Below are 115,343 nucleotides of genomic sequence, written 5' to 3'. Positions count from 1 at the left end.
TCGCCACTCGAGGCGCGCTGCGGTTGGGCGATCGGGTGGAAGAAGGATGCGTTCTGGGGCAAGGAAGCCCTGTCCGCCGAGAAGGCGAGCGGACCGGCGCGAGTGCTGCGCGGACTGAAGGCCCTCGATCGCGGTGTCCTGCGCCCGGGCCTGGCCGTCAGGGCGTCGGGACAGCAGATCGGAACGACGACGTCCGGAACGTTCTCGCCGTCGCTCAAGATCGGAATCGCCCTGGCGCTGCTCGACGCGGAAGCCGCTCCTGAGGTGGGCACGGAGGTCGAGGTCGACGTTCGTGGGCGAGCGTTGCGCTGCGAAGTGGTCGCGCCGCCGTTCGTCGCAGCGAAGACCAGGTGACCGCGCGAGAGCGCAGCGGTCTTGACGATAGGATCTCCGGCATGACAGGTGTTTCCGAGTTCGCGTACGTGCAGCATCCCTCTCCCGCCACTCCCGTGGAGCGCGACGCGGTGCTCGCTGCACCCGGTTTCGGAAAGCACTTCACCGATCACATGGTGTACGTCGACTACACCCGTGACGGCGGATGGCACGATGCGACGATCGCGCCCTACGGGCCGATCGAGCTCGACCCCGCCGCGATGGTGCTGCACTACGGCCAGGCCATCTTCGAGGGACTCAAGATCTACCGTCAGCCGAACGGCGACCTCTCGACCTTCCGGGTGCACTCCAATGCCGAGCGCTTCCGCTCCTCGGCCCGCCGTCTGGCAATGCCGGAGTTGCCGGACGAGCTGTTCATCGGATCGATCGAGAAACTTCTCGAATTCGACCACGAGTGGGTCCCCGCAGCAGGCGGCGAAGACGCGCTGTACGTGCGGCCGTACATGTTCTCCACCGAGGCCGGGCTGGGCGTGCGCCCCGCCGACTCCTACCGCTACATGTTGATCGCCTCGCCCGCGGGCGCGTACTTCCCCCGAGGGGTCAAGCCGGTGAGCGTCTGGCTGTCCACAGAATACGTCCGGGCGGCACCGGGCGGCACCGGTGCGGCGAAGTTCGCCGGCAATTACGCTGCATCGCTCCTCGCGCAGGCGCAGGCCAGCGACGAGGGATGCGATCAGGTGGTGTGGCTCGACGCCGCCGAGCGCCGCTACGTCGAGGAAATGGGCGGCATGAACCTGTTCTTCGTCTTCGGCTCGGGCTCCGACGCCCGCCTGGTGACGCCGTCACTGTCCGGATCACTTCTCCCCGGTATCACCCGCGACTCGCTGCTGGCCCTGGCGACCGACGCAGGCATCCCTGTCGAAGAACGGCGGATCTCCACGGAGGAGTGGCGCAAGGGTGCCGACTCCGGTGAGATCACCGAGGTGTTCGCCTGCGGCACAGCAGCAGTCATCACACCGGTGGGCAGCGTCAAGTCCACCGAGGGAACGTTCGAGATCGCAGGCGGCGAGCCCGGCGAGATCACGCTCGCACTGCGCGACACGCTCACCGGCATTCAGCGCGGAACATTCGCCGATACGCACGGCTGGATGACCACGCTCCGCTAGCTCCCCAGCAGCAGGCCGACCGCGGCGAGCGCGGTGGTGGTCTCGATTCCGGCTCCGAGCACGTCGCCGGAGAGCCCGCCGAAGCGTCGGATGCAGTGGCGAGTGAGGATTACCGCGACGGCGAGTACGAAAACGACCACCAGCGCTCCCTGCCACGGTCGGTCGGGACGAATGTACGTGGACATGGCCGTTGCCACGCCTGTCCACAACGCCACGGCTGCGATCGACTGAGTGCCTGCCACCAGCGCGCCGAAGCCGCTCGGTGCCGCCGCCTCGATCCCTCGGCGACACGCGACGACCACCGACACCCGTCCGATCACCGAGACACACACGATGGCCCACCACATGTGCAACTGCGCGAGCTGACCCAGGCTTGCGGCCTGTATCCCCAGCACCAGAGCAAGTGATGCCACGCCGAACGGGCCTGCACTGCCGGACTTCATGACTTCTCGCGCGCGCTCGGGAGGTCCGTAGCAGCCCAGTCCGTCCGCGGTGTCGGCCAAGCCGTCCAGATGCATACCCCGAGTGAGCAATGCCGAGGCCGCGACGGCGAGCAGTCCGCCGAGGAGAGGCGTCAGGCCCGCCGTGATCGACACCCACAGAACGATCGCGCTGATGCTGCCGAGGGCGATGCCGACGAGCGGAGCGAGCGCTATCGCGCGCCCGGCGGAGTCCCTGTCGACCTCCTCGGGGCCGCGCACGGGAAGCACCGTCAGCCAGGAGAACGCGAGCACCAGTGCATCGGCTGGGCTGCGCACAGTCAGTGGTCTTCGGCGGTGCTGCGGTCTTCGGCGGTACTGCGGGCTTCGCTGTCGCCGGTACTGACACCGGAGTCGGCGAAGGTTGCCATCGAATTCAGGGTGCCGACACCCGCACGAACCAGAGGCAACGCCGCCAGCGCTCCCGAGCCTTCGCCCAGTCGCATCCCGAGTTCCACGATCGGTTCGAGACGCAAGTGCCGCAACGCAAGTGAATGGGCAGGCTCGGCCGAGCGATGCCCGGCAACCCACCAGTTGCGTGCCCCGGCTGCCGCGTCCTCGGCCACCAGAGCGGCCGCGGTCACCACCAGGCCGTCCAGAATCACCGGGGTTCGCCGATGCGCTGCCTGTGCCAGAAAGCCGGCGAGGGCCGCGATGTCGGCACCGCCCGCGACTCGCAGCAGATCGGTGGGGTTCTTCGCGACCGGCCGGGCTCGACGCATCGCGTCCCGGATCGCTGCGGTCTTCCTGATCCACCCCGCGTCGTCGATTCCGGTGCCGCGACCGACGGCGGCAACCGGCTCGGCATCGGTGAGGGTGGCGATCAATACCGTTGCAGGAGTGGTGTTTCCGATACCCATGTCACCTGCGATGAGAAGATCTGCGCCGCCGTCGACCTCTTCGTCGGCGATGGCGGCTCCGGCAGCGATCGCGGCCTCGACCTCGTCCTCGGTGAGTGCATCCTCGCGGTCGATCGATCCACTGGACCGTCGAATCTTGAACGCGGACACCGAAGAATCCGTATCGGCGTCGACCGCGATGTCGACAACCCGAACCGCGGCACCGGCGATGGCCGCCAGCACGTTGACCGCTGCGCCGCCGGCGCGGATGTTCGCGACCATCTGAGCCGTCACCTCGGGAGGGTAGGCAGAGACTCCGTGTGCGGCCACGCCGTGATCGCCGGCGAAGACGACGACACGCACTCGTTCGAGAGACCGCGGCGGGCAGGCGTCCTGGCAGGCGGCGATCCACTCACCGAGCGCCTCGAGGCGACCGAGGCTTCCGGCAGGCTTGGTCAATTCCCGTTGCCGGACCGCGGCGGCCGATCGAGCCGAGTCCGACGGAGCAGTCACCGGACGAAACGGCGACGACGCCGAATCCTCTTCCGAAAGAATTGTCACACTGTGCCTTTCGCGGTGATGAAGTCCGCCGGAGGGTCCTTGAGGGTCAGCGCGAGTCCTGCGACGACCAGCAGAACCCTGTCACATACTGCCGCGAGCCGAGAATTGAGCAATCCCAGCTCGTCTCGGAAGAGGCGACCGGAACGGGATTCGGGCACCACGGACAAGCCGACTTCGGGGCTGACGAGCAGAAGGTGGGACGGGCAGTCCGCGACTGCCCGAACCAGATCGTCGACAGCCGGTGCGATCGTGCCGCGGGGGAGCTCCCAGGCCTGTGCATCGTCGAGCATTCCCGTCAGCCACGTTCCCAGATCGTCGACGACGGTGGTGCCGTCCCAGGGCTGCGAGACGACACCGGACAGTGACGTGACGGTTTCGACGGTGGACCAGTGTCTCGGTCTCGACGCACGGTGACGCTCGATACGAAGCTGCCAGTCCTCGTCGGTGGCGTCCCGCCGACCGGTCGCGAGATAGCGAACCGGCTCGAGAACGGCAAGCGATTCCGCGTGCCCGGACTTGCCGGATCTGGCTCCACCGAGCACGAGGGTTCGTCTCGGTTCGCCCACCGACGTCAGACGGCCTCGCCGGCGCTGACTCGCGGCTTGGGTGCGCGCATCTTGCGGATCTGGGACGCACGGACGAAGGCGTACCACCCGATCCTGAAACCGCCGTCGGTGGTCTCGGGGAACCGCACCCGGATCTTGTTGTTGATCATCTTGCCGAGGTAGATGCCCTCGCCGACCATGAAGAGCATCATCACGAACATGCCGAGGGTGACGTACTGCTGCACCTGCGGCTGCAGGAACAACGCGAAGATCAGGATCAACGCCAGCGGCATGAACAGGCCGACGAGGTTGCGTCGTGCATCGACGATGTCGCGTACGTATGCACGCACCGGACCCTTGTCGCGGGGGAGCAGATACTTGTCTTCGCCCGCCAGCATCCGTGCGCGTCGTTCGGCTGCGGCGGCGCGTCGCTCGTTGGAGGCGGCCTTGCGGTCTTCCTTGCTGCCCTTGTTCGCCTTGCGGCGCTCGCGTGCCTCTTTGCTCGTCAGGGGAGCAGGAGCAACCGGTCCGCGACGCCGAGCTTCGGCATCGCGGCGCTTGGGGGTCGGCCGGCCCTTGCCGAGAGACACCGAAGGGGTCGCGTCGCTCCCGGCCGTCGTCGACTCGGATTCGTTCGAGTCGTTTCCGTCCGAATTGTCAGAGTTTCCACGGCGTAGCAGCTTCACGCACTCAGAGTATGGGATGGCCCGTTGCCGACGAACACCGGCCAGGTCAGCGGCGAAACAGCGGATGCCGTTCCGGTGCGGCAGCCCTAGACTTCCGACGATGCGAGTGATGATTGCGCCGGATTCGTTCGGAGACACCTTGACTGCCGCGGCCGCGGCCGACGCCATCGCCAGGGGATGGGCCTCGGTTCGTGAGACCGACGAACTCGAACTCGCGCCCCAATCCGACGGCGGCCCCGGGTTCGTCGAGGTCCTGGCCTCGCGCATCGGCACCGTGCAGACCGCAGACGTGGACGGGCCCCTCGGCAACCCGGTCCGAGCCCACTGGCTGCTCGACGATACGGCGGCGTACATCGAATCGGCTCAGGCCTGCGGACTGCATCTTCTCGACGGCCCGCCCACTCCACTGTCAGCACTGAAGGCGAGCAGCTACGGCGTCGGTCAGCTGCTCGACGCCGCTCTCGACGCCGGTGCGCGAACGGTGTTCGTCGGGCTCGGGGGAAGCAGCTGCAGCGACGGCGGGCGCGCGATGATTCGTGCGCTGGGCGGACTCGGATCGGCGGTCGCGCGATTGTCGGGCATCGACCTCGTCGCCGCGTCGGACGTGGAGAACCCGCTGCTGGGCGACGCCGGTGCGGCCCGAGTGTTCGGTCCACAGAAAGGTGCCGACGCAGACACCGTCGCTCGGCTGGAGGAGTCGAACACCGATTGGGCTGCAGTGCTCTCTGCCGCCGGCTACGACGTGGCAGACCGACCGGGAGCCGGAGCCGCAGGAGGTCTGGGGGCGGCACTGTTCGCACTCGGCGGCAGGCAGCTACCCGGTGCCGTCGTGGTGGCCGAACGAACCGGGCAGCAGGAACTGCTCGACTCCGTCGACCTGGTGCTGACCGGTGAGGGCAAATTCGACTCGCAATCGCTGCGCGGCAAGCTGGTGACCAGAATTGCTGCCGCGGGCGGCGCGACGGGCATCGACACGATCGTGCTCGCTGGGCAGGTCACGTTGTCGAAGGACGAACTGGAGTCGGCGGGCATCTCGGCTGCGCACTCGATCAGTGAGTTCGCGGGTTCGGTCGAGCTGGCGATGTCGGATGCGGCCAATCAGCTCGAACAGTTGGCCGCGCGCGTCGCGGCCGACGTGGTCGACACCGGTGTGCGAGCGAGGCGGCGAGCGTGAGGAATAGAGCTACCGGGAGTACGGTTGAGTCATTCACGGGTTGTACGACTGATAGGGAGAACCCATGACCGTTTCGAATGAGACCGCAACGACCGAAACCACGGCACACAAGGTCACCATGACGGAGACCGCGTCGACCAAGGCCAAGGCGCTGCTGGATCAAGAAGGCCGTGACGACCTCGCGCTGCGCATCGCCGTGCAGCCGGGAGGTTGCGCAGGACTGCGCTACCAGCTCTTCTTCGACGACCGAAGCCTCGACGGCGACCTCGCGGTCGACTTCAACGGCGTCACCCTCGCAGTGGACCGGATGAGCGCTCCCTACGTGGAGGGTGCATCCATCGACTTCGTGGACACGATCGAGAAGCAGGGCTTCACGATCGACAACCCGAACGCCACGGGATCGTGCGCGTGCGGCGACTCGTTCAACTGAGCTGACTCGTACTCGACTGTGACCGGTACACGCATGCGTGTACCGGTCACAGTTGTGTCTGCCCGTCGACTCCACAGCATCTACGAACCGAAAGGCCTTCCTTCGTGACACTCGCGGTATCCGGCTCGATAGCGACCGACCATCTGATGCGATTCTCCGGACGGTTCGCCGAGCAGATCGTCGCCGATCAGCTCTCGAACATCTCGTTGAGCTTCCTGGTGGACGATCTGGTCATTCGCAAGGGAGGTGTCGGCGGAAACATCGCGTACGCACTCGGAGTTCTCGGCGGCGCGCCTCTGCTCGTCGGGGCCGTGGGACCGGACTTCGCCGAGTACCGGACCTGGCTCGAAGAGCACGGCGTCGACTGCAGTGGTGTGAGCGTGTCCGCTACCGCACACACTGCCCGCTTCGTCTGCACCACGGACGAGGACATGGCGCAGATCGCGTCGTTCTACCCCGGAGCGATGAGCGAGGCCCGGGACATCTCCATCGAGGCACTCGCAGCGCAGCACGCGATGGACCTGGTTCTGATCGGTGCCAACGACCCCGACGCGATGACGGCGCACACGGCGCAGTGCCGCGCTGCAGGCATCCCGTTCGCGGCAGACCCGTCGCAGCAGCTCGCTCGGCTCGACGCCGCGCAGGCAACCGACTTGATCGACGGTGCCGCGTACCTGTTCACCAACGAGTACGAATGGGCGCTCCTCAAGCAGAAGACCGGCATGTCCGACGCTGACATCGCCGACAAGGTGGATCTGCGCGTCACCACCCTGGGCAAGCGGGGCGTGGACATTGTCGAAAAGGGTGGTGTGCACACCCATATCGGTGTCGTACCAGAGACGAGCAAGGTCGATCCGACCGGTGTCGGCGACGGCTTCCGAGCAGGTTTCCTCACCGCCCACATGGCCGGAGCCAGCATCGAACGTGCAGCGCAACTCGGTTCGCTCGTGGCCGTGCTGGTGCTCGAGACCACCGGCACTCAGGAGTGGGAACTCAACCGCGACGACGCGATCAAGCGTCTGACCTCTGCCTACGGTGCCGAAGCGGGCGAGGAGATCGGGGCATTGCTCCCCGCCTGATCGAGGTTGTTCGTTTGCCCACCGGATCAATGTGGCTTTGTTGCACTCCGAGCGACCGAAAGTCGCATTGATCCGGCGGGGACGGTCGGCCAGGTCAGATGTTGACCGGATACTCCGGTTCGGCGATCTGCGGCACGATGCGCTTCTCGACGAAGATGCCGTGCCACACCATGAAGATCAGCAGCGTCCACAGTCGACGGCTGTGATCGGACTTGCCGGCGCGGTGATCGTTCAGCATCGCGACGACGGCGGCCTTGTTCAGCAGGTGATCGGTCTGCGAGTCGGCGATCTGCTGGTGCGCCCAATCGAAGAGTTCCGGTCCGCGCAGCCAATGGCGCAGTGGCACAGGGAATCCCAGTTTGGCGCGATGGAGTACGTGACCGGGAACGATTCCCTCGAGCGCCTGACGCAGAGCGTACTTGGTGGTGCTCTTGGTGATCTTCTGGTCGAGCGGGAGCTTCTCGGCGACCTTGTAGACCTCGGAGTCGAGGAACGGAACGCGCAACTCGAGTGAATTGGCCATGGTGATCTTGTCGGCCTTGACCAGAATGTCGCCGCGCAACCAGGTGAACAGATCCAGATGCTGCATCCGAGCCACCGGATCCCATCCCTGCGACTGCGCGTAGATCGGCGCGGTGACGTCCTGATGGGTCCACTCGGATCGGAACTCGCGCAACACCGATCGCAACTGCGCGTCGTTGAAACTGCGTGCGTTGCCGTAGTACCGCTCTTCGAGAGTCATGGATCCACGGTTGAGCAGGCTCTTGCCGCGAGTGCCCTCGGGGATTCGCTCGCTCAACGAGCCGGCCGCACGTCGAAGGAAGGCGGGAAGCGACTCGAACGGCTTCAACGACAGCGGTTCGCGGTAGATGGTGTAGCCGCCGAACAACTCGTCTGCGCCTTCGCCGGAGAGCACGACCTTGACGTGCTTGCGGGCTTCCTTGGCGACGAAGTACAGCGGCACCAACGCGGGGTCGGCCACTGGATCGTCCAGATACCAGACGATCTCGGGGATGGACGCCGCGAACTCCTCGGGTCCGACGACCTTCACGATGTGCCGAGCACCGATTGCCGCGGCCGACTCCGCTGCCACGTCCACCTCGGAGTAGCCCTCGCGCTCGAATCCGGTGGTGAACGTGATCAGGTCGGGGTTGTGACGGATCGCCAGAGCTGCGATGGCCGTCGAATCGATTCCGCCCGAGAGGAAGGAGCCGACCGTGACGTCGGCGCGCATGTGTTTGGCAACCGAGTCTTCGAGTGCCTCGGCGATTTCCTGGTACCGCGCCTTCTCGCTGCCGGGTGCGAAGGGCTGAACCGGGAACTTCGGGGTGAAGTAGCGAGTGACCTTCGGCGGCGTGCCCGGTGACAGCGTGGCGTAGCAACCGGATTCGAGCCGCCGAACGCCTGCGTGCAGGGTTTCGGGCTCGGGGACGTACTGCAGCACCGTGTAGTGCTCGATGGCACGCGGATCGAGATCGGTGTCGACGCCGAGCAGATCCATCAGCTCGAGCACGCTCTTCTTCTCGCTACCGAACGCGGTGCCTCCGGGACCGGTGGCCAGGAACAGCGGCTTGATGCCGAAGGGATCGCGTGCAACGAACATCTCGCGCGTCTCGGTGTCCCAGATGGCGAAGGCGAACATGCCTCGCAGACGCTGCACGGCGGCAGCGCCCCAGTAGTGGAATGCCGCAACGATCGACTCGCTGTCACCTTCGGTGGCGAATTCTGCCCCGTGGTCGCGCGCGAGTTCCGCACGCAACTCGAGGTAGTTGTAGATCTCGCCGTTGAACACCAGTGCGTACCGGTTCGGCGACTCGGGCGGACCCCACCGCATCGGCTGGTGCGAGTGTTCGATGTCGATGAACGAGAGTCGATTGAAGCCGTAGACGACGTCGTCGTCGTGCCAGGTGCCACCGGGCTCGTCCGGGCCACGATGGCGCATGCAATGAGTCGCCGAGCTCACCAGCTCGACGCCGGCGGCGGTCGTTCCGTGAGATGTCAGTACTCCGAGCAGTCCACACACAGCGTCTGCTACCTCTTCTCGCAGTTGGGGACAATGCCGGGGGCCGGATCTCCGCGTGTCGTCAGCGGGACGGTCGATCAGCAACCGAGTATGCCGCAGACACGCTCGAACCTAGGTAACGACCCAAGGGTGGCTCCGCGTCAGCTTTGGTCTACGCTGCGTAGTACTCGGGCATCTCCATGTGGAAGCCCTTATTCTTCAGTGGTGGGCAATCAGGAAGGCGTGAACGTGGCGCATAGTCGGATCCTTCGGCGAGCGGGGCTGACAGCATTTCTCGGTGTAGCCGCGTTGATGCTGTCGGGCTGTTCCATCAGCAGCGACAACGTACTCAATTTCGGTTTCGCCTCGGGCGTCACCCCGCAGGGGCGACGCATCGGCGACCTGTGGACGTGGTCGGTCATTGCCGCCCTGGTCATGGGCATCATCGTGTGGGTTCTGATCTTCTGGGTGGTGCTGTTCCACCGTAAGAAGAAGAGCTCACCGGAGTTCCCTCGCCAGACGGCCTACAACGTTCCGCTCGAGTTGTTCTACACGGCGGTTCCGTTCGTGATCATCGCCGTCCTGTTCTACTTCACCGTCGTGGTGCAGAACTACGTCGACGAGAAGCAGGCCGATCCCGATGTCCAGGTGGATGTCACGGCTTACCAGTGGAACTGGAAGTTCGGCTACCGCACCATCGACCTCAAGGACGGTGCCGCCAAGTACGAGGGCACCGACGAAGAGGAGCAGGCTGCAGCCGAGGCCGCTGCCACCCCGGGCGAAGGTGCCGAGGGCAGCGAGGACGGCGAGTTCGTTCCGGGACCGATCAACGGAGCATCCACGCAGGATCTGTCGTACCTGCACTACAACAAGATCGAAACGGTCGGCTCGAGCGAAGAGATCCCGGTCCTGGTTCTGCCGACCGGTAAGCGCATAGAATTCGTGCTCGCGTCCTCGGACGTCATCCACGGATTCTGGGTTCCGGAATTCCTGTTCAAGCGTGACGTTCTCCCGAACCCCGAGGAGAACCACTCCGACAACGTCTTCCAGATCAGCGAAATCGAACGCGAAGGCTCGTTCGTCGGACGGTGCACCGAAATGTGCGGCACCTTCCACTCGATGATGAACTTCGAGGTTCGTGCCGTGTCTCCCGAGCGGTTCGAGCAGTACATCGAGCTGCGCAAGCCTCTGTCCGAAGGCGGAGACGCGCTGACCAACGCGCAGGCACTCGAAGCCATCGGCGAAAGCCCCCTCGCAACGAGCACCGCTCCGTTCTCGACCGACCGCACCCTCCGCACAGCCGCTGTCGCTGAAGGCAACTGACCAAGGAAGCATGCTGATATGAAAATCGAAGCCAAGATCTTCGAAATCCTCACTGTCTTCTTTCTCCTGGTCGGCATCGTGTACGCGTTGTTCACGGGCCTGAGCCGCACAGGAGTCGAGTGGGCCGGAGTCACCGCGATCTTCTTGTCGGTCGGTCTGACGTTGATCGTCGGAACCTACTTCCGATTCGTCGCACGACGCCTCGACACCCGACCCGAGGACTTCGACGACGCCGAAGTCAGCGACGGCGCAGGAGACCTGGGCTTCTTCAGCCCCGGTAGCTTCTGGCCGATCGTGCTCGCAGGAGCCGCGTCCATCACCGCCATCGGATTCGCCTTCTTCCAGCCGTGGCTCATCGCCCTCGGCGTGGTGAGCGTCATCGCTGCGGCCGCAGGTTTGGTGTTCGAGTACCACGTCGGTGCCGAGCGCCACTGACTCCATCTGCTTCACCCGAAAAGGGCCCCGGTTGTTCTCACGAGCGACCGGGGCCCTTTTCAGCTGTCCGAGTAGAGGCCGAACAGGATAGTCCGCTCATGGCGCTGTGAGGTGACACTGAGAGCGAGCGTGCGGAGGTCGAGCGCGCAGCGGTGAACGAGGTGGCACCCTCAGGAAACGTCGGCCTCCGAGTGGGACCGAACGGCACGGGGCACCTGATCGGCAAGCGAATCGAGGGAGATGTTCAGCGCGCCGCACAACGCGGCGACGGTGAAGAACGCCGGCGTCGGAATTCGGCCGGTCTCGATCTTGCGCAGAGTTTCGACCGAGATGCCTGCTGTATTGGCGACGTCGGTCATGGTTCGGCCACCGCGGGCATGACGGAGAGCAGAGCCGAGCCTGGCACCGCGGGCGAGTTCGCCGGGGGTGAGGGGAACACGGACCATGACACCGATAGTAATACCGGTCGTCGCGAACCCCGGAGCTGAGAACGGGCGACGTATCTGGGATATGGATGGGTCATCCGACGGTGGGGGAGGGGAGGGCCATCGGATCCTCCTCCGCTGAGGAGCCGGCCGTGCTGCTCGGAGGGTGATGCGAAGTGTTCCAGCCCGGATCGGTGTTCGGGGACAACAAAAAGGGCGACACCGTTGCCGGTGTCGCCCTTTTCGAGACTCTGTCAGATGTCAGCGTTCTCTGTCGTTGTCGCTTCGACCCGAAGCGATGGCAGTGTCCTCATCCGAATGGAGTCCATGGCCGTTGCCGTTCGAGTGGCCGTTGCCATTGGAGTGGCCGTTGCCGTTCGAGTGCCCGTTGCCATTGGCATGGCCGTTGCCGTTCGAGTGGCCGTTGCCGTGGATGCCCGCCTGGTAGTTGCGGAGCATCGTCAGCTGCTCGTGTTCACCCTTGTGAAGGGCATCTTCGAGAGCCTTGCTCTGTGCCACCGGATCCGGACTGAACAGCGATCCCGAGCCGGGCTTTCCGGCCGAGCCGAGCTTGTTCATCTTCTTCGGAACGGCTGCGCCCTGGTAATCGAGGGGAATCGGGTGTCCGTGATCGTCGACCGGTCCGAGCGGCTGGTGGATTTCCACGTACTGGCCGTGCGGGAGTCGCTTGATGATTCCGGTTTCGATGCCGTGCTCGAGAACTGCCCGATCGCTGCGCTGCAGTCCGATGCAGAATCGGTATGCGATGAAGTAGGCGAGCGGAGGCATGGTGAGAATTCCGATACGACCGATCCACGTCATCGCGTTGAGCGAGATGTCGAACTTGTAGGCGATGAGGTCGTTGATGCACGAGAGCGTGAGGATCACGTAGAACGTGAGAGCCATCGCGCCGATCGCAGTACGCACCGGAACGTCACGGGGACGCTGGAGCAGGTTGTGATGCGCAGTGTCTCCGGTCAGACGCTTCTCGATCCACGGGTACGCGATCATCACGGTGAAGACGAGACCCATGATCACTGCCACCCAGAACACTGCCGGGATGGTGTAGCGCCCGGCGATGTATATCTCCCAGGCAGGCCACAGTCGTGCCATGCCGTCGGTCCACATCAGGTAGAAGTCGGGCTGCACGCCTGCCGACACTTGCGACGGGTTGTACGGTCCGAGATTCCAGATCGGGTTGATCTGGATGAGTCCGCCCATTGCTGCCAGCACACCGAAAGTGACGGCGAAGAAAGCACCGGACTTGACCGCGAAGACCGGAAGAATACGAACGCCGACGACGTTCTGCTCCGTGCGGCCGGGTCCGGGGAACTGCGTGTGCTTCTGGTACCAGACCAGAGCCAGGTGGGCTGCGATCAGCGCCAGGATGATGGCCGGTAGAAGAAGAACGTGCGCGACGTACAGGCGCGGAATGATGATCGTGCCGGGGAAGTCACCGTCGAAGATGAGCCAGTGCATCCACGTACCGATGATCGGGATGCTCATCGTGATGCCACCGAGAGCGGCGCGGAGGCCGGTGCCGGAGAGCAGATCGTCGGGGAGCGAGTAGCCGAAGAAACCCTCGAACATTGCGAGGATGAGCAGCAGGCAGCCGATGACCCAGTTGGCCTCACGCGGGCGACGGAATGCACCGGTGAAGAAGATGCGCATCATGTGCACGATGATCGACGCGGCGAACATCAGGGCCGCCCAGTGGTGAATCTGCCGCATGAACAGACCGCCACGAACCTCGAACGTGATGTCGAGAGCGGTTGCGTATGCCCTGGACATCGTCACACCGTTGAGGGGGGTGTACGCACCTTCGTACACGACCTCGCTGAGCGACGGATCGAAGAACAGGGTGAGGAACACACCCGAGATCAGCAGGATGACGAAGCTGTACAGCGCGATCTCACCGAGCAGGAACGACCAGTGCGTGGGGAAGACCTTGTTGATCTGGCGACGCAATCCCGGTGCCAGGTGGTAACGACTGTCTACGCCGTCGGCCTGCTTGGCGGCGAGGGTTTGCAATGTACTCATGAGTCACGCTCCGGACGACGTTCCCAGAAGGCGGGCCCCAGCGCTTCGGTGAAATCTCCCGAAGCGACGAGGAATCCCTCTTCGTTGACAGTGATGGGAAGTTGGGGCAGCGCACGCGCAGCCGGTCCGAAGATCGGCTTGCCGTACTCGAGCGCGTTGAACTGCGACTGGTGGCAAGGGCACAGAATTCGGTTGGTCTGCTGCTCGTACAACGATGTCGGGCAACCCAGGTGCGTACAGATCTTCGAGTAGGCGAAGTAATCGCCGTAGTTGAAGCTTTCCTGACCCTTGCGCTTGACGACCGTGCTGGCGTCGTCAGAGCGAAGGCGGATGAGCATGACCGAGTTACGAACTCCACGCAGCGAGACGAGCAGATCGTGCTCGCTTTCGCGGTCCGCTTCACGGAACGGGAATACGGTCTCCATGGCACCAGCGTCCAAGTCCTCGGGCCGAACGAGAACGACATCTTCCGGTCGCCCGGTGTCTCGTCGGAGGTAGATGGTCTCTCCATCGTAGCGAGGAGTCCACCCGGATACCCACAACGGCGAATCTTCGCCCTTGGCCCAGGGATTCTTGATCAATCCACCGAGGGGGAGCAGTGCCATGACGCCGAGCGCGCCACCACCGAAGACGAGCGATCGCTTGATCACCTTGCGACGCCCGATGGTCGACGTGTCGAGCGAATCGCCCAGCTCAGCCACGAGAGTCTTGCGGTCGATCTCGGACGAGCCGCCGTCGTGACGGTCCTGGATGGAGACCTCTTCGGGGATGAACTTCTTGGTGAACTGCACCGCGCCGATACCCACCGCGAGAATCGCCAGGCCCATCGTGCCGCCGATGAGCGGGGTGTACAGCGAGTAGGCCAGGTAGTTCTCTTCGCCGATACCGGAGTACTGCCACGGCCAGAACAGGTAGATGCCGATGAATGCGACAGCGGCGAGGCCGGCGATCGCGAACCAGATCGCGACGCTGCGCTCGGCACGCTTCTCGGCGCGGGTACCTTCCACAGCCCAACGGTTGCGGCGGAAAGCGACATCGACACCGTCGAGGTTGGTGCCGAGCTCGACCAGTTCGTCGCGGCTCATCGCGGCGAGTTCCTCGTCGGTGTACTTCTTGTCCGCGTTCACGCCGTCGGCACCGGGCGCATCCTTGCGTCCGGATTCGTCGTCGTTGCCCGCGTCCTTACGGCCGGAATCGCCGTCGGTCATGATCTAGCTCCGATCCACAAAGTTGCTCCGACGACGGCGATGATGCCGACCGTCCAGATAGCGATCATCTCGGTACCGGGACCGAAACTTCCGATGCTCCAACCGCCTGCGGGAAGCGTTTCCTGGGCCGACTTGACGTACGCGATGATGTCGGACTTCTCCTCGATCGTCAGCTGACGATCGGAGAACTTCGGCATGTTCTGCGGGCCGGTGACCATCGCGGTGTAGATCTCCTGCTCGTTGGCAGGGCCGAGGGACGGTGCGAACTTGCCCGAGGACAGAGCGCCACCTTCACCGGTGAAGTTGTGGCAGGAAGCGCAGTTGAGTCGGAACAGTTCACTGCCGCGTCCGATGTCGCCACCGCGCAGAGACTCCTGAGCGATCTCACCGTTCTCGTCGCGGATGACCGTCGGTCCGCCGCCGTTGGCGTTGATGAAGGCACCGAGGGCGTCGATCTGCTTGTCGTTGAACTTCGGCGGCTTGCGCATCGCCTGTGCCTCGTTGCGAACAGCGGGCATACGACCGCTCGACACCTGGAAGTACACGGCTGCTTCGCCGACGCCGATGAGGCTCGGTCCGCGATCCTGAACACCCTGCAGGTTGGCACCGTGGCACGTGACGCAGGACGTGTCGTAGAGCTGCTTGCCCTCGCGGATCAGCGCTGCCGAATCGGTATCGGCAGTCGCGACCTGAGGAGCCGGCGTCAGAGCCGAGGCGAGGAAGCCTGCGCTCAGGAGGCCCATCATCAGAACGAGAGCACCGGTGATGCGTCGGCGCGTCCTACGCTGCCGTCTCGTCTTGGAGGCGGCGTTGTCGTCGGATGCTGCTGGGGGAGATGTACTCATCTTCTATCCCTTGTCGTGTCGGGACGGACCGAACGTCGGGGGCTGATTCCGTTCGCTCGTTATCTTTGGTGTGCTGACTGTCACTAGCGGATGAAGTAGATCGTTGCGAAGAGGGCAATCCAGACGATGTCGACGAAGTGCCAGTAGTACGAAACGACGATGGCCGCGGTGGCCTGCGCGGGCGTGAACTTACTGACCAGCGTTCTGGTGATCAGGAAGACGAAGGCGATGAGTCCGCCGATGACGTGCAATCCGTGGAAACCGGTCGTGATGTAGAAAACCGAGCCGTACACGCTGCTCGAGAGCGTCGTGCCCTCGTGCACCATGTGGTAGTACTCGTACGCCTGGCCGGCCACGAAGAACGCGCCCATCACCAGAGTGATGATGTACCAGCGGCGCAGTCCGAAGACGTCACCTCGCTCGGCGGCGAACACACCCAGCTGGCAGGTGAACGACGATGCGATCAGCACCGCGGTCACCGGCACAGCGAGAGCGAGGTTCAGCTCCGTCGGCTCCGGCGGCCAGATTCCATTCGCCTGGGCGCGTGCGACGAAGTACATCGCAAACAGCCCGGCGAAGAACATGAGTTCACTAGACAGCCACACGATCGTGCCGACGCTGACCATATTGGGACGGTTCAGCGAGTGCACGCGTTGGGTGATTGCCGATCCTTGAGTCCCTACAGCGCTCGTCACAAAGAGAAGTATGACCCGTCGTAGTACGGAAGGCATATCCGGGTCCGCTCTTGGCGCGTCGTGTTGGAACGAATCCGCGTACGTCCTTGTTCCCGTGCTGGTCAGAGCCTCTGTACGGGCCGGTAGGGTCCAGTCGTGCAAGGCTGGCCTCATGGCAAAGCGCACCGAAGGTGGATGGTTTCGGAGACTGTTCTCGCGATCGACGGCCGAACGTCTGGACCCCACTCGCGAGGACCTCGTGACAGTGGCGAGTTGCTTCGACGATGCACAGGCATGCTCGGCCGTGCTCGACGAAGCAGCGAGGACCCGACCGCTGTGGACGGAATCGGCGGAGGTGGTGCTACGGCATCATCTCGTGTTGCCCTCCGACCAAGTCGAGGACGCAGCAGCGGTTGCGGCTCAGGACGACTACGAAGTGGGGCCGGCCGCCGAACTACCGGAGAGCACCGGCTACCGCCCTCGGGTGGAAGACGGCGTGCCGCTGGTTCTGCAACGTGTTCAGGTACTCGACGCTCTGCACTGCTCGCAGGAACGTTCTCGCATGGCCGGCCTCGCTCAGCGTCGAGGGGGAGCAGTACTGGGGTGGGACGCACTGCAGCCCGCGCAGCCCGACGCAGCGTCTGGCTAAGCTTCCACCGCACCGAGTGCATCGACGGCAGAAGGGCACGGCAGAACCACCATGACCGCAGCGATCAGCGACGAACAGCCGCGAACCTGGCGTCGAATCCTCGGCGCGTTGACGAACCACACCGACCTGTCCAGCGCCGACACCGGCTGGGTCATGGACGAGATCATGGCCGACAACGCGACAGCCGCGCAGATCGCAGCCTTCGGCGTAGCGCTGAAGATGAAAGGTCCGACGCCGGCGGAGGTCAACGGACTCGCCGAATCGATGCTGGCGCACGCAGTGCTGGTGCACACCGACACCGACGCCGTCGACGTCGTGGGGACCGGAGGAGACGGAGCGGACACCGTCAACATCTCCACCATGGCAGCCGTCGTCGTCGCTGCCAGCGGGATCCGAGTCGTCAAGCACGGCAACCGCGCGGCGTCGTCGAAGAGCGGCACGACCGACGTGCTCGAGGCATTGGGGGTCCGAGTGACCCTCGGGGCCGACGCAGTCGCGTCGAGCGTCGAGCAGGTCGGCATCGGCTTCTGCTTCGCACCGATCCACCACCCCGCACTGCGCTTCGCTGCCGCACCGCGCAAGGAAATCGGAATCCCCACGGTCTTCAACGTGCTGGGGCCCCTGACGAACCCCGGGCGCCCGCGCGCAGGCCTGATCGGCTGTGCGTTCGAGAACCTGGTCCCCGTCGTCGCCGACGTGTTCGCCGCCCGGGGCAGCTCGGTGCTCGTGGTCCGCGGTGACGACGGACTGGACGAGATCACCCTGTCCACCACCACGACAGTGCACGTGGTGTCCGATGGTTCGGTGACCGTCGAGACGATCGACCCGCTCGACTACGGCATCTCCCGAGCGCCCATAGAAGCTCTCAGAGGTGGAGACGCCGAATTCAATGCAGCAGTGGCGCACCGAGTGTTCGCCGGAGAACAGGGTCCCGTCCGCGACGCCGTACTGCTCAATGCCGCCGCAGCCATGGCAGCGCACCACGGCGTGTCCGACGACCTCCACGCCCGAATCGAAGCCGGATTGGCCACTGCCGCAAAAACAATCGATTCCGGTGCAGCAGCACGGCTACTCGCCGACTGGGGTCGATGCACCACCGAACTCGCCGGCTGACGAAGAGCGCAGTTACTCGCCTATCGAGAACCCGGCTTCGACATCGGCACTCGAATAGGACTGGAACGCAATGTGAGTGGTGGTGCTGCGCACCCCCCGCACACGATTGATGTGCTTGGTGATGACCTCTGCGATCGACGCATGATCACGAACTTTCACGATGGCGATCAGATCGACATCACCAGCACACGAATAGACCTCCGACACCCCGTCGACATCGGCAACGGCCTGCGCCGCCTCCGGAATCAAGTCGGCCTCGGCGTCGATCAAGACGATGGCATTGATCATGTGCGCTCCTCAAGCATCTCGAGCTCGGTGTCCGACGCGAGCTACCCCCAGACCCTAGTTGCTGCCGTACCCCGACAGTCGTCCCGCAGGCTCCACTCCTGCCCTGAACGGTCGTTCCGCAGGCTCCACTCCTGCCCTCGCGGCTTCTCTCGCCGTCCGACACCACGACTCCCACGAACCCGCCGACCGTGCCGGGCTGCAGTACCCACTGCTCGTGCGCACGATCCGGACTCCGTCCGTGCGCAGCCAGGCCGCAATGAGTCCGACTTCCTCCGGGGGCGCGCCGCGAAGCGGGGTCGTATCGGGCACCACCGTTTCGGCCGACGCGGTGATGGCATCGACGACGGGCATCGGATGCACTCCCCGCGGCGCGACGGCAGCGCCGGCCAGCCGGCCGAAGCGCACCACGATCAACTCCCACCCGCCGTCGGCCGTGCGCCTCGCCGCAACCAGTTCGGCAATGGCGGCCACTGCTGCCGATCGGTGCATCCGGCGCAGTGCGTCGACGGTGATCGCGATTCTGTCGCGCAGACGGGCAGCCGTCTCGTACAGCTCCTTGTCTGCTAGCTCGGCGACGCGGCGGCGCATGGAGTACAGAACGGCGTCGTCCTGGCCACACACCAGCGCGAGAAACTGCGTCGGGGCATCGGAGTACTCGTCGGCCGTCAACGGGCCGGACAGTGCCGCAGGGCAGCCTCCGACGTCGGTCGCCGGGCACTGGTCACCGTGCCGAACCGAGCGGGCCAGACGGCGAGTGCACGTACGCAGGCGGCAGAACTCGGCGACGAGCGCAGCGGCCTCTGCGGCGTCACCGCGAACCGAGAACGGTCCGAGACTGTTCGGTGCCGGGGTGCGGACGATCGACAGGCGAGGGAACGCCTCGTCGGTCAGGATGATCCACCACCCCTTCCTGGGAAACTTCGAGCGGCGGTTGTACGGCGGGATGTGCGCCGAGAGCAGACGTAGCTCGCGGACTCCGGCTTCGAGCGCGTGTGCACACTCGACGTGGTCGACGCGGGTGGCCAGTGCGACCATCTCCTTCATCCGGCCTCGGGTCTCCGAGCCGGTGAAGTAGTTGCGCACGCGTCGTTTGAGGTTGTTCGACGTACCGACGTACAGCACCTCGTCGCACGGGCCGCGGAACAGATAGACGCCGGGCGTGCCGGGAAGATGAGCGGCCAGCCCGCGTTTGGCGCGCTGGCCGGCCGACACCGCGGGTAGGTAGTCGACCAACTCGGCGTAGCTGTGGACACCCTGATTGCCCACGCGTTCGATGAGGCCGTGCAGAACGTCGACCGTGGCCCTGGCGTCGTCGAGCGCACGGTGGGTAGGCCTTGTGCCGGATCGGAACAGAGTCGACAGCGCGGAGAGCTTCACCGACGGAGCCTCGTCGCGCGTCAGAACTCGGCGAGCCAGCTTGACCGTGCACAGCACCTGGAACCGTGGCCACGCGATGTCGAGACGGCTGGCGGCGGCCTTGAGGAATCCGGTGTCGAAGCCGGCGTTGTGCGCTACCAGCACCGAACCTCTCGCGAACTCGAGGAAACCGGGCAGAACCCGTTCGATGCGCGGCGCACCGATGAGCATCGCCGATGTGATGCCGGTCAGTTCCACGATGTACGGCGGAATGGACCTGCCCGGGTCGATCAACGTGGCGAACTCGCCGAGAATCTCGCCGCCTCGAACCTTGACTGCCCCGATTTCGGTGATGGCCTCGGTGTCCGCGCTACCGCCGGTGGTCTCGAGGTCGACGACGACGAACGTCGTCTCGTGCAGCGGGGTGTCGAGTTCGTCGAACGTCAGCTGGATGGGCAGGCTCACCGGGACGACGTTAGGGCCGACCTCCGACAAGAACGCTCATCGCGCTGTCGAACGTCGTCGTGTCACGGAACCTGTCGGTGCCCGTCGCTATCTTTCGCTGAGTCGGCCGATTCGGCCGCCGGAAACCGTAAAGAGACAAGGATCACAATGATCATCGATTGCAGTGACTGCCTGGTCCGTGACATCGCCTGCGCGGACTGCGTCGTGACGGTGCTTCTGGGGGCTCCGGGGATGCCGTCCGGATCGGACGGACGGCGGGTCGGTCCGCCGTCTCGTATCACTCTCGAGCAGGAGGAACTCGGTGCCATGGGGGTGCTCGCCGATGTCGGTCTCGTGCCCACTCTCAAGCTCGTGGTGAACGACGACGACATCGCCGAGGTTCCTTTGTTATCGACTCGTGACACACCGGGGGATCAGCGCGCCGGCTAGCGAGAATCGAGCCGAATTCGCTCTCCTCGGCGAGTTGGGGTCGACACGGGGGTACGCCATTTCGTAACCTTCCTGAGACCTTGCGGAGTCTCGCCAGTCCAAACCGGAGTGGCGTCGCAAGTCACCGCCTAATCGTTCACTCGCGAGAGTGTTCGTACCGGGAACCCGATATCTACTGGGGTGAATCCCGCTGAGCCACCACATGGTGGCCGGTGGGTAGGGCTGCTCTTCCCAGCCCGAACCCGTCAGCTAACTCGGTCGGCGGACGATAGGAAGAAACGGAGCACCATCTTTCGTGGCGTCACAACTTTCCAACCGAACATTGCGGCGAGTCCTCGTAGCCGGAGCGCTCACGGCAGGCGTGGTCGTTCTTCCCGCTGCACCCGCAATGGCGGCCCCCCTCACCATTCCCGGCGTCGGAACCTTCGAGATTCCTGACATCCCGGGCCTTCCTCCCCTCAACCTTCCGGGTGTGCCCGCGCCGGGTGCGCCGTTGGCACCGCAGGTCACCCCGGCTGCGAAGGCCGTTCAGGCCGCAGAATCCAAGATCGGAGCACCGTACGTGTACGGCGCTTCGGGTCCGGATTCGTTCGACTGCTCGGGCCTCGTCCAGTGGGCGTACAAGCAGGCCGGCGTCAGCTTGCCCCGTACGAGCTACGACCAGGCCGCCGCAGGCACTCCGGTCTCGCGCGACAGCCTCGCCCCCGGCGACGTCGTCTCGTTCTACGACGGCTCGCACTCGGGCATCTACGTCGGCAACGGCAATGTCGTGCACGCATCCACGTCCGGCGTGCCGGTCAAGGTTGCCCCGCTCGACTCGATGCCGTTCGACGGTGCTCGCCGTTACTGACTCGAGCGATCGACGTTCGTTGTGAACCGACCGACAGGGTCGAGCCGTTCATCGGCTCGACCCTGTCGGCGTATCCGGACACGGACTGCGCGACACGCCGGTTCGGTGGACAGGGAAGGATCCAGTTCGTAATCTGATCGAGACCTGGTCGATGTTTATTTTGTGACCTGTCACCTCGAACCCCCGTCGATTTCGGACCGTGTTCACGTCCGCGCCCGTAAGAGCATGGGTATGGTTCGTTTTCGGACTACTTTTCCAACCGTTGCCTCGGTCGAGGCAACATCTGTGAGGACGGAGAGTCGCTTTCCGTGGCGATATCGAGATCTACCCGAGCGTTGCGTACGGCCCGAAACTCGGTGGTTGCGCTCGCGCTGACCGCATGCATCGCCGTGGTGCCGACGACGGCGACCGCGCAACCGGGATTCGGTTCGGCATCCGACGCGCAGACCGAACTCGCCGAGCTCTCTCGCCAGTCCGAGCAGACCACCGAATCTCTGCACGATGCTCAGATCGATCTCGACGCCAAGAACCAGCAGCAACTCGACGCTCAGGCCCTCGTCGACCAGAGCCGTGCCGCCGTGGACGCAGCGCAGGCGCAGTTGGAGCAGCTCAAACCGGCCATGGACAAGGTCGCCAACGTCAACTATCAGGGCGCGCGGACCAACCGACTGTTCGCCGTCATGGTCAGCGACTCACCACAGCAGTTGCTCGACCAGATGTCGGCGCTCGACGTGATCTCGGCGGAGACCGCCGACCAGGTCGCCCGATTCAAGCAGGCCAGCTCGGATGCAGAGACGGCCGAGCAGGCCGCGACGACGGCCGCCGAACAGGCACGCGTCGCCGCAGAGCAGGCCAAGGCCGTCAGCGACGATCTCCAGGCCAAGCAGAGTGAGCTGCAGGGACAGATTGCCGAGGTCATGGCCGCCTACAGTGCGCTCTCGTCCTCGGAGCAACTGTCTCTGGCCGGTTCGACCCTGCCCGACGGGTTCGACCCGTCCTCGATTCTGCAGAACCTGACGCCGGGATCGGGAGCCAGTGCGCTGCAGGCCGGCCTGACGCAGATCGGCAAGCCGTACGTCTGGGGCGCAACCGGTCCGGATGGCTTCGACTGCTCCGGGTTGGTCGTGTGGGCGTACAAGCAGGTGGGCAAGACGCTGCCGCGATCGAGTCAGGCGCAGGCGGCGGGCGGAACTCCGGTGGATCAGAAGGATCTGCAGCCGGGTGACGTCGTCCTGTTCTATCCGGACATCTCACACGTCGGAATCTATGCCGGAAACGGCAACGTGCTGCATGCCTCCACATTCGGTGTGCCCGTGAAGGTGCAGTCGATGGCATCGTTCCCGTACTACGGGGCGCGTCGATACTGAGGTCGTGTCTCGACGACCGACGAGTGGCGGCATGAGCACCTCGAACCGACCATCCTGGTTGCACGTCCTCCTCCGATCGTCATGGCGGCGTTGGCTTGTCGTCGTGGTCGTCGTAGTGGTGGCCGTCTCGGTCGTTCTGATTCACCGATTCGACGGTTCGTCCGCGGCAGGGACCGCCGAGGTCACCGTCGGCCAGGACCCGCCGACCTACGATCAGCAGCGCCGCGCCGATGTGACCGTCCTCCTCGACCAGTGGGCGCGCGCGGTTCGTTCCGGTGATCTAGACGCACTGCGCGATGTGATGGATCCGCAGGCCGACCCCGGCTTCGTCGAAGCGCAGCTGCGCCGGGCAGCAGTGGTACCCGGCGTCCCTTTCGCCGAATTCGGCTACGACCTGGGCGACGAGCCCGAGACCCCGGTGCCGCCGCCGATCGCCGCGGCGCTCGATTCCACCGATGTCTGGGCACCCTCGGTGTATCTGCGGTACGCGGTCACCGGCCCGGACGCATCGCCGACGCGTCGGCCGGTCTCACTCGTCGTCGCCGAGCGGGACGGTCGATGGCGGTTGGTCGACGACGCGGATCTGACCGAGTATCGACGCCACACCTGGCGTGGGCCGTGGGACTTCGGCCCTCTCACCGTGCGCTCGGTGGCCACTGCAGCCGGGACATCTGTGGTCATGGGTCATCCGGACCGCGATCGGTTCGTGGAGAACCTTGCGGCCGAACTTCCGTCGGCAATCGCGGCCGTGACCGACTTCTGGGGAGACGACTGGGCGCGCGACGGGCTGGTTTTCGTCGCATCCTCGGCGGAGGAGTTCGCCGAACTGACGGGGTCCGATCCGTCCACCGACGTGGCTGCGGTGACGGTGTCCGACGCGGTGGCGGCCGACGGCTCCCGTCCGACGGGTCAGCGGGTGGTGTTCGGTCCCGACGCCGCGTCGAGGTTGACGCCGTTCACCGTGCGCTCGGTTCTGCGGCACGAGTTGACGCATGTGGCGGCGAGGGCGCGGACGTCCGACGATACGGAGCTGTGGGTGTCGGAGGGGTTCGCCGACTATTCCGGGTATCGAGGGTCCGGTGCCGAGTTCGCGCAACTCGCACCCACTCTCGCGGCGATCGTGGCGGCGGGTGGGCCGCCGACGGTGCTGCCGAAGAACGAGGACTTCGGTGCCGGTGGTGTTCGGTCGAGTGTGGCCTACGAATCGGCCTGGTCGGTGTTCGCATTCGTGGCCGATCGCTTCGGGGAGTCGACCCTGCGTTCGCTGTACGAAGCGCTCGCGTCCGAGAGCCCCACCGATTCTGCATTCGAGTCGGTGCTGGGACTCGACCGGGCACAGTTCGTGTCCTCATGGGGTGACTGGGTGGCTCGCCAGGCCCGCTGAGACGGGGCGCTACGGTTGACGCCATGCGTCGTACCCTGCTCCTGACGAACGACTTTCCTCCTCGCCCGGGTGGTATTCAGTCCTACTTGCACAGCTTCGCCTCGCAGCTGCCGGCCGACGAGCTGGTGGTCTACGCCCCCCGCTGGCGCGGCGACTCGCACGAGAAGTTCGATGCCAGGCAGCCTTTCGAGGTGATCCGGCATCCGACGACCCTGATGTTGCCGACTCCGCTCGTCGCGCGTCGTGCGGCTCGAATCCTGAAGTCCCGAGGCTGCGATTCGGTGTGGTTCGGTGCGTCGGCTCCGTTGGCAGTGATGTCGTCGTACCTGCGCAAGGCCGGGGCCGATCGCATCGTGGCGAGCACACACGGTCACGAGGTCGGATGGTCGATGGTGCCGGGCGGGCGGGCGACCCTGCGCACGATCGGCGAGAACACCGATGTGGTGACCTACGTCAGCAAGTACACCCGGGGGCGATTCAGCTCGGCGTTCGGGCGGACCGCCGCCCTCGAACATCTGCCGCCCGGAGTCGATACCGATCGCTTCGTGCCCGACGACGCAGCGCGCGCGGAACTTCGTGCCCGCTACGGCCTCGGTGATCGCCCCACCGTTCTGTGCCTGTCCCGGCTGGTTCCGCGCAAGGGTCAGGACGTCCTGATCCGGGCGCTCCCGGGGATCCGCCGGGCCGTCGACGGAGCGGTTCTGGTGATCGTCGGCGGCGGGCCTTACGAGAAGACTCTGCGCGAGCTCGTCCGATCCACCGGCATGGAGCAACACGTGGTGTTCACCGGCACCGTGCCGTCGGCGGAGCTCGCCGCCCACCACACGATCGCCGACGTGTTCGCGATGCCGAGCCGAACCCGAGGTGCCGGTCTCGATGTCGAAGGTCTCGGCATCGTCTACCTCGAGGCGTCTTCCTGCGGTGTACCCGTAGTCGCGGGCATGTCCGGGGGTGCGCCGGAAGCGGTGCAGCACAACAAGACCGGCCTCGTCGTCGACGGCACGTCCGTCTCGGACACCACCGACGCGATCGTGCGAATCCTGTCCGATCGCGCGCTGGCGACGCAGATGGGCAACGCCGGCCGCGACTGGGTGGACGCGGAATGGCGCTGGGACGTGCTGACCGAGAAACTGCGTTCGTTGATCTAGGCAGTACGGCTCAACGGGAGTAGATCGACTCGATCTCGTCGGCGTACGACTTGGTGATGACGTTGCGCTTGAGCTTCATCGTGGGAGTGAGCTCGCCGTTCTCCTCCGAGAAGTCGTGGGGGAGAAGTCGATACTTCTTGATGGACTCCGCATGCGAGACGGACTTGTTCGCGTCGGCGACGGCGGCGTCGATCTCCGCGACGAGTTCGGGGTCCGTCTGCAGATCCGCCGCGGTGGCGTCGGCTGCCTTGCCGTGTGCGGATTTCCAGCGATCGAACGCATCCGGATCGAGGGTGATGAGCGCGCCGATGAAGGGCTTCTGATCGCCCACGACGACGGCCTGGCTGATCAGTGCACCCGCCCGCAGGTGGTCTTCCAACCCGGCGGGTGAGACGTTCTTGCCGCCTGCGGTGACGATCAGTTCTTTCTTGCGACCCGAGATCGTGATGTAGCCGTCGTCGTCCACGGAACCGAGATCGCCGGTGCGGAACCAGCCGTCGTCCAGCGACTCGGCGGTCGCGGTCTCGTTGCGCCAGTAGCCGTCGAACACGACCGGTCCGCGGAGTTGGATCTCTCCGTCCTCGGCGATGCGCACGGTGTTGCCGGGCAGTGGACGCCCGACGCTGCCCACGCGTTGGAATCCGATGGTGTTGACCGCGAACGCCGCCGTGGTTTCGGTCAGTCCGTAGCCCTCGTAGATCGTCACGCCGATGCCCCGGTAGAAGTGGCCGAGTCGGGAACCGAGGGGCGCTCCGCCGGAGATCGCGAGTTCACACTTGCCGCCGAGCGCTGCTCGCAGTTTGCCGTACACCAACTTGTCGAACACGGTGTGTTTGGCGCGCAACACGATTCCCGGACCGCCCGTATCCTGCGCTTCACTCCACGCCACTGCGCATTCGGTGGCGAGGTCGAAGATCTTTCCCTTGCCGTCGGCGTGCGCCTTCTGCTTGGCGGTGTTGAAGACCTTCTCGAACACTCGCGGAACCGACAGGATGAAGTCCGGTTGGAACGTGCCGAATGTCGCGACGAGATTGGGGATGTCGCTGGTGTGGCCGATGGTGACCCCGGCGTCGAACGACGCGATCGACACTGCACGTGCCAGGACGTGCGCGAGCGGCAGGAACATCAGCGTGCTGCGGCCCTGTGTCATCAGCGATTTCAGCGACGTCTCACGAATCCCGAGTGACTCGGCGAGCAAATTCGCGTGGGTCAGCTGGACGCCCTTGGGGCGACCGGTGGTTCCCGAGGTGTAGATCAGGGTTGCCGGGTCGGACGAGACGAGTGTCGAAACCCGTTGGTGCACCTCGTCTTCGGTGACTTCGGCACCACCGTCGAGCAGTGCCTGCACAGCGTCGGTGCCCGCCGAGTTCGCGATGACGAACGTCTGTCGGACCGACGGGGCTGCTGCCACAACGGACTTCGTCTCCTGCACATGCGCGTCGTTCTCGAGAATCAGTAGGGCCGGCTCGGCGTCTTCGAGGATCCACTCGACCTGACCGGCCGAGGACGTCTCGTAGATCGGTACCGTCACACCGCCCGCGGCCCAGATCGCGTAGTCCACGACCGACCACTCGAATCGCGTCGACGACATCAGTGCGACCCGATCGCCCTGCTCGATGCCTGCGGCGATCAGACCCCGTGCCACCCTCACCACCAGGCGCTCGAACTCGGCGGCGGTGACGTCGACCCATTGTCCGTCCACTGTGCGTCGGAACACCACCGCGTCCGGCGAGGTGCGGGCGCGAGCGAAGACGGTATCGACAGCCGAGTCGGTGTCCGCGATGGCGTATTTGGCGGCGACGGTGAACTCGCGCACGGGATTACCTCCGGATAGAACTTGGGGAGAACGAAAGTCGATAGCTCGGCTTCACAGATACTCTAGACCCGGGCTCCCGGCGTCGAAATACGCCTCGACGCGCACGGCCCCCGACCCGGTGTGTGAAGCTCTGTCGATGAGCAGTATTCAAGTTGCGGATCAGACATTCGTGGCCGCCCCCGGCGTGCGGGTGGCGCAGGCGTTCGCGTCGCCTGCACGGTGGCGTCGATGGTGGCCGGATCTGAACCTGACGATCACCGAGGACCGGGGTGAGAAGGGGATCCGCTGGGCAGTGCGCGGCGGTGTGGTCGGAACGATGGAACTGTGGCTCGAGCCCGCGCTTGACGGGGTGATCGTCCATTACTTCCTGCACGCCGAACCCGCCGCGGGCGCCGACGTGGCAGCGCACCAACACGCCCGGCGGGTGGCCGGACGTGCGATGACGTTCGAGCTCAAGCGAGAGCTCGAGGCCGGTCGGTCTGCAGGTGAAGCACCCCACCACGTAGCGTCGACTTCAGCTCGCGAATGAACCGCGCGGTACGGTCGGCCGGTTCGCATTGTGCGTCGGCGGATCGATCGTGTGAGATAGGCCTGCGCGAGTTCTGCGGCACCGAAGCGAACCGAGCTGATCGAAGTACCCGAGAGGAAGCGGACCAGTAGTCATGGCGGAGAAAACCCAGAGGTCGATCGTCGTCGAAGCTCCATCGAGCCGGGTCATGGACGTCATCGCCGATTTCGACGCGTACCCCACGTGGGTGTCGGCCGCGAAGTCCGTCGAGGTCCTCGAGGTCGGTGCGGACGGCCGCGGCAAGCGGGTCAAGTTCGTGCTCGACGCCGGGATGGTGAAAGACACCTACGAGCTCGAGTACGACTGGGCAGCCGACGGCAATTCGGTCTCCTGGAACCTCGTATCGGGCGAAATGCAGAAGTCGCAGAACGGCTCGTACACGTTGAAGGAGACCGGCAGCGGCACCGACGTGACGTACGAGCTCACCGTGGATCTGAACATTCCGATGATCGGTCTGTTCAAGCGCAAGGCAGAAAAGGTCATCACCGACACTGCACTCAAGGAATTGAAGAAGCGGGTCGAAGGCTGAGCGAAGCTCGCACCGAAGCCCGCACCACGGTGTTGCTGTTCCTCGGCAAAGGTGGTGCGGGTAAGACGACGCTGGCGGCTGCGTCGGGGCTACGACTCGCCCAGGCCGGTGAACGGGTTCTGATCGCGTCCGTCGACCAGGCTCACTCGCTCGCCGATGCATTCGCGGGGGACGCCGAGGTCGAGGATTCGTCCCGTGTTCGTTCGATCGCACCCGGCCTCGACATCCTCGAGATCGATACGTTGAGGCTGCTCGAAGCTCGGTACCGGGGATTGGGCTCACTGTTGGCCGTGGCGTCCGCGGGACACGAGCACGGGGTGAGCTTCGGGGCGATCGAACCGGAGGAGTTGCTCGGTCTCCCCGGAGTCGAAGAGCTGCTCGGCATGCACGAGATCAGCCGTCTTGCCGACGAGAATCGCTGGGACACAGTGATAGTCGACCTTCCCGCATCGGCGGATGCCTTACGTACCCTGCAGTTGCCCGACACCGTCGCCGCATACGTCGAGCGGATCTGGCCTCTGCACGCTCGGATCGTTGCCGGCACCGGTTCCGATGTGCGGCTCACTCTCGTGGTGGCGATGATCGAGCGAATCCTCGCCCAGATCGACTCCGTCCGGTCCCTGATCGCCGACGCCGACCGTACCGGGGCGACCGTGGTCGTCACCGCCGAACAGCTCTCGATCGTCGACGCGGAACGCACTCTGTCGGCAGCTGCTCTGCTCGGAATCAGAATCGATCGTGTGCTGGTCAACAGAATCCTGCCGAAGCTCAACGCATCGTCGGTCGGTCTGGTGGGCGCTCATCCGGCCGTGTTCTGGTTCGAGAGGTGGCGGGCGGCGCAGCTCGACGCGGTCGCCGAGCTGCGCCGACGCATCGGTACCGTGCCGATCGTGGAGGTGGAGCAGGCTCCCGGTGAACCGGTAGGGTTGAGGCCCTTGCAAGATGTGGCCGATCGCCTCGAACCGGACTCCCTCGAACGGCGCGCGCCGGGTTGGGGTGAGCAGCCTTCGGTCGTGCTCGAGTCGGGTGGCGGACTCGAATCCGTGTACGCGATGAGAATGCTGCTGCCGGTGGTGGATTCGACGACCTTGGGCCTGGGGCGAGTGGAGGACGACTTGATAGTGAGTGCCGACGGGAGGCGACGGCGCATCAGATTGGCGTCGGTGCTGCGTCGGTGCGTGGCCGACTCCGCCGAACTGGACGGACCGTGCCTGGTGGTGCGTTTTCGTCCGAACCCCGACGTGTGGCCGCTGTGACTCCGACTACCCCGACGGCCGGGGTGTCTCGATGACCTCGGACCATTCCGAGCTGGGGGCGGACCTGCTGGCCCTGGCGGAGACCGTGCTGACGCGACTCGAGCCGATCCTGCGTCGCGTCGCCGAGACGCAGCAGGATCGTGACCGCCAGGGATGCAGTTGGTGTCCGGTCTGCGCTCTCGCGGCACTGGTGCGCGGGGAGCGCCACGATCTCGTCGAGCTCGTGGCCTCCGAGAGCGCCGTGGTGATCGCGCTGTTGCGTCAGTTGCTGGCCGATCACACGACCTCCGGGGCGACGCACTCGGCAGCGCAGGCTCCGCCGACCTCGCCGCCACCGGGCACTGCCGCCGAGCCCGGGTCCGGTAGTGCCGGTGTCCACTCGGACCCCGCGGAGGTCGCGGACGTGTCGATCGACACGAAACTTCAGGGCGATCGTCCCGCTTCGTTCGTTCCGATTACCGTTCGAGTGAAGAATTCGCGTTCGGACGAGCAGGAGCGTCCGTGATCGAAGCGACTCGGGTGCAGCCCGCACGGGGGACGGGCGAGGAAGGCATGAACGAATGAAGCGGCACCACCAGCGACTGACGGTAGGCATCGACGTGGGCGGGACGAGCCTGCGCGCGTCCGTCGTCGACGAGGACGGGCAAGTCCTCGATTCGACGGCCGCTCCCACCCCGCACACTGCGCGCGCGCTCGAACGCGGTCTCGACCGCGCCGTGCAGGAGCTTGCCGGGCGACACGACATCGCGGCCGTCGGGCTCGCCGTCGCCGGGTTCATCGACTCCGATCGCACGACGGTTCTCTTCGCCCCGCATCTGCCGTGGGTGAACACCCCTGTGGCGACCGAGATGAGCATGCGCATCGGTCTGCCGGTGTTGCTCGAGCACGACGCCAATTCTGCGGCGTGGGCCGAGTATCGCTTCGGTGCGGCGTCCGGGGGTCGCAACGTGGTGATGGTGGCCATCGGCACCGGAATCGGCGCGGCCCTGTTGATCGACGGCAGGATCTATCGGGGTAGCCACGGTGTGGCACCGGAACTTGGTCACATCCAGGTCGTGCCGGACGGCCGGGCGTGCCCGTGCGGCAAGCGCGGTTGTTGGGAGCGGTACTGCAGCGGCACCGCTCTGGTGGACACCGCAGTCGAGTTGCTGGCGGCGGACCCGGCGTCCTCGACGACGCTGGCACGTGAGGTGTTTCTCGACCCGGGTTCATTGACCGGCCGCCGAATCGCCAGTGCCGCGCACGAGGGTGACTCGATCGCCCGCCGCACGATGGAGGACTTCGCGCAGTGGCTCGGCGTCGGGCTCTCGATGGTCAGCGACGTGTACGACCCCGATCTGATCGTGCTGGCCGGTGGAGTGGCGACGTCGTCGAGTCAGTTCCTCGCTCGCGCGACCGACAAGTACGCGGAGTTGGTGACCGGTGCGGGGCATCGCCCCCTGGCGCGTATTCGCAGTACTCAACTCGGTGAGGCAGCAGGCATGATCGGGGCCGCGGAGTTGGCCCGGGCGCAGTTCGTCACCGGCGTTCGCTGACGGTTCATCGCCGGCTTTCTGTGACCTCGGTCCTGGTGTCGGCGATGATGTGGCTGGTGTCATAAACCGTGGGTACAGTTCACTACGCGGCACGGTTCGAGGACGCACGGCCGCAGTCGATTCGCTTCAGGGCGAGGCGGCACCAAACGATTTCCCGACCATCATCAGGGAGCATGTCAATGTGGTACTGGCTGGTTAAGTACATTTTCGTCGGCCCCCTTCTCATCGCCCTGGGTCGGCCCACGATCGAGGGTGCGGAGAACATCCCGACGGAGGGGCCGGTCATTCTGGCCAGCAACCACAAGGCCGTTCTCGATTCTTTCTACCTTCCGCTCAAGACGCCTCGACGCATCACCTTCCTCGCCAAGAGCGAGTACTTCACCGGACCGGGACTCAAGGGCAAGTTCCAGAAATGGTTCTTCACCGCCGTCGGGCAGGTGCCGATCGATCGCACCGGAGCGGACGCGGCACAGGACGCACTCAACGCAGGCGTGCGCGTGATCGAAGCAGGCAAGGTTCTCGGTATCTACCCCGAGGGCACTCGGTCACCCGACGCGCGGTTGTACAAGGGCAAGACCGGGATGGCGCGTCTGGCACTGCAGACCGGAGTTCAGGTGATTCCGGTCGCGATGATCGGTACCGAGAAGATGAACCCCATCGGTTCGCGCGTGTGGCGTCCGGCGAAGGTCACCATCCGGATCGGCAAGCCCATCGACTTCTCTCGCTTCGAAGGGATGGCCGGCAATCGTTTCGTCGAGCGTGCGGTGACCGACGAAGTGATGTACGACCTGATGTTGCTCTCCGGTCAGGAGTACGTGGACGTGTACGCCGCATCGCTGAAGAAGGCTGCACCCGAGGCGGAGTCGGCTCCGACCGCGCAGCGGATCCCGGATTCCAAGGCGAGCTGAATCTGCTCGACCCGCTCCGTGATCAGACTGCGGAGCGGGTGCCGACTGTCCTATCGGTTCGGTCGGTCCAGCCGATCGCGGCCACCGCGATGATCGACGCGAGCGCCCACCACACGTAACCCGAGGCCGCGAACTGGTCCACGAGCGGCCAGCCGAGACCGCTCCATCGGCCCTCACCGAGCTTCCAGTGCGGCGGGTAGACCATCAACGCCAGCCCGACGGCCACCAGAGTTGCCAACAGTGCACTGCGGCGGCGGTAGCCGAGGACGGCGAGCACCACGGTGAACGGGATGGCCCACACCCAGTGGTGTGACCAGGAGACCGGCGACACCAGCAGTCCGAACATGGCGTTGATCGTCACGGCGAGGGCAGTCTCGCCTGCGGCGAACGCCTTTCGCATCGCTATCGCCGCGATGGCAAGGACCACCACCGACAACGCGAGCCACAGGATCGACCGAGGCAGTTCGTCCAGCCCGAGCCGCGCGAGCACTCCGGTGATCGACTGGTTGGGCGGGTAGGCCGGACCGCCGATTCGGTCGGAATCGACGATCGTCTCGGTCCAGTACTTCACCGAGTCCGACCACGTCAGCGCGAAACCGACCGCGGTGAACACCGCAAAGCTCAGGACCGATACCACAGCGGCTCGAAAGTCCTTGCGCAACAAGAAGAACAGTACGAACACTGCGGGGGTGAGCTTGACGGCAGCCACGAGTCCGATCAGCACACCTCGGGGCCACGGCGTCTTCTTCGGCAGGCAGTCCAGTGCAACGAACGCCATCAGCACGATGTTGATCTGCCCGTAGTTCAGCGTCGAGGTGACCGGCTCGAGAAGCAGCACGGCCACGGCGAAGACTGCTCCGGCAGTCCACCACACGAGCGTGCGAGGACGCACGCCGAGCGAGGTGAGGGTCGCCACCACGGTCACCAGCAGCAAGAGCATGGACAGCACGGTGACCGCGATCGAGGCGGCGTACAGCGACACCGACGACAACGGGCTGAAGATCGCCGCGGCGATCGGGGGATAGGTGAACGGCAGCGTCGTACCGGTCGCGATCGGCGGCAGCTGACCGTAGAGATCCCCGCCCTCGGCGAACACCTGACCGCCGAGTCGATACACGTCCAGATCGAGTCGGTAGTGCTCACCGAGCTCACGCAACCCCGGAAAGCCGTTGAGATGGAACAGCACGCCGACGAGAGCACCGATCAGGACGAGAACCCTGCTCGACGCCACCGCCCAACTCGTCCACCGGCGTCGCGTCGGCGCCGCCGGCTCCGATGCTTCGGCGACCGGACGGTTGGTGTCGGGCGGAGTCACTGGCGTTGCCTTTCAGGGCTGTTCGGATCGGGGCTACCGGTACGCGGGGGACGTGTCGGGGACGCGCTAGGGTGAGCCGCGTGCGCTACTTCTACGACACAGAGTTCATCGAGGATGGTCGCACAATCGAGTTGGTCTCGATCGGTGTGGTGTCGGAGGACGGCCGCGAGTTCTATGCGGTGTCCTCCGAGTTCGACCCCGAGCGCGCCGGCCGCTGGGTTCGACGCAACGTGCTTCCCAAGCTGCCACCGTACTCGTCGCCGCTGTGGATGAGCAGGTCGCGAATCCGGGACGAACTGCTCGAATTTCTCGTTCCGCACTACGGTGCCGAGGTCGAACTGTGGGCGTGGGTGGCGGCGTACGACCACGTGGCGCTCTGCCAGCTGTGGGGCTCGATGACCGAGTTGCCGCGTTCGCTGCCGCGGTTCACCCGCGAGCTGCGCCAGCACTGGGAGGATCGCGGCAGTCCCGAGCTGCCGTCGGTGCCCGACGACGCTCACGATGCCTTGGCCGACGCGCGGCACAATCTGGCGAAGTTCCAGACGATCGAGGAGTACTCGCACCGCGGGTGAACACCCGTTGTCCTGCGGCTTCGGCGGTGCGAATATCCTGTAGCCGTGAACTGGACTGTCGACGTACCCATCGATCGCTTGCCCGACCTGCCGCCGTTGTCGCCGACGCTGCGCTCTCGATTGGACGATGCGTTGGCCAAGCCGGCTGCGCAGCAACCGCAGTGGGATCCCGAGCATGCTGCCGACATGCGCAAGGTGCTCGAGAGCGTGCCACCGATCACCGTCGCCGGTGAGGTGGAGGCGTTGTCGGACAAGCTCGCCGCCGTCGCTCGCGGTGAGGCCTTCCTGCTGCAGGGTGGCGATTGCGCCGAGACGTTCGTCGACAACACCGAGCCGCACATCAAGGGCAACATCCGCACGCTGCTGCAGATGGCTGTGGTGCTCACCTACGGCGCGAGCATGCCGGTGGTCAAGGTCGCCCGTATCGCCGGTCAGTACGCCAAGCCGCGGTCGTCGAACATCGACGCGCTCGGTCTGCAGTCCTACCGCGGCGACATGATCAACTCGCTCGTCGCCGACGAGAGCGTCCGCGGCCACGATCCGTCACGACTGGTGCGCGCGTACGCCAATGCCAGCGCGGCGATGAACCTGGTCCGCGCACTCACCGGTGCAGGCATGGCGGATCTGCACAAGGTGCACGACTGGAACCGCGAGTTCGTCGCCCAGTCGCCCGCCGGTGCGCGCTACGAGGCGCTCGCGGGGGAGATCGATCGCGGCCTGCGCTTCATGGATGCCTGCGGCGTCTCCGACCCCAACCTGCACACCGCGCAGATCTTCGCCAGCCACGAAGCACTCGTTCTCGACTACGAGCGTGCGATGCTGCGTCTGGACAACACCGACGATCACCCCAAGCTGTACGACCTGTCCGCGCACTTCCTGTGGATCGGCGACCGCACCCGCCAACTCGACGGGGCGCACATCGCGCTGGCCGAGCTGATCTCCAACCCGATCGGTCTCAAGATCGGGCCCACGACCACGCCCGAGATGGCCGTCGAGTACGTCGAGCGCCTCGACCCGACCAACAAGCCGGGACGTCTGACGCTGATCTCACGCATGGGCAACGGCAAGGTACGCGACATCCTGCCCGCCATCATCGAGAAGGTTCAGGCCACCGGCCACCAGGTCATCTGGCAGTGCGATCCGATGCACGGCAACACTCACGAGGCCTCGACCGGCTACAAGACGCGCCACTTCGACCGCATCGTCGACGAGGTCCAGGGATTCTTCGAGGTGCACAACGGCCTCGGAACGCATCCGGGCGGAATTCACGTCGAACTGACCGGCGACAACGTCACCGAGTGCCTCGGCGGTGCCCAGGACATCTCGGACCTGGACCTCGCCGGCCGGTACGAGACCGCCTGCGACCCGCGTCTGAACACGCAGCAGAGCATCGAACTGGCATTCCTCGTCGCCGAGATGCTCCGCGACTGATCAGGGTAGCGAGACGACCATGACCTCGGAGCCCGGTTCCACCCGAGAACCGGCTCCGGGGCTCTGGGTGATGACCAGCGACCCGTCGGTGTCCACCACCTGACGGACGTCGATCGTCAGGCCCAACGTCTCGACGGCGGTCCGGGCCGAGCCGACCGAGCGACCCAGCAGCGACGGCACGGTGACGGCATTGGACACCTCGAGCGCAGCGGTGGTCCCGGATCGCACCGTCTGCCCGGCCTCCGGCGTCGTTCCTATCGCCCTGCCGCCGTCGGTGTCCTCGTCGAACGTCTCCCGAACCTCGCCGACGGTGATGCCCACCGATTCCAGCGTCGTCCTGGCCTGGTCGACGCTCTGCCCGCGTACGTCGGGTACCTCGACCGGCGGTGCCCCCTTGCTGCGCAGCACCGTGACCGAGCTTCCCGTGGTCAGCACGGTGCCGGGCGGTGGGTCCAGGGCTGCGACGCCGCCGATCGGAGCGGACGTGCTGAAGGCCTCGCCGCCGTCGACGGGTGTGAACGTTCGGTCTCGCAGTTGCTGTTCCATGTCGTCGACGGATGCGCTCGTGTCGATCGAGGGAACGGTGGGGCGACCCAGCGACACCAGCAGAAACACCGTGTCGCCCTTGGCGATTCGCGATCCACCGGTGGGATCGGTGCCGATGAGAAGGTCGGTGTCCACCGAGTCGGAGTAGGTTCCGCGCACCGTGGCTTCGAGACCGGCGGCTTCCACGGCACTGGTGGCACCGGTGGTGTCGAGCCCGTCCACCATCGGGACTGCGGTGTAGCGACCCGAGCCCATCCACCATCCGCCGAAGCCGACCAACACCGCGAGCAGGGCGACGACGAGGAGCCAGATGACGATCGCTCGGCGCGAGCGCTGGCGGTCGGCGTCGAAATCGGGGAACTCGTAGTGCCGCCTACCGGTCGGGGGTGGCCCGGCGGGCGGCACCTCGGCGATGTCCTGGCCGTGGTCGATGCCCCGCGATGTGGGCGAGGTGACCACCCTGGTGTGCTGCACCCCGTGTTGCGGAGGTGGGGGCGGCGAAGTGTCCACGACATGGGTGCGAGCGGACGGCGGACGGTTGCCCGCGACCGTCGTCGGTGCTCCGGCTGCGGCCGAGCTCAGGTGCTCGGCCGAGCGCTTGGGTGCCGGCACTCGGTACTCGGGCAGCGCCAGCGCCGACGCGGCTGCGCGCAGGGCCCGGGCCATGTCGTCGGCATTGCGGTACCGGTGTTCCGGGGCGCGGACGGTGGCGCGCTGGACCACCTCGTCGAACTGCGGGGGGACGCCTGCGATGAGGGTGGAGGGCAGCGGTACGTCGTTGTCGATGCGCTGGTAGGCGATGGACAGCGAGGTGTCGCCGGTGAACGGCGTGCGTCCGGTCAGCAGCTCGAACAACACGACACCGACGCCGTAGACGTCGCTGCTCGCGGACGCGGAACCGGTGGTGACCTGCTCGGGAGACAGGTACGCGGCGGTGCCCAGAATCACACTGCTCGACGTCACGGTGGAGGCCGCTATGGCTCGGACGAGTCCGAAGTCGGCGATCTTCACGTCGCCGTCGTCGCTGATCAGGATGTTCTCGGGCTTGATGTCGCGGTGCACCAGACCGGCGCGGTGGGCGACGGCGAGTGCGTCGAGAACCGGCCGGATGACGGCCGCTGCAGCATGCGGAGGCATCGGTCCGCGCTCGCGCAGCAGCTCACGCAGAGTTCCGCCCTCGACGAGTTCCATGACGAGGAAGGCGTGTTCGCCGTCCCGACCGTGGTCGTAGACGGCGACGAGGCCCGGGTGACTGAGCCTGGCCACGGCCCGCGCCTCGAACTCGAAGCGCTGAACGAACTGTGGGTCCTCGGCGAACTTCGGGTCCATGATCTTCACCGCCACGGGGCGGTCGAGCCTGGTGTCGAGTCCGCGGTAGACCGTCGACATACCGCCGCGCGCGATCGGTGCGTCTATTCGGTATCGACGATCGAGCATCGAACCCGGTATCACCGAACCTCCCCTCGTCGTCCACTGGTCTTCCGGCGTTCGACGCCGGATGCTGAAGTCGATCGTATCGGTGCAGGAGATGCCGACCGACGATCGTGGCTCGTGTGTTCGTCCTGCTGGGCCGACTGTCACGCTTTTGATGTCTGGATGCCGGACCCGTTAACGTTACCTGCGTGAGTGCCATTCCCTATGCCGACGACGTGCTCGATCCGTCGGTGTCCGTGCTGCAGTTCGCCGACGTCGCGAAGATTCTCGACGTTCCCAAGACCCGCGTCGAGCAGCTGATTCGAGATCGGCAGCTGCTGGCGCTGAAGCGTTCGCGTGTGCCCGGTGTTCCCGAGCAGTTCCTCGACACCGACAAGGGCACCATCGTCAAGGGCCTGCCGGGTCTGCTGGCCGTGCTGCACGACGGCGGTTACGAGGACGAGGAGATCCTGCGGTGGCTGTTCACCGAGGACGAGAGCTTGCCCGGTGCACCCGTCGCTGCTCTGCACGGCGACCTGATGCGCGAAGTGATCAGGCGAGCTCAGGCAATGGCCTTCTAGCGAATCGTTGCGCGCTTGAAGCCGGTGACGGCGAACTGCGGAAGCGCGATGCGAGCTCGGGTCCACTGCGGCACCGTCGCGCGTTGCGAGAGCACGCGGTAGCCCTGTGACTCGACCTCTGCGAGTATGCGGCCGTACAGGATCGATGCCGTGCGCATCGACGGTCGCACTCGCGGATCCAGCATCTCGATACCCGCGTCGGACGTGCGGTAGATCGAGCGGGTGACGGCGATCAGGTGCGCGAGGGCCCTGGTGACCCTGGCGTCGACATTTCCCGTGGTGCGGCACCACCGGAGCAGTTCTTCGTCGACACCGAACGCCGCGAGTTCGTCGGTGGGCAGGTAGATGCGGTCGCGATCGAGGTCCTCACCCATGTCTCGGATGAAGTTGGTGAGCTGGAACGCCTCGCCGAGGGCTGCGGCGGGAGGCTCGGCCTCCGACCGCTCGACGACGGTTCCCAGGATCGGCAACATCTGCAGTCCGATGACCGCAGCGGAGCCGTACATGTACTCGCGCAGCTGCTCCATCGTCCGGTAGCGCGAGACGAACATCGGACTCCCCGGAATGTCCATGCGCATCGAGTGCATGAACGCGTAGAAATAGTCGTGCGGAATGTCGTAGCGCGCCACGGTGTCGCACAACGCGCTCAACACTCGATCGGACACGCTCTCGGACAACGGTTTTCCCGCCAAGGCATCGCGCACCCGGGACTCGATCACGTCGAGTTCGACGATGCGTCGGGCGTTGAGTTCGTCAGATCCCACGGAGATGTCGGTGCCCTCGAGGTCCACGATGTCGTCGACCATCCGGGCGAACCCGTACAACGCGTGCACGCCTGCGCGCTTGTCGGTGGGGAGCAGGCGAGTGGCGAGGAAATACGTCTTGCCGTGCTGGGCGTTGAGTTCGCGACAGATGCGGTATGCCTCGTGCAGCTCCGGATCGATCCCGTCCAGTTCTTTCATCGCGCGAGCCTTCATGACGTGGATTCGTCTCCGGTCGGTTCCGTTGCTGGGGTCTTGGGTGCGTTCGGCACGGCACGGTGCTGCCTGGATCGGTCCGATCGTAGACGCAGCGGATCGACGCGCGTCAGAGACAGAGCTGCGACGACCGCGGCGAAGACCGCCAGTGCGACGTGTCCGAAGGTGTAGAGGCCGATCGATCCGTCGGGTTGGAAGACGAGCATGAGCCATGTCGACAGGCCCGTCAGGATCATCAGGGTTGTGCGCGAGAGTGCGAAGCCTGCGGCGACAGCCAGTGGCCACGAGTAGTACCAGGGCAGGGCCGCGGGGGAGAGGACGACGGTGGCGACCAGGGCGATCAGAATGCCCTTGACCGCGTCGCGTTCGGATCTGCGGCCCAACCACCAGGCGACCGCGAGCACGACGACCAGCGCGATGGCGCACAGCAGGCGGGTGACGTCGAGAACGGGTCCGAGGCGTAGATCGAGGAACCACGACGTGCTGACGGTCACCAGGTGAGCCAGAATCGTGGGAAGCGAGAGCCAGTTGATGATTTTGGCCGATCCGGAAAGCGCGGTCAGCCAACCGATTCCGACTCCGGCGATCACCGACGCCACGGCGAACACAGCAACGAAGACGGCGGCTCCGATGCCCGCGGTCTTGACGAACGCCAGGGCGGGCGGCATCGGGGTTCGCCCCTCGGCCCGCGCCTTCTCCCGCAGATGGAGCATCCAGATCCACACCAGGAAGGGCAGCGCCAGGCCTGCTGTGGCCTTGATCGCCACCGCAATCGCGACCAGTGCGATGCCGCCCACGTGTCGGTGTTCGAGCGTCAGCACGATCCCTGCGGTCATCAGGCCCACCATGAGCAACTCGTTGTGCACTCCGCCGATCAGGTGGATCAGGACGAGAGGGTTGAGGACGGCGAGCCACACCGCGGTGGTCGCGCGGCCGCCGAGGTGTTTCGCAAGCCGCGGAACCGCCCACATCATCAGTGCCAGGCCGGGCAGCATCGTCAGGCGCAGCAGCATGGTCCCGGCGATGACGTTGTCGCCGGTCAGGCTGGTGATTCCGCGACCGAGCAGCAGGAACAGCGGGCCGTACGGGGCGGTGGTGGTGGTCCAGACATTGCTGACGTTGTCCAGCAGAACTCCTGGATTGGCAACGGGGCCAACGGCATACGGGTCGAATCCGTCGCGGAGCAGAGCGCCCTGGGCCAGGTAGGAGTACGCATCGCGGCTGAACATCGGCACCGACAGCAGTAGCGGAGCGGTCCATGCCGGGACGATCCAGCGCAGTTCGCCCACCGTGGTGCGGCCGTGCAGGGTTGCGCGCCCGAGCCGAACCCACGCGGTGATCATCAGCAGTACGCCGACCCAGACGATGATGGTGGAGAGTACGAATCCGTGGCCGAATCGCAGCCACGACAGGTGCATCTCCTCGAGCAACGGATCGCGTCGGCGCACACTGCCCGCGCCGAACCCGCCGAACACGATACAGACGGCACCGACCACACCGAGTATCGCTGCCTTGCCCTCGGGGCTGCGCAGGAAATTGCCGGTTGCGGTGAGTCTGGACTGTCGTCGCGCAGCCGAGGGTGGGGTGCCGCCGTCCGACGATCGATCCTCGGAGGTGGAGTGCGACGAGATCGAAGACATTGCCGCCTGCTCCTCCTCTGCAACGAGTTGTGGGTCGAGATGTGTACGTCGGCCGATGGTTCTCGCCGATCACCGAACGATCATGGTCGCAGCAATGAGCGCGACCGGCAAACGATCGCGCTCAGCTTAGTTGGTCGACGCAGTGAATCGAACGAACCTACCGGCCCGTGCGCCCTGTCACCCGCTGCGCGGCGAGCTTTCCCGACACCAGAACCGTGGGGACGCCCACTCCAGGAGTCGTGCCCGAGCCGGCGAGAACCACGTTGTCGAGCCCGGCGACCATGTTCTTGCGTCGGAACGGTCCGGTCTGCCTGAACACGTGGGCGGACGAGAACGGAGAACCCTCGATCATGCCCTTCTGCGCCCAGGTCTCGGGTGTGTCGATGTGGTCGAGCGTGAATCCGTCGAGCAGACCCTTGTATCCGCGAGCCTCCAGGGTCGTCAGAATCTCGTTCAGATACGGCTGCGCCAGCTCGCCCCACGGCAGTGGAGCGCTGTCGAGATTGGGGCACGGTGCGAGGATCGACACCGGTTCGCTGCGCACTCCGCCGCGCACCACTTCGAGATCGGGATCGCTCACCGACGGTCGGGTGATCAGCAGGGACGGATCGGCCATCAAGGATCCCTTGCCCGATCGCGCGGTGATGCGGCGGAAGGTCTCGGCCCATTCGTCGCCGAAGTCGATGGTGTGGTGCGCGCGGGCGGGCCACGTCTCCGTCAGCTCGACGGGAACGGTTCCGTGCGCGACGACCGCCGACGGTGAGACCACGCCGTATCCGTTCCGTCGGCCCTTCTTCGACACCGACGCTCTGTCGAGGAGTCGATCGACTACGGGGAGGTCTGCGGTGAGAACGAGTGCGTCGCAGGCGATTCGACCACCGGCTGCAGTGATCACGGAGTTCGCCCGACCCCGGTCGACGGTGATGTCGACGATCTCGGTGCCGAGTTCGAGCGTGCCGCCTGCGGTGACGAACGCGTCGGCCATGGCCTTGGCGATGGCCGCCATCCCTCCCTCGGGGAAGAACACTCCGAGGGAGGTGTCCATGTGCGCGATGGCTCCGTAGACCGCCAGGGCCTTCTGGGGGGCCATGCCTGCGTAGAGCGCCTGGAACGTGAAGACGCGGCGTAGGCGGGTGTCCTTCAGGAACTTGTCGACGCGGGGCCCGAGGCGGCCGAAGCCACCCAGCTTCGTCAGTGTCGCGGTGTCGGAGATAGCAGCTTTCGATCCCACGAGATCGAGCGGTGAGTCGAAGTTCGAGTCGATGAAGCGGTCGAACTCGGCGTCGAAGATGTCGGCGAGCCAGCGTCGCAGTTCGCGGTATCCCTGCGCCTCGGCGGGGCCGCAGGTGCGTTCCACCTCGGCCGCCATGGCCTCGGGATCGGAGTAGACGTCGATTGACGTGCCGTCGGCGTAGCGCGTGTGATACGACGGCGACAGAGCCGTCAGCCGAATCGGCGGCGTGGTCGACTCGAAGTCGGCCCCCACGGCGGCGAGTGCCTCGAGCACCAGGTTCGGCATCGTCAACACGCTTGCACCGTTGTCGATGTCGTAGAGGTGCGATCCGTCGGTGTCCGATACCGGGTACACCCCGACGCGGCCGCCCACGGTCTCGTCACGCTCGACGAGCGTGACTTTCTTGCCCGCTCCCAGTAGGTGCAGACCGGCGGCGAGGCCTGACAATCCGGCTCCCACGACGACGACGGAGTCGGTGGTGCCGGAGACCGTGCGGATCGAAGACATGGCGCTCTCTTTCAGTACTGCCGTTGGATGGCGGCGGTTGCCATGGCGCGCAGGTGCGCGGCAGCGACCGGTTCGATCGAACTGTTGTCGAGGGCTGCGACGGCCCGGGTCCCGAGGTCGTCGATCTGTTTCTCGACCGCGTCCACTGCGCCGAGTTCTACGAGAATGGAACGGATGTCGGCCACTTCGTCGGCGTCGAGTTCGGTCCCGAGGCTGGCCCTGATCGTGGCTGCGTGATCCGGCCTCGTCTCGTCCGCCTTCTGCAGTGCCAGCGCGATCAGGACGGTGCGTTTACCCTCGGTGATGTCGTCGCCGGACGGTTTGCCGGTCACCTCGGGATCGCCGAACACTCCGAGGAGGTCGTCGCGCAGTTGGAACGCGATTCCGATGTCCGCACCGAAGTTGCGGTAGGCCGAGATCAGGTTCTCGTCGGCATCGGCGAGGACTGCGCCGAGATGAAGCGGCCGCTCGACGGTGTACGCGGCGGTCTTGTAGCGGTTGACGCGCATTGCCGCCGCAACGCTCTCGTCGGTGCCTGCCTCGGCTTCGATGTCGAGCAACTGACCGCCGAGAACCTCCGTGCGCATCGCCGACCACACCGGCTGGACTCGCCGCGCGGCATCGGCGTCGATACCCGACTCGCGCAGTAGATCGTCGGCCCAGCACAGAGCGAGATCGCCGACGAGTATCGCTGCCGATTCACCGAAATGGTCCGCACAGCCGGTCCAGCCCGCGTCCCGGTGCCGCTGGGCGAAGCCGACGTGCACGGTCGGGAAACCGCGTCGCGTGCTGGACGAGTCGATGATGTCGTCGTGGATCAGAGCGCAGGCCTGGATCAGTTCCAGCGCCGAACACGCCCGCAGCACTGCCTCGGCGCGGGCACCGGTGGACTCACCGCCTGCACCGAGCCACGCGGTCCAAGCGAACGCGGGGCGCATGCGTTTGCCGCCGCGAAGCACGAACGCCTCGAGATCGGCCACCGCATCGGGGTAGCCGCCGCCGACGGTGTCCACGACACCTCGGCGCGAGGCGAAGAACTCGGCGAGAGTCGCGTCGACCGCCGAACGCATCGCCTTCGGGTCGTTCGCGGCGACGGGGGCGTCGGCTACGGGTGAAGAAAAGTCTCCGGACAGGACGATCCTCCAAGGTTGCTGTGAATTGCGTGGATTCCGGTTCCCACAGTAATAGCCGCGCACACCATGGGCCGACGTGCAGCGAACATCTGTCGTCCGGGAGGCCTCACGGGCGTCGCTGGGGCACAACCTATGCTCTTCGGGTGAGCGAAGAATCCGTCAGGGGGCGGTCGAGTCGAGGATTCGTGACGAGTACACCGTCCATCGTCGACCGACTACGGACAGAACCCGAGGCCAGGATCCCGTTCTCGGTGGAGTTCTCGCCTCCACGAGACGCGGCGGCCGAGGCCAGGCTGTGGCGGGCGGTTCGTGAGTTCGAACAACTTCAGCCCGCATTCGTGTCGATGACCTACGGCGCAGGCGGCTCCACCCGCGATCGAACGGTGCGTGTCACCGGGCAGATCGCCGAGGAGACCACCCTCCTCCCTGTGGCGCATCTCACTGCCGTCTCGCACAGTGTAGACGAGCTGCGATCGATGGTCGGGTCGTACGCGGACCGCGGCATCACCAACATTCTCGTATTGCGGGGAGATCCCCCCGGAGATCCACTCGGCGACTGGGAGAAGCATCCGGACGGAGTCGAGTACGCCGAGGAGCTCGTCCGGCTGGTACGTGATCTCGGCGACTTCCACGTCGGCGTGGCGTCGTTCCCCGAAGGTCACCACCGCGCCGCCGACCTCGAGCAGGACACCCGGTGCCTGGTCGGCAAGTTGCGGGCGGGTGCCGAGTACTCGATCACACAGATGTTCTTCGATGTGGACGACTACCTGCGCCTGCGGGACCGCGTGAGTGCGTTCGACGCCGAGCAGGGTGCCAAGCCGATCATTCCCGAGATCATGCCCATCACCTCACTTCGTTCGGTTCGCCGGATGCTCGAGCTCTCGGGTACAACGCTTCCGTCGCACCTGGACGAGAAGTTCACTCGCGCAGCAGGATCCGGTCCGGAAGAGGACCGCGCCGCCGTCCGAGAGGTGGGCATCGAACTCGCCACGAACATCGGTGAGCGCCTGATCTCCGAGGGCGCGCCCGGATTGCACTTCATCACCCTGAACTTCGCGCGCGCGACGCGTGAGGTGTTGAGCAACCTGGGGCTCGCGGCCGCACGAGTGTGAGACGGGTCAGGTCTCGCCGCGCGGCATCGGGCGCGACTTCCACGACAGCGCGCCACGACGCCTACGCACGTGGGATTCCGCGACGAGGCCGACGAACGCGAGAATCGACACCGGGTGCAGCGCAGCATCGACTGCGTCGACCACCCCGAATCGCGATCCCACCTCGCGCCGACGGGTGGACATCCGAGATACCGTGCCGGCGAGATACCCGGCGAGACCGAGGCGGCGCGTGACACCCGAGGACGTGAGTGCGGTGACCGGGGGCAGTACGTACACGGCCGTCAGTGCCAGGGCCGCCGCAGCCGAACCGGCCGGTCCACCGAACTCGCTCCACAACCACCTGCTGTAGCCGGACCGCAACTCCGCGGCCGATCGGTACATCCGGCATCGGACGAACCCCGCACCCGACGCCACCGCCGTCGAGAATCCTCGTCGACGCAGAGCGCGTGCCAGATCCAGGTCCTCGGTTGCGCTCGCCGCCACGCATCCGTGGCCACCGATGGCGCGATAGGCGGCGGCGTCGAAGGCCATGAACTGCCCGCACGCGACCGCCATCGACGGTGCGAGAGTGGCGTTGCCCAGAGGTACCGGAAGCGTGGACATCCACGACCACGCGAGCAGGGGCTGGACGAGTCGCTCGACGGTGCTCTCGGCAAGTTGCTCCGGCCACGGGCACAGCAGGGAGGCACCGCGCCGTCGCAGTACCCGGGCCGCTGCCGCCACCGCCTCCGGTTCGAGTCGCACATCGGCATCGACGAACACGATCAGCGACGTCATCGGGTCGTCCTCGTCGGCCAGTCTGGCGAGCTCGGCGCACGCTGCGGCCTTGCCGGTCCAGCCGGCCGGGGGAGCGACACCGGAGGTCACGACGCGAATCCTCGGGTCACCGTCCGCAGCCGCACGGGCAGCGGACGCCGTTCCGTCGGTCGAATCGTCGTCGAGGACGATCACGCGCAGGTCTGTGCACGATCGTTGCCGCGTGAGGTCGCCGATCAGCGCAGGCAGCGTCGAAACCTCGTTGCGGGCGGGAACGCAGACGACGACGCGCTCGGTGACGTCGTGGTCCGGGCAGCGCAGGCTAGGCATGAACCGAGAGTTGAACACGGAGACCGCGGCCGACGCTGTCGCGAGGACGCTTGCCGTCGCCGTCGTGCGCGCGAGCAGGCGGGCTCTCACACAGACGTTCTGTCGGTGGAGCTTCCGGAGTCGGTGTTGCGCGACCCGCGGCCCCGCAGCGGTGGGTTGCGCGACACCCAGGCCATGGCCCCGACGATGGCTGCGACGCCGACGGTCACGCCGCCCACGATGCCGGCCCAGCCGGCGAAGCTGCGGGTGTTGGGATCGGGATAGTTGACCTCGGCGCGCAGCGAGGTGACCTCGCCCGCAGGCAACTTCCACGAGATCGAGTTGTCGCTCTCGCGGGTGCCGTTGGTGGTGCCGATGCGGGCCGGGAACGCGATGGTGAACTGTACGTCCGAACCCTGCACCGGAACGGAGGACAGATCGGCGTTGCCTGCCAGAGTGACGGTGTCACCCGAGCGCTGCAGCGTCAGCTGGAACGATCCGGCCGCGTTCTGGAAGATCGAGCCGAGGGTCTGCACGTCGCCGAACGACAGATCGTCGAAGATGGCCTGCGACCCGACGTATCCGTCCTGGTTGTACGGCTCGACGCGAACCTTGTCCTCGATCGAGGAGGGCACCACCAGTTCCGGGCCGGTGTCGGAGTCCGATGTCGGCACGCTGGCAGCCACGATCTGACCCGCGACGCGGTCGTTGGCCGACACGCCCATCGTGACCTGCACACGCAGGCAACCGGCCAGCATCGGCGCGACCAGCAGCGCCAGCGCGACCACCGAGAGAACACGGCGGCGGTGGGTTCGATGAGATGTTCGCGATGTCGACTGCACAGCGACATCGTGCCAGGACATCGCGGTGATGTCAGTCGGCAGGGGTTGTCAGCGAGGCGTGTCGGTACCGGAGCGATCGACGGCCGCACGCGGTCCGGCCCCGAGTGGTCGGTCGCGACGGGCAATCCACAACAGGGGGATGCCGACGAGGCCCATGACGACGAACCCGTACACCGCCGAGTATCGGAGTTCCGGACCGTCGAGGAACACCGCGTGCGCGAGCGCCGACCCCAGCCACGTCCACAGGAACAACCCGATGGGCACCGCGTCGTCGGATGGCTGTGGGCGACCGACGGCGCGGTCGAGCGACTCCATCACCGCGGCCATCAGGGTGGCCACCACCAGCCAGCCGAGGTAGTTGGTGAGCGGAATCGACGGCACCCCGGGCAGCCCGGCCGATCCGGCGGTCCAGGTCCACTGTCCGTCGGTGACCATCTGCGGATCGAGATACAGGTCCCAACCGACCATCCCCACCGCGACCGCCACGATTCGGAGGGCGGTGGCGCGTATCTGCGTCGTGTCGAGACGGCGAACGACGAAGGTCACTGCACACCAGATCGGGTAGAACCCGGCCGTCCACGCCAGGGGAACCACGACAGGTACCTCGAACAGGCTCGGGCCCAATCGATTCTGCGCGTAGAAGTATTCGCCGAACGGGATGCCGGTTGCCGTGCCGACGAGTTCGGACGCGAATCCGGTACCTGCGGTCACGACGACGAGAATGGTGGCCCACACGACGCCGCGATTGAGTGCCGCGTGCAGGATCGACGCAAGCGCGAGCAGGGCCACCACCGCCACCGTCACTACGTCTCTGGTCGATCCCGACACCAAGGGGTAGAGGATCTGGCAGCCCACGGCAGCGGCAGCCACGACGATCGGCGCAACCTTCATACCCGTTTCCTTCCGAAGAACGTGCGACGGCGGGCGGCGCGGGCGTCGGCGATCGCGATCCGCGCCGCCGAGCGGCCACTGGCCGCTGTGACCCCTCCGCCGGGATGGGTCGATGCGCCGGTGAGATAGAGCTCGTCTGCACCGGGGACCCGATGTCCGGCCAGTTGAGGATGCGGTCGCCACATCATCATCTGGTCCAACGACATGTCCAGATGCATGATGTTGCCTCCGACCAGACCGAGCTCCCGCTCGATGTCGGGCGGCGACTGAACGAACCGATCCAGCACCGATCCCGCGAAACCGGGTGCGTATCGGTCCAGTTCGGCCACGATCCGATCCGCCTCGAACTCGGCCAACGAGCGCTCGCCGGGAACATCCGATCGCCACTGTCTGCCGTCGGCGAGGGTGTGGGGATGCCACTGCGACCACAGAGAGATCTGGTGCTGTCCCGGCGGCGCGATGGTGGGATCGAGCGCGCTGAAGGACATCCCCAGCACAGCCGGGGTGGGCGGCAGATCGCCTGCCAGCGCGTGCCCGTGTGCCAACCGCAGTTGGCTGCGGTCGCGTACCAGCAGCGCCAGACCGTGGGTGCCGTCCTCGATCCGGTCCGCGCTCGGGAACGCCGGAAGGGCGTCGGTGGCCAGTCTGACCGCGGTACCGATCCCGGGCCCCACCCGAATGGTGCTGCGCCACCGCGCGAGCTGCGCCGAGTCGTGGCCGCCGGCTGCCAGCAGGTCGAGGGTGGTCACGATGTGGCAACCGGCCACGACGATGCGGCTGTCGACCTCCCGTCCCGACGCGGTCCTGGTGGTCCAGCCGTGTGGGCGGCGTACGAGCGAGGTCACGGCGTCGCCGAGCGTCAGTACGGCACCGTCGCGCTGTAGCCGAGAGATCATCGCCTCGGTCAGCGCGCCGCTACCGCCGACGGCGCGGCCCGGCGGAAGGGTGTGCATGAGGGCAGCGAAGCCGACCATCGGTGCGGTACCCGGCTCGGACATCGGCGGACCCGACTGTGCGCCGAACCACGCGAGTGCGGCCTTGAGTCGTTCGCTCGAGAACATCTCGTCCAGCAGGGAATCGCCGGTGGCCAGGAATTCCCGCGAGAGCATGCTGCCGCCGTCGGGCGCGCCGAGGCCCCAGAAGGATCGGAGCAGTTTCGCCCCGGTTGGTGGTCCGCCGAACGCACGCATGGTGCGTTCGCTGCGGGGACCCCAGACGGAGACGAAGGTGCGGTAGGCGCGTGCGTCGGCTGTGCCGCAGGCAGCGGCGATGGAGTCGCAGGTTCGGTCGAGATCGCGGTGGAAGACGATGCCGCGTTCGTCGGTGCCGACGGCCCCAGGCGCGAACGCCCAGGGATCGCAGTCGATGTAGCGCAGACCGAAGTCGGCGAGTCCGAGCTCCTCGATGATGCCGGTGTGACGAATCATGATGTGCGCCGACGAACCACGGTCCACGCGGTGGCCGGGAAAGCGTTCCACCGTCGATACCGCGCCACCGGCAACGGAGTCGCGCTCGAGAACCTCGACCGACATGCCGGCGTCGGTCAGGTAACAGGCAGAGGTCAGGGCATTGTGGCCGGAGCCCACCACCACAGCATCGATCACACCTTCAGGCTACTGGCCCGTCGAGAGGCAACCGGCGGCCCAGGACTGCGAAGGGGCGTCGGTCACCGGCGAACGTGAAGTCCCGTAGTACGTCCACGAAGCCGAGCCGCCGGTACAGCCGCCAGGCTCGATTGTCCTCCTCCGAGACCTCGGGTGTGGACAACATCACGTTCTGCGCGGAAACGCCGTCGAGCAGTCGGCTGCACAGTCGTCCGCCGAGGCCGTGCCCCTGAGCGCTCGGCAGGACGTGCAATTCGGTGAGTTCGAAGTAGTCGTCGAGCGTGGCCTCGACGTTCTGTGGGGAATGCCCCGTGCGTCGCAATCCGTCGCGAACCTGTTGATGCCACCACTGGTGCGCGGCACCGTTGTAGCCGTATGCGACGGCGACCAGGGAATCGGGTTGTGTCGGGTCGGTGTTCGGGAGCAGTGCACCGACTGCTCGCCAGCCCGGCCGATGCAGGTGTTCGCTCCACATCGGTGCTCTGCTCTGTTCGGTTCCACGCGGATAGCCCATGGCCTCGACGTAGATGGACAGTGCCTCGAACAGCCGCTGGCGGAATTCCGGGGGCGTCAGATCGACCAGGTACGGCGTTGTCTGCGCATCGGTGACGACTGTTCTCAACCTTTCTTCGGAAACTTGTCGGTGGGCACAGCTATATTGAATGTGTCGAACGGGTGTTCGACAATCGGGGCCGAGTGCGCCGGTGGTTTCGGCTCGGATCCTCGAGTCGGATTCTCCGGAGTTCGACTGTAAGGCTTCGCCACGGTTCCGGCCGCGCCAGGTGCGCGCCGGAGATTCGAACTGGAGGTGTTCGAGTATGACGATCACGAAGGCATTCGATGCCGGAGTGCGGTCGCCGGTGTCGCGTCAGGCTCAGGTTCTGTTGGGTCGAGCGGATGCTCTGCTGTCCGAGTCCATCGGGGAGAGCAATGCCGGAGATCGATTTCTCGGCAGCTACGCCGCCGCACTGAAAGGCGCGGCAGCGGTGCTCGCGTCGTTGCCGAATTCGATCGGAGCGCGTCCTCGTTCACGCAGTGCGTGGGTGTTGATGGCGAAGGCGGCACCGGACCTTGCTGTCTGGGCCGACTACTTCGCGTCCTTCTCGGCCACCCGGGCTGCAGTCGAGGCCGGTGCGTCGAGCACGATCGACGATCTCGACGCCGACGATTTCCAGCGGCACGTCGGTCGTTTTCTGAACTCCGTCGAGGATCGACTCGGCGGGCAGGGGCGTTTCGCGTCCGTCGACCCGATGACCGCACCCTTGTCGGCGTAGCTCACACAGCTGGACGTCAGGCGACAATCGCCACGTCATGCGGTGTTCGCACGGAGTTTTCGGGACGTGCGTCTCGAAAACTTCGGTGTTTCTCAGGAACACATCGACCGAGTAGGTGGTAAGCGGCCGATTCAGCTCGTATCATCGACAACAGGTAGCCGCCAAGGTCAGCTTCCCGTCGTTTCGTAACCGAAATGACCTTCAATATCTGTGCAGGGGGAGGTACCGTGCCACTCTCCGAGCACGAGCAGCGCATGCTCGATCAGATCGAGAGCGCTCTCTACGCCGAGGATCCCAAATTCGCGTCTCATGTGAGGGGCGGTCGCGTACGCGCGGCGTCGAGCAGGAGGCGCTTTCAGGCTGCCGCGCTGTTCGTAGTGGGACTCGTGTTGCTCGTCGCCGGTGTTGCATTGTCGACGAACAGTTTGGCTTTTCTCGTCGTCAGTCTCATCGGCTTTTTGTTGATGTTCGGTGCCGGGGCACTGTTCCTGTTCGGCGGTTCCAGCAAGGGAGCCGCAGCGTCGCAGGACGAAGGCAGCACAGCCAACGATGCTGCCGAGACGTCCGGGCGATCTACCGGGCAGAAATCGAAGGGTGGTCGCAAGGGCGGCAGCTTCACCTCTCGCATGGAAGATCGGTTCCGTAAGAGGTTCGAGCAGGACTGAATCGACCGGGTTCCATCGAACCGACTCGTCTCCACAGCTTCACGCGTCGACGTAGAACAGCATCTCACCCTCGGGTGAGGTGCTGTTGTCGTTTTCTGCCCGCGAACAGACGCCGCAGAATTGCCTGCAGCCCTCCGCTCCGCGTCGAGGGTCGGCTCGAACACTCCCGCGCACGGGAATTCTGGGATCCCTCCCCGACACTCCCCACTTTCACCCACATTCCCCACTTCTCCCCACCGGGGCCCCACTGAAGGGCAGAGATCTGCGTCCATCCGCCACACCCGACGTCGAGGTGCTGGTCAGGCGGCTTCAGTGGTGGACCCGAGGGCTGTCGCTCCCGAATCGAACCGGTGATATCACCCGCGGCATCGCTGCCGAAGCAGCCGATCTTGTACACGCTGAGCTGCATGAATGTCACTTTCGCCAAAGTTTTCCGGCTGCGAATGGTTCGAAGTGGGGGAGAGTGGGGTAAAGTGGTCCGCAGCGGAGAGTCGAGGCTGGAGGTGGCGAGTGTTTCTCGGTACCTACACGCCGAAGCTCGACGACAAGGGTCGACTCACGTTGCCGGCCAAGTTTCGGGACGCGCTTGCAGGAGGGGTCATGGTGAGCAAGGGGCAGGATTTCAGCCTCGCTGTCTACACCGCGGCCGACTTCGCAGAGCGCTCTCGGAAATTGACGGCGGCTTCTCGTGCCAACCCCAAAGCCCGTGCTTACGTTCGCCAGTTCTTCTCGGGAACCGACGAACAGCGGCCGGACGGACAGGGTCGAATCACCATCAGTCCCGAGCATCGCCGGTACGCGGGGCTCGAACGAAACTGCGTGGTGATCGGTTCGATGGACTTCATCGAGATCTGGAACGACGAAGCGTGGGCGCGCTACTCCGCTGAGAACGAACAGGATTTCTCCGACGCTTTCGACGAGTCCCTCGGAGGGATCTTGTAGCCCGAACCAGGTCGCCTGCGAGTGCAGCGAGGCCTCTGCCCGATCAGAACCCTGACGTTCTTCCCCAACGCCAGGTTTCGCAGATCAGGACCCTGACGTTCTTCCCCAACGCCAGGTTCCCTATCGGACAGGGACCTCGATGCATTCGCGTCGGCTTCGGTGGGCGACCCGCACGGCCCGGACCCGGGCGAGAAGTACGTACGCGCGACCGGGAGGAACCATGACGGAGGGCACCGGACCGGACGACATCGAGTCGTCCGCCGACCGAACCCACCGTCGATCCGCCGGCCCCCTCCACGTTCCGGTTCGACTCGAACGAGCCGACGAACTGCTCGGACCCGCACTCGGCTCCACCGGCGGTACTCGCGTCATGATCGACGCAACACTCGGCCTCGGCGGTCACGCCGAGCATTTCCTGCGGACCTATCCGCACCTGCACCTCATCGGACTCGACCGGGATCCCGATGCGCTCGAGCTGGCCGGAGCCCGCTTGGCTCCCTTCGCCGATCGAATCACGTTGGTGCACACGACCTACGACGGCATCGCCGAAGCGCTCGACGAGGCCGGTCTGCCTGCTGTCGGCTCCGTTCACGCGATTCTGTTCGACCTCGGAGTGTCGTCCATGCAGTTGGACGAGTCCGATCGCGGATTCGCCTACTCCGTGGACGCCCCACTCGACATGCGAATGAATCCGACCGTGGGAATCACCGCCGCAGACGTCCTCAACACGTACTCGCACGGCGACATCGCACGGGTCCTCAGCACGTACGGCGAAGAACGGTTCGCCGGCAAGATCGCTTCCGCTGTACTGCGACGCCGAGAGCATACTCCCTTCACCACGAGTGGCCCGTTGGTCGAATTGCTCTATGCCGCAATTCCGGCCGCGACCCGGCGCACCGGCGGACACCCTGCAAAGCGCACCTTCCAGGCACTTCGCATCGAGGTCAACGGTGAATTGGATTCGTTGAAGGCGGCGGTACCTGCCGGGCTCGACGCGTTGGCTGTCGGCGGCCGGGTCGTCTTCATGTCGTATCAATCGCTCGAAGACCGAGTCGTCAAGCAGGAGTTGGCACCTCGGATCAAGTCCCGCAGTCCCGAGGGGCTGCCGGTCGAGCTTCCAGGAATGGGTCCGGAGTTCCGGCTCCTGACCAGAGGTGCCGAGCGTGCCTCGGATTCAGAAATAGACGACAACCCACGTTCGGCTCCGGTGAGATTGCGCGCCGCCGAACGGATTGCAAGGAGAGCGGAATGACGGTTCCAGGCACAACCGTTGGAACACAACGCAATCGGGTTCCAGCACCGAGGAACAGGGTCGCTCCGCAGGCTCCACTCTCGCGACCCGAGCGTACGAGCAAGGGTGGTGGACGATCAGGCGCTGCACTTCGCGCATACGAGCGCAGGCAGCAGCGTGCGTCGATCCATACCTCGGATTCTGGGCGTGGTTCCGGGGCCGGTGCGCGGCCTTCGCTGAACGGAAGCGCTATCGCCGCGCGAATCCCGTTCGTCGCCTTGATCATCGGCCTGCTCGCCATCGGTCTCGGTCTGACGTTGCTCCTGACCACTCGGTCCGCAGGAGACTCCTACGATCTCAGCGCCGCCAAGGCCGTCAACGCCGAACTCGCTCAGGAGCGGGCGTCGTTGCAGCGTGATGTGGAGTTGGCGGAATCGGCTCCGGAGTTGGCGCGCAAGGCCGCCGAGCTCGGGATGGTCCCGGCGAAGAACTCCGCGCGTCTGATCGTCGCGCCGGACGGCGGTGTCCAGGTCGTCGGTACTCCGGCTCCGGCCGACGGTGCGCCGGTGGCACCGCTCGATCCGGTACCGGCCGCGGCCGCAGGCGAGGGCACCGTCGCGAATCCGAGCACGCAGTCATCGCAGCAGCAGACGCCGCGAAGCGCGTCTCAGCCCAACCGAACCTCGGGCACGATCGACACCCGCGCCGCCACGCCGAGTACAAGCAATGGAGCTGGAAACACCGCGCTTGCTGAACAATTGGTTCCCATGAGCATCCCCTCGCTCGAAACACCTTCGGTCGAAGCCCCCGAGTCCACCGGCGAAGCATCGGGTGGCGGGCAGTGACCAGGCCGTCGCCTGCTCCACGCCGTCGGCCACCGAGCCGAAAGCGTCTCGACTCGTCCACCTTTCGGTTCCGTCACGGCACCGGTCGCGTTCTGATGTATGTGGCGCTCGCCGTCGCGGCGGCACAGTTGCTGTGGATTCAAGGATTCGATGCGCCGAGGTTGTCGGCCGAGTCGGCGTCGCAACGCACCACAACTCTCGTCGATCCGGCGATGCGTGGATCCATCCTGGACCGCAACGGCAATCCGATCGCCTTCACGATGGAGGCCAAAGCGCTGACGTTCCAACCGGTTCGGGTTCGCAAGGAACTCGACGAGGCGAGGGCGAAGGACCCCACCGAGCCGGAGACCGAGCAGTACCTCGAGGACATCGCGGCCCGCATCCACAGCGATCTCGGCGATGTGATCAGCGAGAAGGACCTGCTCGCGAAGCTGAAGAGCAATGACGAATTCACTTACCTCGCCCGCGGAGTGGACGCCACCGTGGCGTCGAAGATCAGCAAGGATTTCAAGCAGGTCGGACTCGAGCGTCAGGACATCCGTGAGTACCCGGGCGGATCGCTGGCCGGGAACATCGTCGGTGCCACCGGATGGGACGGACACGGTCTGCTCGGTCTGGAGGATTCGCTCGACGCGACCCTGGCCGGAACCGACGGTTCGCAGACCTACGACCGCGGATCCGACGGTGCCGTCATTCCAGGAAGCTGGCGGGACAAGCAGCCGGCGGTCAACGGTTCGAGTGTCGAACTGACCATCGACGCAGATCTGCAGTACTACGTGCAACAGCAGGTGCAGTTGGCAAAGGACCTGTCGGGAGCGAAGAACGCCTCGGCGTACGTTCAGGATTCGCACACCGGCGAGGTGCTCGCCATGTCGAACGACAACACCTTCAATCCCGGTATCGGAGTCGGCAACAACGAGCGCACCAAGGAAATGGGCAATCTGCCCGTCACCACGCCGTTCGAACCCGGTTCGGTGAACAAGATCATCACCGCGGCCGCAGCCATCGAGTACGGACTCACCACACCCGACGAGGTGCTGCAGGTACCGGGCAGCATCTTCATGTCCGGCGTGTCGGTCAAGGACGCGTGGGACCACGGCGTCGTGCCGTACACGACGACCGGCGTGTTCGGTAAGTCCTCCAACGTCGGCACCCTCATGCTGGCGCAGCGCGTCGGTGAGGATCGCTACGCGGACATGCTCACCAAGTTCGGCCTCGGCCAACGCAGCGACGTCGGTCTGCCCGGCGAGAGCGCGGGAAATGTACCGAGCCGTGATCAGTGGTCGGGTGGAACGTTCGCCAACCTCCCCATCGGTCAGGGCCTGTCCATGACGCTGTTGCAGATGACCGGGATGTATCAGGCCATCGCCAACGACGGGGTTCGCATCCCGCCGCGGATCGTCGAAGCGACAGTGGACGCCAACGGTCAGCGAACCGAGACCCAGCAGCCCGACGGGGTGTACGTGGTCAGTCCCGATACCGCGAAGACCGTCCGCAACATGTTCCGATCCGTCACTCAGGACGACACCGGGAACCAGCGCGGTACCGGAGTGGCCGCGGGGGTCGAGGGCTACCAGATCAGCGGCAAGACAGGTACGGCTCAGCAGGTCGATCCCGAGTGCAAGTGCTACTCGAACTCGAACTACTGGATCACGTTCGCCGGCATCGCGCCCGCCGACGATCCCCGCTACGTGATCGGGATCATGCTCGACGCCCCGACCCGCAGCGCCGACGGTTCGGGCGGCCAGTCGGCAGCACCGCTGTTCCACAACATCGCCAGCTGGATGCTGCAGCGGGACAGCGTGCCGATGTCCGCGGACCCCGGACCCAAGCTGGTTCTGCAGGCGGACTGAGATCCCGACCCGCCGGTCCTCGTAGTCGGGGCGGCGACATCACGATCCCGGACGCCGGTAATCTGACACATCGGCTCGGGCGTCTTCGTTCGTCTGCCGCCGCGGCGTGATCGAGCCGCGGCAGGCGCGTGGCCGGCAGTAGAGAGGAAGGGAGCAGGAGTGACTGTGTCATCGGATTCACAACCGGCTCCGGGTTCACGTCCGGCGCATCCACCGCACACCGAAGTACGGGAGGTGGCGTCCGCGGTCGGTGCAACGATCGGCGAGGCCGATCCCGCCGGTGTGAGCGTGACCGGTATCGATCTGCGCGCGCAGTCCGTTCTTCTCGGCGATCTCTTCGCCGCACTGCCCGGATCGTCTCGACACGGTGCCGAGTTCGTCGCCGACGCAGTCGAGCGCGGTGCCGTGGCGGTGTTCACCGACCCGGCCGGACTCGAGATCGTGCGGGGAGCGCTCGCAGGCACGGGTCTACAGGTTCCGGTTCTGGTGCACGAGCACCCGCGCCAGGTGTTGGGTGCGGTCTCCGCTCTCGTCTACGGCAACCCGTCGTCGAAGATGACCGTCATCGGTATCACCGGTACCTCGGGAAAGACGACGACGTCGTATCTGCTCGAAGCCGGCCTGACTGCTGCAGGTCGTCGATGCGGTCTGATCGGCACCATCGAGACCCGTGTTCTGGGCCGTCATGTACCGAGCGCGCTGACCACGCCCGAGGCCCCGCAGCTGCATGCGCTCTTCGCCGTCATGGTCGAGCAAGGTGTCGACACGGTGGTGATGGAGGTGTCCTCCCATGCGTTGTCCCTCGGCCGGGTCGACGGCACCTGCTTCGCGATCGGTGCGTTCACCAATCTCTCCCAGGATCACCTCGATTTTCACGACTCTCTCGAGGACTACTTCTCCGCCAAGAGTCGGTTGTTCGCGGCCGACTCGGCGGTTCGTGCCGACACCGCCGTCGTCTGTGTCGACGACGCGTGGGGCATGCGGATGGCCGACATCGCTCGATCGGCCGGGTCGGCCGTGGTGACCGCGTCGACCGGTGCCGATTCGCAGTGGACGGTCTCGGACTGGGCCAAGCACGACGACGGCACCCAGTCGTTCACCGTCGCCGATCCGGAGGGTGCGTCGCTGCCGGTCTCGGTCCGGTTGCCGGGTCGCTACAACGTCGCGAACACCGTGCTGGCGTTGGCGACCTGCGCGGCGGCCGGGGCCGACGTGCGCAAGGCCGTGACCGGGGTCGCGACGGTCGACGTGCCGGGCCGCGTGCAGCGGATCGACCGTGGACAGAACTTCCTGGCGGTGGTCGATTACGCGCACAAGCCTGCGGCCGTCGAGGCCGTGCTGGCGACGTTGCGCGAATCCTCGCGTGGACGAATCGCGGTGGTACTCGGAGCAGGTGGCGATCGCGACACCGCGAAGCGTCCCCTGATGGGTGCCGCCGGAGCGCGCGGCGCAGAGCTCCTGGTGGTGACCGACGACAACCCGCGCAGCGAGGACCCGGCCATCATTCGACAGGCCGTCGAGGACGGCGCACTGTCGGTGCCCGAAGAGGCCCGCGGTGAAGTACGAAACGTGGCAGGCCGCGCAGCGGCGATCGAACAGGCCGTGGCGTGGGCACGCGAAGGGGATGTTGTGTTGATCGCAGGTAAAGGGCACGAGACCGGACAAGAGGTAGCGGGTGTGAAGCATCCGTTCGACGATCGAGTGATACTCGCCTCGGCCATCGATGCGCGTCGGGTCGGTACGAGCGCGGGCGTACGGTGATCCCCCTCTCGATCGACCGCATCGCCGAGATCGTCGGAGGCACGGTGCACGATGTGCCGGATCCGACGGTCGTGGTGCCAGGACCGGTGGAGTTCGACTCCCGCAAGGTCACCCTCGGCAGCATCTTTCTCGCCCTACCCGGCGCGAAGGTGGACGGTCACGACCATGCCGCCGCCGCGGTTGCCGCAGGTGCGGCGCTGGTACTGGCCGCGCGTCCGGTGGGCGTACCGGCCGTGGTCGTCAGTCCGGTTCCGCACGAGAGCCGCGCGATGGCACTCGAGAACGACCCGGACGGCTCCGGTTCGGCAGTACTGTCCGCGCTCGGCGCTCTGGCCCGGGCCTCGGTGCTCGAGTTGACGGCCGAGCACGGCCTGACCGTCGTCGGTGTGACGGGATCCTCCGGGAAGACCTCGACCAAGGACCTGATCTCTGCGGTCCTCGAGCCTCTGGGCTCGGTGGTGGCACCGCCCGGATCGTTCAACAACGAATTGGGACATCCGTGGACGGCGCTGCGAGCGGATGCCGACACCGATTTCCTCTGTCTTGAATTGTCCGCCCGAGGAATCGGCCACATCGCCGAACTCGCCACGCTCGCACCGCCCCGGATCGGGGTTGTCCTGAACGTCGGAACCGCGCACCTGGGCGAGTTCGGCTCGCGCGCGGCCATCGCACTGGCGAAGGGCGAGCTGGTCGAGGCGCTCCCGAGTGCCGCCGACGGGGGAGTGGCGATCCTCAACATCGACGATCGCCTCGTCGCCGAAATGGTCACGCGTACAACGGCTGCCGTCGTCACGGTCGGGCGCAACGCAGATGCCGACATCAGAGCCCTCGACGTGCAGGTCGACACCGACGCCCGGGCGTCGTTCACGCTCGAATGCGCAGCGGGTTCGGTACCGATCACCCTGGCGGTGCACGGTGAGCATCAGGTCGGCAACGCCCTCGCGGCAGCGGCCGTCGCCCTCGAGTGCGGAGCAACGCTGACGCAGGTTGCCCAGGCGCTCGGGGCCGCCGCACCGACGTCGATCAGACGGATGGACGTGCGCACCCGCGCCGACGGCGTCACCGTCGTCAACGACTCGTACAACGCCAACCCCGATTCGATGCGCGCCGCACTCAAAGCACTGGTGTCGATGTCGCGTCGCGACGACGGACCGAAACGCCGCAGCTGGGCGGTGCTGGGAGAGATGGGCGAACTGGGTTCGGACTCGGTGGTCGAGCACGACGCGATCGGCCGCCTCGCCGTCCGCCTCGACGTCGACCGTCTGATCATCGTCGACACCGGCCGTCCCACCCGGGCGTTGCACCAGGGTGCCGTCATGGAGGGTTCGTGGGGCGAGGAATCGATGCTGGTGCCCGACCGTGAAACCGCGATCGCAGTACTGCACGAGGAAGTGCGTCCCGGCGACATCGTGCTGGTGAAAGCCTCGCAGTCCGGGGCGATGTGGACCGTCGCAGACGCCCTGCTGGCCGATGCGTCGAGCGCCACCGCGGAGGGTGAGCAGTGAGGCAGATCCTCTTCGCCGGAGGCATCGCGCTCGCGGTCGCGATTCTCCTGACCCCGGTGCTGATCAAGACCTTCTCGAAACAGGGCTTCGGCCAGGAGATTCGAGTGGAGGGCCCGGCGAGTCACCAGTCCAAGCGGGGCACACCGACCATGGGCGGCGTCGCAATTCTGGTCGGCATCTGGGCCGGCTACTGGGGCTCGCACCTGATCGGTATCGGCTACGACGCAGACGGTCCGTCGGCCTCGGCCCTGCTCGTCCTCGGCCTGACCACGGTGCTCGGTCTCGTCGGCTTTCTCGACGATTTCATCAAGATCCGCAAGCAGCGCAACCTGGGTCTGAACGCCACCGGTAAGTACGTCGGTCAGATAACGGCAGCCGTGCTGTTCGCGATCCTGGTGTTGCAGTTCCGCAGCGAGAGTGGGCTCACTCCTGGCAGCACCCAACTGTCGTACGTACGCGATATCGCCACCTGGTCGATGTCCGCGGTGGTCTTCGTGTTCTTCGTCTGCCTGCTCGTGATCGCGTGGTCCAACTCGGTCAACCTCACCGACGGCCTGGACGGCCTCGCAGCCGGGTCGATGACACTGGTGCTCGGTGCCTACACCGTCATCACCTTCTGGCAGTACCGCCAGGCGTGCGCAGGGCCCGCCGGGCCCGCCCCCGGCTGCTACGACGTCCGAGATCCCCTCGACCTGGCACTGGTCTGCGCTTCGGCAGCGGGAGCCTGCATCGGCTTCCTGTGGTGGAACGCCGCGCCTGCCAAGATCTTCATGGGCGACACCGGATCCCTGGCCCTCGGCGGTCTGATCGCAGGCCTGTCGGTGGTGACCAAGACCGAACTGATCATGGTGGTCATCGGTGCGCTGTTCGTCGCCGAGGCCGCATCGGTCGTCATCCAGGTCGCGGTGTTCCGATCCAGTCGCCGACGCGTGTTCCGCATGGCACCGTTCCATCATCACTTCGAGTTGGCCGGATGGGCCGAGACGACGGTGATCATCCGGTTCTGGTTGTTGGCCGCCATCGCGTCGGCCGTCGGACTCGCTCTGTTCTACAGCGAGTATCTCGCTGCTGTCGGCGGATAGGGCATGGACGAATCTCCGCACGACGCTCGGACCGACCTGACCTGGTTGCGCGGCAGTTCGGTGCTGGTGACCGGTGCCCGCATCTCGGGACTGGCCGTCGTGCAACCGTTGCTCGATCTCGGTGCCGTCGTCACCGTCACCGACTCGAATCGTGCCGCGCTGGACGAGGCGTCGGACTTCGGGGCTGCCGTGGTGCTGCAGGACGACCTACTCGCCGATCCGGCGGCGCTCGCTGCGTTTTCGCTCGTCGTCACCAGTCCCGGCTTTCGTCCCGACTCTCCGGTGCTGGCCGCGGCCACCGAGCAGGGCATTCCGGTGTGGGGCGATGTCGAGTTGTCCTGGCACGTGGACCGGGCCGAGTTGTACGGACCCCGAACTCGCTGGCTGGTGGTCACCGGCACCAACGGAAAGACGACCACCACCTCGATGCTGGCGTCGATACTCGACGCCGCAGGCATCGCATCGGTGGCCTGCGGCAACATCGGACTCCCCATCGCCGACGCGTTGCGCGGTACCCCGCATCCGAGTGTGCTCGCCGTGGAGTTGTCGTCGTTCCAGTTGTTCTGGGCTCCGTCGGTGCGTCCGGCGGCGGGGGTGGTGCTCAACATCGCCGAGGACCATCTCGACTGGCACGGCGGTATGGACGGATACGTCCAGGCCAAGGCTCGTGTGTTGAGCGGTGATGTCGCGGTGGTCGGTCTCGACGACTCGAGGGCGGCGAGTCTCGCTGCCGGATCACCCGCAGCCACCGTCGTCGGGTTTCGGCTGGGTGAGCCGGCCTCGGGTGAGCTGGGAGTGCGGGCAGGGATGCTCGTGGACGATGCCTTCGGTGCGAACGTCGATCTTCTCGCTGCGGACGAGGTGGAGCCGAGCGGCCCGTCCGGCATTCTCGATGCGCTCGCAGCAGGCGCGCTGGCTCGTTCGATCGGTGTGGACGCCGACGCTGTTCGGGTGGGGCTGCAGACCTATCGGGTGGGTCCGCATCGTGCGGCGGTGGTGCGCGAGCTCGGCGGGGTGACGTTCATCGACGACTCGAAGGCGACCAATCCGCACGCCGCTCGATCGTCGATCTCGGCCCACGATCGCGTCGTGTGGATCGCGGGTGGGTTGCTGAAGGGTGCGGTGATCGACGATCTGGTGGTCGAGATCGCCGATCGTCTCGTGGCTGCGGTCGTTCTCGGGCGCGATGGGATGCAGATCGCAGAGGCTTTGGCGCGACACGCGCCCGATGTTCCGGTCGTCAGGCTCCCTTCGGGAGACGATGCTGGTGTGACTCATGGTGCTGAAGATGCTGATGCGGTGATGCGGGCGGTCGTGGCCCATGCGGCCGAACTCGCCGCGCCGGGGGATACGGTCCTGCTGGCCCCGGCCGCCGCGTCACTGGACATGTTCGCCGACTACGGCCACCGCGGCCGCAGCTTCGCCGAGTCGGTCCAGCGCCTCGAGGCCACCGACATCGGATCGCCGCGATCGTGACCGCCGCCGGTCATCCGCCGCGTCCACCTCGCCGCACCGCCGCTCCACGCACCCGAATCGGCCTGTGGTTCGGCCGCCCGCTCGCGTCCTTCCATCTCGTCGTCACGATCGCGGTACTACTCACGGTGTTGGGCCTGGTGATGGTGCTGTCGGCGTCGTCCGCCGAGTCCTTCGCAGCCGATGAGTCCGGGTACGCGCTCTTCACCCAGCAGCTGATCGGTGTCGCGCTGGGAGTCGTGGCGTTCTACGTCGCTCTCCGGCTGCCGGTTCGCTACCTCAGAAAGCTGTCTTTTCCGCTGTTCCTGGTTTCGATCACCATGCTCATGTTGGTGCTCATCCCCGGAATCGGTGCCGAACGCCAAGGTGCGCGCCGCTGGTTCGACTTCGGCGTCGTGTCCTTCCAGCCGTCCGAGCTGGCCAAGGTCGCGCTGGTTCTGTGGGGCGCACACCTGTTGGCCTCGCGGCGCAGCGAGCACGGCAACATCAAATCGCTGCTGGTGCCGCTGCTGCCTGCAGGTCTGCTGATGTGTCTGCTCGTCGTGCTGCAACCGAACCTCAGTACCGCCATCGCCCTCGGCATCATCCTGGTGGCGCTGCTGTGGTTCGCCGGCCTGAACGCTCGGCTGTTCGGTGCGGTGCTGATGACCGGTCTGGCGTTGGCAACCGTGCTCGCGTTCACCGCCGGTTACCGATCCAATCGCGTCAAGGCCTGGCTCAACCCGGGTGAGGACACCCAGGGCCTGTCCTATCAGTCCACCCAGGCGAAATACTCCCTGGCCGACGGCGGAATGTTCGGTCGCGGGCTCGGGCAGAGCCGCGCGAAGTGGAGCTACCTGCCCAACGCGCACAACGACTTCATCTTCGCCATCATCGGCGAGGAACTCGGAATGATCGGCTGCCTCGCAGTCATCGGATTGTTCGGCCTCTTCGTCTACACCGGCCTGCGCATCGCCATGCGTTCGGTCGATCCGTTCCTGCGGCTCTTGACCGCAGGTGCCACGTGCTGGGTGTTCGGCCAGGCCATGATCAACATCGGCTACGTCGTCGGGTTGCTGCCGGTGACCGGTCTGCAGCTGCCCCTGGTGTCCTACGGTGGCACCTCGACCGCGATCACGCTGCTGATGTTCGGCATCATCGCGAGCGCCGCCCGCCACGAACCCGAGGCGATCGCGGCCCTGCACGCAGGGCAGGAGGGCCGAATCGCGCGAGCTCTGAAGCTGCCGCTGCCCGCCGTGTTCTCGCCCAAGCGAGCCGCGATGGCGCGCTCGAAGTCCACTCGCCCCACACTGGCGGCGCAGGATCGCAAACGCCTCGAGTCCCGTAAGGGCAAGGGCAGTGACGCACGGACAGCGCGGGCTGCCGAACCCGGCCGTGCCCGCACGCGCGTCTCCAGTTCACGGACCGACACGATGTCGCCCACATCGACTGCGTACCGGGGCGACGCTCCCCGCGGCAACCCCCGTCGAAGCGATCCGGTCCGGCGAGAGCCCGCCGCAGGATCGCGATCGGCATACCGTCCGCGGCCGGAACCACAACCCGGTCGCCCTCCCGTCCGCTCGGGTGAGCGAGGATATCGACGGTGAAGCAGACATCTCGACCGATTTCCGTAGTGGTTGCCGGGGGCGGAACGGCCGGGCACATCGAGCCTGCGCTCGCTGTGGCCGACGCCTTGCGTGTCCTCGACCCCACCGTCACCGTCACCGCTCTCGGCAGCAGCCGCGGCCTCGAGACGACTCTCGTCCCGGCTCGCGGGTACGCACTCGAGCTCATTCCGCCCGTTCCGCTGCCCCGTAAGCCCACCGTCGACCTGCTCAAGTTGCCGCTGCGCGTCGTGCGATCGGTGCGCCGCACCCGAGAGATCTTCGCGGCCGTGGAGGCGGACGTGCTCGTCGGATTCGGCGGCTACGTCGCGTTACCGGCCTATCTCGCGGCCCGCGGTCGACTGTTCGGCCGTGGCGGCCGAATTCCCGTGGTCATCCACGAGGCCAACGCACGAGCGGGTATCGCCAACAAGGTCGGTGCCCGCTCGGCCGAGCGGGTACTCGCCGCGGTCGCGGGCTCGGGGATCGCCGCGCGCGGTGCTGCCGACGCGGACGTGATCGGAATTCCCGTGCGTCCCACCATCACCGGCCTCGATCGGGCTGCCGTCCGCGCGGAGGCTCGCGCGCACTTCGGCCTGCCCGAGAACGGCCCGGTGCTGCTGGTGTTCGGCGGCTCACAGGGGGCCCGATCGCTCAACGACGCGGTGTCCGGAGCCTCGGCGGCCCTCGCCGATGCGGGTATCTCGGTTCTGCACGCCCACGGTCCGAAGAACTCGCTCGATGTCGAGCAGCGCAATCCGGCCGCGCCGTACGTCGCGCGCGCCTACATCGACCGGATGGATCTGGCGTACGCGGCCGCGGACCTCGCGATCTGTCGCTCCGGTGCCATGACGGTCGCCGAGGTTTCCGCGACCGGTCTGCCCGCCGTCTACGTGCCCCTGCCGCACGGCAACGGCGAGCAGGAACTCAACGCCCGTCCCGTGGTCGACGCCGGAGGTGGCATCCTGGTACCCGATGCGACACTGACCGAGCAATACGTGAGCGAGACAGTGGTCGCGCTGCTGGCCGACACCGAACGAATCGCCACCATGTCTCGTGCCGCCGCCGGTGCCGGGCACAAGGGCGCAGCAGCTGCCGTCGCGCAGATCGTGCTCGATACCGCGCACGCGGCGCGGCGCTGAGCTGGGCGGCGTCGCGCATGAGAAGAGAACGAGGGAGACGTCCGCGTGACAACTGAGGGTGCGATGTCGGATCTGCCGGCAGAGCTCGAACGAGTACACATGGTGGGCATCGGTGGTGCCGGAATGTCCGGCATCGCGCGGATCCTGCTCGCTCGCGGGGGACAGGTGTCGGGTTCGGATGCCAAGGAATCGCGCGGCGTGCTCGCACTGCGCGCACGCGGCGCCCAGGTCCGCATCGGTCACGACGCCAGCGCCCTGGACATGATCGACGGCGGGCCCACCGTGGTCGTGACGACCCACGCCGCGATTCCCCAGACCAATCCCGAACTCGTCGAAGCTCGCGAACGCGGAATTCCGGTGGTGCTGCGACCGGCCGTGCTGTCTTCTCTCATGCAGGGATACCGCACGCTGTTGGTCTCGGGTACGCACGGAAAGACGTCCACGACCTCGATGCTGGTCGTCGCCCTGCAGCACTGCGGGTTCGATCCGTCGTTCGCCGTCGGAGGAGAGCTCAACGAAGCCGGGACCAACGCCCATCACGGCAGCGGCGACGTGTTCGTGGCCGAGGCGGACGAGAGCGACGGCTCGCTGCTGCAGTACACGGCCAACGTCATCATCGTGACCAACATCGAAGCCGATCATCTGGACTACTTCGGCACCACCGACGCCTACGTTCAGGTGTTCGACGACTTCGCTGCGCTCCTCGGTCCCGGCGGTGTGCTCGTGGCCTGCATGGACGACCCGGGTTCGGCGGCGCTGGCTCGACGCGTGGTCGAGCGGAACCTTCCCGGAGTCACGGTGCTGGGATACGGGTCCTCGGACGTCGACGCGGGGCCGGTCGACATGGCCGTTCGGCTGCTGGCGTGGGAGCCCGAGGACATCGGTGGCGTCGCGCAGTTGCAGATCGCAGGTGAGGACGCGGCGCGCACCGTACGGCTCGGCGTCCCCGGCCGGCACACTGCACTCAACGCGCTGGCGGCGTTCGTCGCGGCGCGCCAGGTCGGTGCCGGTGTCGAGGAATTGCTGGCCGGGCTCACCGGTTTCGGCGGCGTGCATCGACGCTTTCAGTTCACCGGGCGTGAGCACGGCGTCCGTGTGTTCGACGACTACGCGCACCATCCGACCGAGGTGCGTGCGGTCCTGACGGCCGCGCAGGCCCTCGTGGTAGGCCAGGATCGTTCGGGTGGCGAGCAGGGACGGGTGGTGGTGGTGTTTCAGCCGCACCTGTACTCGCGGACCGCGACGTTCGCCGAGGAGTTCGGTGCCGCGTTGTCGTTGGCCGACGAGATCGTCGTGCTCGACGTCTACGGCGCGCGCGAGGAGCCGTTGCCCGGTGTGACGGGGGCGCTGGTTGCCGCTTCGGTGACCAAGCCGGTGAACTATCAGCCGGATCTGTCGTTGGTGGCCAAGCAGGTCGCCCACCTGAGTGTGCCCGGCGATGTCGTCATCACCATGGGAGCCGGCGACGTGACGATGCTCGGCGGGCCGATTCTCGATGCGCTTCGCTCGAAGACCGATTTCGGTGCTGCGACCGGCCGCGGAGTACCGAAGGATCGGCCGTCGACGTGACCCGCCGCTCCGATCGAGTCCGTTCTTCGAGGTCGGGAACAGCTGCACGAGAGAGTGATTCGCCGTCCGCGGTCACCGACAAGCAAGCCCGCGCTCAGGCACGGGAAGAAGAGCGCGCCCGAGTGAAGCGGTCGCGTCGCAAAGCCGCTCTGATTGCGCTCGCCGTGGTGGTCGTCGTGGTGGGATCGGCTGCGCTGGTGTACTTCACGCCGCTGTTGTCCGTTCGCACCATCGCGGTCGCGGGGGCATCGTCGGTGTCCGAGCAGGAGATCCTCGACCGGCTGGACGTACCCGTCGGCCTTCCGCTGGTTCGGGTGGACACGGCGGGGGCGGCGCAGCGGGTGGCAACGATCCCGGCGCTGGCGACGGTCCGCGTGCAACGCCAGTATCCGTCCACCGTGCAGGTGACGGTCGAGGAGCGAGTTCCGGTGGCGTTCTTCGATTCTCCGGACGGCACCCATCTCCTGGACTCCACCGGCGTCGATTTCGCGATCGCGCCGCCACCGCCAGGGGTGGTGCGTCTGGTGACCGACAATCCGGTGTTCGGTGATCCGGTGACGAAAGATGCACTGGCGGTTCTCGATACGTTGCCACCGCTGCTGCGTGATCAGGCCGCCGAGCTGCGGGCGAGCACGCTGTCCGACATCTCGATTCTGCTGCTCGACGGGCGCACCGTCGTGTGGGGCAGCAAGGACGACTCCGAGCGCAAGGGCGCGGTCGCGATCGCATTGCTGTCCCAGCCCGGTCAGATCTTCGACGTGTCGAGTCCGGATCTGCCCACCACCAAATAGTTTCGACGCGCGGACCGGAATTTCTCGCGTGGCGTCGGCGCGCCTAATGGCGATAGTCGTCGGCGATGAATAGCGTTTCGACCAGTTCAGTACTTGACATAACTCTAAGCCTGTGGTTTAGGTTGAGGGTTTTCCACATTTCAGGCAACAATCCACGGAAGGCGAGAGCCCATGACGCCCCCGCACAACTACCTCGCCGTAATCAAGGTCGTCGGCATCGGCGGCGGCGGCGTGAACGCGGTCAACCGCATGATCGAACAGGGACTCAAGGGAGTCGAGTTCATCGCGGTCAACACCGACGCTCAGGCCTTGCTGATGAGTGATGCAGACGTCAAGCTCGACGTCGGCCGCGAACTGACCCGCGGACTCGGCGCAGGTGCCGATCCCGAGGTCGGCCGCCGCGCAGCAGACGATCACAAGGACGAGATCGAAGAGGTGCTCAAGGGTGCCGACATGGTGTTCGTCACCGCAGGCGAGGGAGGCGGCACCGGCACCGGTGGCGCTCCTGTCGTCGCCAACATCGCTCGCAAGCTCGGTGCACTGACCGTCGGTGTCGTCACCCGGCCGTTCTCCTTCGAGGGCAAGCGGCGCGGTGGACAGGCCGACACCGGCATCCAGCAGCTCCGCGAGTCCTGCGACACGCTCATCGTCATCCCCAACGATCGACTGCTCCAGCTCGGCGACGCGGCCGTCAGCCTCATGGACGCGTTCCGCAGCGCGGACGAGGTACTGCTCAACGGTGTCCAGGGCATCACCGACCTGATCACCACTCCCGGACTGATCAACGTCGACTTCGCCGACGTCAAGGGCGTCATGTCCGGCGCAGGCAGTGCACTGATGGGTATCGGATCCTCACGCGGTGAGGGTCGCGCGATCAAGGCAGCCGAATCGGCGATCAACTCGCCGCTGCTCGAAGCCTCGATGGAAGGTGCACGCGGAGTGCTGCTCTCCATCGCCGGTGGATCCGACCTCGGTCTGTTCGAGATCAACGAGGCCGCCTCGCTGGTGCAGGAAGCCGCACACATCGACGCCAACATCATCTTCGGCACCGTCATCGACGACTCGCTCGGCGACGAGGTCCGCGTGACCGTCATCGCCGCAGGCTTCGACGGCGGAACCCCGACGCGGCGTCCGGTCGAAGCTGCCACCTCCACCCGCGGCCCCATCGGATCGGCTCGCTCGGGCGAGGTGTCCTCCAAGTCGACCGACAGCTCCGACGGTGCCGTGTTCCGCGACCCGGTCGGCGCACCGAGTGGGAGCAGTCTGCCGCCGCTGAACTCGTCGAGCTCGTCCAACCGCGAATCGTCGAGCCGCGAATCCGCAGCCGGTTACGGTCGCGACTCGTCCGGCCAGGGCCGGGACTCGTCCGGACAGGGCCGCGAGAGCGTCGGTTCCGGCCGTCGCGTTCCGATCGCCGAGGACGAGGGCGAAGACGAAGTCGATGTGCCGTCCTTCATGCGGCGGTGAGTGACACCGCTTCCGCCGGTCCGTTTCGTGTCCGACGCGTCTCGACGACGCGGGCGGGCGGCGTCTCGGCACCGCCGTTCGACACGTTCAATCTCGGCGACCATGTAGGTGACGACCCCGCTTCGGTGGAGGCCAACCGTCGACGCCTCGGCGATCGACTGGGTATGGGACTCGAACGGCTCGTGTTCATGGAGCAGGTCCACGGACGCACCGTCACCGTGGTCGACGGTCCGGTGTCCGAGCCGGTGCCGATGACCGATGCGTTGGTGACGACGCAACGTGATCTCGGTCTGGTGGTGTTGACTGCCGATTGCGTGCCGGTCCTGCTCTCCGACGAGGAGGCCGGCGTGATCGCAGCGGTGCATGCAGGACGGGTCGGTGCCCGCATCGGCATCGTTCCCCGGGTGTTGGCTGCCATGGTCGAGCTCGGGGCGGTTCCGGCGCGGATCGGCGCATTTCTCGGTCCGGCGGCGAGCGGCCGACAGTACGAGGTCCCCGCCTCCATGCGAGCGGACGTCGACAAGCATCTCCCCGGCAGCGCGACGATCACCGTCCGTAACACGCCGGGGCTCGACATTCCCGCCGGTATCCGCGCTCAACTGCTCGCCGCGGGAGTGCCCGGGGTCGCTCAGGATCCGCGGTGCACCATCGAGGACCGGGCCTTGTTCAGTCACCGTCGCGAAGGATCGACCGGCCGAATCGCCAGTGTCGTATGGATGGACAGCACATCCCCAGGTGAGCGGGCCGAAACGGCAGACCGGTGAACCGGCACAGGAGGTTGTCATGAGCGAACCCACCGGCAGCGCGTCGGGCACCGACCGGGCGCAGGAGATCGAGACGGCGTTGACGTCGGTGCGTGAGCGGCTGCACCGCGCCTGTGTCGACGCGGGCCGGTCGCCTGCCGACGTGGCTCTGCTGCCGGTGACCAAGTTCTTCCCCGCCTCGGACGTGCGGATTCTCTACGAACTGGGGTGCCGCGACTTCGGCGAGTCCCGGGAGCAGGACGCGTCGCCCAAGGTCGCCGAGACGGCCGAAGATTTCGTCGGCGATCCGCCTCGCTGGCACATGATCGGACACCTGCAGCGAAACAAGGCGAAGTCGGTTGCCGCGTGGGCGCACGCCATTCATTCCGTGGACAGTGCGCGGTTGGTGGCCGCACTGTCCAAGGCGACGACGGCGGCATTGGACGAGGGTGTGCGTCGGACCGAACTCGACGTGATCGTTCAGGTCAGTCTCGACGGCGATGTGCACCGCGGCGGCGTAGAACGCGACGAACTCCACGAGCTCGCCGACGCGGTGTCGAACGCGTCCGGGTTGCGTTTGGCGGGGTTGATGGCGGTGCCACCGCTCGACGCCGATGCGGACGCCGCATTCGCCGATCTCGAGAGCCTGCACCGTCGGCTGACGGCCGATCATCCCCAAGCGCTCGAGCTCTCCGCAGGCATGACCGGAGACCTGGAAGCTGCTGTGCGGCACGGATCGACGTGCGTGCGTGTCGGTACCGCAATACTCGGCGCGCGGCCGATAACCTCGCAATAACAGTCCATGGATCACATCAGTCACAACAGACACTTGCGAACCTGGAGATGGACAGTAGACACACCGCCACGGAAGGCAGAACGATGAGCACCCTGCACAAGTTCAAGGCGTACTTCGGCATGGTTCCGCTCGCCGACTACGAGGACGACTACCTCGACGATCCGGACACGCGACGCAGTTCCCGTGGTGGTCGTGACAGCTACGACGACATGGATGAGCGTGAATTCGTGAAGCCGTCGTTCGGTGGATCTCGGCACGCGCAGGTCGAGGACGACTACGACGACTACGAGGCCCCGCGTCCGGCGACGCTGGCCCCGATCGGCGGACGAGGACGTGGCGCGGCACCGACCACGCGAGGTGCGGCAACCAGGGGAGCGTTGGCCATGGACACTCGGATGGACGTGCGTGCGGAGACGCGACGCAGCCCGATCGCGGACGACGGCGGCCCGCTCTCGAAGATCACCACGCTGCGACCGCGTGACTACAGCGAGGCGCGCACCATCGGTGAGCGCTTCCGCGACGGCACTCCGGTCATCATGGACCTGGTCGAGATGAGCAACGCCGACGCCAAGCGCCTGGTCGATTTCGCGGCCGGGCTCGCCTTCGCGCTGCGCGGTTCCTTCGACAAGGTTGCGACCAAGGTATTCCTGCTCTCGCCGGCCGACGTCGACGTCTCGCCGCAGGAGCGCAGGCGGATCGCCGAGACCGGCTTCTACAGTCAGCAGTGAGAGATTCGCTGTTCGGGGTGGTAGAACGGGGCTGTGACCAGCGCGCTTTGCTCAGCCCGTCGAATTCAGGCAGAGTATAGCCGTGATCGTGTTCACGGTGATCAACATCGTATTGTTTCTTTTTTGGCTCCTTCTCATCGGTCGAATCATCGTCGAGTTCATCAGAACTTTCGCGAGAGATTGGCAACCGACCGGGTTGGTCGTCATCGTGCTCGAGGCGATCTTCACGGTCACCGACCCGCCGGTGAAGTTCCTCCGCAGGATAATTCCGCCGCTCAATCTCGGCGGAGTTCGACTGGACCTGTCCATCATGGTCCTGCTGTTCGTCGTCTTCATTGCGTGGAATGTGACCAGCAGTCTCGCGGCCTGAGATCGCAGACGAAATGTTAGAACGCGGGACCCAGCGCATGCTGCGTGTCCTGTGTGACAGAATGGACGCCAGTTACAGTTTGATTGTTCTGCACTCGCGCGGAATGGCATATAACTGAATGCTTGCTCTACCGCCCCAAGACGCGTGAAGGGATCCTTCCATGCCGCTGACTCCAGCTGATGTGCACAATGTCGCGTTCAGCAAGCCGCCCATCGGTAAGCGTGGTTACAACGAAGACGAGGTCGACGCTTTTCTCGACCTCGTCGAGCAAGAGTTGTCGCGACTGATCGAAGAGAACGCCGACCTCCGCCAGCGGGTCGGTGAGCTCGACCAGGAGCTTGCGGACGCCAAGAACGCTTCGCGGCAGAGCCCGCAGGCGGCTCAGGTCGCGGCACCGAAGGCCGAGCCACAGCGCCCGGTGGATCCCCCCAAGCCACCGCCCGTCGCGGCGCAGCCCGCTCCGGTCGCACCCGTTGCGGCGGCCCCGCAGCAGAGCGGCGACTCCAACATGCAGGCCGCCAAGATTCTGGGCCTCGCTCAGGAGATGGCCGATCGTCTCACCGGTGATGCCAAGTCGGAGTCCGAGCAACTGCTCGGCAACGCGCGCACCAACGCCGAGCGTTTGGTCTCGGATGCCCGCACGCGTTCGGAGTCGATGATGTCCGAGGCTCGGCAGAAGTCCGAGTCGCTGCTGTCCGACGCACAGACGCGCTCCGAGACCCAGCTGCGTCAGGCCAAGGAGAAGGCCGACGCATTGCAGGCCGACGCCGAGCGCAAGCACACCGAGATCATGGCGACGATCAACCAGCAGCGTTCGGTACTCGAAGGTCGCATCGAGCAGCTCAAGACGTTCGAGCGCGAATACCGCGTGCGGCTCAAGTCCTACCTGGAATCGCAGCTCGAAGAGCTCGAGAACCGCTCCTCGGCGCTGCCGGTGGACAACGGGCAGGACAACTTCAACCAGGACAACCAGTCGTCGGGGTACAGCCAGTCGTACGCCAAGGGCAACTGACGCAGGAGTTCGTGCCGATGCTGCCGAACACGGCAGCATCGGACCCTGACGTCGCGTCGAACGGTGAGCGAGGAATCACGTGCTGGTCCTGACTCTCGGCGCAGCGGCGATCGGTTTCGGCTTTCTGGTTCTGGCCTTGATGACGGGGTCGGTCGTGTGGGCGTGGGCCTGCATCGTCGTGTGTATCGTGGGGGCAGTTCTGCTACTTGTCGGTGCATTGACGGGCAAACGGCCACCGCTGGAACCCGATAAGTAATATGTGCTGATTTTTCCCAGTTGTTTCAGGCGTCGATCCGGCCATCACCGGGGAGCCTTCGGAAGAACGACTCGGTTCGATGGGCAACCACCTCGAATCGACGTCCAGTAGAACCGAACGGGTGAGCCCGTCACAGCTCACGTGGAGAGGCTTGCTCCGGCGACGGTGTCGTCGGAGCCGAGCAAGCGGGGTGGTACCGCGGTATCCGACGTCCCGATCGTCGAATGTCGTCCCCGTGCCAAGAGGTGTCGCGTCCAGTACGCGTCCGGCACGGAGGAGACAGATATGACAGATGCGAGCGCACGTCCGAAGAATGCGTCGTACCCGCTGGTCGATTTGGCCGAGGGCCGATCGGGCAGCGTCCCGTTCCCCGATCTCGAACGCATCGTTCTGCACGAGTGGGCCGAGGACGGCACCTTCCGAGCGAGCATCGACAATCGAGCGGGTGCCGAGGAATTCGTCTTCTACGACGGCCCTCCCTTCGCGAACGGTCTGCCGCACTACGGCCACCTCCTCACCGGTTACGTCAAGGACCTCGTCCCGCGATTCCAGACGATGCGGGGCAAGAAGGTCGAGCGTCGCTTCGGCTGGGACTGCCACGGTCTGCCCGCAGAGCTGGAAGCGGAGAAGCAGCTCGGTATCAAGGACAAGTCCGAGATCGACGAGATGGGTCTGGCGAAGTTCAACGCCTACTGCAAGCAGTCGGTGCTCCAGTACACCGACGAGTGGCGGGACTACGTCACCCGGCAGGCGCGGTGGGTCGACTTCGACAACGACTACAAGACCCTCGACGTCGACTTCATGGAGTCCGTCATGTGGGCATTCAAGACGCTGCACGACAAGGGCCTGATCTACCAGGGATACCGAGTTCTGCCGTACAGCTGGTACGAGCAGACACCCCTGTCCAATCAGGAGACCCGCCTCGACGACGCGTACAAGATGCGTCAGGATCCCGCGGTCACCGTCACGATGCCGTTGACGGCTCCCGGCTCGCCCCTGGACGGCGCGAACGCGTTGATCTGGACTACCACGCCGTGGACCCTGCCGTCGAACCTGGCGATCGCGGTGCATCCCGAGGTGCACTACGTACAGGTGCGAGGAGCCGACGGTGAGCGTTACGTGCTTGCCGCGCAGCGACTCTCGCACTACGCGAAGGAACTCGGCGAGGAGCCGGAGGTGCTCTCGGAGCACACCGGCTCCGAGTTGGTCGGACTGTCCTACACACCGCCGTACGACTTCTTTCTCGGCCACGAGAACTCGCACCGCGTGCTGCAGGCCGACTACGTCACCACCGATTCGGGCACCGGAATCGTCCACCTCGCACCGGCTTTCGGTGAGGAGGACATGGACGTCGCCACAGCGAACGGCATCGAGGTGGTGCAACCGCTCGACGCAGGCGGCAAGTTCACCTCGCTGGTGCCGCCGTACGAGGGCCTGATGGTGTTCGACGCCAATCCGGTGATCATCAAGGACCTCAAGGCCTCGGGTCGGTTGCTGCGGCACGAAACCATCGAGCACTCGTACCCACACAGCTGGCGCAGTGGTCAGCCACTGATCTACATGGCAGTGCCGTCATGGTTCGTCGCGGTGACCAAGTTCCGTGATCGGATGGTCGAGCTGAACCAGGAGATCACCTGGGTTCCCGAGCACATCAAGGACGGCCAGTTCGGCAAGTGGCTCGAAGGTGCACGCGACTGGAACATCAGCCGAAACCGATACTGGGGCAGCCCGATTCCGGCGTGGACCTCCGACGACCCGGCCTACCCGCGGCTGGATGTGTACGGCAGCCTGGACGAGCTCGAGCGTGACTTCGGTGTGCGGCCGACCGATCTGCACCGGCCCTACATCGACGATCTGACGCGTCCCAACCCGGACGACCCGACGGGTAAGTCCACGATGCGCCGCGTTCCCGAGGTGTTGGACTGCTGGTTCGAGTCCGGCTCGATGCCGTATGCGCAGGTGCACTTCCCGTTCGAGAACGAGGAGTGGTTCTCCACGCACAACCCGGGCGATTTCATCGTCGAGTACAACGGGCAGACGCGCGGCTGGTTCTACACCCTGCACGTGCTCGCGACCGCGCTGTTCGATCGTCCTGCGTTCAAAACCGTTGCTGCACACGGCATCGTGCTCGGCGACGACGGCTTGAAGATGAGCAAGTCCAAGGGTAACTACCCGGACGTCAAGGAGGTCTTCGACCGCGACGGCTCCGACGCCATGCGGTGGTTCCTGATGTCCTCACCGATCCTGCGCGGCGGCAACCTCATCGTCACCGAGCAAGGCATCCGCGAGGGCGTCCGCCAGGCGTTGCTGCCGATCTGGAATGCGTGGAGCTTCCTTCAGCTCTACGCCTCGAAGCCCGGGCAGTGGCGGACCGATTCTCCGCACGTGCTCGATCGCTACGTCCTTGCCAAGCTGTCGGCCACCCGCGACGCGATCACCGATGCGCTCGAGGGCAACGACATCGCCGGTGCCTGCGACGAGCTGCGCACGTTCTGCGATGCGCTGACCAATTGGTATGTGCGACGGTCGCGTTCGCGGTTCTGGAGCGAGGACGCCGACGCGATCGACACCCTGCACACCGTGCTCGAGGTGCTCACGCGCATCGCCGCCCCGCTGTTGCCGCTGATCAGCGAAGTGGTGTGGCGGGGCTTGACCGGTGGCCGCTCGGTGCACCTGACGGACTGGCCCGAGGCCGACGAACTGCCGTCGGATCCCGAACTCGTCGAGAGCATGGACGAGGTCCGCACCGTGTGCTCGACCGTTCTGGGTCTGCGCAAGGCACAGAACCTGCGCGTGCGGTTGCCGCTGCCCGAGGTGACCGTCGCGGCCGCCGATGCGGAGCGGCTGCGTCCGTTCGTCGACATCATCGCCGACGAGGTCAACGTCAAGAAGGTCGATCTGACCGAAGACGTTGCGGTACACGGAAAGTTCGAGCTCGTCGTCAATGCGCGTGCTGCGGGCCCGCGTATCGGCAAGGACGTCCAGACCGTCATCAAGGCCGTGAAGGCAGGCGATTGGTCCGAGGACGCGGACGGTGTGGTGAGCGCAGCAGGAATTGCGCTGCTGCCGGAGGAATTCACTCGCAGGCTCGTTGCCGCCGAGCCCGAATCGACGGCACCGTTGCCCGGAAACGCCGGACTGGTCGTGCTCGATTCCGCCGTCACCGAGGAGCTCGAAGCCGAGGGCTGGGCCAAGGACCGCATCCGCGAACTGCAGGACGCGCGTCGTAATCACGGCTTCGACGTCTCGGACCGCATCGACATCGTCATCGAGGTCCCCGAACATCGGCAGGCGTGGCTCGACACGCACCGCGATCTCATCGCCGGTGAGGTGCTCGCACTCTCGCTCGTCGACGGACGCGTCGGCGACGACGGCAGCGATCTCGGTGAGGGAGTGCGGGCAGCGATCACCAAGTCGTCATGATCGACGGCGACGTATCGGTCGGTGCAGTCCGCGAGCTTCTCGCCGAAGCTCGCGGCGGCGTCGTGCCCATCGTCGCGGCGGGTGACCCGGTTCTGCGGTCCGGGGCTGCCCGGTATTCCGGTCAGCTCGATTCCGAGACGTTCGCGGAGTTGATCGAGGTGATGCGCGCGACCATGCACGACGCGCCCGGTGTCGGCCTGGCCGCACCGCAGATCGGCATCCCGTTGCAGATCGCAGTGATCGAGGATCGCTGCGACGTCGAAGCGGAGGTGTCCCGGGTCCGGGAGCGCACACCGCTTCCGTTCCGGGTCCTGGTCAATCCCCGGTACACCCCGGTCGGATCGCGGACCGCAGGCTTCTACGAGGGTTGTCTCAGTGTTCCCGGTTATCAGGCCGTCGTGACGCGAGCGGCCGAGGTGCGGCTCGAGTGCACCGACGAAGCCGGTCGCGAGATCGACGAGGTGGTTGCCGGCTGGCCGGCCAGGATCGTGGCCCACGAGACCGACCATCTCCACGGCACCCTGTACATCGACACCGCGCACATGCGATCGCTGACGACGAGCGAGGTGTACGGCGAGCTGTGGTCGGATCCGACACCCGAACGGGCGGCGCAGGCGCTCGGCTTCACCGTCGATCTCGGCTGACGATGTCGAACATCGCCGACGACACTCTGCGGAGTCGCCGATGGGTGCTGCACCTGGACATGGACGCGTTCTTCGCGTCCGCCGAACAGCTCACTCGCCCCACATTGCGGGGCCGCCCGGTTCTCGTCGGCGGCGCGGGTGGGCGGGGAGTGGTGGCCGGTTGCAGCTATCAGGCGCGTGCGTTCGGGGCGCGTTCTGCCATGCCGATGCATCAGGCCCGCCGACTCGTCGGAGCCGGGGCCGTGGTGTTGCCACCGCGGTTCGTTCTCTACTCCGAGCTCAGCCGACGCGCTTTCGAGGCACTGCGCGGACCCATGCCCGTTCTCGAACAACTCTCGATCGACGAGGCGTTCGGTGAGCCGCTCGAACTCGCCGGTGCGACGGTTCACGAGGTCGAGCAGTTCTGCGCGGGCCTGCGCGCACTGATACTCGCCGAGACCGGACTGGTCGCCTCGATCGGTGCCGGATCCGGAAAGCAGATCGCCAAGATCGCGTCGGGACTGGCCAAACCCGACGGCATCACCGTCGTTGCTCCGGGAATCCAGGCCGAGTTGATGGCGGCTCTGCCGGTCCGGAAACTGTGGGGGATCGGACCGGTGGCCGGAGAGCGCTTGCGGCGCTTGGGAATCGACACCATCGGCAAGTTCGTGGCCACGCCGGAGTCCGAGGTGGCGTCGATTCTCGGGGCCACGATGGGGCCGAGCCTGCATCAGCTCGCACGCGGAATCGACAATCGCGTCGTGGCCGAACGGGCCGAGGCCAAGCAGGTCAGCGCCGAGACAACGTTCGCGCAGGACGTGATCTCTCTCGCTCAACTCCGCCCGGCCATCGAGTCCATCGTCGATTCGACGCATCGCCGGTTGTTGAAGGACGGTCGGGGTGCCAGGACGGTGGTACTGAAACTGCGCAAGTCCGATATGAGCATCATCACCCGATCGGCAACGTTGCCGTACGCGACGGTGGACAAGCAGACCATCGTGGCCACGGCGCAGCGACTTGCCGTCGATCCGGTCGACGTAGGTCCGATCAGGCTGGTCGGCGTCGGGCTGGCCGGGCTGTCGGCCGTGCGACAAGGTTCGCTGTTTCCCGAGCTGGAGTACGAGCCGGCCGCGGATGCGACCGAGGAGTCGCTCGCACCGATCGAGGCCGCCGCGGATGTCGTCGTCCCGGACGGTCCGCGGTGGCAACCGGGCATGGACGTCCGGCACCCCGACTTCGGTCACGGCTGGGTGCAGGGGGCCGGTCACTCGGTGGTGACCGTGCGATTCGAGACGCGAACCAGCGGGCCGGGAATCGCGCGCACCTTCGCCGAATCGGACGAGAACCTGGTCGTTGCCGACGTTCTCGACAGCCTGAAGTGAGTTGTGGCGTCGCTGAGGAAACTCTGTGAGGTTTCACAGGTATGCCGATCGCGTTGTGACTCGGGCGTGTCGAGCTGACATAGTGGACCAGGTCCGAGACGACCCCATTCCAGACGACCGACGAGTCACAGAACGATCGAGACGTGACTCAGAGTGAAAAGGACAAGCACTTGAAGCTTCGTAACACCCGACGGGCAATGGTTGCCGGCATCGCCATCGCCGGAGCGCTCACCATGACCGCCTGCAGCTCCGGAGGCGACGAAGAGCCCACCGCGACGACGACGGCGGTCACAACTTCTGCCGCTGCCGCTCCCGACGCCGGTGCGTACCCGCCGGTGCCGACCGTGGAGGACCTCAACGCTCAGCTCGTACGCGGGCTCGACCCCAACGTTCCGGTCGAGGAGAAGGCCGCCCTGATCCAGGGTGCATCCGAGGACCCCGAACTGATCAACCAGGTCGCCGCAGCTGCCGTCGCAAACAACGCGCAGATCGAGATCACCAGCATCGACGATCTCGGCACCGGCGTCCTCAACGCAGGCATCACGATCACGCTCAACGGCCAGGCCAACCCCGGCACCTTCCAGTTCGTCCCCGAGGACGGCGTCTGGAAGCTTTCCAAGGACAACGCGTGCGGCATCGTCTCGCTCGCGCAGCTGACCAGCCCGGCGTGCCCCGCACCCTGAGTCCTGCCGATCGTCTCTGACCGACAAGAACACTGCCGGTGACATATCCCCGAGGGGACGTGTCACCGGCAGTTTTTCGTGGTACCCGGCTCGATTCACATGCTCGGTGTCACCGATCGAATGCGTTCGACGGCAGCCTCGGCGACAGCGGTCACGGTCTCCGGTTCCAGGCCGGCCTGATCCGAGACGACGATCTGGACGACGGTCGAGTCGACCACGGCCACCACCACATCGGAGACCAAGGTGAACCCTTCACTGCTGGTGGTCAGGCGTACCGAGGCCGATGCGTCGCCGACCGAGGACTGCTCCCGGCCCGCCAACGCGTAGTCGACGCTCACCCCGTCCGCGTCCGTGCCGCTGAACGTCGTGCACCCCACCCAAGCCTGCTGGATCGCCGTGAAGGCCTCGGCCGTGCCCGTATCGGGGTAGCTCGCCGCATCCTCGTCGATCGAGGAGAAGTTCGGTCCCGAGAAGCGGACGACTGCGTTCGAGGCCGCACCGCCCCGCTGCTCCGAGATCGGTGCCAGTACCGCAGCGCACTCGGCAGGGTCGGTACCGGACTCGTCGGGTGAGTCGTACTCGGGAGCCGGGTCGAGACCGAGATCCTGGACGGGGTCGGGAATCGAGGAGAAACCGTCCGGAAGGTCGCCGAGACCCAACATCGCTGCGGCAAGGACACCGGAGTCGGTGATCGGGGCACCGAGCAGGGGGTCGGGTGCGGGGACGGAGCTGGGCGCGGGTGCAGGGGTCGGGGCCGGCTCGTCTGCGCTGCACCCGGACGCGGCGACGCCGAGGACAGACAGCGCCGCCAGCAGCTGCGTCGCGGTCCGCGCCGTCATCGGGCAGCCCAGGTGATCGAATCTCCGACGGTCTGACGCAGCACGGTCGTGCTTTCGGGGTCGGTGTACATCTGCTCTCCACCTGCGGTGATCGATCCGCCGACGGGAAGCGGTCGGGTCAGATCGATCTCGAGCGTTCCCGATCCGGTGAACGTGTAGGTCTCGATGTTCAGCGTCCCCGCGTCGTCGGGCAGGTTCCAGGTGGTCGATTCGGGTGTCTGGGTGATCGCGACGTCCAGGGTCGCTCGGTCACCGTCGAGTGCTCGCAGCGTGACCGTGGTGCGCTGGTTCAACGTGATGCCGCTCAGTACCTGTTGATCGACGGTCCATGTCGCGCCCACTCCCACCTCGGCCTCGGGGAAGTCGACGGAGCGGTACACCGCGGCGTTCAACGAGCGTTCGATCGCCGCGCGGGCGGTGTCGAGCGCGGCGTCGGCGGGGGTGATGTGCAGTGCGGTGATCGCTCCCGAGTCGGTGGTCGCCAGCCGTGCCGACGAGCCCTCGGATGCGGAGAGGGCGTCGGTCAGTCCCTCGTCGGGCGACGTCGCAGCTCCGATGGTCAGCTCGACGGACCGGGTAGCGCCGGTCGAGGCGTCGTCGTCCGGGACGGTGTCGGACGTCGATGCGGACAGGGGCACGGTCAGTTCGGGGCTGGAGAAGTCCTGTGGAGCCCCGTCGCTGATCTGCTGCGAGACGGTGGAGGTGGTGGTGAGGTCCACGTTCTGCTCGTTCGCGTCGGAGGTTTCGAAGGCCAGTACGCGTCGCGGTTCGGTGCCGGGGTCGACCACGGTGGTGGTCGTCGGCGTCACGGCGATCGTCACCTCGTTCGAGGACGCCGCCTGCTCGGGAGCGGGATCGGTGTCGGTGTCGGTGCTCGAACATCCGGCGACGAGGACCACTGCACAGCAGGCAGCGAGGAAACCGGAGCGGACGGTGCCGGAGCGGACGGTGCGGAAACGATCGGTCGACTTCACGGCCACCAGGCTACTGACACCGCCCGTGGAGACCGGTGGTGCGCGGCACGGATGAGGACCCGCCGCCGTCCATACGCCATGATGGACAGGTGAGTGAAGACCGCGCCGACGATCCGCCAGCCGAGACGAGTAGTGTTCCGGCACCGAACGAGACCGCGGACTCGCAGGTGACCGATACCGACAGCGCCGCGAGTCTCGTTCCGAAGCCGCTCAAGACGCGGTTGCTGGTCGTGATCGCGGCCGTGATTCTGCTGTTCGACCTCGTGACCAAGATCGTGGTGGTGCATTACGTCAAGCCCGGCAACCCGATTTCGATCGTCGGAGACGTCGTGACGTTGCGGCTGGTGCGTAATCCCGGTGCGGCGTTCTCGATGGCCACCGGAATGACCTGGTTGCTCACGGTCGTGGCAGTCGCGGTCGTCATCGGTGTGATCAAGATCGGTCGGACGCTGCGATCGCCGTGGTGGGCACTGGGTTTGGGTCTGGTTCTCGGCGGCGCGCTCGGCAACCTGATCGACCGATTCTTCCGTGCCCCGGGTCCGTTCCAGGGACACGTCGTCGACTTCGTGTCGGTGGGCTGGTGGCCGGTGTTCAACGTTGCCGATTCGTCCATCGTCTGTGGTGCGATCCTGCTCGTCGTCCTGAGCCTGTTCGGGTTCGAGCCGAACGGTGAACGGGTGACGAAGGCGAAATCCGATGCCGCAGCCGAGGCCGACAAGTGAGGGAATCGCGCTCGATGCCGGTGCCCGACGGTCTGGACGGAATGAGGGTCGACGCCGGTCTCGCTCGGCTGCTCGGGCTCTCGCGTACCGTCGCCGCGGCGCTGGCCGAGGAGGGCTCGGTTCTGGTCGATGCCGGTGCCGTCGGCAAGTCCGACCGGCTGGCCGCCGGGTCGTGGCTCGAAGTGACGCTGCCCGAGCCGGCCCGTGAGTTGACGATCGAGGCCGAGCCGGTCGAGGGGATGGACATCCTCTATGCAGACGACGACATCGTGGCCGTGGACAAGCCCGTCGGGGTCGCTGCGCATGCCAGCGTCGGCTGGACCGGACCCACCGTCATCGGCGGTCTCGCGGCCGCCGGTTTCCGAATTTCGACCTCCGGTGCGCACGAGCGGCAGGGCATCGTGCACCGCCTCGACGTCGGCACGTCCGGGGTCATGGTGGTCGCCACGTCCGAGCGGGCGTACACCGTGCTCAAGCGGGCGTTCAAGGCGCGCACGATCGACAAGCGCTATCACGCACTGGTGCAGGGACATCCGGATCCGAGCAGTGGAACGATCGATGCCCCGATCGGTCGACACGGCAGCAACGACTGGAAGTTCGCCGTCCGTGCCGACGGCAAGCCCAGCGTCACCCACTACGACACGGTCGAGGCGTTCCAGGCCGCGAGCCTGCTGGACGTGCACTTGGAAACCGGTCGCACGCACCAGATTCGGGTGCATTTCTCGGCTCTGCGACATCCGTGCTGCGGCGATCTGACCTACGGTGCCGATCCGCGGCTGGCCGAACGGTTGGGCCTGGAGCGGCAGTGGCTGCATGCGCGGTCGCTCGGCTTCGCGCATCCGTCCGACGGTCGCTGGGTCGAGATCGAGAGCAAGTATCCGGCCGACCTCGAGCACGCACTCGAGGTGCTTCGGAAGGCGTGATGCGCACCAGGGGAGTGCTGGGCGGTGTCGTTGCCGCGGCACTCGTGTTCGTGGCGCTCGCGGTGGTCGGGCACCTCAACCCGGTACGACAGCTGGGCGTGGGCACCGACCGGCTCGGCCCGGACAGCGGCGAGCAGGTGATCGATTACCTGGCCCGCGCCGAGGCGAGCCTGCGCAGCGACAACACCGAACCTCGCTGGGGCTCGGTGTCGTTCGATCGCGAACTCACCGCCCAACAGGCCTATGCCGTCGCCGACGGAATTCGTATCTCGCAGGTGCTTTTGCGTGTTCCGCTCGATCGTGTGCAGACCCCGATACTGACCGTCGGCGTGCCGGGCAGCGAGCGCTCGGTACTGAATTCGACCGCGCGAGCAGCGAGCCTGGCCACCGAATCGTTCGGGGCGGGGGACCGGCAGGCGCAGATCGCCGCAGTGTCGCAGCAACGTCTGTTCGACGGGTGTGCGTGTGTGGTGACGTTGGTGGTGCGCGGGACCCCGGCCGAGTTGACCGCGCTGGCCGGCCGCGCCGATGTGCGAGCGGTGCAGGCGCTTCCGCCGGATGCGGTGTCCGGCAAATTCGCAGTCGAGCCGCTCCTGCCGGAGCACGTCGACGTCGTCGGTCCGCTCCCGGACGACGGTCCCGTGCCGGCCGAATGAGGCGATTTCTCGTCGCATCCGTCACACCTGTCACGTCCTCCCAGGACACACCGGCAGCGTGAAAATTCTGTCGGTTCGACCGCTTACAGTGAGTACGTTCGCGGCTCGTATTGACGCCGACGCACGACCTTCAGGAGAGAACCTTCGTGGCCGATTCGTTCGTTCATCTGCACAACCACACCGAATATTCGATGCTCGACGGTGCCGCCAAGATCGGCGCGATGTTCGCCGAGGCAGCACGGTTGGAGATGACGGCAGTCGGCATGACCGACCACGGCAACATGTACGGGGCCAGCGAGTTCTACAACGAGGCCAAGAAGGCCGGCATCAAGCCGATCATCGGCATCGAGGCCTACATCGCGCCCGAGTCCCGGTTCAACAAGAAGCGTGTGCTGTGGGGCGACCGCAGCCAGAAGTCCGACGACGTCTCGGGTAGCGGTGCGTACACGCACATGACGATGGTTGCCGAGAACGCCACCGGAGTCCGCAACCTGTTCAAGCTGTCCTCGCTCGCTTCCATCGAGGGTCAGTTGGGCAAGTGGGCCCGGATGGACGAGGAGATCATCGCCTCGCACGCCGAGGGCATCATCGCCACCACCGGCTGCCCGTCGGGTGAGGTGCAGACTCGGTTGCGACTCGGCCAGGATCGTGAGGCGCTCGAGGCCGCTGCCAAGTGGCGCGAGATCTGGGGTCCGGAGAACTTCTTCCTCGAACTGATGGATCACGGCCTGTCCATCGAGCGACGCGTCCGCGAAGGCCTGCTCGACATCGGCAAGAAGCTCTCGATCCCGCCGTTGGCCACCAACGACTGCCATTACGTCACCAAGGACGCCGCCGAGAACCACGAGGCGCTGCTGTGCATCCAGACCGGTAAGACGCTCAGCGATCCCACTCGGTTCAAGTTCGACGGTGACGGCTACTACCTCAAGTCCGCCGCCGAGATGCGCGAGCTCTGGGACGACCAGGTGCCCGGTGCGTGCGACAGCACCCTGCTCATCGCCGAGCGAGTACAGCCCTACGACGAGGTGTGGGCGCACCGCGACCGCATGCCGATCTTCCCCGTGCCCGAGGGTCACACCCAGGGCACCTGGTTGCGCCACGAGGTCATGACCGGACTCGAGCGACGGTTCCCCGACGGCCCCGCCGAGGACTACCTGGCACGCGCCGAGTACGAGATCAAGGTCATCCTCGAGATGGGCTTCCCGGCCTACTTCCTCGTGGTCGGCGACCTGATCAACCACGCCAAGGCCGTCGGCATCCGCGTCGGGCCGGGCCGAGGTTCCGCCGCCGGATCGTTGGTCGCCTACGCCATGGGCATCACCAACATCGACCCACTGCCGCACGGTCTGCTCTTCGAGCGATTCCTCAACCCCGAGCGTGTGTCGATGCCCGATATCGATATCGACTTCGATGATCGCCGCCGCGGTGAGATGGTCCGCTACGCCACCGAGAAGTGGGGCAGCGATCGCGTCGCCCAGGTGATCACGTTCGGCACCATCAAGACCAAGGCCGCGATCAAGGACTCGGCCCGAGTGCAGTTCGGCCAGCCAGGTTTCGGGATCGCCGATCAGATCACCAAGGCGCTGCCGCCGCCCATCATGGCCAAGGACATCTCGGTGGCGGGCATCACCGATCCGTCGCACGAGCGCTACAAGGAAGCCGTCGAGGTTAGAGCGCTCATCGACTCCAACCCCGACGTCGCGACCATCTACAAGACGGCCAAGGGACTCGAGGGCCTGATTCGCAACGCAGGCGTGCACGCCTGCGCGGTCATCATGTCCTCCGAGCCGCTGACCGACGCGATTCCCGTGTGGAAGCGCGCGCAGGACGGCGCGATCATCACCGGCTGGGACTACCCGTCGTGCGAGGCCATCGGCCTGCTCAAGATGGACTTCCTGGGCCTGCGAAACCTCACCGTCATCGGTGACGCCATCGACAACATCAAGGCCAACCGCGGCATCGACATCGACCTCGACGCTCTCCCGCTCGACGACCCGGCGACCTTCGACTTGCTCTCTCGCGGAGACACTCTCGGCGTCTTCCAGCTCGACGGCAGTGCCATGCGCGATCTGCTACGGCGAATGCAGCCCACCGGTTTCGAGGACATCGTCGCCGTCCTGGCGCTGTACCGGCCCGGTCCGATGGGCATGAACTCGCACAACGATTACGCCGACCGCAAGAACGGTAGGCAAGAGGTCAAGCCGATCCACCCGGAGCTTGAAGAGCCGCTCAAGGTGATTCTCGGCGAGACCTACGGCCTGGTTGTCTACCAGGAGCAGATCATGCAGCTCGCTCAGAAGGTGGCCGGCTACACCCTGGGCCAAGCCGACCTGCTGCGTCGTGCCATGGGTAAGAAGAAGCTCTCCGAGCTCGAGAAGGCGTACGCCGGGTTTCGGCAGGGCATGTTGGACAACGACTTCTCCGAGGCGGCCATCAAGGCGCTGTGGGACACCGTGCTGCCCTTCGCGGGCTACGCGTTCAACAAGTCTCACTCCGCCGGCTACGGCCTGGTGTCGTACTGGACGGCGTACCTGAAGGCCAACTACCCGGCCGAGTACATGGCCGGCCTGCTCACCAGCGTCGGCGACGACAAGGACAAGGCTGCGATCTACCTGGCCGATTGCCGCAAGCTCGGGATCACGGTGTTGCCGCCGGACGTCAACGAGTCCGAACTCAACTTCGCGTCGGTGGGCAAGGACATCCGGTTCGGTCTCGGCGCGGTCCGTAACGTCGGTACCAATGTGGTCGCGTCGATCATCAGGGCGCGATCGGAGAAGTCGAAGTACACCGACTTCTCCGACTACCTCGGCAAGATCGACGCGGTCGCGTGCAGCAAGAAGGTCACCGAATCTCTCATCAAGGCAGGTGCTTTCGACTCGCTCGATCATCCGCGCAAAGGTCTGATGCTCATTCACGCCGATGCGATCGACGCGGTGATGGGTACCAAGAAGGCCGAGGCGATCGGCCAGTTCGACCTGTTCGGCGGCGAGGACGCCGACGAGTCGATCTCCGCGGTGTTCAACGTCCGAGTGCCGGACGAGGAGTGGGAATCCAAGCATCGGCTCGCCCTCGAGCGCGAGATGCTCGGTCTCTACGTCTCGGGCCACCCGCTCCTGGGTGTCGAGCACATGTTGGCGGCGAAGTCCGACTGCAACATCCCGACCATTCTCGAGGGTGACATCAAGGACGGCACCCAGGTCACCGTCGGCGGCATTCTGGCCTCGGTGAATCGTCGGATCAACAAGAACGGTCTGACGTGGGCGTCGGCTCAGCTCGAGGACCTGGCCGGTGGTATCGAGGTGCTGTTCTTCCCACAGGCGTACTCGGTGTTCGGTGCCGATGTCACCGAGGACTCGGTGGTGCTGGTCAAGGGTCGGGTTTCGGTGCGTGACGACCGGGTTTCCTTGATCGCGAACGACCTTGCGGTGCCGGATCTTTCGGCCATCGGTATCGACAAGCCGCTCGCAGTGAGTCTACCGACGCGACTGTGCACCGCCGACAAGGTCGGCGCGCTCAAGCGGGTGTTGATCAGTCACCCCGGGACCTCGGACGTCCATCTGCGGCTGGTCAGCGGCGACAAGATCACCACGATGAAGCTGGACGACAGCCTGAGGGTGACGCCGACCTCGGCGTTGATGGGCGACCTGAAGGCGCTACTGGGGCCGGGCTGCCTGACGGGCTGACGCCGGCCCGGTCCAACCCAGCTCGGTCAGCCGCAGCGTCCACCAGGCGACTACGGCGACCGCTGCGCCGGCCAGCACGGCTGCCTGCAGCGAGCCTGCGATGACGAGGGTCGCGGCGAACACGAGAAATCCGAGTGCGAGGGCTTCGAGCTTGTATACCGGCCACGCGGTGCCTGCCACGTCCGTGGTGCGCAGGGTAGGAGCGGGTCGACGGCTCACCTGGGTGCTCGTGTAGGTCATCGCGTTCTCCTCTGGTGCCACCGGCAGATTCGGGTCTCCGCTGCGGGAAGTTCAGACTATACCCAACAAAAGATTCGGTCTACCGAACTTGCCCTCCGGCCTGGCATTGTTGGCGATCTCCTGGCGTCGCCACGTCGGTGGGTGTTGACTGAAAGCCATGCCATTGACAGGAGAATACGAACCGAGTTCATCCGACTGGGCCCGCGAGCAGGCCGAGCTGTACGAGAACTCCGGCGGAACCGAAGGCACGATGATGAACGGCATGCCGGTCGTGCTGCTGACCACGAAGGGCAACAAGAGCGGCAAGCTCCGCAAGTCGCCGTTGATGAGGGTCGAACACGACGGCGAGTACGCCATCGTCGCCTCCCTCGGCGGCGCACCGAAACACCCCGTCTGGTACCACAACGTCAAGGCCGAGCCACTGGTCGAGCTGCAGGACGGTCCCGAGAAGCACGACTACATCGCACGTGAAGTGACCGGCGACGAGAAGGCCGTGTGGTGGGAACGCTCGGTTGCCGCGTACCCCGACTACGCCGACTACCAGAAGAAGACCGACCGCGAGATACCGGTTCTGGTTCTCTCGCGCGCCTGAGTCGCCGTGGCCGGCGTTCCGGAGTCGAGCCTGCGGAACGACCCGGTGTCCAGCGTGGAACGGTCCCGGATGGGCAACCGTTCCACGCTGGTGGCAGCATGTCCTGGTGTCTTCATCCCCTGAACTCGCCTCCCAGCACTCATCGTCGGTAGCCGTCACCGCTGCCGACATCGATGCCGCTGCGGTGCGAATTTCTTCGGTGGTGGCCGCGACACCCCTGCAGCTGTGCGAGCGGCTGTCTGCGGAGACGGGCGCGAAGGTCTACCTCAAGCGCGAGGACCTGCAGATCGTGCGGTCGTACAAGATTCGCGGGGCATACAACCTGATGGATCAGCTGACGGACGCCGAGCTCGCCGTGGGCGTGGTGACGGCGAGCGCCGGGAACCATGCGCAGGGCGTCGCATTCGCATGCCGCACGATGCAGGTGCGGGGGAGGATCTACGTCCCGGCCAACACCCCGAAGCAGAAGCGTGACCGCATCCGGGTGCACGGTGGGGAGTTCGTCGATCTCATCGTCATCGGCGACACGTTCGACGCGGCGGCTGCCGCCGCTGCCGAGGATGTCGCTCGTACCGGTGCCACGATGGTGCCGCCGTTCGACGACCCCCGAACCGTGGCCGGCCAGGGCACCATCGCCGCCGAGATCGTCGACCAGCTCGGCGGCGCGCCGGATGTCGTCGTGATGCCGGTCGGCGGCGGCGGATGCATCGCGGGCATCTCGAGCTACCTGCGCGAGCGAGCACCGCAGACCTCACTGGTCGGCGTCGAGCCGTCCGGAGCCGCGTCGATGACCGCCGCACTGATCGCCGGTGGTCCGGTGACGCTCGCCGACATCGATCCGTTTGTCGACGGAGCAGCCGTCCGCCGCATCGGAGACGTGCCGTACGCCGCGCTGCGGTCGCTGGGAGCGAGTGTGGTCTCGCATGCCTCGCTGCCGCTGCTCACTGCGCCGGTGTTCGACAGTGCGGGCCCGGGCGCGTTCCTGATCACGCAGATCGACGAGGGCGCGATCTGCACGGCGATGCTGGCGCTCTACCAGAACGAGGGCGTCATCGCCGAGCCCGCGGGCGCACTCGCGGTGGCTGCGCTCGAGCACCTCGACATCGCCCCTGGCAGTACCGTCGTGTGCCTGGTCTCGGGTGGTAACAACGACGTCTCCCGTTACGGCGAAATCCTCGAGCGCTCTCTGGTCCACCTGGGGCTCAAGCACTACTTCCTGGTCGATTTCCCACAGGAACCCGGGGCGCTGCGCCGATTCCTCGACGAGGTGCTCGGCCCCGAGGACGACATCACGCTGTTCGAGTACGTCAAGCGCAACAACCGCGAGACCGGTGCGGCTCTGGTGGGCGTCGAACTCGGGTCGGCGGCCGGATTGAGCCCGCTGCTCGAACGTATGCGGGATTCGCACCTGCACGTCGAGCAGCTGGAGCCGGGCTCTCCGGTGTACCGCTACCTGACCTGAGTCGGCGCACCGGACCTACCCGCGGAGTTACCGGCCGAGGAGGCGATCGACCACCCGTCGATGCAGTTCGGGGTCCACGCCCGGGAGATCGAGAAGGGCTCCGAGGTAGATGCCGTCGCCGACGAGTCGGATGATCTCGGCCTGAACCGGATCGTCGATCTCGGTGCGCAGACCCTCGTCCCACAACCGCATCATCTCTGTGACGGCGTCCTGCACCTCGCCGGAATTACCGTCGACGCTGCGCAACGCGGCCAGGGTCGATCGATACAGCGCGATCTCCTTCTCGGAGATGGAGTCGGGTGGTTGCAGATACCACTCGGCCACCGAGGTACCGCCTGCTGCGGCGTCGGCGCGTTGCTTGTCGGCTTGGGCACCGAGTCGTCGCACCATGGCGGCAATCAGCGCGTCCTTGGTCTTGAAGTGATAGAGCAGGCCGCCCTTGGAGACGCCTGCGGCGGCGGCGACACTGTCGAGGGTCACTTTGGTCATGCCGTGTTCGATCAGCATCGATTCGAGTGCGTCGAGTATTCGGTCGCGGGTGTCCGATGACATGAAAGTCACTTTACCGGCTGGACGGTTCGCGGTACTCTCGATCACTGTACCGGCTGGACGGTCGGTACGTGTCGTCGCTTCGGCCGGCCTGTACGGTCGCCGAGCGCAGAACGTAGGAGATCGTGGTGAGTGACGTGCGCACCGGTTCGGTGCACGAGGTCGACGGAGCGTCCGAGCATCGGGCCGGCCCCCGAGATTGGCTCGGGTTGGTGGTGCTTGCCTTCGCGGTGCTGCTCATCGCTGTGGACGGCACCGTCCTCGATCTCGCCCTGCCGTTCGTCAGCGCGGATCTGGCACCCACCAGCAACCAGCTGCTGTGGATCATCGACGTCTACTCGTTCGTCCTGGCCGGCCTGCTCATCACCATGGGCACGCTCGGCGATCGAATCGGTCGTCGTCGACTGCTGCTGATCGGAGCAGCGGGCTTCGGTCTCGCCTCGCTCGTCGCCGCGGTGTCGACCAGCGCCGAGATGCTCATCGCCGCCCGGGTGCTGCAGGGCATCTCCGGCGCAACTCTGATGCCCGCGACTCTCGGCCTGATCAGGACCATCTTCCTGAACCCGCGTCAACGCGTCGCCGCGATCGGCGTGTGGGGCGCGATGGCAGGCGGCGGTGCCGCCGCAGGCCCGCTCGTGGGCGGCTGGCTGCTCGAGCATTACTGGTGGGGATCGGTGTTCCTCATCAACATCCCCGTGATGATCGTGCTGATCGCGCTCGGGCCCCTGGTCATCCCCGAGTCCAAGGATCCGAACCCGGGGCGCTTCGACCTGACGAGCTCGGCACTGTCGATGCTTGCCATCGTCCCCGTGGTGTTCGCGGTGAAAGAGACTGCGGCACACGGATTCGACGTGGTCTACCTGCTCTCCGCGGTGGTCGGCGTCATCGCCGGGTACGTGTTCGTCCGTCGGCAGCGGACTCTTGCCGCCCCGATGATCGACCTACGACTGTTCGCCAACCGGGCGTTCTCGACGGGCGTGGCCACGAACTTCCTGTCGGTGTTCGCCCTCGCCGGGGTCTTGTTCTTCGGCTCGCAGTACCTGCAGCTCGTGCTCGGCAACAGCCCACTCGAAGCCGGACTGTTGCTGCTGCCCGGCACCGCCGCCAGTATCGTCACCTCACTGCTGGTCGCGGTCCTGGTTCGATACTTCAGCGCGGGAACGGTTCTGGGTGTTGCGATGATCGTCGCCGCCGCGGGCGCAGGCATCCTGGTCGGACTCGCGACCGACAGCGGACCGGCGTTGTTCATCGCCGGATTCGTCCTGGTGGGAGCCGGGGTCGGTGTGGCGCTCACGCTGACCTCCGAGTTGGTCGTCAGCTCCGTCGAACCCGAACGAGCGGGAGCGGCCTCGGCGGTGTCGGAGACCGCATACGAGTTGGGTATCGCGTTGGGTGTCGCCGTACTCGGCACCGTGGTCATGGCCATCTTCCGCCGCGGAATCGACGTCACCCAGTTGACCCCGGAACTCGGAGCCAGGGCAGGGGAGACACTCGGCGGCGCGGATGCGGTGGCTCGTGAGTTGCCGGACTCGGTGGCGACGGTTCTGCTCGATTCCGCGCATGCTGCGTTCGTGTCGGGCATGCATGTCGCGGCCGTCGCCACCGCGGTGGTGCTGGCGATCACCGCCGTGTTCGTCCTGGTCAATCTACGTAAGCGTCAGGACTCCAGCACGACGACGGAGTGACCGGGAACCGTGGTGGCAGAGCCGGTCTCGTCCGAGGTCGTCGGCTCCCACTCGAGCAGTGCGGAGCCGCCGACCGGCACCGTCACCGCGGATTCGGACAGGTTGCACACCACGCTGATGCGGCCTCGGCGAACGACGATCCACTGCGCGTCCTCGTCGTACTCCACCTTCACGTGGTCGAGCCACGGATCGGTCAGTTCGGTCCGGTCACGACGCAGCCGCAACAGATCGCGGTAGACGGCCAACAGTCGCCCATGATCGCCGTCGCCCAGCTCCGACCAGTTCAGCTTGGACCGCGTGAACGTCTCGGGATCCTGCGGATCGGGGATATCGCTCTTGTCCCAACCGTGTTCGGCGAACTCCGCCTTGCGCCCCTCTGCGGTGGCCTTGCCCAGCTCGGGCTCGGGGTGCGAGGTGAAGAACTGGAACGGCGTCGACGCTCCCCATTCCTCGCCCATGAAGAGCATCGGAGTGTAGGGCGAGGTCAGCACCAGGGCGGCCTTGATCGCGAGCTGGCCGGGTGAGAGGTAGAAGCCCGGTCGGTCGCCGATCGCGCGGTTGCCCACCTGATCGTGTGTGGTCGTGTAGGTCACCAGGGAACTGGCCGGGATACGCCGGGTGTCCAGTGGGCGACCGTGGATGCGACCGCGGAAACTCGAGTACGTTCCGGCGTGAAAGAAGCCCTGCCGCAGCGTGTTCGCAAGCCCCTGCAGTGAACCGAAATCACCGTAGTAACCCTGCCGCTCACCGGAGACTGCGGCGTGGATCGCGTGGTGGATGTCGTCGTCCCACTGGGCGTCGAGTCCGTAACCGCCACCCGACCGAGCAGTGATCAGCATCGGATCGTTGAGATCGCTCTCGGCGATCAGGGTCAGTGGCCGGCCCAGATGAGCCGAGAGGCTTCGGGTTTCGATCGAGAGCTGTTCGAGGAGGTGCATCGCAGTGTGGTCGACGATCGCGTGCACCGCGTCGAGTCGCAGCGCGTCGATGTGGAACTCGGAGAACCATCGCAGCGCGTTGTCGAGGGCGTAGCGCCGCACCTCGCCCGAGTCGGCCTCGGCGTAGTTGATCGCCTGGCCCCAACTGTTGGCACCCTCGGTCATGTACGGGCCGAAGCGGTCGAGGTAGTTGCCGGACGGGCCGAGGTGGTTGTAGACCACGTCCAGAACGACGCCGATGCCGTGGCCGTGGCACGCATCGACCAAGCGCTGCAAGCCTTCCGGGCCGCCGTACGCCTCGTGCACGGTGTACCAGAGAACACCGTCGTAGCCCCAGTTGTGCACGCCGTTGAACCCGTTGACCGGCATGATCTCGATGAATGTCACGCCGAGATCGACGAGATGATCGAGCTTGGTGACGGCCGCATCGAACGTGCCCTCGTCGGTGAACGTGCCGATATGGAGTTCGTAGATCGACGAGCCGGGTAGCTGCCGACCGGTCCAGGCAGCGTCGGTCCACAGCGTCGGATCGACGTCGAAGACCTGGGACAGCTCGTGGACTCCGTCGGGCTGCCGCGGCGACCGCGGATCCGGGAGGGGCTTGTCTGCGTCGTCGAGCAGGAAGCCGTAACGACTCGTCGGGCTGCACTCGACATCCGCGTGCCACCACCCGTTCGAGGAGCGCTGCATCGGATGCACTGTGTCGTCGAGTTGGAGCCGGACCGTCTCGGGGGTCGGTGCCCAGACCTGGAACCGACGAGTCGCGGCTGCCGATGTCACTGCCGGTGATGTCACTGCGGAAGACGTCACTGTGTCACCGTTCCTTCGTTGTCGCGCACCAGAAGTGCGACCGGGAGCGAGGCGAACACCTCGGCCACCGACACGATGCCGGTGTGTTCGACGTCGGTGAGCCGATCGCGCCAGCGACCGTCGGGCAGGGTCACGGTCGTCTCGCCCCACCCCTGTTCGGCCAAGCCGAGGGAGAGTCGGGTGGCCAGAGCCACCACGTCGGCGTTGCCGGGCAGAGGGCCACGTGCGAATCCGACGAGGTGCTCGGCTGCGGATCCGTCCGCGACGATGGGTGCGTAGGTTCCGCCGACGAAACTCTCGGGTCGCTCGCGTCGCACGTGCAGAGCGGAGCGAACGACGGCGAGCTTGGCGGCACCCGTATCGACCGAGAGCGCAGCGGGGTTCGACGCGGCGAGCATCGATCGACGAACCGAGTAGTCGACGGGCCTGCGGTTGTCGGGGTCGACGAGCGAGTCCTCCCACAGCTCGGTGCCCTGGTACACATCGGGGATGCCGGGCCCGGCCAGGTTCAACAGTTTCTGACCCAGAGCGTCGGAATGACCGTGCGGAGCGAGCTTCTCGACGAGCATCGACATCGAACGGGCGACGGCACCGTCGAAGATCGCATCGAGCCAGCTGTGTACCGCGGACTCGAATTCCTCGTCCGGATCGGTCCACGTAGTGCGAAGGGCGGCCTCGCGAATCGCCTTCTCCGCGTAGGCGTGGACGCGTTCACGCAGTGAGGACGTGACCACTCCGTCCGCCGGCCAGACTCCGAACAGGTTCTGCCACAGGAACATTCCGGTGGTGCCGTCGGGGCTCGGGGTCAGTTCCTCCCAGTCCGTGATGCATCGGGCCCACAACTCGGGAGTCTGCGACAGCACGCCGATGCGCGCTCGCACGTCCTCGCCTCGCTTGGTGTCGTGAGTCGACAGCGTCGTCATCGCCGCCGGCCATCGCTTCGCGCGGTCCGCATTGGTGAGATGGAAGAACTCTGTGCTGCAACCGAATCGGCCGGGATCGCCGCCGACCTCCTGCAACGAGATGAGCCGGTTGGCGCGGTAGAACAGGCAGTCCTCGACGCCCTTGGCGGTGACGGCACCGCACACCTGATCGAATCGCACCGGCGATTCGGCACCGCCGATGAGAGCTGTCGTCAACGCACCGAGGCCGGCTGCCAGTTCGGGCTGCTCCTCGCCGATGTCCGCGATCACGCCGGGCAGTACGCGGGCCAGCGGTGCGTAGTCGGTCCTGTACACTGGGACGGCCGCGACGACGGCGACGATCGCGTCGATGACGGACTCGAGCTCGACGGTGGTGCCGGACTCCCGTACGACCGCCCGGGCGAGGCGTCGTACCTCCGGGGACAGATCGCCGCGGGCGACACCGGTCTTGAGGTCGAGTTCCGTCTCGTGCAGCGTCTCGCTGTCGTAGGCGATGCCCGAGCGCACCTGAGACAGTGCGGTGAGCGCGTGCACGCCCTCGGGGTCGACGAAGACTCCGCCGACCGCGGCCAGGGCGTCGTATCCGGTCGTGCCGTCGACGGGGAGCGATTCGTCCAGCGGTTCGCCGTCGGCCAGAATCTTCTCGATGACCAGCCACCGGTCGGGGCCGAGGAGCCCGCGTAGTTCGGTGAGGTAGCCGGCCGGGTCGGCCAGGCCATCGGGATGGTCGACGCGAAGTCCGTCGATCAGACCGTCGTCGATCCAACTGGCCACCTGGCGATGGGAGTCGGTGAAGACGTCGAGGTCTTCCTGCCGAATTCCTGCCAGACCGTTCACCGAGAAGAACCGTCGGTACCCGATCAGTCCGTCGGACCAGCTCACCAGTCGGTACGCCTGACGATCGTGTACGGCCTGCGCGTCGCCGCTGTCCGTGCCGTCGGCGATGGGGAAGCGGTGCTCGTAGAACGCGAGCAGAGGCTGGTCCTCGGAGCGGTCGACGGTCAGTTCGCCCACGTCGCTCGCGCTACCGAGGACCGGAATGGCGATCTTGCCGTCGACGCCGTTGTCGGCTCCGAAGTCGATGTCGAAGTACGTCGCGTAGTCGGAGTCACGGCCGCGTCGCAGCACGTCCCACCACCATGCGTTCTGCCGCGGGTCCTCCACTCCGACGTGGTTGGGGACGATGTCGACGATGATCCCCATGCCCAGCTCTGCTGCACGAGAATGCAACTGCGTCAACGCTTCCCGGCCACCCAGTGCGGCCGAGACCGTGGCGGTGTCGGTGACGTCGTAGCCGTGGGTCGAGCCCTCGGTCGCAGTCAGGATGGGCGACAGATACAGGTGGGTGACCCCGAGGTCGTGCAGGTAGTCGACCACGTCGGAGGCGTCGGCCAGGGTGAAGGCATCGCCCCGCAGTTGTAACCGGTATGTACTGGTGGGCAGCGGCATATGTCAGGCAGTCTTTCGTAGAACGAGCAGGGAACGAGCGGTGACTTCCACCGGTGTACCCGCTTCGATCGATTTCTCACTTGTCCCGGTTCGCGACGCGGTGTTCAGCGCCACCGTCCATTCCTTGGCGTAGTTCCCGTCCGGGGTCACGAACTCGATGGTCTCGTGATGTGCGTTGAAGCACAACAGGAACGAGTCGTCGACGACTCGCTCGCCGCGCTGGTTCGGTTCCGGGATTCCGTCACCGTTGAGGAACACCGTCAGCGACTTGCCGAAGCCGCTGTCCCAGTCCTCCGGGGTCATCTCCTCGCCCGCCGGGGTGAGCCAGGCGATGTCTCGGGCCTGCTCGCCGGTTCGAATGGGACGGCCCTCGAAGAACCGTCGACGTCGGAACACCGGATGCTCGGCGCGCAGCGAGATGGCGTTGCGGGTGAACTCGATCAGTTCGGCGTTCTTCTCGGCCAACGACCAGTCCATCCAGGCGAGTTCGGAGTCCTGGCAGTAGACATTGTTGTTGCCCTGCTGAGTACGCGCCATCTCGTCGCCGTGGGCGATCATGGGCGTGCCCTGGCTGAGCAGCAACGTCGCCATGATGTTGCGGATCTGCCGGGCACGCAGGTCCAGGATCTCCGGATCGTCCGTCGGGCCTTCCACGCCGCAGTTCCACGAGCGGTTGTGGCTCTCGCCGTCGTTGTTGTCCTCACCGTTGGCGTCGTTGTGCTTGTCGTTGTACGACACCAGATCGTTGAGCGTGAACCCGTCGTGCGCGATGACGAAGTTGATGCTGGCACCGGGGCGACGGCCGGTGGCCTCGTACAGATCCGAGGATCCGGTCAGCCTCGACGCGAACTCGCCCAGCGTGGCCGGCTCACCCCGCCAGTAGTCGCGCACGGTGTCGCGGTACTTGCCGTTCCACTCCGTCCACAGGCCGGGGAAGTTGCCGACCTGGTAGCCGCCTTCGCCCACGTCCCAGGGCTCGGCGATCAGCTTCACCTGGCTGACGACCGGATCCTGTTGCACCAGATCGAAGAACGCGCTCAGGCGATCGACGTCGTGCAGTTCGCGCGCCAGGGTGGACGCGAGATCGAATCGGAATCCGTCCACGTGCATCTCGGTGACCCAGTAGCGCAGCGAGTCCATGATGAGCTGCAGCGTGTGCGGGTGTCGCGCATTGAGGCTGTTGCCGGTTCCGGTGTAGTCCATGTAGTGCTCGAGGTCGCCGTCGACCAGCCGGTAGTACGCGGCGTTGTCGATGCCGCGGAAGCTGATGGTCGGGCCCATGTGGTTGCCCTCGGCGGTGTGGTTGTAGACCACGTCGAGGATCACTTCGATGCCTGCGGCGTGGAACGAACGAACCATGGCCTTGAACTCGGTGACCGCGGCACCGGGGGACTTGTGTGAGGAGTACTCCGCGTGCGGGGCCAGGAAGCCGAAAGTGTTGTAGCCCCAGTAGTTTCGCAATCCCTTGTCCAGCAGAACCTGGTCCTGCATGAACTGGTGCACCGGCATGAGCTCGATGGCCGTGACACCGAGGTGGTTGAGGTGGTCGATGATCACCGGATGCGCCAGGCCCGCGTAGGTGCCGCGCTCGGCTTCGGGGATGTCGGGATGGTTGATCGTCATGCCCTTGACGTGGGCCTCGTAGATCACCGTCTCGTGGTACGGGCGCTTGGGGGCGCGATCGGCCTGCCAGTCGAAGAAGGGGTTGATGACGACGGTGGTCATCGTGTGTCCGAGCGAATCGTGCTGGGGGAAGTCGTTGTTCGGCGCGTCGTCGTGTGCGAGGGGAGCGTCCTCGATGATCTCGTCGTCGGGATCGGAGAGATCGGTGGTGTCCTCGAACGGTGCCTCGGAGTCGAGCGAATCCGCGGATTCGTCGTCGGTCGGTACCGCGGCCTCGGGTGCCGGCGCGTCCATGTTGTACGAGAAGAGCGATCGGTCGCCGTCGAACGATCCCTCGAACGCCTTGCCGTACGGATCGACGAGCAGTTTGCTCGGATCGCAGCGGTGCCCGGCTGCTGGATCCCACGGGCCGTGCACGCGGTAGCCGTAGCGCTGACCCGGTTCCACCGTGGGCAGATATGCGTGCCAGACGTAGCCGTCGGACTCCTCGAAACGGATGCGGGTCTCGGTTCCGTCAGCGGCGATCAGGCACAGATCCACGGCCTCCGCGGCCTCGGAAAACAGTGCGAAATTGGTTCCTGCTCCGTCGTAGGTCGCGCCGAGCGGATAAGCGGATCCCGGCCATACTGCGATGGCAGGCGTGTCGTCGGAGGCTTCGTGCAGCATGGATCAACCCTACTGTGGCGGCTGGGCCCGGGCTTACCGAGCGCGGGCCGCTCCGCTCACGGTCCGGCCCACCAGCCGGTGGCCGATCCGATCTGTCGGCCCAGCTCGGTGGTGAGCGTTCGCACGTAGGTGGCGGTGAGATGGTGTTCGTCACGGTAGATCAGAACGTTTCCCTGCTCGGCGCGGCACATGGTGTCGTCGCACACCGCATCGGACAGGTCGAGAGCAGAGAATCCGGGCAGCTGGAACGAGGAGGCAAGGGCCGGGTTGACGGGGTCCAGCGCCTCGTCCCTCGGGATACCGCAGGAGGCGGCCGTGCCGCCGTCCGCGAGGCAGTCGATGGCCCGATACGCGAGCCACGGGGTGTCTCGGATGCCCAGAATTCCGACGCCGTTCGCGGTCAGTTGCTGCCACACCGAGGCGTACCAGGGCGGTGTGAAGTCGCCGGGCGCGTCCTCCCTGGGCCGGGTGGCGGTGGTGAACACGTAGTCGGGTTGCATCTCGGCCACCTCGGCCAGCACGGTCTGTGTCCAGTCCAGGCAGTCGGGGTATTCGTTGGGACCGAGCATCGGCATCGTGTCCGTGCTCAGCGGGCAGCCCATCTTCAAGAATGTGACGACCGCGAAGCCGTGCCGAAGACCGAGCGTGTCGAGGGCGGTCACCCAGTGTTCGGCGTGCGAGCTGCCTGCAAGCACGATCGTCCGGTCCGAGTCGACGTCGCCGTAGGTGCACGAGACCGCGTCGCGCGTCTCGAAGTCCGCGATGCAGCCCTCGAGGGTGGTGGCCGGCAGATCCTCGGGGGCGGAGTACAGCGGGGGACTGACGTCGGCCGGCTCCACGCGAATACCGTCGGTCAGTTCGAGCGCTCCCGGGTGAGTCTGCTCGTCGACCGATCCGTCGGCTTGCACCGCGTTGATCGACCGATCGATGTGGAAGTTCCATCCGATCGAACCTGCCGTCACCGTGACGGCAGCGATCGCCGCAGTCGCAGTCACCGCGATGCGTGCCGGCGTGAACGTCGGCGACTGCGTGGGTCGCTCGACGAGGCGGACGGTGAGCCATGCCAGTGCAACCGAGGCTCCGACGATGCCGAGACCGCCGAGAATGTCGGCGTGGGCTCGGCCGGTCGCCGACAGGTAGAAGATCAGCAGCGGCCAGTGCCACAGGTACAGCGGGAACGCAATGGATCCGAGCCAGGCAAAGAACCGATTGGAGAGCGTGGCCGCCACTGCGGTCTCCGAGCCCGCGACGATCAACGCGAGGGTGGCCAGCACCGGAATCAGGGCCAGCGGACCGGGAAATGCAGCTACACCGTCCACGAGAAAGCCGCACGCGACGATGACCGCTATCCCGATACCGGCAAGGGCCGCGCGTAGCTGCGACCGCGTTCGGGTCTCATCGGAGGACGGCTCGGACGACGGCTCGCCGTTGCGTGCGGCGAACACGGCGGCGACTGCGGCTCCGAGCATGATTTCCCACAGCCGGGCACCGGTGTCGTAGTAGTTCCACGCCTGGTGGCGTTGCACACCGTCCGCCGCGTAGGCGAAGGACAGCACGGCGATGAGCGAGAAGATGACGGCGAAGGTGCGTGGGTCGACACTTCGAGGTCCCTCGGGTCGCGCGATGCGTCGGACCCATGCGAGACCGAACACGACGGCAATGGCCAGCAGATAGAACTGGAACTGGACGGCCACCGACCACAGGTGCTGAAGTGGGCTCACCGAGGGGTCGGCCGCAAGGTAGTCGTTCGCCGTCGTCGCCAGCTGCCAGTTCACGTAGTAGAAGACGCCGGATACGAGTTGATCGCCCAGGTCGGCCCAGCGCGTGCGCGGCAGCAGGAATACCGATGCGACGGCAACCGCGAGCAGCGTGATCAGCAGGGGAGGCCCGAGCCTGCGCAGCACCCGAGTGATGCGGGTGAACGGATTCAGGCTCGCCCCGGCCTCGGCCGATCTCAGCAGAGATGCGGTGAAGAAGAAGCCGGACAGGGTGAGAAATACATCGACGCCTCCCGACACCCGACCCATCCAGATGTGGAACACGACGACGAGTGCGATCGCGACACCGCGAAGGCCGTTGAGATCTCGGCGTTGCGGTGGCCGACGCGGTCCGCTGGGCGGCGGAGCTGTGTCCCCCTGAGCCGGAACAACCGGAGCCGACGTATCGGAGCTGCTGTGGGGTACGTGCATGGAGGAGAAGTGACTTCCCGGCTGTGTATCGACCACTCGGTCGGGGGTCGCGGACGGTGGTATCCGATCCTGATGAGATCGGGATTCTGGGGCAAACAATACGTGTACGTGAGGTGAAGTAACCCTCGGAGTCTGCTTTGCCGCGATATGCCCAGTTCGGGGACGGTTTCGGTCCGATCGAACAGTGTCCGGCTTGCGCATATATGACGCGCATGCAAGCATTTATCAAGCGCGTGCAACTACACGCGGTAGCTCGATAATTGCGTACGCATCTTCCAATCAGGAGTTCAGACATGCCACTCGGCCTGCTCGCCCTCGCCATCGGGGGATTCGGAATCGGTTTGACCGAATTCGTCATCATGGGGCTACTGCCCGAAGTCGCGGCCGATTTCGCGGTCAGCGAGGCCACGGCCGGATGGCTCATCACGGGCTACGCGCTGTCCGTCGTCGTCGGGGCCCTGCTCGTCACCGCCGCCGTGACACGGTTTCCTCGCAAGAGTGTCCTGCTCGCACTGATGTGCCTGTTCATCGTCGGCAATCTCGTTTCCGCACTGTCGAGCAGTTACGAGATGATGCTGCTCGGCCGCGTCGTCGCTGCGCTGTGTCACGGAGCGTTCTTCGGTATCGGTGCCGTCGTCGCGGCCAGCCTCGTCGAGCCTGCGAAGAAGGCGGGAGCCATCGCCATGATGTTCGCCGGTCTTACCGCCGCCAACGTCCTCGGAGTTCCGTTCGGGACGTTTCTGGGTCAGAACCACGGTTGGCGCTCGACGTTCTGGGCGATCACGGTGATCGGCGTCGTCGCGCTGATCGGTATCGCCGCCCTCGTTCCTCGTGACACCGGGAGCGGTGAGGTGAGCAATCTGCGTCGAGAGCTGCGCGCGTTCCGGTCGGTGCAGGTGTGGCTGTCCATCGCGGTCACGGTGCTCGGGTACGGCGGCATGTTCGGTGCGTTCACCTACATCGCGTTCACGCTCACCGACGTCAGTGGCTTCGCGTCGAGTTCGGTGCCGTGGCTGCTCGTGCTGTTCGGCGGTGGATTGTTCGTCGGCAACTACCTCGGCGGCAAGGCAGCAGACCGCAACCTCACCGGAACGCTGACAATTTTGCTGGGTGCACTGACCGTCGTACTCGTGTGCTTCGCGCTCACCGCGGAGAGTCGCCCGGCGACGATCGCATCCCTCGTGCTGATGGGTGCGTTCGGCTTCGCGACGGTCCCGGGGCTGCAGATGCGGGTGATGTCGTTCGCATCCGACGCTCCGACGATGGCGTCCGGCGCGAACATCGCCGCGTTCAATCTGGGAAATGCGTTGGGCGCGTGGCTCGGTGGTGTGACGATCTCGGCCGGTCTCGGCTACACCTCGCCCATCTGGGCCGGATCCGGTATCACCGCGGCGGCCTTGATGGTGCTGTTGTTCGCAACCGGACTGCTCCGACGCGCCGACGGGGATCCGATCGAGGGGGCGGACCGACCGAGCGCTGCGACCAGTGCCGCTGGATCGTCCACGTGAAGGCCGAAGGAGTGGGCACTACCCTCGAGCCTCCATCGCTGCAGGGGTGCGGGCACGGACACCACTGTTGCGCAGGACAAATCGATGTCGACGGTGGTGCCGTCCTGATTCGGTAGGACGAGTCGGCCGCCGTCGAGCGTCGGCGACACGACGCCGAAGCGGTGGTGAATTCGGGCGGAGACGATGCTCGCTCGGTCCACCGTCGCGACGACCGTCATCGACTATCACCCGGTCGGCTCGGTTCGGTGGTCTGCAGACGTGTGGTGGCTTCGATGATCACTGCGCGCTGGGCGGGATCGGGCACGATGTCGTCGATACTCAGCGGGCCGGTCTGGTCGGCAGTGTCGTCGGGCGCAGCCGAGAGAGGAGCGCCGATATCGAGCATCGAGGCCAATTCTGCTGCGAGCGAATCGATGTCGTCTGCGGCATCGTCGACGTCTCGGCCTTCGAGCGCGCTGAATCTGCGCAGGAGCGCCAGGTACTTCACCCGGGTGTCGGGATCGGCCAGCGCCGCTGTCGTCGTGTCGAAGAACGATGCGGGGACGGTGCCCGCGATCGCCATCACCTCGAGCAGGTCACGCTCACGGAGTAGCGCTTCTCGCTCGGTCTCCGCAGCGGCATCGATCAATGCGGCAAGTGTGTCCGCCGCATCGCGCGGCAGAGCGGTCAGTGGACGATGCTCGACTGCGTCGTCGAGCAGGGCCGACAATCGAGTGTGCTTGTGCGTGAATGATTTCCGCTCCGTTTCGATACCGGCCAGCAGAGCGCGTAGATCGGCGACCACGTCGCTCTCGTCCGTTGCCCGCTGGTCCAGCGCTGCCGCGATCGCGCCGAGGGGCATTCCGGCATCGGCGAGCCAGCGGATTCTCATCAGTCGAACCACGTCGTCGATCGTGTACTCGCGGTAGCCGTTGGACAGACGGCGTGGCTCACCGAGCAGGCCGAGACGGTGATAGTGCCGCACTGTTCGAGGTGTCGTTCCGGCGGCGTCGGCCAGGGATCCGATTCTCATGTGTTCAGAGTGCACCGTGACGCTACGTCAAGGTCAAGATCGGCAGAGCGCTGCTCACGTGCCGCCCGTGTGCAACGCACCGAGTATTCTCGGTGGTCCGTGCGATTCGACGTGGCTTGCACTGTTCGAGGAAGAGACCGGCTGAAGATGGTCGACACCGAACGTTGGTATCGGGAGATGTTCGAGGCCAGCACGGTCGGATTGGCACTGGCCGACGAGAACGGATTGTTGGTTCTCGCGAACGAGGCGTACGCGGCCATCGTCGGTTGTCCGCGTCACCTGTTGGCCGGCCGGTCCTCTCGCGAGTTCACCCATCCCGACGATCTGGCCCAGCATGCCGCCATGGAACAGATCATGGCCGACGCCAAGGCGCGTGGGGAATCGGTGCACGTCGAGAAGCGCTACCTGCATGCGGACGGCGCTATCCGGTGGGGATGGGTCTCGGCCAGTGAGGTTCCTGGCCCCGCGGGCATTCGGTGGACGATGGCCGTCGTGCACGACACCACCGACCGTCGGCGCGTCGAGGACGACCTCCGTCAGGCCGCGCAGACCGATGCCCTCACCGGATTGCTCAACCGGCGTGGATGGCGAGATCGGCTGCATCAGTTGACGACACCGCGAGGTGCCGATGTCGTATTGGCTCTGGCGATGCTCGATTTCGACCGGTTCAAGTCGTACAACGACAAGTACGGGCACGGACGCGGAGATCGGCTGTTGATTCAGTTCTCTGCTGCTGCCGAGGACCTGCTCGGTGGCCGCGCGTCCCTCGCCAGGTGGGGCGGCGAGGAGTTCGCTCTGGTGATGCCCGGCGCGGGTGCGACGACCATGTCGGCCGTGCTGGCCGAGTTGTCGGCGGTCGTGCCCGACGGACAGAACTTCTCTGCCGGCTACACGACACTGCGTGCCGGGGAGTCCGTCGACGACTGCTTCGACCGCGCGGACATGTTGCTCTATCGAGCCAAACGAGACGGCGGCGCTCGTTCGTACGGTGACGCAGACGCGATCCCGCCGGAGTGACCGTCAGCTCTGGAGTCGACCGAATCCGACTATTCCGGAATCGGATCCGTAGTGCAGCGTGTGCACTCTGATCTTGCCGGCTTCGTTGCCGCCGACGGTGACGGCCTCGTCGCCGTCGACTGCGACGATCACGTTGGTGTGTTGGCCGCTGAAGCTCGTGTTGTCGTAGAGCACCACGTCGCCCACCGATGGCGTGTAGTCGCCGACGGCCTCGAATCGTCCCTGCTCCTGGTAGTACTCCTGCAGGGTGTAGACGCCGGGAATGCGCCACGAACCCGAATGGGGATTCGACAGCGGCAGGCCGGCCTCCTTCATGATCCAGCTGACGAAATCGGCGCACCACGCTTCCTCGACGCCCTCGGCGTAGAACGTTCCCGGACGCTGCAGTTCGTGCTCGGTGCGCAGGAGTTCGACCACCCGAGCCTGATCGGCGGCCAGCTCGCCGATGCTCACCTCGGGGAACGCTTCGGTGTCCCACGGGAGGTACCGGCTCGGTGCCAGCCACAGAACCCCGACAGCCACCATCACGACGACGGCGGCGCAGGCGGCCAACCACAGAGGCCGGCGTCGTCGAGTGCGCGCGGTGGTGTCGATGCTCATGCGACCACGGTAGCGCGACGTGGCACACCGCTCGGCACAATAACCGGGTGAGCACTTCCGAGAACCAGTCGCCCGTAACCGTTCCGAAGCCCGTGGTGGACTCCGCGCGAGGAGCATCGCGGATCACCGTACTGACCGGCGCGGGTATGTCCGCAGAGTCGGGGATCGCCACGTTCCGGGACGCCCAGAGCGGGTTGTGGAAGGACTTCGACCCCAAGGATCTCGCCAGCCCGGAGGGGTGGCTGGCCGACAGCGATCTGGTGTGGGGCTGGTATCGATGGCGAGCCGAACTGGTCCGACGCTCCCAGCCCAACGCCGGTCACGTGGCACTTGCGCAGTGGCAGCAGCGGGCGCACGTGGACATCGCCACCCAGAATGTCGACGACCTGCACGAGAGGGCCGGGGCCACGGTTCTCGCGCACGTGCACGGCAGTCTGTTCGAGCCGTACTGCAGCGACTGTGGAACACGAGCATCGTTCGACGACGGTGCGGCCGACGCCCTGGCCGAGGCCGATCAGCGGGTTCCGCCGCCGGAATGCCCGCTGTGCGGCGGGCTGATCAGGCCCGGAGCAGTGTGGTTCGGGGAATCTCTGCCCGAGGCCGCGTGGGAGGCGGCCGAGCACGCGGTTCGTGAGGCCGACCTCGTTCTCGTCGTAGGCACGTCCGGAGTCGTGTACCCGTTTGCCGGGCTGCCCGCGATCGCCCGCAGCGCCGGAGCGACGGTGGTCGAGATCAACCCGGTCGAAACCGAGGTCTCGGACATGGCCGATCACCGGTGGCGCACCACGGCCGCGACGGGATTGCCTGCCTTGGTTGCGCAACTCTGACCCTGGTGGCGTGGAAAACGGTGATTCCCACTCCCAGATCACTCGGTGGTCAATGCCTCGATCAAAGCGTTCATTGCCGATGCGGCACTGTCGGTTTCGGTAGGCCCCAGAGCGGCGAGGCTGGCGATGAGTGCTGCTATCTCGGGAGCGGTCAACCCCACAGGCCGGGGCGAGGCGACACTCGCCAGCCGAGATCCGCCGTGCACACCCGGCACCGCATCGACAGGGACCCCGGACTCACGCAACCGGGCGAGGTCGCGTTCGACGGTGCGCACGGAGACCCCGAGCCGCTGCGCGAGTTCGGGCGAGGTCAACGGCCCAGCCGCGGACCCCAGCCATTCGACGATCCGCTGCTGACGCGCGACGCGGCGCAGGGTGAGCACGCTGTCGAGCGACTGGGGCGCATTCTGCTTCGGCACCGTCCGAATTTTTCCCGATTCCCGACACAGCCCTGACGGGAATGGGTCCTACCGTTGTCGATATGACACCTGACAACGAATCGGTCGACAGCTTCTTCGCTCGTTATACGGGGTACCTGACCTCGGGTGATCTCGACGGTCTGGCCGAGATCTACCACTATCCGGCTCTGGCGGTCACAGCGCGGGGATGTGCGGCGATCGCCGAGCCGCAGCAGACCCGAGAGTTCTTTCGGCAGGGGCAGACCTACTATCGGTCGCGCGGAATCGAGGGTGTGCGGGCCCGCGACATCGTCACCGAGGCAGAGGTGCCGGGTATCTGGGTCGGGCATCTTCTACTCGAGAACCTCGACTCCGAAGGTTCGCCGGTGGGAACCGAGCGCAATGCCTATCAGGTGGTGACGCTGGACGACGGCACGCGCCGGATCGCGGTGACGACGCCGCTCGATGCCTAGAGCTGGGGCGAGCCGCACTCGGTACTGTGGGTGAGAACGGTTTTTCTTTCTCAGGTAGGGATAACAGATGGCTTTGGGCTCCGACCGATTCTGGCGTGTACTCGGCCGATCCGCGCAGAAGGCGCAGAGCACCTCGCGTCGAAGCGTCGACCGAGCCCAGGAGCACGCGGAGTGGGCAGCTGCCCTGAGCGAGAGTGAATTGGCGACCGAGGCGGCCGCGCTGCGTGTCGACACCGCCGAGCGTCTCGACGTTCCGCGGTATCTGGCGTTGACGCGCGAGGCGAGCGAGCGTGCGCTGAAGCTACGGCCGTTCGACGTGCAGCTGCACGGTGCCGTGCGGTTGCTCGCCGGTGACGTGGTGGAAATGGCTACCGGCGAGGGCAAGACGCTGGCCGGTGCCATCGCTGCCGTCGGATACGTGTTGTCCGGACGCGCGGTGCACGTCATCTCGGTCAACGACTTTCTCGCGCAACGTGACGCGCAGTGGATGCAACCGCTGTTCGAGTCCCTCGGTATCACGGTCGGTTCCATCGGCGAGTCCTCGACTGCCCAGGAGCGGCGCACCGCCTACGCCTGCGACATCACCTATGCCTCGGTCAACGAGATCGGTTTCGATGTTCTGCGTGATCATCTGGTGAACGACCGCGACGATCTGGTCGCGCCCGTTCCGGACGTTGCCCTGATCGACGAGGCCGATTCCGTGCTGGTCGACGAGGCGCTCGTTCCGCTGGTGTTGGCCGGTTCGGTCTCCGGTGACGTCTCGACTTCGACGGTCATGGATGCAGTCCGGTTGTTGGACAAGGGCGTTCATTTCGACACCGATGCCGAAGGACGCAACGTGTTCCTCACCGACGAGGGCGCGTTGCGGATGGAGAAGGAACTGGGCGGAATCGACCTCTACTCCGAGCAGCACGTCGGGACGACGTTGGTCGCGGTCAACGTGGCCCTGCATGCCCAGGTGCTGGTCCAGCGCGACGTCGATTACATCGTTCGTGACGGTCGTGTGCAGCTGATCAACGCCTCACGTGGCCGAGTCGCCGAACTGCAGCGCTGGCCGGACGGGTTGCAGGCCGCGGTCGAGATCAAGGAAGGGCTCGCCCCCACCGAGACCGGTGAAATTCTCGACACCATCACTGTGCAGGCGTTGATCAATCGGTACGCAACGGTGTGCGGTATGACCGGTACGGCCATGGCGGCGGGGGAGCAGCTTCGCACGTTCTACAGTCTCGGTGTCTCGGTCATCGATCCCAATGTGCCGACGGTGCGCGTCGACGAGGACGACCGTGTGTACGACACGATCGAGCACAAGAACGCTGCAATTGCACTGCAGGTGAAAGAGATTCACGAGACCGGTCAGCCGATTCTCATCGGTACCCACGATGTCGCCGAGTCCGAGGCGCTGGCCGAGACGCTCACCGCCTCGGGCGTCGACGTGGTGGTACTCAACGCCAAGAACGACGCCGAGGAAGCGGCGGTCATCGCCGCGGCGGGTGTGCACGGCGCAGTGACGGTGTCGACGCAGATCGCCGGGCGCGGAACCGACATCAAGCTCGGTGGTCCCGACGGCACCGATCGCGAACGTATTGCCGAGCTCGGCGGACTGTTCGTTCTCGGTACCGGTCGGCACACCACCGAGCGTCTCGACAATCAGCTCCGCGGACGCGCGGGCAGGCAGGGAGATCCAGGGCGGTCGCTGTTCTTCGGCAGTTGGGAGGACGACGTCGTCAAGAACAACATAGGCGACAAGGATGCACCGAAGGATACCGACGAGAGCGGAATGTTCACTTCCCCGGCCGCGGCCGCCCGCGTCGATCATGCACAGCGCATCGCCGAAGGTCAGATGCTCGAAATACATTCGCGTACCTGGCGCTACAACCAGCTGACGGCTCAGCACCGTGAGATCCTGGATCGCCGCCGGGCCACGTTGCTCGACACCGACGAGGCGTTGACGCTACTCGAGCAGCACGCGCCTCCGCGCTCGAAGGAGTTGCGCGAGAACGTGTCCGAGGAGACTCTGGTCGAGGTCGCCCGCCAGATCGTTCTGTACCACCTCGATCGGTCGTGGTCGGATTATCTCGCACACCTCGCCGACGTGCGCGAGAGTATTCACCTGCGCGCACTCGGTCGAGAGAATCCGTTGGACGAGTACCACCGGATCGCTGTCGAGGCGTTCAAGACGGTGTCCTCCAAGGCGATGGATCTCTCGCACGCTACGTTCGAGTCGGCCGAGATCACCTCGGACGGAATCGATCTGGACGAAGCGGGCTTGCGACGCCCGACGTCGACCTGGACGTACATGGTGCACGACAACCCGTTCGCGTCCCGCGGAAATGCCGGTGCGGCCGGTCTGGGGCCGATCTTCGGTGGCTGACGCGCGGCGCGCGCTGGTCGCTCTCGCGTTGGGTGCGAGTGCGGTGGCCTCCGGGTGCACCGACTCGTACGGTGAATTCCCGGCCGGCAAGACGTACTCGTCGGTCGAGGCACCCGACTCCTACACGCCGGTCGCCGGAACGACGGTCAGGCTCGAGTTCGTCGACGACCGAATCTCGGCCGAGGCCGGGTGCAACAGGTTGTTCGGCACCGTGGACACCTCGCAGGGCAGGATCACCATCGACTCTCTCGGGTCGACGCGGATGGCCTGCCCGGAGGCGTTGATGGAGCAGGACCGATGGCTGTCGGCGTTCCTGACCTCCACCCCGCGGTGGTCTCGGGACGACGGAACCATGACCTTGGACAACGGGAACGGGCGGATCGTCTTCGCCGAATTCTGATCGACTAGTGGCGGATGCGGTCCGCCGCGGTATGCCGTACTCCGTCGAGGAAGAGCTGCAGTCCGAAATCGAATCTGCTCGTCGGGTCGGGTTCCTCGAACAGCGGTGACGCGTCGGGCGCGAGGGCTCCGACGGAGTCCATCTGTAGGCGCGCCTGCTCGTCCACGGTCTGCCCCAGGATGTAGTACAGCAACGTGTCGGCGGTGAGTTCCGCGTCGCGTCGCGGCAGTCCCGCTCGAATGCACACGGCGGCAATGCGTTCGCGAATGTGGTTGGTGGTCAGCCTCGACGCGTACGTCGCGGCCACCAATTCGGCACCGTCGCGTCGGGAAAGTAGGGCGTCGCGCAGTCGGTGGGCGATCTGCCCGATCTGTGCGTCCCACGAATCTTCGGTGGACGGCGCATCGGCACCGGAGAGTATGTGATCGGCGATGGCACCGAGCAGCGTCTGTTTGTTGGGGAAGTGCCAGTACAGCGCGCCGGGTTGTACGTGCAGCGACGTAGCGAGTCGCCGCATCGTCAGGTCTGCCAGGCCGTACTCGTCGAGAATGGCGATCGCGCCGTCCAGGACGTCCTGCCTGTTCAGTTGCACTGCTGCTCCCAAGTCGTTCGACGCATCTTCGCTTTGACAGTAGCCGAGCCCGGCGCCTAACGTGAACACCGTTCAACTTGAACGGTGTTCAATAGTGATGCCGTTCGACTACGAGGGGACCAGGAATGGACATTTTGCGCACGGCGCGTACTCAGGTGCTCGGCGACGGCATCGCGCTCGATCGATCTCAGGTTCTCGAGGTTCTCGAGCTCGGCGACGACCGTCTCGAGGAGACGATGCTGTTGGCCCACGAGGTGCGGATGAAGTGGTGCGGGCCCGAGGTCGAGGTGGAAGGAATCATCAGCCTCAAGACCGGTGGGTGTCCCGAGGACTGTCACTTCTGTTCGCAATCCGGTCTTTTCGCTTCCCCGGTTCGTGCTGCGTGGCTCGACATTCCGTCGCTGGTGGAAGCTGCGAAGCAGACCGCGAAGACCGGAGCAACGGAATTCTGCATCGTCGCGGCGGTACGCGGCCCCGACGCTCGGCTGCTCGCGCAGGTCGCCGCCGGTATCGAAGCCATCCGGAACGAGGTCGAGATCGATATCGCGTGCTCGCTCGGCATGCTCGACCAGGATCAGGTCGATCAGCTCGCGGCGATGGGCGTGCATCGGTACAACCACAATCTCGAGACCTCTCGCTCGTATTTCCCGAACGTGGTGACCACCCACACCTGGGAGGAGCGGTGGAATACCCTGCGCATGGTGCGGGAGGCGGGCATGGAGGTGTGCTGCGGCGGAATTCTCGGCATGGGGGAGACGCTCGCGCAGCGGGCCGAGTTCGCCGCTGATCTCACTGCTCTCGAACCCGACGAGGTGCCCCTGAACTTCCTCAACCCGAGGCCCGGAACGCCGTTCGGAGATCTCGATGTGCTGCCGGCATCCGATGCTCTGCGCGCCGTCGCCGCGTTTCGTCTCGCTCTGCCACGCACGATTCTGCGATTTGCAGGCGGACGCGAGATCACCCTCGGCGACCTCGGTGCCAAGCAGGGGATTCTCGGCGGGATCAATGCCGTCATCGTCGGCAACTACCTGACGACACTCGGCCGCCCAGCGGAGCAGGATCTCGATCTTCTCGGCGAGCTGCAGATGCCGATCAAAGCGCTGAACTCGACGATCTGATGGGCGTATTAGGGTGGGTCGAATGACGAGCGAGACCCACTACGACCCGTACACCGGTCGGCCTGTCGACGCCGGATCCGAGGTGGGTGCGGGTTCGTTGTCGGTCGCCGTCCGGCTCGGTTTGGAGCCGCCGCGGTTCTGCGCAGAATGCGGTCGCCGCATGGTGGTGCAGATCGTCCCCGACGGGTGGACGTCGCTGTGCTCGCGTCACGGCCTCGTCGATTCGGCCGCGACGGGTAGGCGCTAGGTGGTCACGTCGGACGTTCTCGAAGTGCCGCCGCGGAGCAGCACCGTTCGGGTGTTGTCGGTGGTTGTCGGAATCTCGGTGGCAGTGTCGGCTCTGGGCGGGATGCTGTGGGGATTCCTGGCACCGGCGCAGCAGTTGCTCGTGGTGGCGCAGGATCGCGGGGCGGCCCTGACCGGGGAGAGTCTGCACAGCTTCGACGGCCTCGCGATGTTCTCGTTCCTTTCCTTGGCCCTCGGTCTCGTTCTCCCGATCGGGTGGTGGCTGTGGAGGTCCGAGCGGGGTCCACGGCTGTTCGGTGCCGTTTTCGTCGGCGCACTCGCCGGCTCGGTCGCTGCGATCCTGGTGGGCAACGGGATTGCTGCTCTTCGGTTTCCGAAGGTCACCGACCCGGCGGTCGGGTCGATCGTCACCGTTGCGCCCAGTATCGAGACTCCGCAGGTGCTGATCGTTCAGGCACTGATGGCTTCGCTGGTGATCATGCTTCTGGCGGCGATGAATCCCAACGACAATCTGCAACACACCGATCCCGATCCGGACGACCTCGATGTCGAGTTCTTCCCGCCGCCACCGTCGTTCGACTCGAATCGAGCCGACTGACAGCAGCCGTTCACGCCTGGGGCGGTCGCAATGCGGCGAACTCGTCCGTGACTCGAATACTGTTGTCGGCAAAGCGGAACAGTGCGGGCGGTCTGCCACCGGCCTTGCCCGACGGCGCGCGCCGTCCGGTGGGTTCGATGACACCGCGCCGGCTCAGCACCCGCTGCAGGTTGGTGGCATCGACCTGATATCCGAGTGCGGCACCGTAGATCTCGCGCAGCGACGAGATCGCGAAATCGACCGGAGCCAGTGCGAATCCGATGTTGGTGTACGAGAGTTTCGCGACCAGTCGATGTCTCGCGTGCGCGACGACGGTTCCGTGATCGAACGACATGTCGGGCAGTGCCGAAACCGGGTGCCATGCGGTGTCCGAGGGGAGTGTCGGCTCGGCCGAGATCGGTACCAGGCCCAGGAAGGTCGACGCGATCCGCCGGTCTCCCGGTACGCGTTCGGGTTCGCTGAAGACCGACAGCTGCTCGAGGTGCGCCACCGAGCGCACGTCTACCTTCTCGGCGAGCTGACGTCGCGCGGACGCGGCGAGGTTCTCGTCGTCGCGCAGCGTGCCACCGGGCAGCGACCAGGTGCCGGCCTCGGGGTCGAGGGCGCGCTGCCACAGCAGCACCGCCAGTTCAGGGGCGTCGGGGTCGGAAAAGGCTCGAACTTGGAACACCGCAATGAGTACTTCGTGGACGGTGCTACGATAGGTCACGTTTTCGATCATAGGTCGAAAACTCCCTCGGAGGAAATTCGGTCACCGACGACCGGATGATCGGTGAAGGAGAACCGTCATGACCAGCAGCGCTACCCGGGTGAACATCCTGGACTCGGCATTCGCCGGAGTTCGCGACATCGTCGACGGAGCAGGTGGTTACGGGGGAGTGGAGGCAACTCCCGAGTGGGCGGCAGAGGTTCGACGGCTCGCCGATCTGCGCGGCGCGACGCTGCTCGCGCACAACTACCAGCTGCCCGCGATTCAGGACGTTGCCGACCATGTCGGCGACTCGCTCGCGCTCTCGCGGATGGCCGCCGAGGTGCCCGAGGACACGATCGTGTTCTGCGGAGTTCATTTCATGGCCGAGACCGCCAAGATCCTGAGCCCGCAGAAAACGATCCTCATCCCGGACCAGCGCGCCGGCTGCTCACTGGCCGATTCCATCACCGCAGACCAGCTCCGCGAATGGAAGGCCGATTTTCCCGACGCCGTCGTCGTCTCGTACGTCAACACCACCGCCGAGATCAAAGCACTGACCGACATCTGCTGCACCTCCTCGAACGCCGTCGAGGTCGTCGAGTCGATCGATCCGGGCCGCGACATCCTGTTCCTGCCCGATCAGTTCCTCGGCGCGCACGTCAAGCGCGTGACCGGGCGCGAGAACCTGCACATCTGGGCCGGAGAATGCCATGTGCACGCCGGTATCAACGGCGACGAGCTGGCCGAGAAGTCTCGTACCCACCCCGATGCCGAGCTGTACGTGCACCCCGAATGCGGTTGCGCCACATCGGCTCTGTACCTCGCAGGCGAGGGGTTCGTACCCGCCGACAAGGTCAAGATCCTCTCCACCGGCGGCATGCTCGACGCTGCCCGCACCACCGCGTCCAAGCAGGTTCTGGTCGCCACCGAGATCGGCATGCTGCATCAGCTGCGGATGGCTGCACCCGACGTCGACTTCCTCGCCGTCAACGACCGCGCATCGTGCGGCTACATGAAGATGATCACCCCTGCTGCTCTGCTGCGCTGCCTCGTCGAGGGCCGCGACGAGGTGCACGTCGACCTCGAGACCGCGAACATCGCGAGCAAGTCGGTGCAGCGGATGATCGAGATCGGCACCCCTGGCGGCGGCGAGTGAATCCATCGGTCGCGTGGGAAACCGCGGCCGATCTCGTCGTGGTCGGCGGTGGAATTGCCGGACTCACCGCGGCTCGCACGGCGGCAGCTCGCGGCCTGCGGGTGCTGACCGTCAGCAAGGGGAGTTCCACCGACACCGCAACGCAGTACGCCCAGGGTGGGATCGCGGTCGTCGGCCCCGAACTCGAGGATTCGATCGAATCGCATGTGGCCGACACCTGTGTCGCCGGCGCCGGCCTGTGCGACGAGGACGCGGTGCGTTCGATCGTCTCCGGCGGACGGGCGGCGATCACCTCGCTCGAAGCTGCGGGCGCACAGTTCGACCTGGCGGCCGACGGCACCGTTGCGCGGACCCGCGAGGGTGGCCACAGCGTCCGTCGCATCGTTCATGCCGGGGGAGACGCCACCGGGGCAGAGGTGCAGTGCACGTTGGACGCGTCCGTGCCCACGGTGCAGTTCGACACCACCGCGCTGCGGGTACTGACCACCCACGGCGAGGTGGTCGGTCTGCTCGTGCGCGGGCCTCGCGGTGTCGGCGTCGTTCATTGCCCGACGGTGCTGCTCGCCACCGGCGGACTGGGACAACTCTTCTCGTGCAGCACCAACCCGTCCGGCGCGACGGCCGACGGCATCGCACTCGCCCTCGACGCCGGTGCTCGGATCGCGGATCTGGAATTCGTGCAGTTCCATCCGACGGTGCTGTTCGCCGCGGGGTCGACGGGCCGTCGCCCGTTGATCAGCGAGGCAGTGCGGGGCGAGGGAGCCCGCCTGGTCGATGTCACCGGCCGTGCCTTCATGGCGGGAGTGCATCCACTCGGCGACCTCGCGCCACGCGACGTGGTGTCCCGCACCATCGCCGAGCTGCTGCACGAACGCGGTGACGACCACGTGTTACTGGATGCCCGCACGGTGGAACGCGTCCACGAACGGTTCCCGACCGTGACCGCCTCATGCCTACAGGCCGGCATCGATCCGGCGAAAGACCTGATTCCGGTGGCACCTGCAGCGCATTACTCCTGCGGGGGCGTGGCGACGGATACATCCGGGCGCACCTCGGTTCCCGGCTTGCTTGCCGCAGGTGAAGTGGCGCGCACCGGCTTGCACGGTGCCAACAGGTTGGCGTCGAACAGTCTGCTCGAGGGTCTCGTCGTCGGTGAGCGTGCGGCCTACGTGGCTGCCGAACGGGTCGGCCGACGCGGCAGCATTTCCGATGTCGCAATGCCCACGTATTCCCGTATCGACCGCGCGGTACTGCAGCGAACCATGACCGCCGAGGTCGGCGTGGTACGAGATGCAGCGGGTGTTGTTGCAGCGCAACGCGTTCTGGCGCACGGCGTGGTATCGGAACCGCCGGTGGATGCGCGCGCCGTCGAGGACGCAGCGTTGACCGCTGCGGCGGAGGTGATCGTGATGGCCGCGGCCGAGCGCCGTGAGAGCCGAGGGTGCCATACCCGACGCGATCATCCGGAGAGCGCGCCTGCGCAACGCCGAAGCCTGTTCGTCGAACGAGATCTCGACGGACGGTTGGCGATCGTGAACGACGACGTGATGACGGGAGCACGCTGACATGACCGACACCGCGAACGAGGTGAACCCGGGCGTCGATCGCGCCGAGGTACTCGCACTGATTCGGACCGCGCTCGACGAGGACCTGCGGTACGGGCCCGACATCACCACGCTGGCAACGGTGTCCGAGGATGCCGTCGCCACGGCGTCGGTGGTCTCGCGCCAGTTCGGCACGATCGCCGGGATCGATGTCGGCCTCCTGGTTCTCGACGAGGTGATCAGAGCTGACGGATACTCCGTCGTGCATCGCATCGAGGACGGATCCGAGGTCGAACCGGGACAGGCCGTTCTGACGGTCGAGGCGCCGACGCGGGGTCTGCTCACTGCCGAACGCACGATGCTCAACATCGTCTGCCATCTCTCTGGAATCGCCACCGCGACGGCCGGCTGGGTCGCCGAGGTCGCAGACACCGAGTGCAAGATCCGGGACAGTCGAAAGACGTTGCCGGGGTTGCGTTCGCTGCAGAAGTACGCAGTACGCGCAGGTGGTGGCGTCAATCACCGGATGGGTCTGGGCGATGCCGCGCTGATCAAGGACAATCACGTGGCAGCGGCCGGTTCGGTCGTCGCCGCTCTGAACGCGGTGCGGGCTGCGGCTCCCGACATCGCGTGCGAGGTCGAGGTCGACAGCCTCGAGCAACTCGACCAGGTGCTGGCGGAGAACGTGGAACTCGTTCTGCTGGACAACTTCGCGCTGTGGCAGACGCAGATGGCCGTGCAGCGCCGAGACAAGTTCGCGCCGCAGACGAAGCTGGAATCCTCGGGTGGCCTGACCATCGACGTGGCACGCGACTATGCGCGCACGGGGGTCGACTTTCTTGCTGTCGGCGGTCTGACACACTCGGTGACAGTGCTCGATCTCGGCCTGGACATGTAGTCGAGCCTCGCGATGTGAGGAATTCGTTCGAAGATGGAAGTTCAGAGTGTCCGCCTCGACAGTTGGATCTGGGCGGTCCGGTTGTTCAAGACGCGGTCTGCCGCTGCTGCTGCCTGCCGCGGCGGGCACGTTCGCGTCAACGGAACACCCGCCAAGCCAGGGCATCGCATCGGCCCCGACGACGAGATCAGGCTTCGAGCCGACGGGCTCGAGAAGATCGTCGTCGTGGTGCGGGCCATCAGCAAACGCGTCGGCGCAGCGGTCGTTCCCGAGTGCTTGATCGATCGCAGTCCGCCGCCACCACCGAAGGAAGTTCTGGCTTCCGTACCAAGGCGTGATCGAGGGGCAGGCAGGCCCACCAAGCGCGATCGTCGTGAGATCGACCGACTGCGGGGCCTTGGCCTCTAGTGCACTCGGCTCTCTTCAGTTACCTTCGGTAACGACAAGTAGTTCGTACGCGCAAGGAGGTGTGGAATGGACTCCGTCCTGTGGACTCCACGTTTCGCCGCCGTGTATTTCCTGGCAGCAGCGTTGCTGCTCATTCTGTTCGTGGCGATCGACGCTTCCCTCGTCATCGCCGCACCGCTTCTGTTGATGTCGGTGGGACTCGGAGTAGCTGTTCTGATTCACAATCGGAAGCGCCACCCGGTTCGCTGAGGCACGTCAGCGCGGGTGCAGGCAGGGCTGTGCCCTGAGACTGGTGTGGGTCGTCAGGCGGGTTGTCGTGGTTCCTCGTCGCCGGTGTCGTCATGCTGGTCCGGCGGGTACAGCACCTCTTCGGGGTGGTGTGCGTGATTGATCAGCCCACGCCTGCGTGGGTCCATCCCGGCTGGTGGGTGCCACAGGGTCCGGCCTGGGTAGCGATGTGCTGCTGTGGTTTTGGTGGTCGACCACTTTCCTGGTCCGGTGCCGACGAGTGCGTGGTGCATGTCGCAGCCGAAGGTCAATCCGTCGATGTCGGTGTTGCCACCGTCGATCCAGTCGGTGAGGTGGTGGGCTTGGCA

The 115,343-nt window shown here is 65.8% G+C and carries 107 protein-coding genes, 1 pseudogene and 1 riboswitch (1 of these 109 running past the window's edge); of the genes and pseudogenes, 70 read left to right on the top strand and 38 right to left on the bottom strand.

Features of this window, described 5'->3' with window-relative positions; genetic code table 11:
- Both gcvT and AB0362_RS14025 read left to right on the top strand, forming a co-directional pair.
- Positions 1-354, top strand: partial view of a glycine cleavage system aminomethyltransferase GcvT gene (gcvT, locus tag AB0362_RS14030; protein WP_317808951.1) — the end only. 747 nt of this gene lie to the left of the window's left edge; the window shows 354 of its 1,101 coding nt (coding positions 748-1,101); its start codon lies beyond the left edge, outside the window; its stop codon occupies positions 352-354.
- A gap of 41 nt (positions 355-395) precedes the next feature.
- Positions 396-1,499, top strand: coding sequence for a branched-chain amino acid aminotransferase (locus AB0362_RS14025; protein WP_317808952.1), 1,104 nt, complete (start codon positions 396-398; stop codon positions 1,497-1,499).
- Here AB0362_RS14025 and AB0362_RS14020 read toward each other — a convergent pair.
- Genes AB0362_RS14020 through AB0362_RS14005 form a run of 4 tightly spaced genes read right to left on the bottom strand, consistent with a single transcriptional unit; the run spans position 1,496 to position 4,609 of the window.
- Positions 1,496-2,257 (bottom strand): adenosylcobinamide-GDP ribazoletransferase, encoded by a 762-nt coding sequence (locus tag AB0362_RS14020; RefSeq protein WP_317808953.1) that lies wholly within the window; start codon positions 2,255-2,257, stop codon positions 1,496-1,498. The genes AB0362_RS14025 and AB0362_RS14020 overlap by 4 nt on opposite strands.
- A gap of 2 nt (positions 2,258-2,259) precedes the next feature.
- Positions 2,260-3,378 (bottom strand): nicotinate-nucleotide--dimethylbenzimidazole phosphoribosyltransferase, encoded by a 1,119-nt coding sequence (gene cobT / locus AB0362_RS14015; protein WP_317808954.1) that lies wholly within the window; start codon positions 3,376-3,378, stop codon positions 2,260-2,262.
- Positions 3,375-3,944, bottom strand: a complete 570-nt coding sequence (gene cobU / locus AB0362_RS14010; RefSeq protein WP_317808956.1) for a bifunctional adenosylcobinamide kinase/adenosylcobinamide-phosphate guanylyltransferase — start codon at positions 3,942-3,944, stop codon at positions 3,375-3,377. The genes cobT and cobU overlap by 4 nt, the downstream gene beginning before the upstream one ends.
- A gap of 5 nt (positions 3,945-3,949) precedes the next feature.
- The gene (locus AB0362_RS14005) at positions 3,950-4,609 is read right to left on the bottom strand and encodes a DUF3043 domain-containing protein (protein WP_068052118.1); all 660 of its coding nucleotides are present in this window, start codon (positions 4,607-4,609) and stop codon (positions 3,950-3,952) included.
- A 100-nt stretch (positions 4,610-4,709) separates the two neighbouring features.
- On the opposite strand from AB0362_RS14005, the gene AB0362_RS14000 reads away from it, so the two are divergent.
- The 3 genes from AB0362_RS14000 to AB0362_RS13990 all read left to right on the top strand — a co-directional run bounded on the left by AB0362_RS14000 (position 4,710) and on the right by AB0362_RS13990 (position 7,292).
- The gene (locus AB0362_RS14000) at positions 4,710-5,783 is read left to right on the top strand and encodes a glycerate kinase (RefSeq protein WP_317808957.1); all 1,074 of its coding nucleotides are present in this window, start codon (positions 4,710-4,712) and stop codon (positions 5,781-5,783) included.
- 64 nt (positions 5,784-5,847) lie between these two features.
- A complete protein-coding gene (locus AB0362_RS13995) occupies positions 5,848-6,213 on the top strand; it encodes an iron-sulfur cluster assembly accessory protein (RefSeq protein ID WP_068052114.1) in 366 nt (121 codons plus the stop codon).
- Between the two features lie 104 nt (positions 6,214-6,317).
- Positions 6,318-7,292 (top strand): carbohydrate kinase family protein, encoded by a 975-nt coding sequence (locus AB0362_RS13990; RefSeq protein WP_317784400.1) that lies wholly within the window; start codon positions 6,318-6,320, stop codon positions 7,290-7,292.
- 94 nt (positions 7,293-7,386) lie between these two features.
- Here AB0362_RS13990 and asnB read toward each other — a convergent pair whose 3' ends face one another.
- Positions 7,387-9,315: an asparagine synthase (glutamine-hydrolyzing) gene (asnB, locus tag AB0362_RS13985; RefSeq protein WP_317784399.1), complete on the bottom strand. Its 1,929-nt coding sequence runs from the start codon at positions 9,313-9,315 to the stop codon at positions 7,387-7,389.
- A gap of 222 nt (positions 9,316-9,537) precedes the next feature.
- On the opposite strand from asnB, the gene AB0362_RS13980 reads away from it, so the two are divergent.
- On the top strand, positions 9,538-10,617 hold the full coding sequence (locus AB0362_RS13980; RefSeq protein WP_068052110.1) for a cytochrome c oxidase subunit II: 1,080 nt from the start codon (positions 9,538-9,540) through the stop codon (positions 10,615-10,617).
- Between the two features lie 18 nt (positions 10,618-10,635).
- Complete coding sequence (locus tag AB0362_RS13975) at positions 10,636-11,052, top strand: cytochrome c oxidase subunit 4 (RefSeq protein ID WP_068052104.1); 417 nt, start codon at positions 10,636-10,638, stop codon at positions 11,050-11,052.
- A 170-nt stretch (positions 11,053-11,222) separates the two neighbouring features.
- Here the strand turns inward: AB0362_RS13975 and AB0362_RS13970 are convergent, their stop codons facing one another.
- The 5 genes from AB0362_RS13970 to AB0362_RS13950 form a co-directional block, all read right to left on the bottom strand.
- Positions 11,223-11,498 carry a helix-turn-helix transcriptional regulator gene (locus AB0362_RS13970; RefSeq protein ID WP_317808958.1) on the bottom strand — a complete coding sequence of 92 codons (276 nt, stop codon included), beginning with the start codon at positions 11,496-11,498 and terminating at the stop codon, positions 11,223-11,225.
- Positions 11,499-11,738: 240 nt separating this feature from the next.
- Positions 11,739-13,517: a cytochrome bc complex cytochrome b subunit gene (locus AB0362_RS13965; protein WP_317808959.1), complete on the bottom strand. Its 1,779-nt coding sequence runs from the start codon at positions 13,515-13,517 to the stop codon at positions 11,739-11,741.
- Entirely contained in the window at positions 13,514-14,725 is a 1,212-nt protein-coding gene (locus AB0362_RS13960; protein ID WP_317784397.1) for a ubiquinol-cytochrome c reductase iron-sulfur subunit, read from the bottom strand. Before AB0362_RS13960 ends, AB0362_RS13965 begins: the two co-directional genes overlap by 4 nt.
- Complete coding sequence (locus AB0362_RS13955; protein WP_094640137.1) at positions 14,722-15,570, bottom strand: cytochrome c; 849 nt, start codon at positions 15,568-15,570, stop codon at positions 14,722-14,724. The genes AB0362_RS13960 and AB0362_RS13955 overlap by 4 nt, the downstream gene beginning before the upstream one ends.
- A gap of 83 nt (positions 15,571-15,653) precedes the next feature.
- A complete protein-coding gene (locus AB0362_RS13950; RefSeq protein ID WP_037192869.1) occupies positions 15,654-16,265 on the bottom strand; it encodes a heme-copper oxidase subunit III in 612 nt (203 codons plus the stop codon).
- Positions 16,266-16,416: 151 nt separating this feature from the next.
- On the opposite strand from AB0362_RS13950, the gene AB0362_RS13945 reads away from it, so the two are divergent.
- Entirely contained in the window at positions 16,417-16,893 is a 477-nt protein-coding gene (locus tag AB0362_RS13945; RefSeq protein ID WP_149406130.1) for a hypothetical protein, read from the top strand.
- Between the two features lie 51 nt (positions 16,894-16,944).
- Positions 16,945-18,006, top strand: a complete 1,062-nt coding sequence (gene trpD / locus AB0362_RS13940) for an anthranilate phosphoribosyltransferase (RefSeq protein WP_149406129.1) — start codon at positions 16,945-16,947, stop codon at positions 18,004-18,006.
- Positions 18,007-18,018: 12 nt separating this feature from the next.
- On the opposite strand, the gene AB0362_RS13935 is transcribed toward trpD, so the two are convergent.
- Positions 18,019-18,294 (bottom strand): Lrp/AsnC ligand binding domain-containing protein, encoded by a 276-nt coding sequence (locus tag AB0362_RS13935; protein WP_068052089.1) that lies wholly within the window; start codon positions 18,292-18,294, stop codon positions 18,019-18,021.
- 54 nt (positions 18,295-18,348) lie between these two features.
- Entirely contained in the window at positions 18,349-20,115 is a 1,767-nt protein-coding gene (locus AB0362_RS13930) for a DEDD exonuclease domain-containing protein (protein WP_317808961.1), read from the bottom strand.
- A 147-nt stretch (positions 20,116-20,262) separates the two neighbouring features.
- Here AB0362_RS13930 and AB0362_RS13925 point away from each other — a divergent pair, with 147 nt between their 5' ends.
- The 5 genes from AB0362_RS13925 (at position 20,263) to AB0362_RS13905 (ending at position 25,293) form a co-directional block, all read left to right on the top strand.
- Entirely contained in the window at positions 20,263-20,544 is a 282-nt protein-coding gene (locus tag AB0362_RS13925) for a hypothetical protein (RefSeq protein ID WP_068052086.1), read from the top strand.
- Between the two features lie 115 nt (positions 20,545-20,659).
- A riboswitch (cyclic di-AMP (ydaO/yuaA leader) is annotated at positions 20,660-20,821 on the top strand.
- Positions 20,822-20,839: 18 nt separating this feature from the next.
- Positions 20,840-21,394, top strand: coding sequence for a C40 family peptidase (locus AB0362_RS13920; RefSeq protein ID WP_068052083.1), 555 nt, complete (start codon positions 20,840-20,842; stop codon positions 21,392-21,394).
- Between the two features lie 314 nt (positions 21,395-21,708).
- A complete protein-coding gene (locus AB0362_RS13915; protein WP_317808994.1) occupies positions 21,709-22,761 on the top strand; it encodes an NlpC/P60 family protein in 1,053 nt (350 codons plus the stop codon).
- Positions 22,762-22,792: 31 nt separating this feature from the next.
- Positions 22,793-24,145, top strand: a complete 1,353-nt coding sequence (locus tag AB0362_RS13910; RefSeq protein WP_317808963.1) for a hypothetical protein — start codon at positions 22,793-22,795, stop codon at positions 24,143-24,145.
- 23 nt (positions 24,146-24,168) lie between these two features.
- A complete protein-coding gene (locus AB0362_RS13905; RefSeq protein ID WP_317808964.1) occupies positions 24,169-25,293 on the top strand; it encodes a glycosyltransferase family 4 protein in 1,125 nt (374 codons plus the stop codon).
- A gap of 10 nt (positions 25,294-25,303) precedes the next feature.
- Here AB0362_RS13905 and AB0362_RS13900 read toward each other — a convergent pair whose 3' ends face one another.
- Positions 25,304-27,109, bottom strand: a complete 1,806-nt coding sequence (locus AB0362_RS13900) for a long-chain fatty acid--CoA ligase (RefSeq protein ID WP_317808966.1) — start codon at positions 27,107-27,109, stop codon at positions 25,304-25,306.
- Positions 27,110-27,245: 136 nt separating this feature from the next.
- Here AB0362_RS13900 and AB0362_RS13895 point away from each other — a divergent pair, with 136 nt between their 5' ends.
- From AB0362_RS13895 to AB0362_RS13870, 6 genes are all read left to right on the top strand, one after another.
- Positions 27,246-27,638, top strand: a complete 393-nt coding sequence (locus tag AB0362_RS13895; protein ID WP_300522022.1) for a polyketide cyclase / dehydrase and lipid transport — start codon at positions 27,246-27,248, stop codon at positions 27,636-27,638.
- Between the two features lie 133 nt (positions 27,639-27,771).
- Positions 27,772-28,206, top strand: a complete 435-nt coding sequence (locus AB0362_RS13890; protein ID WP_068052039.1) for an SRPBCC family protein — start codon at positions 27,772-27,774, stop codon at positions 28,204-28,206.
- 29 nt (positions 28,207-28,235) lie between these two features.
- Positions 28,236-29,462, top strand: coding sequence for an ArsA family ATPase (locus tag AB0362_RS13885; protein ID WP_317808968.1), 1,227 nt, complete (start codon positions 28,236-28,238; stop codon positions 29,460-29,462).
- Positions 29,463-29,493: 31 nt separating this feature from the next.
- Positions 29,494-29,967 carry a hypothetical protein gene (locus AB0362_RS13880; protein ID WP_317808970.1) on the top strand — a complete coding sequence of 158 codons (474 nt, stop codon included), beginning with the start codon at positions 29,494-29,496 and terminating at the stop codon, positions 29,965-29,967.
- 55 nt (positions 29,968-30,022) lie between these two features.
- Positions 30,023-30,997 carry an ROK family protein gene (locus AB0362_RS13875; protein ID WP_037192841.1) on the top strand — a complete coding sequence of 325 codons (975 nt, stop codon included), beginning with the start codon at positions 30,023-30,025 and terminating at the stop codon, positions 30,995-30,997.
- Positions 30,998-31,176: 179 nt separating this feature from the next.
- Positions 31,177-31,905 (top strand): lysophospholipid acyltransferase family protein, encoded by a 729-nt coding sequence (locus AB0362_RS13870; protein WP_149406353.1) that lies wholly within the window; start codon positions 31,177-31,179, stop codon positions 31,903-31,905.
- A gap of 22 nt (positions 31,906-31,927) precedes the next feature.
- Here AB0362_RS13870 and AB0362_RS13865 read toward each other — a convergent pair whose 3' ends face one another.
- A complete protein-coding gene (locus AB0362_RS13865) occupies positions 31,928-33,136 on the bottom strand; it encodes a glycosyltransferase 87 family protein (protein ID WP_317808996.1) in 1,209 nt (402 codons plus the stop codon).
- A gap of 164 nt (positions 33,137-33,300) precedes the next feature.
- Between AB0362_RS13865 and AB0362_RS13860 the strand changes: the two genes are divergently transcribed.
- Together AB0362_RS13860 and AB0362_RS13855 are read left to right on the top strand one after the other, a co-directional pair.
- Positions 33,301-33,792, top strand: coding sequence for a polyadenylate-specific 3'-exoribonuclease AS (locus tag AB0362_RS13860; protein ID WP_094688468.1), 492 nt, complete (start codon positions 33,301-33,303; stop codon positions 33,790-33,792).
- Between the two features lie 45 nt (positions 33,793-33,837).
- Positions 33,838-35,223: a class II 3-deoxy-7-phosphoheptulonate synthase gene (locus AB0362_RS13855; RefSeq protein ID WP_032394396.1), complete on the top strand. Its 1,386-nt coding sequence runs from the start codon at positions 33,838-33,840 to the stop codon at positions 35,221-35,223.
- Here AB0362_RS13855 and pknB read toward each other — a convergent pair whose 3' ends face one another.
- Positions 35,224-37,206: a Stk1 family PASTA domain-containing Ser/Thr kinase gene (pknB, locus tag AB0362_RS13850; RefSeq protein WP_317808997.1), complete on the bottom strand. Its 1,983-nt coding sequence runs from the start codon at positions 37,204-37,206 to the stop codon at positions 35,224-35,226. It lies immediately after the preceding gene.
- A 185-nt stretch (positions 37,207-37,391) separates the two neighbouring features.
- Between pknB and AB0362_RS13845 the strand changes: the two genes are divergently transcribed.
- Positions 37,392-37,763 (top strand): Rv2175c family DNA-binding protein, encoded by a 372-nt coding sequence (locus tag AB0362_RS13845; RefSeq protein WP_068052028.1) that lies wholly within the window; start codon positions 37,392-37,394, stop codon positions 37,761-37,763.
- Here AB0362_RS13845 and AB0362_RS13840 read toward each other — a convergent pair.
- From AB0362_RS13840 to AB0362_RS13825, 4 genes are all read right to left on the bottom strand, one after another.
- The gene (locus tag AB0362_RS13840; protein WP_317808999.1) at positions 37,760-38,725 is read right to left on the bottom strand and encodes a phytoene/squalene synthase family protein; all 966 of its coding nucleotides are present in this window, start codon (positions 38,723-38,725) and stop codon (positions 37,760-37,762) included. The two genes, AB0362_RS13845 and AB0362_RS13840, sit on opposite strands and share 4 nt — an antisense overlap.
- Before the next feature lie 11 nt (positions 38,726-38,736).
- A complete protein-coding gene (locus AB0362_RS13835; protein WP_366235733.1) occupies positions 38,737-40,380 on the bottom strand; it encodes an alpha-(1->6)-mannopyranosyltransferase A in 1,644 nt (547 codons plus the stop codon).
- 157 nt (positions 40,381-40,537) lie between these two features.
- Complete coding sequence (crtI, locus tag AB0362_RS13830; protein ID WP_366235732.1) at positions 40,538-42,121, bottom strand: phytoene desaturase family protein; 1,584 nt, start codon at positions 42,119-42,121, stop codon at positions 40,538-40,540.
- An 11-nt stretch (positions 42,122-42,132) separates the two neighbouring features.
- A complete protein-coding gene (locus AB0362_RS13825; protein WP_068052016.1) occupies positions 42,133-43,191 on the bottom strand; it encodes a polyprenyl synthetase family protein in 1,059 nt (352 codons plus the stop codon).
- A gap of 248 nt (positions 43,192-43,439) precedes the next feature.
- Between AB0362_RS13825 and metF the strand changes: the two genes are divergently transcribed.
- Entirely contained in the window at positions 43,440-44,366 is a 927-nt protein-coding gene (gene metF, locus AB0362_RS13820) for a methylenetetrahydrofolate reductase [NAD(P)H] (protein WP_269593991.1), read from the top strand.
- 6 nt (positions 44,367-44,372) lie between these two features.
- Here the strand turns inward: metF and AB0362_RS13815 are convergent, their stop codons facing one another.
- From AB0362_RS13815 to AB0362_RS13795, 5 genes are all read right to left on the bottom strand, one after another.
- A complete protein-coding gene (locus AB0362_RS13815) occupies positions 44,373-45,452 on the bottom strand; it encodes a glycosyltransferase family A protein (RefSeq protein ID WP_366235731.1) in 1,080 nt (359 codons plus the stop codon).
- 86 nt (positions 45,453-45,538) lie between these two features.
- Positions 45,539-46,294 (bottom strand): DUF3153 domain-containing protein, encoded by a 756-nt coding sequence (locus AB0362_RS13810; RefSeq protein ID WP_176460266.1) that lies wholly within the window; start codon positions 46,292-46,294, stop codon positions 45,539-45,541.
- Between the two features lie 27 nt (positions 46,295-46,321).
- Positions 46,322-47,164, bottom strand: a complete 843-nt coding sequence (locus AB0362_RS13805; protein ID WP_317784383.1) for a carotenoid biosynthesis protein — start codon at positions 47,162-47,164, stop codon at positions 46,322-46,324.
- Positions 47,161-48,768 (bottom strand): NAD(P)/FAD-dependent oxidoreductase, encoded by a 1,608-nt coding sequence (locus AB0362_RS13800; RefSeq protein WP_366235730.1) that lies wholly within the window; start codon positions 48,766-48,768, stop codon positions 47,161-47,163. Before AB0362_RS13800 ends, AB0362_RS13805 begins: the two co-directional genes overlap by 4 nt.
- A gap of 4 nt (positions 48,769-48,772) precedes the next feature.
- Positions 48,773-49,390 (bottom strand): GNAT family N-acetyltransferase, encoded by a 618-nt coding sequence (locus AB0362_RS13795; RefSeq protein ID WP_317784381.1) that lies wholly within the window; start codon positions 49,388-49,390, stop codon positions 48,773-48,775.
- A gap of 196 nt (positions 49,391-49,586) precedes the next feature.
- Here AB0362_RS13795 and AB0362_RS13790 point away from each other — a divergent pair, with 196 nt between their 5' ends.
- The 25 genes from AB0362_RS13790 (at position 49,587) to AB0362_RS13670 (ending at position 77,967) form a co-directional block, all read left to right on the top strand.
- Positions 49,587-50,042: an SAV_6107 family HEPN domain-containing protein gene (locus AB0362_RS13790; protein WP_269593892.1), complete on the top strand. Its 456-nt coding sequence runs from the start codon at positions 49,587-49,589 to the stop codon at positions 50,040-50,042.
- A gap of 227 nt (positions 50,043-50,269) precedes the next feature.
- Positions 50,270-50,707, top strand: coding sequence for a DUF3040 domain-containing protein (locus tag AB0362_RS13785; RefSeq protein WP_068051986.1), 438 nt, complete (start codon positions 50,270-50,272; stop codon positions 50,705-50,707).
- Positions 50,708-51,217: 510 nt separating this feature from the next.
- Complete coding sequence (mraZ, locus tag AB0362_RS13780) at positions 51,218-51,649, top strand: division/cell wall cluster transcriptional repressor MraZ (RefSeq protein WP_027497352.1); 432 nt, start codon at positions 51,218-51,220, stop codon at positions 51,647-51,649.
- A 220-nt stretch (positions 51,650-51,869) separates the two neighbouring features.
- Positions 51,870-52,901: a 16S rRNA (cytosine(1402)-N(4))-methyltransferase RsmH gene (gene rsmH, locus AB0362_RS13775; protein ID WP_317784380.1), complete on the top strand. Its 1,032-nt coding sequence runs from the start codon at positions 51,870-51,872 to the stop codon at positions 52,899-52,901.
- Positions 52,898-53,725, top strand: a complete 828-nt coding sequence (locus tag AB0362_RS13770) for a hypothetical protein (protein ID WP_317784379.1) — start codon at positions 52,898-52,900, stop codon at positions 53,723-53,725. The genes rsmH and AB0362_RS13770 overlap by 4 nt, the downstream gene beginning before the upstream one ends.
- Positions 53,722-55,578 carry a penicillin-binding protein 2 gene (locus AB0362_RS13765; RefSeq protein WP_068051974.1) on the top strand — a complete coding sequence of 619 codons (1,857 nt, stop codon included), beginning with the start codon at positions 53,722-53,724 and terminating at the stop codon, positions 55,576-55,578. Before AB0362_RS13770 ends, AB0362_RS13765 begins: the two co-directional genes overlap by 4 nt.
- Positions 55,579-55,737: 159 nt before the next feature.
- Positions 55,738-57,339: a UDP-N-acetylmuramoyl-L-alanyl-D-glutamate--2,6-diaminopimelate ligase gene (locus AB0362_RS13760; protein ID WP_366235729.1), complete on the top strand. Its 1,602-nt coding sequence runs from the start codon at positions 55,738-55,740 to the stop codon at positions 57,337-57,339.
- Entirely contained in the window at positions 57,336-58,844 is a 1,509-nt protein-coding gene (gene murF, locus AB0362_RS13755; RefSeq protein ID WP_317784377.1) for a UDP-N-acetylmuramoyl-tripeptide--D-alanyl-D-alanine ligase, read from the top strand. Before AB0362_RS13760 ends, murF begins: the two co-directional genes overlap by 4 nt.
- Positions 58,841-59,926, top strand: a complete 1,086-nt coding sequence (gene mraY, locus AB0362_RS13750) for a phospho-N-acetylmuramoyl-pentapeptide-transferase (protein WP_032394385.1) — start codon at positions 58,841-58,843, stop codon at positions 59,924-59,926. The genes murF and mraY overlap by 4 nt, the downstream gene beginning before the upstream one ends.
- Before the next feature lie 3 nt (positions 59,927-59,929).
- Complete coding sequence (gene murD / locus AB0362_RS13745) at positions 59,930-61,402, top strand: UDP-N-acetylmuramoyl-L-alanine--D-glutamate ligase (RefSeq protein WP_366235728.1); 1,473 nt, start codon at positions 59,930-59,932, stop codon at positions 61,400-61,402.
- On the top strand, positions 61,399-62,985 hold the full coding sequence (gene ftsW, locus AB0362_RS13740; RefSeq protein WP_317784375.1) for a putative lipid II flippase FtsW: 1,587 nt from the start codon (positions 61,399-61,401) through the stop codon (positions 62,983-62,985). Before murD ends, ftsW begins: the two co-directional genes overlap by 4 nt.
- A complete protein-coding gene (murG, locus tag AB0362_RS13735) occupies positions 62,982-64,124 on the top strand; it encodes an undecaprenyldiphospho-muramoylpentapeptide beta-N-acetylglucosaminyltransferase (RefSeq protein ID WP_317784374.1) in 1,143 nt (380 codons plus the stop codon). Before ftsW ends, murG begins: the two co-directional genes overlap by 4 nt.
- 63 nt (positions 64,125-64,187) lie before the next feature.
- Positions 64,188-65,693, top strand: a complete 1,506-nt coding sequence (gene murC / locus AB0362_RS13730) for a UDP-N-acetylmuramate--L-alanine ligase (RefSeq protein ID WP_366235821.1) — start codon at positions 64,188-64,190, stop codon at positions 65,691-65,693.
- Positions 65,690-66,484, top strand: coding sequence for an FtsQ-type POTRA domain-containing protein (locus tag AB0362_RS13725; RefSeq protein ID WP_366235727.1), 795 nt, complete (start codon positions 65,690-65,692; stop codon positions 66,482-66,484). The genes murC and AB0362_RS13725 overlap by 4 nt, the downstream gene beginning before the upstream one ends.
- Before the next feature lie 171 nt (positions 66,485-66,655).
- Positions 66,656-67,951, top strand: coding sequence for a cell division protein FtsZ (ftsZ, locus tag AB0362_RS13720; RefSeq protein ID WP_068051956.1), 1,296 nt, complete (start codon positions 66,656-66,658; stop codon positions 67,949-67,951).
- Positions 67,948-68,715 carry a peptidoglycan editing factor PgeF gene (gene pgeF, locus AB0362_RS13715; RefSeq protein WP_366235726.1) on the top strand — a complete coding sequence of 256 codons (768 nt, stop codon included), beginning with the start codon at positions 67,948-67,950 and terminating at the stop codon, positions 68,713-68,715. The genes ftsZ and pgeF overlap by 4 nt, the downstream gene beginning before the upstream one ends.
- A gap of 19 nt (positions 68,716-68,734) precedes the next feature.
- Positions 68,735-69,490 (top strand): YggS family pyridoxal phosphate-dependent enzyme, encoded by a 756-nt coding sequence (locus AB0362_RS13710; protein WP_366235725.1) that lies wholly within the window; start codon positions 68,735-68,737, stop codon positions 69,488-69,490.
- An 83-nt stretch (positions 69,491-69,573) separates the two neighbouring features.
- Positions 69,574-70,218, top strand: a complete 645-nt coding sequence (locus AB0362_RS13705) for a cell division protein SepF (protein ID WP_300523136.1) — start codon at positions 69,574-69,576, stop codon at positions 70,216-70,218.
- An 82-nt stretch (positions 70,219-70,300) separates the two neighbouring features.
- A complete protein-coding gene (locus AB0362_RS13700; RefSeq protein WP_317784371.1) occupies positions 70,301-70,588 on the top strand; it encodes a YggT family protein in 288 nt (95 codons plus the stop codon).
- 160 nt (positions 70,589-70,748) lie between these two features.
- Entirely contained in the window at positions 70,749-71,600 is an 852-nt protein-coding gene (locus AB0362_RS13695) for a DivIVA domain-containing protein (protein ID WP_366235724.1), read from the top strand.
- 79 nt (positions 71,601-71,679) lie between these two features.
- Positions 71,680-71,856: a hypothetical protein gene (locus tag AB0362_RS13690; RefSeq protein ID WP_366235723.1), complete on the top strand. Its 177-nt coding sequence runs from the start codon at positions 71,680-71,682 to the stop codon at positions 71,854-71,856.
- A 285-nt stretch (positions 71,857-72,141) separates the two neighbouring features.
- A complete protein-coding gene (gene ileS, locus AB0362_RS13685) occupies positions 72,142-75,279 on the top strand; it encodes an isoleucine--tRNA ligase (protein ID WP_366235722.1) in 3,138 nt (1,045 codons plus the stop codon).
- The gene (locus AB0362_RS13680) at positions 75,276-75,923 is read left to right on the top strand and encodes a peptide deformylase (RefSeq protein WP_366235721.1); all 648 of its coding nucleotides are present in this window, start codon (positions 75,276-75,278) and stop codon (positions 75,921-75,923) included. Before ileS ends, AB0362_RS13680 begins: the two co-directional genes overlap by 4 nt.
- A gap of 2 nt (positions 75,924-75,925) precedes the next feature.
- Entirely contained in the window at positions 75,926-77,284 is a 1,359-nt protein-coding gene (locus AB0362_RS13675; RefSeq protein ID WP_366235820.1) for a DNA polymerase IV, read from the top strand.
- Positions 77,285-77,481: 197 nt separating this feature from the next.
- Positions 77,482-77,967 carry a hypothetical protein gene (locus AB0362_RS13670; RefSeq protein ID WP_176460298.1) on the top strand — a complete coding sequence of 162 codons (486 nt, stop codon included), beginning with the start codon at positions 77,482-77,484 and terminating at the stop codon, positions 77,965-77,967.
- A gap of 95 nt (positions 77,968-78,062) precedes the next feature.
- On the opposite strand, the gene AB0362_RS13665 is transcribed toward AB0362_RS13670, so the two are convergent.
- The gene (locus AB0362_RS13665) at positions 78,063-78,806 is read right to left on the bottom strand and encodes a hypothetical protein (protein ID WP_317784368.1); all 744 of its coding nucleotides are present in this window, start codon (positions 78,804-78,806) and stop codon (positions 78,063-78,065) included.
- On the bottom strand, positions 78,803-79,780 hold the full coding sequence (locus AB0362_RS13660) for a hypothetical protein (protein ID WP_317784367.1): 978 nt from the start codon (positions 79,778-79,780) through the stop codon (positions 78,803-78,805). Before AB0362_RS13660 ends, AB0362_RS13665 begins: the two co-directional genes overlap by 4 nt.
- Before the next feature lie 167 nt (positions 79,781-79,947).
- Between AB0362_RS13660 and lspA the strand changes: the two genes are divergently transcribed.
- From lspA to dnaE, 4 genes are all read left to right on the top strand, one after another.
- Positions 79,948-80,502, top strand: coding sequence for a signal peptidase II (lspA, locus tag AB0362_RS13655; RefSeq protein WP_269593994.1), 555 nt, complete (start codon positions 79,948-79,950; stop codon positions 80,500-80,502).
- A complete protein-coding gene (locus AB0362_RS13650) occupies positions 80,499-81,425 on the top strand; it encodes an RluA family pseudouridine synthase (RefSeq protein WP_094640119.1) in 927 nt (308 codons plus the stop codon). The genes lspA and AB0362_RS13650 overlap by 4 nt, the downstream gene beginning before the upstream one ends.
- Positions 81,425-82,081, top strand: coding sequence for a hypothetical protein (locus AB0362_RS13645; protein WP_366235720.1), 657 nt, complete (start codon positions 81,425-81,427; stop codon positions 82,079-82,081). Before AB0362_RS13650 ends, AB0362_RS13645 begins: the two co-directional genes overlap by 1 nt.
- A 146-nt stretch (positions 82,082-82,227) precedes the next feature.
- Complete coding sequence (gene dnaE / locus AB0362_RS13640; protein WP_269593911.1) at positions 82,228-85,764, top strand: DNA polymerase III subunit alpha; 3,537 nt, start codon at positions 82,228-82,230, stop codon at positions 85,762-85,764.
- Here dnaE and AB0362_RS13635 read toward each other — a convergent pair.
- The gene (locus AB0362_RS13635) at positions 85,735-86,004 is read right to left on the bottom strand and encodes a hypothetical protein (protein WP_366235719.1); all 270 of its coding nucleotides are present in this window, start codon (positions 86,002-86,004) and stop codon (positions 85,735-85,737) included. The two genes, dnaE and AB0362_RS13635, sit on opposite strands and share 30 nt — an antisense overlap.
- 157 nt (positions 86,005-86,161) lie before the next feature.
- On the opposite strand from AB0362_RS13635, the gene AB0362_RS13630 reads away from it, so the two are divergent.
- Both AB0362_RS13630 and ilvA read left to right on the top strand, forming a co-directional pair.
- Positions 86,162-86,596 (top strand): nitroreductase family deazaflavin-dependent oxidoreductase, encoded by a 435-nt coding sequence (locus AB0362_RS13630; RefSeq protein WP_269593913.1) that lies wholly within the window; start codon positions 86,162-86,164, stop codon positions 86,594-86,596.
- A 106-nt stretch (positions 86,597-86,702) separates the two neighbouring features.
- On the top strand, positions 86,703-88,058 hold the full coding sequence (gene ilvA / locus AB0362_RS13625) for a threonine ammonia-lyase IlvA (protein ID WP_366235718.1): 1,356 nt from the start codon (positions 86,703-86,705) through the stop codon (positions 88,056-88,058).
- Between the two features lie 27 nt (positions 88,059-88,085).
- Here the strand turns inward: ilvA and AB0362_RS13620 are convergent, their stop codons facing one another.
- The gene (locus AB0362_RS13620; protein ID WP_366235717.1) at positions 88,086-88,610 is read right to left on the bottom strand and encodes a TetR/AcrR family transcriptional regulator; all 525 of its coding nucleotides are present in this window, start codon (positions 88,608-88,610) and stop codon (positions 88,086-88,088) included.
- Between the two features lie 134 nt (positions 88,611-88,744).
- Here AB0362_RS13620 and AB0362_RS13615 point away from each other — a divergent pair, with 134 nt between their 5' ends.
- Positions 88,745-90,292, top strand: coding sequence for an MFS transporter (locus AB0362_RS13615; RefSeq protein ID WP_317784490.1), 1,548 nt, complete (start codon positions 88,745-88,747; stop codon positions 90,290-90,292).
- Here AB0362_RS13615 and treZ read toward each other — a convergent pair.
- From treZ to AB0362_RS13595, 4 genes are read right to left on the bottom strand one after another with little or no spacing between them, the layout of a single operon-like run.
- Positions 90,265-92,010, bottom strand: a complete 1,746-nt coding sequence (gene treZ / locus AB0362_RS13610) for a malto-oligosyltrehalose trehalohydrolase (RefSeq protein WP_366235818.1) — start codon at positions 92,008-92,010, stop codon at positions 90,265-90,267. The genes AB0362_RS13615 and treZ overlap by 28 nt on opposite strands.
- A gap of 26 nt (positions 92,011-92,036) precedes the next feature.
- A complete protein-coding gene (gene treY / locus AB0362_RS13605; RefSeq protein ID WP_366235716.1) occupies positions 92,037-94,412 on the bottom strand; it encodes a malto-oligosyltrehalose synthase in 2,376 nt (791 codons plus the stop codon).
- A 3-nt stretch (positions 94,413-94,415) separates the two neighbouring features.
- On the bottom strand, positions 94,416-96,701 hold the full coding sequence (glgX, locus tag AB0362_RS13600) for a glycogen debranching protein GlgX (RefSeq protein ID WP_366235715.1): 2,286 nt from the start codon (positions 96,699-96,701) through the stop codon (positions 94,416-94,418).
- Positions 96,702-96,757: 56 nt separating this feature from the next.
- A complete protein-coding gene (locus AB0362_RS13595) occupies positions 96,758-98,890 on the bottom strand; it encodes an acyltransferase family protein (protein WP_317784360.1) in 2,133 nt (710 codons plus the stop codon).
- Positions 98,891-99,183: 293 nt separating this feature from the next.
- On the opposite strand from AB0362_RS13595, the gene AB0362_RS13590 reads away from it, so the two are divergent.
- Positions 99,184-100,398, top strand: a complete 1,215-nt coding sequence (locus tag AB0362_RS13590) for an MFS transporter (RefSeq protein ID WP_317784359.1) — start codon at positions 99,184-99,186, stop codon at positions 100,396-100,398.
- 214 nt (positions 100,399-100,612) lie between these two features.
- On the opposite strand, the gene AB0362_RS13585 is transcribed toward AB0362_RS13590, so the two are convergent.
- Positions 100,613-101,410: a MerR family transcriptional regulator gene (locus tag AB0362_RS13585; RefSeq protein ID WP_366235714.1), complete on the bottom strand. Its 798-nt coding sequence runs from the start codon at positions 101,408-101,410 to the stop codon at positions 100,613-100,615.
- A gap of 147 nt (positions 101,411-101,557) precedes the next feature.
- Between AB0362_RS13585 and AB0362_RS13580 the strand changes: the two genes are divergently transcribed.
- Complete coding sequence (locus tag AB0362_RS13580; protein ID WP_366235713.1) at positions 101,558-102,427, top strand: sensor domain-containing diguanylate cyclase; 870 nt, start codon at positions 101,558-101,560, stop codon at positions 102,425-102,427.
- Between the two features lie 3 nt (positions 102,428-102,430).
- Here the strand turns inward: AB0362_RS13580 and AB0362_RS13575 are convergent, their stop codons facing one another.
- Complete coding sequence (locus AB0362_RS13575) at positions 102,431-103,027, bottom strand: CHAP domain-containing protein (protein ID WP_317784356.1); 597 nt, start codon at positions 103,025-103,027, stop codon at positions 102,431-102,433.
- Positions 103,028-103,074: 47 nt separating this feature from the next.
- On the opposite strand from AB0362_RS13575, the gene AB0362_RS13570 reads away from it, so the two are divergent.
- The gene (locus AB0362_RS13570) at positions 103,075-103,854 is read left to right on the top strand and encodes an NAD-dependent deacylase (RefSeq protein WP_366235712.1); all 780 of its coding nucleotides are present in this window, start codon (positions 103,075-103,077) and stop codon (positions 103,852-103,854) included.
- A 38-nt stretch (positions 103,855-103,892) separates the two neighbouring features.
- Here the strand turns inward: AB0362_RS13570 and AB0362_RS13565 are convergent, their stop codons facing one another.
- Positions 103,893-104,273: an HTH domain-containing protein gene (locus AB0362_RS13565; RefSeq protein ID WP_317784344.1), complete on the bottom strand. Its 381-nt coding sequence runs from the start codon at positions 104,271-104,273 to the stop codon at positions 103,893-103,895.
- Between the two features lie 62 nt (positions 104,274-104,335).
- Here AB0362_RS13565 and AB0362_RS13560 point away from each other — a divergent pair, with 62 nt between their 5' ends.
- From AB0362_RS13560 to AB0362_RS13550, 3 genes are all read left to right on the top strand, one after another.
- The gene (locus AB0362_RS13560) at positions 104,336-104,725 is read left to right on the top strand and encodes a hypothetical protein (RefSeq protein WP_366235711.1); all 390 of its coding nucleotides are present in this window, start codon (positions 104,336-104,338) and stop codon (positions 104,723-104,725) included.
- A 67-nt stretch (positions 104,726-104,792) separates the two neighbouring features.
- A complete protein-coding gene (secA2, locus tag AB0362_RS13555; RefSeq protein WP_366235710.1) occupies positions 104,793-107,096 on the top strand; it encodes an accessory Sec system translocase SecA2 in 2,304 nt (767 codons plus the stop codon).
- Positions 107,089-107,496, top strand: coding sequence for an META domain-containing protein (locus AB0362_RS13550; RefSeq protein ID WP_366235709.1), 408 nt, complete (start codon positions 107,089-107,091; stop codon positions 107,494-107,496). The genes secA2 and AB0362_RS13550 overlap by 8 nt, the downstream gene beginning before the upstream one ends.
- 4 nt (positions 107,497-107,500) lie before the next feature.
- Here the strand turns inward: AB0362_RS13550 and AB0362_RS13545 are convergent, their stop codons facing one another.
- Positions 107,501-108,088: a TetR/AcrR family transcriptional regulator C-terminal domain-containing protein gene (locus tag AB0362_RS13545; RefSeq protein ID WP_317784340.1), complete on the bottom strand. Its 588-nt coding sequence runs from the start codon at positions 108,086-108,088 to the stop codon at positions 107,501-107,503.
- A gap of 125 nt (positions 108,089-108,213) precedes the next feature.
- Here AB0362_RS13545 and bioB point away from each other — a divergent pair, with 125 nt between their 5' ends.
- Genes bioB through AB0362_RS13530 form a run of 3 tightly spaced genes read left to right on the top strand, consistent with a single transcriptional unit; the run spans position 108,214 to position 110,050 of the window.
- The gene (gene bioB / locus AB0362_RS13540) at positions 108,214-109,206 is read left to right on the top strand and encodes a biotin synthase BioB (RefSeq protein ID WP_068052684.1); all 993 of its coding nucleotides are present in this window, start codon (positions 108,214-108,216) and stop codon (positions 109,204-109,206) included.
- 22 nt (positions 109,207-109,228) lie between these two features.
- Positions 109,229-109,453, top strand: a complete 225-nt coding sequence (locus AB0362_RS13535) for a hypothetical protein (RefSeq protein WP_317784339.1) — start codon at positions 109,229-109,231, stop codon at positions 109,451-109,453.
- On the top strand, positions 109,454-110,050 hold the full coding sequence (locus tag AB0362_RS13530) for a DUF2567 domain-containing protein (RefSeq protein WP_317784338.1): 597 nt from the start codon (positions 109,454-109,456) through the stop codon (positions 110,048-110,050).
- A gap of 10 nt (positions 110,051-110,060) precedes the next feature.
- Here AB0362_RS13530 and AB0362_RS13525 read toward each other — a convergent pair whose 3' ends face one another.
- Positions 110,061-110,759, bottom strand: coding sequence for an NUDIX domain-containing protein (locus AB0362_RS13525; RefSeq protein ID WP_366235708.1), 699 nt, complete (start codon positions 110,757-110,759; stop codon positions 110,061-110,063).
- 79 nt (positions 110,760-110,838) lie between these two features.
- Between AB0362_RS13525 and nadA the strand changes: the two genes are divergently transcribed.
- The 5 genes from nadA (at position 110,839) to AB0362_RS13500 (ending at position 114,996) form a co-directional block, all read left to right on the top strand.
- On the top strand, positions 110,839-111,897 hold the full coding sequence (nadA, locus tag AB0362_RS13520) for a quinolinate synthase NadA (RefSeq protein ID WP_052047833.1): 1,059 nt from the start codon (positions 110,839-110,841) through the stop codon (positions 111,895-111,897).
- Complete coding sequence (locus AB0362_RS13515) at positions 111,894-113,462, top strand: L-aspartate oxidase (protein WP_366235707.1); 1,569 nt, start codon at positions 111,894-111,896, stop codon at positions 113,460-113,462. Before nadA ends, AB0362_RS13515 begins: the two co-directional genes overlap by 4 nt.
- Before the next feature lies 1 nt (position 113,463).
- Entirely contained in the window at positions 113,464-114,339 is an 876-nt protein-coding gene (nadC, locus tag AB0362_RS13510; RefSeq protein WP_366235706.1) for a carboxylating nicotinate-nucleotide diphosphorylase, read from the top strand.
- A gap of 33 nt (positions 114,340-114,372) precedes the next feature.
- The gene (locus AB0362_RS13505; protein ID WP_149406105.1) at positions 114,373-114,747 is read left to right on the top strand and encodes an RNA-binding S4 domain-containing protein; all 375 of its coding nucleotides are present in this window, start codon (positions 114,373-114,375) and stop codon (positions 114,745-114,747) included.
- A gap of 66 nt (positions 114,748-114,813) precedes the next feature.
- Entirely contained in the window at positions 114,814-114,996 is a 183-nt protein-coding gene (locus tag AB0362_RS13500) for a hypothetical protein (protein WP_149406104.1), read from the top strand.
- A 53-nt stretch (positions 114,997-115,049) separates the two neighbouring features.
- Here the strand turns inward: AB0362_RS13500 and AB0362_RS13495 are convergent.
- A pseudogene (locus AB0362_RS13495) lies at positions 115,050-115,343 on the bottom strand (HNH endonuclease); the annotation flags it as partial.

Origin of the sequence: Rhodococcus sp. NPDC079359, from assembly GCF_040702585.1 — a bacterium.
Taxonomy (GTDB): Bacteria; Actinomycetota; Actinomycetes; order Mycobacteriales; family Mycobacteriaceae; genus Rhodococcoides.
Note: the sequence above shows the minus strand (reverse complement) of the source record. Positions and strands in the feature narration are given on the sequence as shown.

Coding starts and splice junctions, on each gene's coding strand:
- AB0362_RS14000 (WP_317808957.1), top strand. CDS start 4,710: ATGCGAGTGATGATTGCGCCGGATTCGTTCGGAGACACCTTGACTGCC.
- AB0362_RS13925 (WP_068052086.1), top strand. CDS start 20,263: ATGATCATCGATTGCAGTGACTGCCTGGTCCGTGACATCGCCTGCGCG.
- murC (WP_366235821.1), top strand. CDS start 64,188: ATGTCGGATCTGCCGGCAGAGCTCGAACGAGTACACATGGTGGGCATC.
- AB0362_RS13595 (WP_317784360.1), bottom strand. CDS start 98,890: ATGCACGTACCCCACAGCAGCTCCGATACGTCGGCTCCGGTTGTTCCG.
- AB0362_RS13675 (WP_366235820.1), top strand. CDS start 75,926: ATGTCGAACATCGCCGACGACACTCTGCGGAGTCGCCGATGGGTGCTG.
- ftsZ (WP_068051956.1), top strand. CDS start 66,656: ATGACGCCCCCGCACAACTACCTCGCCGTAATCAAGGTCGTCGGCATC.
- AB0362_RS13580 (WP_366235713.1), top strand. CDS start 101,558: ATGGTCGACACCGAACGTTGGTATCGGGAGATGTTCGAGGCCAGCACG.
- AB0362_RS13815 (WP_366235731.1), bottom strand. CDS start 45,452: ATGCCTAGCCTGCGCTGCCCGGACCACGACGTCACCGAGCGCGTCGTC.
- AB0362_RS13630 (WP_269593913.1), top strand. CDS start 86,162: ATGCCATTGACAGGAGAATACGAACCGAGTTCATCCGACTGGGCCCGC.
- AB0362_RS13645 (WP_366235720.1), top strand. CDS start 81,425: ATGCGCACCAGGGGAGTGCTGGGCGGTGTCGTTGCCGCGGCACTCGTG.
- AB0362_RS13975 (WP_068052104.1), top strand. CDS start 10,636: ATGAAAATCGAAGCCAAGATCTTCGAAATCCTCACTGTCTTCTTTCTC.
- rsmH (WP_317784380.1), top strand. CDS start 51,870: ATGACGGAGGGCACCGGACCGGACGACATCGAGTCGTCCGCCGACCGA.
- pknB (WP_317808997.1), bottom strand. CDS start 37,206: ATGCTCGATCGTCGATACCGAATAGACGCACCGATCGCGCGCGGCGGT.
- AB0362_RS13875 (WP_037192841.1), top strand. CDS start 30,023: ATGAAGCGGCACCACCAGCGACTGACGGTAGGCATCGACGTGGGCGGG.
- AB0362_RS13770 (WP_317784379.1), top strand. CDS start 52,898: ATGACGGTTCCAGGCACAACCGTTGGAACACAACGCAATCGGGTTCCA.
- AB0362_RS13620 (WP_366235717.1), bottom strand. CDS start 88,610: ATGTCATCGGACACCCGCGACCGAATACTCGACGCACTCGAATCGATG.
- AB0362_RS13870 (WP_149406353.1), top strand. CDS start 31,177: ATGTGGTACTGGCTGGTTAAGTACATTTTCGTCGGCCCCCTTCTCATC.
- AB0362_RS13965 (WP_317808959.1), bottom strand. CDS start 13,517: ATGAGTACATTGCAAACCCTCGCCGCCAAGCAGGCCGACGGCGTAGAC.
- AB0362_RS13710 (WP_366235725.1), top strand. CDS start 68,735: ATGAGCGAACCCACCGGCAGCGCGTCGGGCACCGACCGGGCGCAGGAG.
- AB0362_RS13535 (WP_317784339.1), top strand. CDS start 109,229: ATGACGAGCGAGACCCACTACGACCCGTACACCGGTCGGCCTGTCGAC.
- treY (WP_366235716.1), bottom strand. CDS start 94,412: ATGCCGCTGCCCACCAGTACATACCGGTTACAACTGCGGGGCGATGCC.
- AB0362_RS13790 (WP_269593892.1), top strand. CDS start 49,587: ATGACGATCACGAAGGCATTCGATGCCGGAGTGCGGTCGCCGGTGTCG.
- AB0362_RS13840 (WP_317808999.1), bottom strand. CDS start 38,725: ATGAAAGAACTGGACGGGATCGATCCGGAGCTGCACGAGGCATACCGC.
- AB0362_RS13910 (WP_317808963.1), top strand. CDS start 22,793: ATGAGCACCTCGAACCGACCATCCTGGTTGCACGTCCTCCTCCGATCG.
- AB0362_RS13995 (WP_068052114.1), top strand. CDS start 5,848: ATGACCGTTTCGAATGAGACCGCAACGACCGAAACCACGGCACACAAG.
- nadA (WP_052047833.1), top strand. CDS start 110,839: ATGACCAGCAGCGCTACCCGGGTGAACATCCTGGACTCGGCATTCGCC.
- AB0362_RS13890 (WP_068052039.1), top strand. CDS start 27,772: ATGGCGGAGAAAACCCAGAGGTCGATCGTCGTCGAAGCTCCATCGAGC.
- AB0362_RS13665 (WP_317784368.1), bottom strand. CDS start 78,806: ATGACGGCGCGGACCGCGACGCAGCTGCTGGCGGCGCTGTCTGTCCTC.
- AB0362_RS13505 (WP_149406105.1), top strand. CDS start 114,373: ATGGAAGTTCAGAGTGTCCGCCTCGACAGTTGGATCTGGGCGGTCCGG.
- AB0362_RS13705 (WP_300523136.1), top strand. CDS start 69,574: ATGAGCACCCTGCACAAGTTCAAGGCGTACTTCGGCATGGTTCCGCTC.
- ileS (WP_366235722.1), top strand. CDS start 72,142: ATGACAGATGCGAGCGCACGTCCGAAGAATGCGTCGTACCCGCTGGTC.
- AB0362_RS13945 (WP_149406130.1), top strand. CDS start 16,417: ATGGCAAAGCGCACCGAAGGTGGATGGTTTCGGAGACTGTTCTCGCGA.
- AB0362_RS13585 (WP_366235714.1), bottom strand. CDS start 101,410: ATGAGAATCGGATCCCTGGCCGACGCCGCCGGAACGACACCTCGAACA.
- AB0362_RS13560 (WP_366235711.1), top strand. CDS start 104,336: ATGACACCTGACAACGAATCGGTCGACAGCTTCTTCGCTCGTTATACG.
- AB0362_RS13680 (WP_366235721.1), top strand. CDS start 75,276: ATGATCGACGGCGACGTATCGGTCGGTGCAGTCCGCGAGCTTCTCGCC.
- AB0362_RS13880 (WP_317808970.1), top strand. CDS start 29,494: ATGACCTCGGACCATTCCGAGCTGGGGGCGGACCTGCTGGCCCTGGCG.
- AB0362_RS13805 (WP_317784383.1), bottom strand. CDS start 47,164: ATGAAGGTTGCGCCGATCGTCGTGGCTGCCGCTGCCGTGGGCTGCCAG.
- AB0362_RS13835 (WP_366235733.1), bottom strand. CDS start 40,380: ATGTCTTCGATCTCGTCGCACTCCACCTCCGAGGATCGATCGTCGGAC.
- bioB (WP_068052684.1), top strand. CDS start 108,214: ATGGACATTTTGCGCACGGCGCGTACTCAGGTGCTCGGCGACGGCATC.
- AB0362_RS13500 (WP_149406104.1), top strand. CDS start 114,814: ATGGACTCCGTCCTGTGGACTCCACGTTTCGCCGCCGTGTATTTCCTG.
- AB0362_RS13905 (WP_317808964.1), top strand. CDS start 24,169: ATGCGTCGTACCCTGCTCCTGACGAACGACTTTCCTCCTCGCCCGGGT.
- AB0362_RS13970 (WP_317808958.1), bottom strand. CDS start 11,498: ATGGTCCGTGTTCCCCTCACCCCCGGCGAACTCGCCCGCGGTGCCAGG.
- AB0362_RS13695 (WP_366235724.1), top strand. CDS start 70,749: ATGCCGCTGACTCCAGCTGATGTGCACAATGTCGCGTTCAGCAAGCCG.
- AB0362_RS13935 (WP_068052089.1), bottom strand. CDS start 18,294: ATGATCAATGCCATCGTCTTGATCGACGCCGAGGCCGACTTGATTCCG.
- murD (WP_366235728.1), top strand. CDS start 59,930: ATGGACGAATCTCCGCACGACGCTCGGACCGACCTGACCTGGTTGCGC.
- AB0362_RS13955 (WP_094640137.1), bottom strand. CDS start 15,570: ATGAGTACATCTCCCCCAGCAGCATCCGACGACAACGCCGCCTCCAAG.
- AB0362_RS13810 (WP_176460266.1), bottom strand. CDS start 46,294: ATGTCCTGGCACGATGTCGCTGTGCAGTCGACATCGCGAACATCTCAT.
- AB0362_RS13575 (WP_317784356.1), bottom strand. CDS start 103,027: ATGAGCATCGACACCACCGCGCGCACTCGACGACGCCGGCCTCTGTGG.
- glgX (WP_366235715.1), bottom strand. CDS start 96,701: ATGCTGCACGAAGCCTCCGACGACACGCCTGCCATCGCAGTATGGCCG.
- AB0362_RS13590 (WP_317784359.1), top strand. CDS start 99,184: ATGCCACTCGGCCTGCTCGCCCTCGCCATCGGGGGATTCGGAATCGGT.
- trpD (WP_149406129.1), top strand. CDS start 16,945: ATGACCGCAGCGATCAGCGACGAACAGCCGCGAACCTGGCGTCGAATC.
- nadC (WP_366235706.1), top strand. CDS start 113,464: ATGACCGACACCGCGAACGAGGTGAACCCGGGCGTCGATCGCGCCGAG.
- AB0362_RS13825 (WP_068052016.1), bottom strand. CDS start 43,191: ATGCGTTCGGCGGTCGACGCGACTCTCGCCGAGTTCTTCGCCTCGCGC.
- AB0362_RS13635 (WP_366235719.1), bottom strand. CDS start 86,004: ATGACCTACACGAGCACCCAGGTGAGCCGTCGACCCGCTCCTACCCTG.
- AB0362_RS13960 (WP_317784397.1), bottom strand. CDS start 14,725: ATGACCGACGGCGATTCCGGCCGTAAGGACGCGGGCAACGACGACGAA.
- AB0362_RS13670 (WP_176460298.1), top strand. CDS start 77,482: ATGGTTGCCGGCATCGCCATCGCCGGAGCGCTCACCATGACCGCCTGC.
- AB0362_RS14025 (WP_317808952.1), top strand. CDS start 396: ATGACAGGTGTTTCCGAGTTCGCGTACGTGCAGCATCCCTCTCCCGCC.
- secA2 (WP_366235710.1), top strand. CDS start 104,793: ATGGCTTTGGGCTCCGACCGATTCTGGCGTGTACTCGGCCGATCCGCG.
- crtI (WP_366235732.1), bottom strand. CDS start 42,121: ATGTCTTCGATCCGCACGGTCTCCGGCACCACCGACTCCGTCGTCGTC.
- AB0362_RS13895 (WP_300522022.1), top strand. CDS start 27,246: ATGAGCAGTATTCAAGTTGCGGATCAGACATTCGTGGCCGCCCCCGGC.